The following is a 115343-nucleotide window of genomic DNA, read 5'->3' as shown; positions in this document are numbered from 1 at the left end:
GGCGCCTCGGAGTAGTCGGCGTAGTACGGCGTGTCCGTGAGCCGGCCGGCTCCGGGATCGGCCTGCGCCGGTACGGAGGGTACGGAGGCGCCCGCGACGGCTGCCGCGCCCGCGCCCATGCCCGCGCCGGTGCCCGTTCCCGTGCCGCCCGCCGGGCCCGAGGCCCTGCGTGGCGCGAACCAGTCGTTCGCGGGCTTGTCACCGGCCGGCTTCTCGTCCGGAGTCCGGCCTCCCAGGGCGTCCGCCCTGTCCTGGCCCTGCTCCGGCACCTGGACGCCGCCCGTGAGCTCGGCGGCCTTGACGCCCCGGCCGCCCGCAGTATCGCTGTCGCCCATGGGCGTACGCATCACGACCGGCGGGATCGGCCGCGAGCCCGGGATATTGATCCGGATACGTGTGGTCAGTGTGGTTTCGGTTCTCGGCTCGTCCGGCTGAGGAGCGAGCGCGGTGTCGGTCTCCTCCGGAGCGTCCTGCTGGGGGTGCGGCGACGGATACTGGCTGGATCCGTACGGCGGTGTCCCCGAGGGGTACGCGGCTCCGCCGCGCCCCTGGGGCCCGGAGGACGAACTGTCAGTTTCACGACTCAAAGCAGGTTCTCCCGGTTGGCTCCGCCGCCCGTTCTTACTGGTACTCAACTGTTCAGGTCCCCCACAGCCGAAGGCGAGGGGAAGGCCCGGAGCGCGCACCACCATACTGTCCTCAGCCGACCGGCACCCCACGACCGTGTGAAGCTGTCGTTCGCGGGCCGTGCGGACGGGGGCAATTCAGTGGATGACGGGCGCGTCACTTCCCAAGTCGGCCGGACTTCGTGCCCGGTTGCGGCAACCGCGACATGGTGGCACACATCACAGCCACCGCCATCCCGCCCAGCAGAAAGATGAGCGGTCCGACGCCCGCGGAGAAGGCCGCGTCGCCCTCCGGGCGGCCGACGCTCAGCAGGACGGCCGCAATCAGCCAGCCTCCGGCGGGCGCTCCCACGCCCATCTGCGTACCGGTGAGGCGCAGTCCGCCGAGGAAGACTCCGGCGGTGGCGAGCAGGGCCAGCACCAAACCGCCGGGGAACCAGCCGCCTTGGACGAGCGAGCCCGCAAGGGCGACCAGGGCGCCGAGCACGGCGAGGCCCACGTAGACGGCGATACGGGAGGGCCCGGGCGCGGCCGGGAGCCCGTCGGCGGACTGCTGCCGCTTGAGCTCACTCATGTCACTCATGCGCCGGCCTCCGTGACACGGCCCGCTCCACCGTCTCCGGCCGCTCCGGCGGCTCCACCGTCTCCGGCTCCGGCGACTCCCGCGAAGAGATCGGTCTCGCGTTCGCCCGCGGACGCTCCGGACTTCCCGTGCACCAACTGGTAGTACTCGGAGGCGAAGATCGGCTGGCCGAGATCGTTGGAGAGCGCGAAGAAGGGCCCGTCCACGGCGATTTGAGTCGCGTGCGCGCGCATCGCGGCGGCCTTGAGCTCCCGGTACGGCGCGCCGTCGATCGCCGCGGTGATCTCCGAGTCGTCCACCACACCCGGGAGGTCGTCCACCTCGGCGATACCGAAGAAATCCGTACCGGTGGCACGGAGCCGCGCGAAGCCCGCCTCGGCCACCGAGCGCGGCACCCGGTTCCAGTAGATCTTGTCGATCGCGTGAGGTGTCCCGAGCCCGGGACCGTATGCGCTGTCGGCGGCCAGTGCCGCGGCGCGCATGGCGACGCGATGGGCCTGGATATGGTCCGGGTGCCCGTAGCCGCCGTTCGGGTCGTACGTCACGAGCACCTGCGGACGCACCTCGCGGATCACCTCGACAAGATGTTCCGCGGCATCGTCGACCTCGGTGTGCCAGAAGGCGTTCTCGCGGTCGTTCTGCGGCAGGCCCATCATCCCGGAGTCCCGGAATCTGCCGGGCCCGCCGAGGAACCGGTGGTCGGAGACGCCCAGCTCCCGCATGGCCGCGGCGAGTTCACCGATGCGATGAGTGCCGAGGCCGTCCTCCCGGTCGGCGGCGAGATGGGCGAGACCGGGCACGATGATCTCGCCCTCCTCGCCGAGGGTGCAGGTCACCAGAGTGACCAGAGCGCCCTCGGCCGCGTACTTGGCCATGGTGGCGCCGTTGTTGATCGACTCGTCGTCCGGGTGCGCGTGCACCAGCAGCAGACGACGGGCGGGTTGGTCGGTCATGAGGACAGCCTACGAGGCCGCCCGTGAAACCCCCGGCCGGATGGACGGCGGCCGGGGGCACGGCGAGCGGAGATCGGAAAGCGGGCAGAGGGAGAAGAGAGAGAAGTGGGAGTCGGAGGTCGGTGGACCGGAGGTCACGAACCGGAGATCACGAACCGGAGGTCAGAACTTGATCCCGCCGATCATCCCCGCCACGTTCGTGGTCAGTTCGCTGATGGTGGGCGCGATGGACGAACTGGCGATGTAGAACCCGAGCAGCATGCAGACCACCGCGTGACCGGCCTTGAGCCCGGATTTCCGGACCAGCAGGAAGACGATGATCGCCAGCAGCACCACCGCCGAAATCGAGAGTGCCACGGCGGTTCACCTCCATAAATATCAGTCGGGAAAGAGCGGCATGCATGTGCCGGCAGATTCCTACCCACCTTGCGCTACGGATCATAACTATCCGTACGTAAGCATCGGTCGGTGCACGGCAGCACAGGGGGGCGCACGGGCACTAGTTTCGGTCGTATGACCTTGAGCCACGAGCACTCGTTCCCACGCCAGCACGCCAGGACCCAGCGGTTCACGCTGGGCGCTCCCCGCGCGTTCACGGTCTCGCCCGACGGCGCGCGGGTGGTCTTCCTGCGTTCCGCTTCCGGGACGGACCGCGTGAACGCCCTCTGGGTGCTCGATCTCGAAGGCCCTGGCCCCGGAGGACGGGAGCGGGTCGCCGCGGACCCCAGGACGCTGCTGGGAGGCGCCGTGGAGCGGCTCTCCGCCGAGGAGCGGGCCCGCCGCGAGCGGAGCCGCGAGGGCGGGGAGGGCATCGTCGGCTACGCGACGGACAATACGGTCGAACTGGCCGCGTTCGCGCTCTCCGGGCGGCTGTACGCGGCCGAGCTGCGTGCCGGCACCGCGCGCCAACTGCCCGTACGCGGACCGGTGATCGATCCGCGGCCCGCGCCCGACGGCCGGCACATCGCCTACGCGGCCAAGGGAGCGCTCCGGGTGATCGGCGCGGACGGTGAGGGCGATCGCGAGCTGGTGGGGCCCACCAAGGCCGAGGGCGCGGACGTCACCTACGGGCTGGCCGAGTTCATCGCCGCCGAAGAGATGGACCGTACCCGCGGCTTCTGGTGGTCGCCCGAGTCGGACCGGCTGCTGGTCGCGCGGGTGGACACCTCTCAGGTGCGGCGCTGGTGGATCTCCGATCCCGCTCATCCGGACCGGGAGCCGGTCAGTGTCGCCTATCCCGCGGCGGGCACGCCCAACGCGGACGTACGGCTCTTCCTGGTCGCTCTGGGAGAGCCGGATGGGCCGGACGGGCCGGACGGCGGGCCTGCGAAGCGTACGGAGGTGATCTGGGACCGGGCTCGGTATCCGTATCTGGCCCGGGTCCACTGGTCGTCCGCGGGCGCTCCGCTGCTGCTCGTACAGAGCCGTGACCAGCGCGGACAGCTCTATCTGGCGGTGGACACGGAGACCGGTACGACCAGGACCGTGCACCAGGACGAGGATCCGGCGTGGCTGGAGCTCTCGCCGGGCGTGCCGGCCTGGGCGCCGGACGGACGGCTGGTGCGGCTCGCCGACGAGGGAGGCGCGCGGGTGCTGGTGGTGGGCGACCGTCCGCTGACCGGGCCGCAGCTGCATCCGCGCGCGGTTCTGGACATCGGTGACCGGGATGTCCTGATCTCGGCATCGGCCGGCGAGGAGGCCGCCGATCCGGAAATTGGCCAGATTCATGTGTACCGGGTCAGCGATCTGGGCGTCGAGCGGATCTCCGCGGGCCCGGGTGTGCACTCGGCCGTACGGGCCGGCGGAGTGTCCGTACTGGCGTCGGCCGTGCCGGACGTGCCGGGCTCGTCCGTACAGGTGCTCAGGGACGGCGAGCGGCTCGCGGGCATCGTCTCGTACGCCGAGCGGCCGGTGCTCACGGCTCACGCGCGGCTCACCGAGGCGGGCGCGCACCGGATTCCGTGCGCCGTGCTGCTGCCGACCGGCCACCGCGAATCGGACGGCCCGCTTCCGGTTCTGCTGGATCCCTACGGCGGTCCGCACGGCCAGCGTGTGGTCGCCGCGCAGAACGCGCATCTGACCTCGCAGTGGTTCGCCGACCAGGGATTCGCGGTGATCGTCGCCGACGGCCGTGGCACTCCGGGCCGCTCGCCCGCCTGGGAGAAGGCGGTCAAGCGGAATCTGCTGCTCAGCCTGGAGGACCAGATCGAGGCGCTGCACGGTCTCGCGGAGCGCTTCCCGCTCGATCTGGAGCGGGTGGCGATCCGTGGCTGGTCCTTCGGCGGCTGGCTCGCCGCCCTCGCGGTCCTGCACCGTCCCGATGTCTTCCACGCGGCGGTCTCCGGCGCGCCGGTCACCGATCTGCGGCTCTATGACACCCACTACCAGGAGCGCTACTTCGGCACACCGCAGGAGGCGCCCGAGGTGTACGACACACACTCACTGGTCACGGACGACGGGCTCTCGGCGCCGGAGGTCCCGGTCCGGCCGCTGATGCTGATCCATGGGCTCGCGGACGACAATGTGGTGGTGGCACACACGCTCAAGCTCTCCGCGGCACTGCTCGCCGCGGGACGGCCTCATGAAGTGCTGCCGCTCACCGGTGTGACGCATATGACACCGCAGGAACAGATCGCGGAGAATCTGCTGCTGCTCCAGGTCGACTTCCTGAAGCGGTCCCTGGGCCTGAACTGACCGTAGGCCCTGCCCGGACAGGCGACCGGCCGGGGCTCCCAGAGCCCCGGCCGATCTACGGCACCCGCACGGCCGTACGTTGTTCAGCGTGACGCGTTCGTATATCGGTGTCGGGTCCGTGAAGTTGCCTGTGTGTTAACGAAATTGATGTGCTTTATTACGTTTCGCCCCCCACGGCCGGTACGATCCGTCGCTCCGCCGCAAAATGACAGGCCGAGGGATGCGCGGCCGGTCCCTCCTGTCCCAGGAAGGCGACCGGGACCGCAAGCTCCGGCTCCTCCACCGCGCACCGCTCCTGCGCCTTCCAGCAGCGCGTACGGAACTGGCAGCCGGAGGGCGGATGCGCCGGCGACGGCACCTCGCCCGTCAGGATGATCCGGTCCCGGTGCTCGCGCGCCGTCGGATCGGGCAGCGGCACGGCGGAGAGCAGCGCCTGGGTGTACGGATGCGTGGGATGGTCGTAGATCTCCGTGTCCGAGCCGAGCTCGGCGAGCCGTCCCAGATACATCACTCCGACGCGGTCGGAGATATGCCGGACGATCGACAGATCATGGGCGATGAACACATAGGAGAGCCCGAACTCGTTCTGGAGCCGCTCCATCAGATTGATGACCTGCGCCTGGACGGAGACATCGAGGGCGGAGACCGGTTCGTCGGCGACGATGACCTGCGGCCGCAGGGCGAGCCCGCGGGCGATACCGATGCGCTGGCGCTGTCCGCCGGAGAACTGGTGCGGATAGCGGTTGACGTACTCCGGATCGAGCCCGACCACATCCAGCAGCTCCTGGACCTTGCGCCGCCGGTCGCCCTTCGGCGCCGCCTCCGGATGGATCTCGTACGGCTCCCCGACGATGTCGCCCACGGTCATCCGCGGATTGAGCGAGGTGTACGGGTCCTGGAACACCATCTGGATATTCCGCCGCACCGCCTTCAGCGCGCGGCCCGACAGCCGGGTGATGTCCTCGCCCTTGTAGCGGATCCGGCCGGAGGTCGGCCGCTCCAGATGGACCAGCATCCTCGCCACGGTCGACTTGCCGCAGCCGGACTCCCCGACGATGCCCAAGGTCTCCCCGGAGGCCAGACCGAAGGAGATCCCGTCGACGGCCCGTACCGCCCCGATCTGCTTCCTGACCAGGACGCCACGGGTCAGCGGATAATGCTTGACCAGGTCGGTGACTTCCAGAACGGCCTCAGCCATCGAGCGTCTCCCTCCAGAAGTGGCAGGCGCTGTGCCGGCCCTCGGCGACCTCGTACAGCGGCGGCTCGTCCGTACGGCAGATGTCGCGGGCGATCGGACAGCGTGGGTGGAAGGCGCAGCCGGGCGGGATACGCAGCGGATTCGGCGGCAGGCCTCTGATCGCGTACAGCTCACGGCCCTTGCGGTCCAGGCGCGGGACCGAGTCCAGCAGAGCGCGGGTGTACGGATGGGCGGCGGCCTTGTAGAGAGCGTGCACCGGCGCGGTCTCCACGATCCGTCCCGCGTACATCACCGCGATCCGGTCCGCCACATCGGCGACCACGCCCAGATCATGGGTGATCAGGATCAGGCCCATGTCCAGCTCGCGCCGCAGCTCCGCGAGCAGCTCCATGACCTGGGCCTGGACGGTCACATCGAGCGCGGTGGTCGGCTCGTCGGCGATGATCAGCGCGGGCTCCAGTGCGAGGGCCATCGCGATCATGATGCGCTGGCGCATACCGCCGGAGAACTGGTGCGGATAGTCGCCCGCCCGCTCCTCGGCCGCCGGAATCCCGACGCGGTCCATCAGCTCGACGGCCCGCGCCCGCGCCTGTCTGCGGGACATACCGCGGTGCACCACGAACATCTCGCCGAGCTGGGCGCCGACGCTGATCACGGGATTGAGCGCGGACAGCGCGTCCTGGAAGATCATCGCCAGCTCGGCGCCCCGGATCCGGCGCCGCTGCTCCTCCTTGAGCCTCAGCAGATCGCGGCCCTGGAAGAGCACCTCACCGCCGGAGATCCGGCCGGGCGGTGTGTCCAGGATCCCTATGACCGCCTGGGCCGTGACGGACTTGCCCGAGCCGGACTCGCCGAGCACGGCGAGCGTCTCGCCGGCGTCCACCGCGTAACTGACGCCGTTGACGGCCCTGGCGACACCGTCGCGGGTACGGAACTCCACGCGCAGATCACGTACGTCGAGCAGCATGGGTCGGACTCCTGAAGGAAAAGAGAGCGGCTAGCGCAGCTTCGGATCGAGGGCGTCGCGCACCGCGTCGCCGAGCATGATGAACGCGAGCACGGTGACCGCCAGCGCACCGGCCGGCCAGAGCAGCATGTGCGGCGAGTTGCGGATGTACGGCGAGGCGTCCGAGATGTCGATGCCCCAGGACACGGCCGGCGGTCTGAGCCCCACACCGAGATACGAGAGTGTCGCCTCCAGCGCGATGAACGTACCGAGCGCGATGGTCGCCACGACGATCACGGGCGCGACGGCGTTGGGCAGGATGTGCCGGAGCAGGATCCGGGTGTGGGAGGCGCCGAGCGCCCGTGCCGCCTGCACATAGTCGTTCTGTTTGACGGTGATGACGGAACCGCGGGCGATCCGGGAGATCTGCGGCCAGCCGAGCAGCACCATGAAACCGATCACCGGCCAGACGGTGGTGCCGGCCACCAGCGACAGCAGGACGAGTCCGCCGAGCACCACCGGAATCGCGAAGAAGACATCGGTGATCCGGGAGAGGACCGCGTCCCAGGCGCCGCCGAAGAAGCCGGCCAGAGCGCCGAGGACCGAGCCGGTCACAGCGACGCCGAGGCTGGCGAGCACACCGACGACGACCGAGGTCCTGGCGCCGTGGACCGTACGCGTATAGACGTCGCAGCCCTGCCCGTTGAAGCCGAAGGGATGGCCGGGCCGGGAGCCCTCCTGGGCCCTGGCGAGATCGCAGGAGAGCGGATTGCGGCTCGCGATCAGGGACGGCCAGAGCGAGATCACCACCAGAAAGACGATGACGAGCGCCGAGACGACGAAGACCGGATTGCGGCGCAGATCGTGCCAGGCGTCCGACCACAGCCCGCGCGGCCTCCCGGTGGGCGCGGCGCCGCCCTCGGAGCTCCCTGGACACCGCTCCGGAGCGGCTGCCCGTTCCAGAGCGGCTCCACGCTCCGGTACGGCTGTGGCGGCGACGGCCGTGGCCTTGACGGCGACGGTCCTCGGTCGGGCGCACTGCGGCTCAGGCATACCGGATCCTCGGGTCGAGAACGGCGTAGACCAGGTCGACCAGCAGATTCGCCAGCAGAAAGACGATCACGAGCACGGTGACAAAGCCGACGACGGTCTGGGTGTTCTGGCGCAGGATGCCCTGGTAGAGCTGGAATCCGACGCCATGGATATTGAAGATCCGCTCGGTGACGATGGCACCGCCCATCAGGGCGCCGATGTCCGTGCCGATGAAGGTGACCACCGGGATCAGTGAGTTGCGCAGCAGATGCCGGGTGATCACCCGATGTCTGGGCAGGCCCTTGGCGATGGCCGTACGGACATAGTCGGAGCGGACGTTCTCGGCGATCGAGGTGCGGGTCAGCCGGGTGACATACGCCAGCGAGACCGACGCCAGCACCAGTCCGGGCAGGATCAGTTCGTCGAGCGGCGCGGTGTACGAGACCGACGGCTGGACGATCCGCCACTTGACGCCGAACACGAGCTGCGCCAGCAGCCCGGTGACAAAGGTCGGTACGGCGATGACCACGAGCGTCAGCAGCAGTACGGAGGTGTCGACCGGCCGGCCCCGGCGCAGACCCGTGATCACACCGAGGACGACTCCGATGACCAGCTCGAAGGCGACGGCCACGAGCGTGAGCCGGATGGTGACCGGAAAGGCCGACGCCATCAGGTCGATGACCTTCTGGCCGTTGAAGGCGGTCCCGAAGTCGCCCGAGAACACATGGCCCATATAGGTCGTGTACTGCTGCCACACAGGCCGGTCGAGGCCGAACTCCCGGCGCAGCCGGCCCTCGGTCGCCGAATCGCACTGTCTCTCGCCGCAGAGTCCCGCGATCGGGTCGCCCATCACATGGACCATCAGAAAGATCAGCAAGGTGGCGCCGATGAAGACAGGGATCATCTGGAGCAGACGGCGGATCACATAACGTCCCATGAGGTGCTCCTCCTGCCCGGTGTCAGCGGACCGTGATCTCGTGGTAGACGGGCACGCTGAACGGGTTCAGTTCGACATGGGAGATCCGGGCCGCGTAACCGGCGCTCCCGTTCTGGTACCAGAGCGGGATCCCGGCCATCTGGTCCCGTACGACCTTCTCGGCCTGCTGGAACTTCCGGATCGCGGTCGAGGTGTCCGTATCGGCGTTGGCCTCGTTGACCAGCTCGTTGAACCGCGCGTTGTGCCACTTGCCGTCGTTGGCCGAGCCGTTGGAGTAGTAGAGCGGCTGAAGGAAGTTCTGGATCAGCGGATAGTCCATCTGCCAGCCCGCCCGGAACGGACCGGTGAGCTTCTTCCGGCCGATCTTGTTCCTGAAGTCAGCGAAGGTGCCGACCGGGCTGCCGACACACGATCTGTCGTTGCCCAGCGCGTTGTTGATGCTGTTGCAGACCGCGTCGACCCACTCCTTGTGGGATCCGGTGTCGGTGTTGTACGTGATGGTCAGCCGGCCGCCCGGGATACCGCCGCCCTCCGCGATCAGCTTCTTCGCCGAGGCCGGGTCGTAGGAGCAGGCCTTCCCGCAGAGCCCGGCTTTGTAGCCGCCGTCCGCGCCGAGGACCGGAGAGGTCCAGTCGGTGGCGGGAGTGCGGGTCCCGTGGAAGATCGTTTCGGTGATCTGTCCGCGGTTGATCGCCATGGAGAGTCCGGTGCGGACCTTGACGGCGCCCGGTGTGTTCCAGGCCCGGTCGTAGTACGGGAAGGAGAGGCTCTGGAGGATGCCGGCGGGCGTGTTGATGTACCGGCCTTCGAGATCGGCCCTGACGTTCTTGAGCTGTGCGGCCGGGACGTCGTCGACCAGATCGAGATTGCCGGAGACCAGATCGGTGTAGGCGGTGTTGCCGTCCGTGTAGACCCGCAGATCCACTCCGCCGTTGCGCGCCTTGTCGCCGCCCGGGTAGCCCTTCCAGGTGCGCAGCGACATCTGGGCGCCTCGGGTGTAGTTCTCGACCTCGTACGGGCCGTTGCCGACCGGCTTGGCGAGCCAGGCGTCGTGGTGGTCGAAGAAGGCCCTGGGCAGTGGCGCGAACGCGGCGTATCCGAGCGTGTCCGGCCAGGTGGAGAAGCGCTGGGACAGCTTGACGGTGAAGGTCAGCGGACCGGTGACGGCGAGGCCGGAGAGCGTGTCCGCGGTGGGCCGGCCCGAGGCCGGATGGACCTTGTCGTATCCCTCGATGTACTCGAAGAAGTACGCGTTCTTCTGATTGTTCTTCAGATGCGCGCCGTAGTTCCAGGCGTCCACGAACGATCTCGCGGTGACCTGCTCGCCGTTGCTGAAGGTCCAGCCGTCCTTGACGGTGACGGTGAAGTGCGTTGAGTCGGTGGTGTCGATCCGCTCGGCGAGGGCGTTCTCCGCCTTGCCGGTCCTCGGGTCGTACTTTTTCAGCCCGCGGAAGATCATGTCGAGGACCTTGCCGCCCTGGACCTCATTGGTGTTCGCGGGCTCCAACGGATTCTGCGGATCGCCCCAGGAGGAGGAGAGCACTCCGTCCGGTCCTCCGGCGCCGCTGCCGCTTCCTCCGCCGCACGCTGTCGCCGTGAGCGCGACGGCCACCGCGCACACGGCCCAGGTGACGGGTGCGGCTCCACGCATCGAACGGGCCTCCTCGGAGTACGTGACCTGCGTACACGTTCGTGACCTGCTGAGACCAAGATCGAACGCCAAGGAAGGATCCGCATATCCAGCCCGCGCAAATGGACGATCACACAGCGCGGCACCACACAGAACAGCGCCCGGAACCGTTCGGTTCCGGGCGCTGTTCGTACGACGTACGGCTACGTCATGCCGCGTGGACGACGTCCTTCTCCTCGGCGAAGTGGCACGCCGATTCGTGCGCGGCGTGCCCGCCCGTGCCCTTGAAGCGCTCGGGAACGGCCAGCAGCGGGACATCCGTGGCGCACTTCTCCTGCGCCTTCCAGCAGCGCGTCCGGAAGCGGCAGCCGGAGGGCGGATTCGCCGGTGACGGGACATCACCGGTGAGGATGATCCGCTCGCGGCCCTCACGGGCCTCCGGGTCGGGCACCGGGACCGCCGACAGCAGCGCCTGGGTGTAGGGATGCGTCGGGTGGTCGTAGATCTGGGTGTCCGTACCGATCTCGGCCATCTTGCCGAGGTACATCACACCGACCCGGTCGGAGATGTGCCGGACGATCGACAGGTCGTGCGCGATGAAGATGTAGGAGAGGTTGAACTCGTCCTGGAGCTTCTCCATCAGATTGATGACCTGCGCCTGCACCGAGACATCCAGGGCCGAGACCGGCTCGTCGCAGATGATGACCTCGGGATTGAGCGCGAGACCGCGGGCGATACCGATGCGCTGGCGCTGTCCGCCGGAGAACTGATGCGGATAGCGGTTGATGTACTCCGGGTTGAGACCCACGACATCGAGCAGTTCCTGGACCTTGCGGCGCCGGTCGCCCTTCGGTGCCACCTCCGGATGGATGTCGAAGGGCTCGCCGATGATGTCACCGACGGTCATCCTCGGGTTGAGCGAGGTGTACGGGTCCTGGAACACCATCTGGATGTTCCTGCGGACGGCCTTCAGCGCGCGCCCGGACAGCCTGGTGATGTCCTGGCCCTTGAAGAAGACCTCGCCGGCGGTCGCCTGCTCCAGCGTCATCAGCAGCTTGGCGACGGTGGACTTGCCGCAGCCGGACTCTCCGACGATGCCCAGCGTCTCGCCCTGGTACAGGTCGAAGGAGATGCCATCCACAGCCTTGACCGCGCCGACCTGCTTCTTGAACAGAACGCCCTGGGTCAGCGGGAAGTGCTTGACCAGGTTGCGCACCTGGAGGATCGGCTCGCCACGCTCGACCGTCGCCTCGATGGCGGCGACGGAGTCCTCGACGGTGACGGCGTCGGCCGTCGCCACCTCGGTGACGTTCGGGGTGGCGTCCATGGAGTCGTCACTCTTCCTCGGCTCAGCCATGGATCGTCTCCTTCCAGAAGTGGCACGCGCTTCCACGGCCCGGCAGCTCGGTACCGTCCTGCTCCGTGACGGAAAGCAGGGCCGGAACCTCCGTACGGCAGATGTCCTGCGCCGCGGGGCAGCGCGGATTGAAGGCGCAGCCGGGCGGAATCCGGGTCAGGTTGGGTGGCAGGCCCTTGATCGCGTACAGCTCCTGGCCCTTCTGGTCCAGGCGCGGAATCGAGTCGAGCAGACCACGGGTGTACGGATGCGCGGGACGCTTGTAGAGCTCGTGCACCGGCGCGGTCTCCACGATCCGGCCCGCGTACATGACCGCGATCTTGTCCGCGACATCGGCGACGACGCCGAGGTCGTGCGTGATCAGGATCAGGCCCATGTGGTACTCGCGCTGCAACTCCGCCAGCAGGTCCATGACCTGGGCCTGGACGGTCACATCCAGCGCGGTGGTCGGCTCGTCCGCGATGATCAGATCCGGTTCCAGGGCCAGCGCCATGGCGATCATGATGCGCTGGCGCATTCCGCCGGAGAACTGGTGCGGATAGTCGTTGACCCGCTCCTTGGCCGCCGGGATACGCACCCGGTCCATCAGCTCGATGGACCTGGCCTTGGCCTCCTTCTTGGAGAGGCCCAGATGGACACGGAACATCTCGCCGAGCTGGTAGCCCACGGAGAGCACCGGATTGAGCGAGGACAGCGCGTCCTGGAAGATCATCGCGATCTTCTGGCCGCGGATGAGCCGGCGCTCCTCGTTGCTCATCTTGAGCATGTCCTGGCCGCGGAAGAAGATCTCTCCGCGCGGAATGCGTCCCGGAGGCATGTCGAGAATGCCCATGACCGCCTGAGCGGTGACGGACTTGCCGGAGCCGGACTCGCCCAGCACGGCGAGCGTCTCGCCCGCGCTGACGCTGTAGTTGACACCGTTGACCGCCTTGGCCACACCGTCACGGGTGTGGAACTCCACATGCAGGTCACGGACTTCGAGCAGCGGGCCGGAAGGATCGTCCGCCGTCGTGTTGTCGATGATGGTCATGTACGCCTCCCTCAGCGCAGCTTGGGATCGAGGGCGTTGCGTACCGCATCGCCGAGCATGATGAAGGCCAGCACAGTGATCGACACCATGACCGACGGGACGATCAGGACGAACTCCGCGTTACGGAGCTGCTCCTGGCCCGACGAGATGTCGACGCCCCAGGAGACGGCCGGCTCGGCGAGCCCGATACCCAGGAAGGACAGCGTGGCCTCGGCCGAGATATAGCCGCCGAGCGCGATGGTCGCGACCACGATCACCGGTGCGATCGCGTTGGGCATGATGTGCCGGAGCAGGATACGGCTGGTCGAGGCGCCGAGCGCCTTGGCCGCCATCACATAGTCCGCCTGCTTGATGGTGAGGACCGAGCCGCGCGCGACACGGGCGATCTGTGTCCAGCCCAGGAAGGCGAGGGACAGGATCACGACCCAGATCGAACGCTCGGCGAAGGAGGTCAGCACCACCATCGCGCCGAGGATGAACGGCACGGCGAAGAAGATGTCGGTGACCCGGGACAGGATCGTGTCGATCCAGCCGCCGAAGTAGCCGGCCAGCATCCCGACCGCGGTGCCGAGGACGGTGACGAGTCCGGTGACCACGACGGCGACAAGGATCGAGGCCCGCGCGCCGTAGACGACACGTGTGTAGATCGACCGGCCCTGGATGTCGTACCCGAACCAGTCCGGAGCGAAGAAGTGGCCCCAGTTGGGCTTCTGCAGATAGTGGTTGGCGAGGTCCGCGAAGCGTGGATCGGCGCTGGTGAACAGCTGCGGGAAGGCCGCCATCGTCAGCAGGAACAGGATCAGGACCGCGGAGACGACGAAGAGCGGATTGCGCCGCAGATCGTGCCAGGCGTCCGACCAGAGACTGCGGGGCTTGCCGACCCTGCCGTCCGCCGGCGGTGCGGCCGGAGCCTCGGCCGGCTGCTCCTTGACGGTGTCCTTGAGTGCCTCAGGCATAACGGATCCTCGGGTCCAGGACCGCGTAGAGCAGGTCGACGAGCAGGCTGGTGACGAGATACACGACGACGATCAGGGTCACGATGCCCACGACCGTGGCGCCCTCGCGGTGCCTCAGCGCGTCAAAGATGTTGTAGCCGACACCCTTGATGTTGAAGATGCCTTCGGTGACGACCGCGCCGCCCATCAGGGCGCCGAGGTCGGTGCCGAGGAAGGTCACCACCGGGATCATGGAGTTGCGCATCAGGTGTACGCCGATGATCCGGCGGCGCGGCAGTCCCTTGGCCACCGCGGTGCGCATGTAGTCGGAGCGCAGGTTCTCCGCGACGGAGGTACGCGTCAGACGTGCCACATAGGCCAGTGACAGGGAGCCGAGTACGACGGCCGGGAGGAACAGCTCGTCCCAGTTCGCTTCCACGCTCACGTTCGGGTCCACCCAGCCGAGCTGGAAGGCGAAGAAGTACTGGCCGAGGAAGCCGAGTACGAACGAGGGAACGGAGATCAGCAGAAGCGTCAGGACCAGCAGGGCGCGGTCCCGGAGCGTATCGGCCTTCAGTCCGGCGAAGACGCCGATCGAGATACCGACGAGCACGGTGAAGGCGAAGGCGAACAGCGTCAGCCGGACCGTGATCGGGAACGCCTCCGAGATGATGTCGGCGACGGGCCGGCCGCTGGCGATCTGTGTGCCGAAGTCGCCCTGGAACAGGCCGGTCAGATAGTTCCAGTACTGGTGCCAGAGCGGCAGGTCGAGACCGAGGTCCTTCTTCATCGCCGCGATCTGCGCGGGGTCAACGGTCTGCTCTCCGGCGAGCGCGCGCACGGGATCACCGGGCAGGGCGTACATCATGGCGAAGACCAGCAAGGTTGACCCGAGGAATACCGGGATCATCTGGAGCAGTCGCCGCGCGACATAACGCCCCATGTTTGCCTCCGAATGGATAACTGTGCAGCCCGGGGGGCCGCTCCCATTGGTACGGGAGCGGCCCCGGGAGCCTACCGACGTTGTGCCGACGGCTTATGGCCGAGTGGGGGGATGGCCCTCGGACGGGTTACTTGACGACCGTGACGTCGGTGAGGTTGTAGTCACCGTGGAAGTCGACCGTCACATTGTCCACAGACTTCGAGTAGCCGCCGTTGGTCTTGTACTCCCACAGCGGGATCGCCGGCATCTTGTCGAGAAGCAGCTTCTCGGCGTCCTGGTAAGCCTTGATCGACTCGTCCAGGTTCTTGGCGTTGTCACCCTTCTTGAAGGCCGCGTCGACCTCCTTGTCGGAGAACCGGCCGTTGTTCGCCTCGGCGACCGTGCCGTACAGCTCCCGCATGAAGTTGACGTTCAGCGGGTAGTCGGCGACCCAGCCACCGCGGTACATCGCCTTGACCTGGTCGTTGTCACGAGCCTCCAGGTCGGTCTGGAAGTCCGGCTTGGCGTCCGGGATGCAGTCCACACCGGTGGCGTTGCGGATCGACTCGCAGACCGCGGTCACCCACTCCTTGTGGCCACCGTCCGCGTTGTACTGGATCCAGATCTTGTTGCCGGGGACGCCGCCGCCCTCGGTGACCAGCTGCTTCGCCTTCGCCGGGTCGAACTTGAAGACATCGGTGTTCAGGTCCTGGTTGCCCTGGACACCCGGCGGGGTGAAGCTGGTGGCCGGCTTGCGCGTGCCGTTGAGGACGGTCTTGGTGATCGTGTCGCGGTCGATCGCCATCGACAGACCCTGGAGGACCTTCGGGTCGATGCCCTTGAAGGTCTTCGTGTAGAACGCCGGCACGAGGCTCTGGACGGCCGCGTACGGCTGGTCGATCGCGCGGTCGCCGAGGTCCTGCTTGTACTTCGGCAGGTCCTTCGGGCCGACCTGGCGGATCATGTCCAGGTTGCCGGAGAGGAGGTCCTGGTACGCGGCCTCGACGGTCGCGTAGTTCTTGAAGAGGACGCCCGCGTTCTTGGCCTTGTTCGGGCCCTGGTAGTCAGGGTTGGCCTTGACCTGGATGAGCTTCTTGTGGTCCCACTTCTCGAAGATGTAGGGACCGTTGCCGACCGGCTTCTGGCCGAACGCCTTGGTGTCCTTGTAGAAGACCTCCGGCAGCGGCGCGAACGTCGCGTAACCGAGCTTGTACTCGAAGTACGGAATCGCCGAGGTGAGCTCGATCGTGAAGGTGGTGTCGTCGACAACCTTCAGACCCGACATCGCGTCGGCCTTCGGCTCGCCCTTCTCCGGGTGGACATCGGCGTAACCGGCGATGTCACCGAACCAGAAGGCGTTCTGCTGGTTGTTCTTGATGTTGGCGTACCAGTTCCACGCCTTGACGTAGGACTCGGCCGTGACGGGGGTGCCGTCGTGGAACTTCCAGCCCGGCTTGAGCTTGACCGTCCAGGTCTTGGAGTCGGTCGATGTCACCGACTCGGCGTTCGTGTAAACGATCTTGCCCTGCGCGTCGAAGTCCAGGAGCTGGGTGAACAGCGACTGGATCACATAGCTGCCGAGCGACTCGTTCGTGTCGGCCGGGATCAGCGGCTTCTGGGGCTCACCGACATCGATGGAGACATAGCCCGCGGGCTTGCCCTTCTCCGTCGAAGGCGTTTTGCTGCTGTCGTCTCCGCTGCTGCTGCAGGCCGTCGCCGCGAGGGCCACGACAATCGTGCCGACTACCCACTTGGCGCTCTTGGCACCACGCATGGGTTCCTCCTCATGAGTCCACTTGTCACAACAAGAAGGGCACTGTCTACGCGCGCTGACACCCCTGACAGTGCGGTTTCCAAGTACCCCGAGTGTGCTCGTGAGTCGACGCTCCCCATGGCGTTTGACCCATTGACCCGAGCTCAATGGCCAACTATTAAGTACGGCCGGGCCGTAAACCACACTTAAAGGGTCTCGTTTTGGCAACATCGACACCCCCCGTCCGCCCGAAATCCGGACAAAGTTATCCCAGGCAGACACCCGCGAAACGGACCGTTAACACACCATCCGGTGACCACCCGCCGATAATCGGACGCGATCCCCAAAAACGAACTTGACGTCGAGCCGTCCGGCGTGTGCCCAGGTCCGGTCCGGCCGACGTCGCACGACGAACGGCCCGGCTTCCGCTTTTCCGCGGGAACCGGGCCGTCGAACGGGGCGGACGCTGCTCAGCCGTGCTTGGCCCGGGACGCAGCGCGACCGCGCTCCTTCTGGTCCAGGACGACCTTACGGATACGTACCGTCTCCGGAGTCACCTCGATGCATTCGTCGTCGCGGCAGAACTCCAGCGACTGCTCCAGCGAGAGCTTCCGCGGCGGCACCACATTCTCGGTGGAATCCGCGGAGGCGGCCCGCATATTGGTGAGCTTCTTCTCCTTGGTGATATTCACGTCCATGTCGTCGGCGCGCGAGTTCTCACCGATGATCATTCCTTCGTAGACCTCGGTACCGGGCTCGGTGAAGATGACACCGCGCTCCTGGAGGTTGATCATCGCGAAGGGAGTCACCGAACCCGAGCGGTCCGCGACGAGCGAACCGTTGTTACGGGTGCGCAGCTCGCCGAACCACGGCTCGTGGCCCTCGAAGATCGAGTGGGCGATGCCCGTGCCGCGCGTCTGGGTGAGGAACTCCGTACGGAAGCCGATCAGACCGCGGGACGGAACGATCCACTCCATACGGATCCAGCCCGAGCCATGGTTGGTCATGGTCTCCATACGGCCCTTGCGCGTCGCCATGAGCTGAGTGATCGCGCCGAGGTGCTCCTCGGGAGAGTCGATCGTCATCCGCTCGATGGGCTCGTACGTCTTGCCGTCGACCTGCTTGGTGACCACCTCGGGCTTGCCGACGGTCAGCTCGAAGCCCTCCCGGCGCATCTGCTCGACCAGGATGGCCAGCGCCAGCTCACCGCGGCCCTGCACCTCCCAGGCGTCGGGACGCTCGGTGTCCAGGACCCGCAGCGAGACGTTACCGATCAGCTCGCGGTCGAGACGGTCCTTGACCTGGCGGGCGGTGACCTTGTGGCCCTTGCCGCCCTTGCCGACCAGCGGCGAGGTGTTCGTACCGATGGTCATCGAGATCGCGGGCTCGTCGACCGTGATCAGCGGCAGCGCGATCGGGTTCTCGGGATCGGCCAGCGTCTCGCCGATCATGATGTCCGGGATACCGGCGATGGCGCAGATGTCACCGGGGCGCGCCTGCTCGGCCGGCTTACGGGTGAGCGCCTCGGTCATCAGCAGCTCGGTGATACGGACGTTGGACATGGAGCCGTCACGCTTGATCCAGGTGACGGTCTGGCCCTTGCGCAGCTCGCCCTGCTCGACCCGGCAGAGCGCGATACGGCCGAGGAAGTTGTCGGCGTCCAGGTTGGTGACATGGGCCTGGAGCGGCGCGGACTCGTCGTACTCGGGAGCCGGGACATGCGACAGGATCGTGTTGAAGAACGGCTCCAGGCTGTCGCTGTCGGCCGGGACCGTACCGTCCTCCGGCTTGGTCAGCGAGGCGACACCGTCGCGCGCGCAGGCGTAGACGATCGGGAACTCGATCTGCTCCTCCGTCGCGTCCAGATCGAGGAAGAGGTCGTACGTCTCGTCGACGACCTCGGCGATCCGGGAGTCGGGACGGTCCGTCTTGTTGATACAGAGGATGACCGGCATCTTCGCCTGGAGCGCCTTGCGGAGCACGAAGCGGGTCTGCGGGAGCGGGCCCTCGGAGGCGTCCACGAGCAGGACCACCGCGTCGACCATCGAGAGACCGCGCTCGACCTCGCCGCCGAAGTCGGCGTGGCCGGGAGTGTCGATGATGTTGATGGTGATCGGGTCGCCACCGGTCTTGGGGTGGTACTTCACGGCCGTGTTCTTGGCCAGGATCGTGATGCCCTTCTCACGCTCCAGGTCGTTCGAGTCCATCATCCGGTCGTCGAGCTGCTCGGCGGCGTGCGCGGCGAAGGCGCCGGCCTGCTTCAGCATGGCGTCGACCAGAGTGGTCTTGCCATGGTCGACGTGGGCGACGATGGCGACATTGCGGATGTCGTGGCGCGTGGGCATGCTGGCTGGCGCTTCTCTCGATCGTGGGATGCGGCGTTCTTTCCTCGTACGCCCGCCGGGCTGACACGCCACGGCTTGTCCCATGGTACGGGGCCTGGGTGTGGAGGGCTTCCCGGCCCAATGGAAGCGGCTGATTCTGGGGTGTTCTGCGGATGTGGAACTGCCCGGGTCAAGGACGGATACGAGCTTGCCCGCCGGGCAGGCCGGCGGGCAAACGAATTGATCAGGCGGTGAGCCGATCGCACGGCGTTGAGCTGGTACTTTTCCGCCGCTTCATGCTTAGCTCACTGTTCTTTCGCTACTTCTTCTTCTCCTCCTTGCCACCGGAGCCCGAGGTACCGGCGTTCGTGAAGCCGATGTCCTGGTACCGGGGCGCCGCGAGGCCGAAGGCTCCCGCGTTCACCACCTCCGGCTTGGCCGCGACCAGTTCCGGCCGCTGGAAGAGAGGGATGGAGCCGGCCGCGGCCCAGATCCGGGCGTCGGCCTGCTTGACCAGGGAGCGGCTGGCCTTCTCGTCGATCTCGGCCACGGCCCGGTTGAAGAGCTGGTCGATATGGTCCGTACCCACGCGGGTGTAGTTCTGCTCCACCAGCAGGGAGCCGTCGCTGGCGGGTACGGGCTTGGCGAAGATCGGCCGGCCGTCGGTGGCCGGGTAGGCGGTGGCCGGCCAGGAGTAGAGCGCCAGGTCGTAGTCGCCGGAAGCGACATGGTCCTTGAAGTAGCCCTCGTCCGGGACCTTGGTGATCTCCGTCTTGATGCCGATACGGTTGAGCATCCGCGCGATCCGCTCGCCGACCGTGCGCAGCGCCTCCGAGCCCTCGCCCGAGGGCAGTACGAAGCGCAGGGTGAGGGCCTTGCCGTCCTTGCCGAGCGGACCGGTCATCGGGGTGGGCGAGCCCGAGACCGACGGGGTCGGGGCGGCGGCCGTGCCGCGCGGCGCGTAGGCACCCGGCTTCTTGTCTTCATCTTGGACATACCGGGCATGACTGGCGTAGTGGGCGTGCCTGGCGGACCGGGCGGACCTGGGATCACGCACCGCGGCGGCCTGGCGGAGCAGTGTCACGCCGTGGAAGGCGGCGGCGGGCGCGGGCGCGAGGACATGGGTCGCGGACTCGGGACGTGGCCCCGTCTGGCCTGGCTTGCCGTCCTGGATGGGCTTGTCGTCCTGGATGGCCGGGTCGATCTCGCCGGGCTGGTGTTCCTGGGCGCTCCGGTGCTCCCGGCCGCCCAGGTGCTCCTGGGCCGTACGGTCTTCCTCGTCGGGCCGCAGCCCCAGGCCCGGCTTCGGCTGGGCGGGCTGCTGATCCTGGCCGGGCTTCCGCTTACCGGGCTTCTCGTCGCCGACGATGACCGTGCCCTCGCTGGAGGGAACGTCCGGCTTGTCGTCCGCCTTCTCGTTCTTCTTCGCCTCCTCTTCCTCCTTCTTCGCCAGCTCCCGCTGCTTCGCGTCGTACTTCTTCTCGGCGGCCGACTTCTCCTTGGGCTTCTCCTCGGCCTCCTCCTCGTTCTCTTCTTCTTCGTCCTCGTCCGGTTCGGGCTTCTCGGCCTTGCTGCCCGCCTTGGCGCCGTCCTTCTTGAGGGCTCCGCCCGGCACCCAGCCCGCGTCGGCCAGCAGCGCCCGCGCCTCCTGGGTGTCCTGCTTGCCGAGCGCCGCGCTGCTGTCCGCGTACGCCTCCTGGCCGACCAGGGCGAGATGGCTGCCGAGCGGTCTGGCCGGCAGCCCGAGCGGCTTGAGTACGGTGTCGGCCAGTTCCTGGCGGTCGAGCGCGCGGGCGACGGCACGCCGTACCCGCTCATCGGCGAGCGGTCCCTGCTCCCCGTTCAGCGCGAGCTGGGTGTAGGCGGGCTCCAGCGACTTGCGTACGACGAATCCGTGGAGCGTCTTCTGTTCCTTGGCGTAGCGGACGATGGCCGCGGCCGTCTGCTCACGTGCGATCTGCGCGGCCTCGGCCTTCTCCTCGTCCGAGCCGTTGGCCAGCGCCCAGGAGCGGAGCGCGGAGGCCGGTGTGATCGCGACACCGGGACCATGGGTGAGCTTCTGCTCGCCGGAGCCGCGGTCCCGGACCGCCAGGGCGATACGGTCCGCCGCGCTCTTGTCGATCTCGGCGAGGTCGAGCTTGCCGTCCGCGAGCGCCGACGCGCGTTTGCTCCTCGGCACCGCGCGCAGCACGAGCGAGTCCAGCTTGGCGGGCTCTCCCCACCAGCGGGCGCTGCGGACCAGGGTGACCTCCTTGCCCTTGCGGTCGACCTTCTTGACGCTGAAGGGCCCGGCCGTCGTCTTGAGACTGGACCTGGCCCCGTCGTTGAAGGAGTTGGGCGTGCCCGTCACATCCTTCGGATAAAGAGGAGTGAAGAGGGCCCGCCAGTCCGCGTAGGGCTTGCTGAAGGTGACTCTGACCTCAAGGTCGTTCGCACCGCGCTCGATCTTCTCGATCCGCTCGTAACCGGCGTTGCGCGCGGTCCAGTACGCGGAGTTCTTGCCGCTCAGCGCACGCCACTGGGCCACGAAGTCGGGTGCCCCGATCTCACGGCCGTCGCTCCACACCGCCTGCTGATTGAGTTTGTAGAGCACGACCTGTTTGGGCTCGCGCTCGACGATCTTCGCGGATTCCAGATAGTCCGGATTGCGCTGCGGACGGCCTCGTTTGTCGAGCGTGAAGAGTGAGGGAAGTACGGCGGCGGCGATCCGGCTGGTGGAGCCGTCCGCGTCGGCCTGGAAGGCGTTGAGCGTCGAGGGCATGGTGTCGATCGCCCAGCGCAGGGATCCGCCCGCGGTGACATGGTCCCGTCCTGCCGCCGCGATGTCCGGGGCGGCGTCCGCGCTCGCGCCGTCGTCGTCCGAGGTGCACGCGGACAGGACGGGCAGGGCGAGCACACCGGTGGTGAGGAGCGCGAGGGAGCGGAGCGTTCGGGAGCATGTCCTCCCGCGTGGGGCGCCGACGTGGGACATGTCTAGTACCTCTTCGTCCTGTTTGTGGAATTTAGAGATGATCACACCTATTGCCCACCCACTGAAGTTGAAAGGCGCGGAACCGGCCCGGTGACACGTCGCCTCGTGTCGCAAACGCCACTCGCACGGTCCAACCGCTCCGCCGCACGGGCGACCGGCCTGCCACAGGGGCGACCTGTCCGCCGCCGGGGCGACCGGACCGCTGCACAGGCGACCTGTCCGGGCTCTTGTGAAAGGCGGGTGTGACGCGCGACACTCTCAGGCGCATACAGAGAGCCTGATCCACGCATGCCGCCCGCGATCGCGGAAGTGAGGGCAACTCATGTCCCTTCAGGACGATTTGACAGCGGTCAAGCGCTGCCTGGACGACCTGGTCCGTACGGTCGGACGGCTGGAGCAGAGTCTGGCGCGAGCCAGCGAGAACGAGTTCCGATCCCCGTCGGCCGGCCGCGCCGACGACCTGGTGACCATCTCCGACACTCCGTACGACAGCGCGCTGTGGACGGACTCGGACGACGAGGGCCTGGGTGTGCGCGGCCGGCGAGCGCCCTGAGCCGTTAGCCCTCCTGAGGAGACCCGTTGGCCACCGGTACTCAACCCCCACCAGCCAGTACGGGTGTGCGCGGCGCCTCGCGCGCCGCCATCGCACCTCGCCATCTGCGGACGGACCGCTGGTGGCTGGCGCCCGCCGCGACCGCCGCCGGGCTGCTCGCCTTCATCGTGTACTCGACCTGGCGGGCCTTCGCGAACAGCGACTACTACGCCGCGCCCTATGTCTCACCGTTCTACTCGCCCTGTCTGGCGGAGAACTGCGCGCCGATGCGGAACGGCCCCAACTGGGAGATCTTCGGAAGCTGGTGGGGCCTCTCGCCCGCGCTGCTGATCCTGATCTTCCCGCTGGGTTTCCGGCTGACCTGCTACTACTACCGCAAGGCATATTACCGCGGCTTCTGGGCCTCACCGCCCGCCTGCGCCGTCGCCGAGCCGCACACGGCGTACACCGGTGAGACCCGCTTCCCGCTGATCCTCCAGAACATCCACCGGTACTTCTTCTACGCGGCCGTGCCGGTCGCCGGCATCCTCACGTACGACACCGTGCTCTCCTTCCGCGACGAGGAGTACGCCTGGGGCCATATGGGGCTCGGTTCGCTGATCTTCCTGGTCAATATCGGGCTGATCTGGGCGTACACGCTCTCCTGCCACTCCTGCCGGCACATCATCGGCGGCCGGCTCCGGCACTTCTCCAGGCATCCGGTGCGCTACCGGCTCTGGGGCTGGGTGGGCAGGCTCAACAACCGCCATATGCAGCTCGCCTGGGCTTCACTGATCAGCGTCGCCGTCTCCGACTTCTATGTCTATCTGCTCGCCACCGGGGCCTTCGACGATCCGCGCTTCTTCTAGGAACTCTTCTAGGAACAGGGAGACCCTTCGGACATGACGCAACTCGAACGCCGTCAGTGGGACGTCGTGGTGGTGGGCGCGGGTGGCGCGGGACTGCGGGCCGCCATCGAGGCGCGCGAGCGAGGCGCCCGTACCGCCGTCATCTGCAAGTCCCTCTTCGGCAAGGCCCATACGGTGATGGCCGAGGGCGGTATCGCCGCCTCCATGGGCAATGTGAACGCGGGCGACAACTGGCGGGTGCACTTCCGCGACACCCTGCGCGGCGGAAAGTTCCTCAACCAGTGGCGGATGGCGGAACTGCACGCGCAGGAGGCACCGGACCGGGTCTGGGAGCTGGAGACCTGGGGCGCGCTCTTCGACCGTACGCCCGACGGCAAGATCTCCCAGCGCAACTTCGGCGGGCACGAGTATCCGCGGCTCGCCCATGTCGGCGACCGGACGGGCCTGGAGCTGATCCGTACGCTCCAGCAGAAGATCGTCTCGCTGCAACAGGAGGACTTCCGCGAGTACGGGGACTACGAGGCGCGCCTCAAGGTCTATCAGGAGTGCACGGTCACCAGGATTCTCAAGGACACCGGCACCGGCACCGGTACCGGCACCGACGGGACTGAGGGAGATCAGGCGGACGGCGGGCGGGTCGCGGGCGCGTTCTGCTACGAGCGGGAGTCCGGGCGCTTCTTCGTACTGGAGGCTCCCTCCGTCGTCCTCGCCACGGGCGGTATCGGCAAGTCCTTCAAGGTGACCTCGAACTCCTGGGAGTACACCGGCGACGGGCACGCGCTGGCGCTGCTCGCCGGCGCTCCGCTGCTGAACATGGAGTTCGTGCAGTTCCATCCGACCGGAATGGTCTGGCCGCCGTCGGTGAAGGGCATCCTCGTCACCGAATCGGTGCGCGGCGACGGCGGAGTGCTGCGCAACTCCGAGGGCAAGCGGTTCATGTTCGACTACATCCCCGATGTCTTCAAGGAGAAGTACGCGGAGTCGGCGGAGGAGGGCGACCGCTGGTACGAGGATCCGGATCACAACCGGCGCCCGCCCGAGCTGCTCCCGCGCGACGAGGTGGCCCGCGCCATCAACTCCGAGGTCAAGGCGGGCCGCGGCTCACCGCACGGCGGTGTCTTTCTCGATGTCTCCAGCCGGATGCCCGCCGAGGTCATCCGCCGCCGCCTGCCGTCGATGTACCACCAGTTCAAGGAGCTGGCGGATGTCGACATCACGGCGGAGGCGATGGAGGTCGGGCCCACCTGTCACTACGTGATGGGCGGGATCGCCGTCGACTCGGACACGGCCGCGGCCTCCGGTGTGCCGGGGCTTTACGCGGCGGGCGAGGTGGCCGGCGGGATGCACGGCTCCAACCGGCTCGGCGGCAACTCCCTCTCCGATCTGCTGGTCTTCGGGCGCCGGGCGGGACTGCACGCCGCTGAGTACGCCCTGGAAATCGGTACGGACGCGGGCACGGGCGCCGGTGCGCGGCCGGCGCCGGACGAGGCTCAGATCGACGCGGCGGCGGCCGAGGCGCTGCGTCCGTTCGGCGGTGCGGAGGCTGAAGGTGCGGTGGTCGAGGGCGCGGAGGCCGAGGCCGCGGTGGAGAATCCGTACACGCTCCATCAGGAACTCCAGCAGACGATGAACGATCTGGTCGGCATCATCCGGCGTGAGGGCGAGATGGAACAGGCCCTGGAGAAGCTGGCCGAGCTGCGGACACGGGCCGAGCGCGCCGTGGTCGAGGGCCATCGGCAGTTCAATCCCGGCTGGCACCTCGCGCTCGATCTGCGGAACATGCTGCTGGTCAGCGAGTGTGTGGCGCGGGCGGCCCTGGAGCGTACGGAGAGCCGCGGCGGCCACACCCGGGAGGACTGGCCCGATATGGACCGCGACTGGCGCCGGATCAATCTGCACTGCCGGCTCACCGGAGCGACCGGTCCCGCCGAGGGCCGGATCGCGCTCTCGCGCCGGACGACCGAGCCCATACGTCCCGATCTGCTCGCCCTGTTCGACAAGGAAGAGCTGGTCAAGTATCTCGCCGAAGAGGAGCTTCACGAGTGAGCGCGAGTACGGGTAGCGCGAGTACGGGCACGAACGCGAGCACGGGTACGGGTACGGGGGCGGGCACGGGCGCGTCCACCGCGTACGAGGCGAAGTTCCGGGTCTGGCGAGGCGACGCCGACGGCGGAGAGCTGACGGACTTCGCGGTCGAGGTGAACGACGGAGAGGTCGTCCTCGACATCATCCACCGGCTCCAGGCCACCCAGGCCGCGGATCTGGCGGTGCGCTGGAACTGCAAGGCCGGCAAGTGCGGTTCATGCAGCGCGGAGATCAACGGACGGCCGCGGCTGATGTGTATGACGCGGATGTCGGTCTTCTCGCGCGAGGAGACGATCACAGTCACTCCGCTACGGGCCTTCCCGGTGATCCGGGATCTGGTGACGGATGTGTCGTTCAACTACGCCAAGGCGCGTGAGGTGCCGTCGTTCGTACCGCCGCCGGGCGTCGCCGCCGGTGAGTACCGGATGCAGCAGATCGATGTGGACCGCTCACAGGAGTTCCGTAAGTGCATCGAGTGCTTCCTGTGCCAGGACACCTGCCATGTGGTGCGGGACCACGAGGAGAACAAGACCGCCTTCGCCGGGCCGCGCTTTCTGATGCGGGTGGCCGAGCTGGACATGCATCCGCTGGACGCCGCCGAGGAGTCCGGGCTCGACCGGAAGAAGACGGCTCAGGACGAGCATGGGCTGGGCTACTGCAACATCACCAAGTGCTGTACGGAGGTGTGCCCGGAGCACATCAAGATCACGGACAACGCCCTGATCCCGCTGAAGGAACGGGCGGTGGACCGGAAGTACGACCCATTGGTGTGGCTGGGCAATAAGATCCGGCGCCGTAGCGAGTAGGACGCAAACACAGGGCTGGGCCGACAGCCGGCCCAGTTCTGTGTGCTCAGGTCGGCCGTTCAGCCGAGCAGCTTCACGATCGCGTCGGTGGTGTCGGTCTCGCCGAGCGCCGGGAAGATCTTCTCGACGGAGTTGCGGTGGGCGCCCTCGTCCGAGTCGGTGATCGCGTCGGTGACCACGGTGACGTTGTATCCGTGCTCATGCGCGGCACGGGCGGTGGACTCGACGCCCTTGCTGGTGGCGATGCCGGTCACCACGATCTGGGTGACACCGAGACGGCGCAGCCGCATATCGAGGTCGGTGCCGTGGAAGGCGCCCCAGGTCTGCTTGGTGACAACGATGTCGCTGTCCTGTTGTCCAAGTCCCGGCAGGAGATCCGCCCAGTCGGGAGCAAACGGGAGGCTGCCCGGTCCGCGCCCTTCGGTACGGCCCGGTGCGCCGCCGGTGACATTGACGAGCACGACGGGCAGGCCCTTCGCCCGGAAGGCGACGGCGAGTTCGGCGGAGCGGGCCACGACATCATCGGCCGGGTGGACGGTGGGCCGGGAGGCGATGCCCTTCTGGAGGTCGATGACGACCAGAGCGGTCTTGGGATCGAGTGTGGTGGCGGTCATTGGTGGTACTCCTTCGGAACTGTGTGTTCGGGAACTGTGGGCTCAGGAGCCATGTGCTCGGGAGCCATGTGGTCGAGAGCCGTGTACCCGGCAGCCATGTGCCCGGGAGCCATGAGCCGTGGCCTCACTCGCGCCTCTCGACCAGCCGTTGCAGCAGTGCCGCCGCGTCGGCCAGGGCGCGGCGCTCCGCGCCGTCGAGTTCCTCGGCGATCGCCTCGGAGAGCCAGCCCTGCTTGGCCGCGCGGACCGCGGCGAGCGTGTCGCGGCCGGTGTCCGTGACCGAGACGACGGACTGCCGGCCGTCGTCGGGATCGGGCGTCCGCTCGATCAGGCCCTGTTCCTCCAGGACGCCGAGCGTCAGCCGCATCGACTGAGGACGTACATACTCCGCGCGGGCCAGCGCGGCCGTCGTGGACGGTCCTTCGCCGTTCAGCCGGGAGAGCACCGAACGCTGGGAGGGCGTGAGCCGGTTGTCGGGCGACGTCGTCCGCAGCCGCCGCATCAGCCTGCCGACGACGGCGGCGAGATCGGCGGCGACCTGCTCGGCGGTCGGATCGCCGGACCGCCCGGACTCCTCGGACTCCTCGGACACGGACTCACCGTAGAATGTAGACAGGTAACCTTGCAAGTTTCCCTGTCCAACCAGTTTTCCGTCCGTCCCGGGGGCCGCCTTGCTCCGCGGACAGCGCGGCGCCTAGGGTGAATGCGCTTTCATGGACGGAACCGAACAGACAAGAAGCGGACGGTCGGTCGGGTGAGTGCCCCCACGGTGTACGACGTCGCCGAGCGGTCCGGCGTCTCCATTGCGACGGTTTCACGGGTCTACCGGAACCCGGATTCGGTCCGCGCCCAGACCCGCGACCGGGTGCTCGCGGCGGCCCGTACGCTCGGCTACGTACCCAGCGGAAACGCCCGCGGTCTGGCCAGCAGGACCACCGGAGTGCTCGGGCTCTGCTTCCCGGACTACGCGGATCCGGACGCCGAGACCGATGCCGAGGCGGACGACACGTACGACGACTCCGCCGTGATGCTCTACTCCGACCAGATCATCCGGGGAATGGAGCGGGCCGCGCGGCGGCACGGGTACGCGCTGCTGATCGCCGCGTCCCTGAAGGGCGGGCCCGAGTCGCTGGTGGCGAAGGTCGCGGGCCGGGTCGACGGTTTCGCCGTACTGGCACGGACCGTTCCGACCGAGGACCTTGAGGTGATCTCACGGCGGCTGCCCGTGGTGATGCTGGCCGGGCCGCGCGAGATCGACCATCTCGACCATATCGAGGTGGCCAACTCCGACGGCGAACGGGAACTGGCCCGCCATCTCATCCGCGACCACGGGCTGCGTGAACTGGTCTTCATCGGAGGCGAGAAGGAGTCGCCGGACGCCGAGGCACGGTTCCGGGGCTTCCGGGAGGCGTGTGCGGAAGCGGGACTGCCGGTTCCGGACGAGCCCGGACTGCGCGCCGTGATGATGACACAGGCCGAGGGCCAACGGGCGGCCGAGACGTTGCTGGAGCACGGCGGCCCGCACGGCCGCCGGCCGCAGGCGATGCTCTTCGCCAACGACCAGATGGCGATCGGCGCCCTGCACGCCCTGGAGCGGCGCGGTGTGCGGGTGCCCGAGGACATCGCGGTGACGGGCTTCGACGGGATTCCGCTGAGCCGGATGGTGCGGCCGGCGCTGACGACCATACGGCAGCCGATCCGGCGGCTGGGCGAGGAGGCCGTGGAGCTGCTCGTACAGCGGCTCGGCGACCGGGACCGCGAGCCGGTCTCACTGATGCTGCCGGTCTCGGTGGCCCGCCGCGCGAGCTGCGGCTGCTGACGGCTCCGTAGCCGGCTCCGGGCACAGGCACGGGCCCCGGGCGCAGGCAGCGGGCACAGCACAGACGCAGGCACGCTCACTGGCCGCGTCGGCGATCCCGGATTAGATTGGTTGAAGTCAAGCAAGTAAGTACCCGCGCGACTCCCCGATGGGAGTGATGCCCGTGCGATGGGCAGCAGCGAAGAAGACCGCCGCACGGCCCGACGGCGACAGCGGACCGGGCCCGCGCTACAAGTGGATCGCCCTCTCCAACACCACACTGGGCGTGCTGATCGCGACGATCAATATGTCGATCATGCTGATCGCCCTGCCCGACATCTTCCGCGGAATCGGAGTGGATCCGCTGCGGCCGGGCAACACCAGCCTGCTGCTGTGGCTGATCATGAGCTATCTGGTGGTCACCGCCGTACTGGTGGTGAGCTTCGGCCGGCTCGGCGACATCTACGGCCGGGTCCGTATGTACAACATGGGATTCGCGGTCTTCACCGTGTTCTCGGTGCTGCTCTCGGTGACCTGGATGCATGGTACGGCGGGCGCGCTGTGGCTGATCGGTATGCGTGTGCTGCAAGGTGTCGGCGGCGCGATGCTGATGGCGAACTCGAACGCGATCCTCACCGATGCCTTCCCTGCCCGTCAGCGCGGTCTCGCCCTGGGACTGAACCAGGTCGCGGGTATCGCCGGTTCCTTCGTCGGACTGGTTCTGGGCGGTCTGCTCGGTCCCGTCGACTGGCATCTCGTATTCCTGGTGTCCGTACCGTTCGGGCTGTTCGGTACGGCGTGGGCGTATCTGAAGCTGCGTGACACCGGCGTCCGCGCGCCGGCCCGGCTGGACTGGTGGGGCAACATCACCTTCGCCGTCGGTCTGATCGCCGTACTGTCCGGTATCACCTACGGCATCCAGCCCTACGGCGGCCACACCATGGGCTGGGGCAATCCATGGGTGATCACCGCGATCGCGGGCGGGCTCGCGATGCTGGTGGTCTTCTGTGCGGTGGAGAGCCGGGTCGCGGAACCGATGTTCCATCTCGCGCTGTTCAGGATCCGCGCGTTCACCGCCGGGAATGTGGCCAATCTGCTGGCGGCCCTCGGGCGTGGCGGTCTGATGTTCATCCTGATCATCTGGCTCCAGGGCATCTGGCTGCCCAGGCACGGCTACAGCTTCGAGGAGACCCCGCTGTGGGCCGGTATCTATATGCTGCCGCTGACCATCGGCTTTCTGATCGCGGGACCGTTCTCCGGCTGGGCCTCCGACCGGTTCGGCGCCCGGACCTTCGCCACCGGCGGCATGGTGCTGGCCGCCGGGACGTTCCTGGCCCTGGAGGAGCTGCCGGTCGACTTCGGCTATCCGATGTTCGCCCTGATCCTGCTCCTCAACGGGCTGGCCATGGGACTGTTCAGCTCGCCCAATCGGGCGGCCATCATGAACAGCCTGCCGCCCGGCCAACGTGGCGTGGGCGCCGGGATCACCACGACCTTCCAGAACTCGGCCACCGTGCTGTCCATCGGGATCTTCTTCTCGCTGATGATCGCGGGACTGGCCGGTTCGCTGCCGGGCACGCTCACCCACGGTCTGACCGCGCAGGGAGTGCCGGCCGCCGATGCCGCGCGGGTCGCCGCTCTTCCGCCGGTGGGCGTGCTGTTCGCCTCGCTCCTCGGATACAACCCGGTGCAGACCTTGCTCGGCCCGCAGGTGCTCGCGCAGCTGCCCGCCGGGCACGCCCACTACCTCACGGGACGCGCCTTCTTCCCGGCGCTGATCTCGCAGCCGTTCGCCGACGGACTGTCCGTGGCGTTCAACTTCGCGATCGTCGCCTGTCTTGTGGCGGCCTTCGCCTCGCTGCTCCGAGGCGGTCGCTATATCCATGAGGACACCGGAGCTGGGACTGTAGGTGAGGCCGGGACTGGAGCTGTCGGGATGGGAGCCGGGGCCGAGGTCAGCCGGTATACGGCGCCCGTGGCGCGGGCGTCCTCGCCACCACAGCCGCACCCGAGCCCGAACCCGAATCCGCACCCGTGTCCGCACCCGAACCCGTGTCCGCCGGACTCCAAGGAGCAGCGATGACCACACCAGACCTCAGCCCTCCGGATCTCGGCCCTTCAGCGTCGGACACTTCGGCACATGACACTCCGGCCCATGACGCTCCGGAGCCGGCCGAGATCGCCGGACGGCTCCGTACGGCGATCCAGCATCTGCTTCCCGCGCTGCGCGCCCGGACCGTCCGCGGCGATCTCACGCCCAGCCGCCAGGCCGCGCTGGCCACGCTCGCGGCCCATGGGCCGCTCCGTATCAGCGATCTCGCCGCGCGCATGGGAATCGCCCTGTCCACCGTCTCCCGGATGGTGGATCTGCTCGACGGCTCCGGCTGGATCGAGCGCAAAACCGATCCGCTGGACCAGCGGGCCACTCTGATCGCCCTCAACGGCGCGGGCCGGGCCCTGCTGGACGCCACGCGCCGGGAGGCCGCCGTACGGCTCGCCGAGCAGATCGCCCAGCTGACGCCCGCCGAGCAGCGCTCCCTGTACGCCGCGCTTCCCGCGCTGGAGGCCTTGTCCGAACATGCCGCGAGCCATCCCGGCGAACTGCCCAGCACCATCTGAGCGCCCATGGTGGCCGCACCGGACACGGCACTCCCAGATGTCACACCTGTTGCACGAGTGTGACCAAGGGACCTCTTGCGGATTCCGGAAAGGCGGCGGCACAGTGATGTATGCGCTTACAGGCAGCGCATACATCGTGGAGCTCAAGGAGGAGCCGTCCATGCACCGCACCGCCAGAACAGCCTCTGCCGCCACCGCGCTCGCGCTGGCCTTCGGAATCACCGCGTGCGGCAGCTCCGGCGGTGAGGGAGTCGCCGCCAACAAGAAGCAGACGCTCACCGTCTGGGCCATGGGTGCCGAGGGAGAGAAGCTCGCGGAAGTGGCCTCGGTGTACGAGAAGGCCAACCCGCACATCACCGTCAAGGTCACTCCGGTCGGCTGGGACGTCGCCCACCAGAAGCTGGTCTCGGCCGCCGCCGCCGGCAATCTGCCCGACGTCGCCCAGATGGGCGGCAGTTATATGGGCGAGTTCGCCGAACTCGGCGTACTGGAACCGGTGGACACCACGGTCTTCAAGAAGGACACCTTCTTCCCGGCCGCCTGGCAGCAGGGCGAGATCGGCGGCGAGGTGTACGGCGTCCCGTGGTACGTCGACACCCGTGTCCTCTACTACCGCACCGATCTCGCGAAGAAGGCCGGTGTCGAGAAGCCGCCCGCCACCTGGCCGGAGCTACGGCAGCTCGCCACCGCCTACCAGGACAAGGCCGGTACCAAGTGGGGCATCTCCATCCAGCCCAGCGGCCTGGACACCGTACAGAGCTGGTATCCCTTCCTCTACTCGGCCGGCGGCGAGATCGTCACCGACGACGGCAGGACGGTCGTCAACAGCCCGGCCTCCGTCCGCGCCCTGGCGGAGTACGGCTCGTACTTCGACAAGGGCCTGGCCAAGAAGAGCGTCGCGCCCGGCTACGACGTACTGAAGGACTTCAACACCGGTGACGCGCCGATGTTCTTCTCCGGTCCCTGGATCATGACCTTGCTCAATGACGGCTATCCCGATCTCAAGGACAAGTGGGGCGTCGCGAAGGTCCCGGCCGACCAGGACTCCGTCTCCATGGCGGGCGGCTCCAGCCTCGTTGTTTCCAAGGACAGCGAACACAAGGCCGCGGCCCAGGAGTTCATCACCTATCTCACCGGCACCGAGGGCCAGCGGGACTGGTTCACGCGCTCCAGCGATCTGCCCGCCAACACCAGTGCCTGGGACTCCGGCCGACTCGCCGACGATCCGGCGCTCCAGGTCTTCCGTGAGCAGATGGAGTCCTCCAGGATCACGCCGGTCCAGCCCCGGTGGAGCGAGATCAGCTCCAAGGTCGATGACGCCATCGCCTCGGTGACTCAGCGCAAGTCCTCGCCGCAGGAGGCCGCCGAGAAGGCGCAGTCCGAGATCGAAGGGCTCGTGGAGCAAGCGCGATGAGCACCTCGACCGAGCCTGCCGCCCATGGGGCCCACGAGGCCCGAGCGGTCCCGGTGAAGTCCGGGCCGGAGGCCCGTCCTCCGGCCCACCGGGCGGGCGGCGGCAAGCACCGCCCGTTGGGTGTGCAGAATCTGGCCGGGTGGCTCTTCTCCACTCCCTTCCTGGTGCTGTTCGCCGTCTTCATGGCCTTCCCGATCGTCGCCACGCTCGCCATGAGCTTCACCGACTTCGGGCTGCGCGATGTGACAGATCCGTTCTCCGCGGAGTTCATCGGCTTCCGGAACTACACCGAGCTGTTCGGTGACGAGAAGTTCCTCAAGTCCCTGTTCAACACGGCGTACTTCGTGGTCATCGGCGTGCCGCTCACCATCGGCGCGGGGCTCACCGCCGCCGTTCTGCTGAACAGCGGTATCGACCGGGCACGTACCGTCTTCCGGGTCGGCTTCTACGCACCGGTGGTGACCAGCATCGTCGCGGTCGCCGTCGTCTGGCGGTTCGTCCTCGACCCGTCCGACGGACTGATCGCGGGCCTGGCCTCCGAAGTCGGGCTCACCGGACCGGACTTCCTCGGCTCCGAGGCGCTCGCCATGCCGTCGCTGATCCTTATGGCGGTCTGGCGCAATCTCGGCACGGTCATGGTGCTCTTCATCGCCGGTCTCCAGGCCGTGCCCACCGACGTACGGGAGGCGGCGCGGCTGGACGGCGCCGGTGCCTGGCAGGAGTTCCGCCGGATCACCCTCCCGCTGCTGAGGCCCACCACGCTCTACGCCACGGTGATCACCACGATCGGCTATCTCAATGTCTTCGAGGAGCCGTTCGTGATGACACAGGGCGGGCCCTCGGACAGCACGCTCACCGTCTCCCTGAACATGTACCGCCAGGGCTTCAACTTCTTCCACATGGGCTATGCGAGCGCCATGGTGTATGTGCTCTTCGTCGTGATCATGGGCATCACCGTGCTCCAGCTCCGTCTGCTGAAGGACAACACGAATTGAGCGCCGCACACACGCCGGCCCAGCCCCCGGCCCCGCCGGTCCCGACCGCATCCAAGGCCTCCGCGCGTACCGAGCGGCTCAAGAGGCCCGGTGCCTATGTGCTGCTGTCGCTCGGGCTGCTGGTCATGGCCACGCCGTTCCTCTGGATGGCGCTCTCCGCCTTCAAGACCGACCGTGAGCTGCGAGCCAGTCCTCCGGTCTGGATTCCCACGGAGTGGACGCTCGATCACTTCACCCGACTGCTGGACCGGCTGGACCTGCCGCTCCACTTCTTCAACTCCGTGGTCGTCGCCGTGCTGGTGACCGTCTCCAATCTGGTGTTCTGCTCGATGCTCGGCTACGCCCTGGCCAAGCTGCGGTTCGCGGGCCGGAACAAGGTCTTCGCCCTGGTGCTCGGCGCGCTCATGGTGCCCGGCAATCTGATGCTGCTGCCGCTCTTCGTCCTGATGAGCAAGTTGCAGCTGATCGATTCGTACGCGGGTCTCGTCCTGCCGTTCGCCGCCGGAGCCTTCGGTGTCTTCCTGATGCGCCAGTTCATGCTCTCGGTCCCGGACGAACTCCTCGAAGCGGCCCGGCTGGACGGCGCGGGCGAGTGGTACATCTTCTGGCGGATCGTGATGCCGCTGGTCAAGCCCGCGCTGGCGACGCTCGCGATCCTCACCTTCCTCAGTTCGTGGAACAACTTCGTCTGGCCGCTGATCGCCACCAACGATCCGGACAAATACACACTCCCGGTGGCCCTCGCGACCTTCGCCACCGATCCGAACCAGTCCGCAGGTTCGAACGGGATGCTGATGGCCGGATCCTTCCTGATCGTGCTGCCGGTGCTGCTCGTCTTCCTCGTACTCCAGCGGTACTTCACCCAGGGCATCGCCACGGCCGGTCTCAAGTAACGGCCTGCGCCCGCCGCGCCCGTACCTCCGGCGGCTCACGCTCGCCGCCGTACACACACGCACCTCCACGCACCTCCACACCCCCCTCTACCAGAAGGTTTGTACTTCCATGACCGAAAAGTCCGCCGCTCGCGCCGACTGGGAGTCACGCATCGGGAAGCCCAGCGACGAGCGGCTCACCGGCATCGGGGAGCTTCCGGCTCCGCTCGGTCTGTCCGCCGAGGACGGCACCGGCCATGTGCTGCTGACCTGGCGGCCGGTGGCGGGAGCGCTCGGCTATCTGGTGCACCGCGCCGACTCCGCCGAAGGGCCCTTCGAGCCGCTCGACCATCTCGGCGGTGATGTGCTCGCCGTACCGCATCCGCCGTACGCCGACACCCTCGTCCAGCCCGGCCGCGGCTATTTCTACAAGGTCGCCACCTGGTCCGACAGCGGAGCCGGTGAGCTGTCCGAGGCCGTGCCCGGCTCGCCCAGGGCCGCGGGCTCGCGCCCGGCCGAGGTCACCGTGGCGGTGGACGCCGCCGCGCCGGCCACCGAACTGCCGGGCGTCTGGAACCGGATGATCGGCGCCGAGCACCTCTCCCTGCTCACCTGGGAGAAGCCCGGCGCGGGCGGCTCCGATGTGGCGAAGGAGTACGGCGAGGCGCTGGCCATCGTCCGCGACGAGATCGGCGTACGGTCCGTGCGCGCGCACGGCACCTTTCTGCCGGAGACCGTGACCGTCCGGGACGACGGCTCCTTCGACTTCTCCGGCCTCGACGCGGTGTACGACCGCTTCCTCGCCACCGGTCTGCGGCCCGTCGTGGAACTCTCCTTCATGCCGAAGGAGCTCGCCTCCGATCCCGGCTACACCGTCTTCGGCTACAAGGCGCTGGTCTCCACACCCGCGCGATGGGAGCGCTGGGGCGATCTCTGCCGCGAGCTGACCGTCCATCTCCAGGAGCGGTACGGCCGCGACACCGTCGCCGACTGGGAGTTCGAGGTCTGGAACGAGCCCAATCTGGAGGTGTTCTGGAACGGCACCCAGGACGACTACCACCGGCTCTACGAGACCGCCGTACGCGCCGTGAAGGGCGTGGACGAGCGGATCCGGGTCGGTGGGCCCTCCTCCGCCGCGGCCGGCTGGGTCGGCGCGCTGCTGGAGTACTGCCGGGAGCGCGATGTCCCGGTCGACTTCGTCTCCACCCATACCTATGGCAACGCTCCGCTGGACTTCCGTCCGATGACCCGCGCCTTCGCCGCCGTGACCGGCAGGCCCGAGCCGGAGATCCTCTGGACCGAATGGGGCGTCACGCCCACGCACTTCCACCGTGTCAGCGACTCCGTCTTCGCCGCGCCCTTCGTCCTGCGCGGGATGAAGAGCGCGCTGTCGTCCACGGACTGTCTCTCCTACTGGGTCGCCTCGGACCAGTTCGAGGAGCTGGGCTGGCCGCCTCGGCTCTTCCACGGCGGTTTCGGACTGCTGACCGTCGGCAATCTGCGCAAGCCGCGCTTCTGGGCGCTGTATCTCCTCTCCCGGCTGGCCGGCGGCCGGATTCCCGTGGCCGTCACCGGCGACGGCGCGGAAGGGCTTGTCGAGTCCCTCGCCACCCGGGCCGAGGACCACTCAACCGTGGACGTCCTGCTCTGGAACGGCACGCTCGACCAGTCCAAGCTCGACGGCGCCACCGTGCTCGACCGCGCCGTGACCGTACGGATCGGCGGGCTGGAGCCGGGCGCCGTCCATACCGTCGAGTCGCACCGCGTCGATGGACGGCACGGCGACATCCGGGCCGTCTGGCAGGACCTGGACGGCGGCGACTGGCCCGACGAGCGGCAGTGGGAGAAGCTGCGCGCCGCCGACCGGCTGCCCGCGGAGGAGCTCACGCCCGTCACCGCGGACGCCGACGGCACCGCCGCGCTGACCGTCGATCTTCCCAACCCGGGCATCCGCTTTCTGCGTTTCACGCGCGTCTGATCCGCGCTTCGGCCCTGTCCGGCCGCTCCGGGGGCCGGCGGCATCCGACCGCCGTCGGCCCTCGCACCACCACAGGCAGCACAGCCGCGACCACAGCCACAACTCCACATCTACCAAGAGGAGCTGGACTCTTGTGACTCCTCCCCCTTCCGAGGAAGGGAGCTTCTCACTACAGCCGCCGTGGCGACCTCATGACGGCCAAGCCCTGACCGGTACCTGACGGAACAACACAGACCGTAGCCCAACGGTGACGCTCCGCGCCACCGAGTCGATGGATCACATTCCCCCACTGGCTGAAGCCGGTGATTCCTTGCGAAGGAGTACTGATGGACCGTCGCACGTTTCTCGCCGCCGCGGGAACCGGGGCCGCCGCCCTGTCCCTCGGAGCCGTATCCGCACCTGCACTCGCCGCGCCTGCTGCCGCCGCATCGCGTGCCGGTGTCTCCCACACCTCCGATACAGCGCTGCTGCGTCGCTGGTTCCGCGATACGTATCACTCGATCGAGGCCATGACGACCGATCTCGGTCTCGCCGCGGACAAGATCGACGTCAGCGGCTCCGGCACGCCCGTGCCGTCCCGTAACACCTCACCGACCAATATCGGCTGCGGGCTCTGGTCCACCGTCGCCGCGGCCGGCCTCGGAGTGATCGACCAGGACACCATGCGCCGCCGGCTGGCCCGTACCGTCTCGGCCGTCGAGCGGCTCGAACGCCACCACGGCTTCTGGCTCAACTGGTACGACGCCCACGACGGTTCCGTGCTCACGAGCTGGCCGGACACCGGTGATCCGATCCGTCCCTTCCTCTCCTCCGTCGACAACGCCTGGCTCGTCACCGGTCTGCGCATCGCCGCCGACGCGGATCCGTCGTTGCGTCCTCGGGTCGCCGCGCTGCTCGCCACCGCGGACTGGTCGTACTACTACACGCCGTACGACCCGGCGGACCCGGTGGCCCGGCCCGGCCAGCTCCGCGGCGGCTTCTGGACCGACACCGGCGAGCCCACCGGTCACCACTACGGAGCTCTCAACACCGAGCCGCGCATGGCCAGTTATCTGGGCATAGCGGACGGAAGCCTGCCCGGCGAGCACTACTGGCACATGCTGCGCACCTTGGTTCCCGAGAACGGGCAGGAGCAGCCGCCGCAGGGAACGTACGTCACCATCGACGGTGTCCGTGTCTGGCAGGGCCACTACACTTACCGGGGCCGCAAGCTCGTTCCCACCTGGGGCGGCTCGATGTTCGAGGCGCTGATGGTGCCTCTCTTCGTGCCCGAGACCGAGTGGTCGCCCGGCTCCTGGGGCATCAACCACAGCCGCTATGTCCGCTCCCAGATCGAACACGGCCTGGCGGAGGCCGGCTACGGCTACTGGGGCTTCTCGCCCTCCAATGTGCCCGAGGGCGGCTATCAGGAGTACGGCGTCGACGCGATCGGCATGCAGATCGACGGCTACGCCTCCAACACCGACCGTACCTTCGTCACGTACGGCGAGCCGCTGCCGCCCGCCTCCGCCTACACCAATGGTGTCGTCACGCCGCACGCCTCCTTCCTCGCGCTCCCGCAGGCGCGCGCGGAGGCTCTCGCCAATCTGAAGGCGCTCGCGCGTGACTTCGGCGCGTACGACGACCGCTACGGCTTCCGCGACTCCGTCAATGTGGGAACGGGCCGGGTCAGCGACTTCGTGCTCGCCCTCGATCAGGGAATGATCGCCGCCGCCCTCGCCCAGGAGTTGCGTCCCGGCCTGCTCCAGCGGCCGTTCCGTACGGGCGGATTCGCCTCGCGCGTACGGCCGCTGCTGGCGAAGGAGCGTTTCAGCATCCAGCCGTGACGCAGCCCCATCCGTCGCGGTACGCCGTCCAGTCGCCCTCCCTCGCGGCGAAGTCGACATAGATGGCGACTCCGAACCGCTCCCGGTCGCGGTCCGTGCGTCCCAGGCCCAGCCTGGTGCCACGGACCGCCGCCGCCACAGTCTCCGCGTGGCCGTGATGGCTCATGTCCTCCTCGTAGTAGAAAGGCAGTCCCATCAGCAGATCGGTGTCGCGCGGTGTGACCTCCAGGGCGAGCGTGGTCTGCTGGGCGACATAACCGCCGTAGAGGCTCTCCAGCGGCATCGCGGTGTCGTAGGACATGACGGCGATCTGGTCGACCCGCCGGGCCACCTCCGCGAAGAACGCCTGTGACCACCACTTGGGATGTCCGGTGAGGGCGCCGGCGACGGAGTGCAGCGCGGGTAGCGGATCGATCTGATGGGCGGCGACGGAGAGCGGTACGTCCCTGGCCCGGGTGAGAACGCGCAGATCGTCCAGGAGCGAGAGATAATCCCGGTCTCCCGAGTGCAGCGGCTCCAGATCGAAATGGACACCGTCGAATCCCGCGTCCAGGATCTGTCCGGCCGAACGCACCACGGCGGCGCGTGACGCCGTGCGTTCCAGCCGCAGTCCCTCGGGGCCCTCGGTCGCGAGCTCGTCACCCAGCCAGGCGTGCACCCGCACACCCGGAATCGTGCGGTGTACGGCGTCGATCAGCCACCGGGCCCGTGGATAGCGGGCGGCGGGCAGCGTCCCGTCGTGCTCCAGCGGGCCGGCGTGGACATACAGATCGCGTATCCCGGTCCCGCGGATACGCTCCGCGAAGGCGTCGAGATCCGCGTCCTTCTTGCGGCCGTCCACCCAGGCGTGGCCCAGCCAGATGGCATCCCGGCCGCGCGTCCGTGTGCCGTCCTCGATGTCGCCCGCGTAGTTGATCCGCAGCGAGACTGCGGCGGTGACCAGCGGTACGACGAGCAGCACGGCGAGCGCCGCCGCGATCCGCCTGGGCCAGCGTGCGCGTGGGCTGCGCCATGCCCGTAGCGGGGTCCTCAAGGTACGTCCCAATCCGCGCAGCCGTGCCCGCAAAGCCGTCTCCTCCCCCTGAGCGCCTCATGACCGCACGGTCATGAGGACGACCAGGCTATGCGCCGGAACCGGGCGGCAGGCGCGCGGTATCCGCGCAGGCGGCGGTCATTTCCGGTCGCGGACGGTCCATTGCGGACATAACCTCCCAATTGTGATGCTTCCCGAGAGCTCCACCCGGACGCACATAACCGGCCGGACGCTTCTGGCCGTACTGGTCATGGCATGGTGCCTGGCCATACCCGGTATCCGGGGCGCCCAGGCCGAGGGCCCGATCACACTGTCCCGGCAGGGACAGATCACCGACAAGGTGGGAGCGCTCGGCGACCGCAAGGCGGCGGTCGGCGATTCACTCGACCGTCTCTACGCGGACAGACACGTTCAGCTCTTCGTCGCATACGTACGTGACTTCTCCGGACACTCACCGCAGAGCTGGGCCGATTCGACGGCGGTACGCAGCGGTCTCGGCCGCGACGACATCCTGCTGGCGGTCGCCACCCATGACCGGCTGTACGCCTACTCCGTCGATGTAGGCGCTCCGCTCACCGACAGCCAGCTCGCCGATGTCGCCAGGACCGCCGTCGAGCCCGCGCTGCGGCAGAACGACTGGGCGGGCGCGGCGATCGGTGCCGCGAACGGATACGACGCGGTGCTCGCGGGCCGGCCCGTACCCACACCGGCCATCACTCCCGGCGAGCCGGATCCGGGCGGCAGGGCCGCCAACGGAGGCGCCGCGACCAATCTGGTGCTGCCCATCGCCGTCGTACTCGCGTTTGCGGCCCTCGCGGCGTACGTCTACGGCAAGCGCAAACGGCGGGCGGCGGCCCACACCTCGACGCGCGCCGGCGAACAGGGCTGGGGCTCTCCCGGCGGAGCTCCGCAGCCACCGCCGACGCCGCTGCCCGAACTGGACGGCCGGGCGAAACAGCTCCTGGTCGAGACGGACGACGCCCTGCGCACCAGCCAGGAGGAACTGGGTTTCGCCACCGCGCAGTTCGGTGAGGAGGCCGCCGCGCCCTTCACCGACGCCGTGCACTTCGCGAAGGGCCAGCTGACCTTGGCGTTCCGGCTGCGGCAGCAACTGGACGACGCCATTCCGGAGGACGACGCGACCCGGCGCAGGATGCTGGACGAGATCATCGCGCGCTGCACGGAGGCCAACGACCGGCTGGACGCGGAGTCCGAGGACTTCGACCGGCTGCGGGCCATGGAGCAGAACGCGCCGCAGGCGCTGGACTCGGCGGGAACCGCCTTCCGCGAGCTGAGCGAACGCGCCACCACGGCGCGCGGCACACTCACCGCGCTGCGCGAACGGTACGCCGACTCCGCCTCCGCGCCCGTCGCGGACAGTGTCGAGCAGGCCGAGGACCGGCTGGAGTTCGCCTCCGCCGGTCTGGACAAGGCGCGCGGATTCATCGACGCGGCGGAGAACGGCAAGGCGGCCGTGCATGTGCGGGCCGCGGAGGCCGCCATCGGACAGGCGGCCATCCTCGTCGAGGCGGTCGAGCGGCGCGCGCTGGAACTCGCGGAGGCGGCCGGGAAGCTGCCCGGCGCGCTCACCGAGACGGAGACGGACCTCGCCGACGCCCGCGGTCTGCTGCGCGGCACCACGCCGGGCGTGTCGACGGCCGACCTCCAGGGCCGGATCGGCCGCGCCGAGGCGGTGGTCGCGGAGGTACGGCGTGAACTGGACGCGGGACGATACGACCCGATCGACGCCCTGCGCCGGGTCGAGGAGACGGACGCGGTCCTGGACGAGGCGCTGACCGGGGCCCGCGAGCGTGAGCAGGGCATCCGCCGGGCCGGCACGCTCCTCGACCAGGCGACGCTCAGCGCCCGTTCGGCCATCGGCGCCGCCTCCGACTACATCACCACCCATCGAGGAGCGGTGGGCAGCCAGGCGCGTACCCGGCTGGTGGAGGCGCAGCGGCGGCTGGAGCGCGGGCATGCGGCGGCGTCGGCCGACGTACAGGCCGCGCTGGCCGAGACACAGCTCGCGGACGAGCTGGCCCGGGAGGCCCAGTATCTCGCCGAGCAGGATGTGGCCTCGTACGGAAGCCGGTACGGCATGGGCGGCGTACAGGGCGCGGGAGGCGGGCTCGGCGGCGCCGTGCTCGGCGGAATCATCCTCGGCGGCCTGTTCGGCGGCGGAGGCGGACTGGGCGGAGGCGGGGGCTTCGGCGGGGGTTATCGCGGCGGCCGTCCCGGCAGTTTCGGCGGCGGCGGTACGCGCGGCCGGATGGGCGGTGGCGGCCGTTTCTGACCGTTTCTGACGCAATTCCCTTTCCTCACAAGGAGAAGAGCCATGACCAAGCAGACCATCCTCGGGCGCGTCACACTGCTGGCGAAGGCCAATATCAACGCGCTGCTGGACCAGGCGGAGGATCCGCAGAAGCTGCTGGACCAGTTGATCCGCGACTACATCAACAACATCAGCGAGGCGGAACAGGCGGTGGCCGGCACCATCGGGAATCTCCGTCTGCTGGAGCAGGATCACCAGGAGGACGTGGAAGCGGCCCGTGAGTGGGGCGTGAAGGCGCTCGCGGCGAGCAGAAAGGCGGACGAACTGCGCCTGGGCGGCCATGGCACGGAGGCGGACACCTTCGACAATCTCGCCAAGGTGGCCCTGGAGCGCCAGCTCCAGTCCGAGAAGGAGGCGAAGACGGCGGAGCCGGCCATCGCCACGCAGACGGAGGTCGTGGACAAGCTCAAGACCGGTCTGGAGCGGATGCGGTCCAAGCTGGGCCAGTTGCAGTCGAAGCGCGACGAACTGGTGGCACGGGCCAAGACCGCCCAGGCACAGAACCAGATGCTGGACGCGGTCAAGAACATCAATGTGCTGGACCCGACCAGCGAGATCGGCCGGTTCGAGGACAAGGTGCGGCGCGAGGAGGCGAGGGCGACGGGCAAGCAGGAGTTGGCCGCCTCGTCCCTGGACGCGCAGTTCGAGCGGCTGGACAGCGTCGGCGACAGCGCGGAGGTGGAAGCGCGCCTGGCGGCGCTGAAGGCCGCCTGACCGGGCGAGCGGCGGGCCCGTCCACGTCGGCGCGCGGGCGGGCCGTGCGGGCGGGGTCGTGCGGCCGGACCGTACGGCAGTCACAGCCGGACCGTACGTGGCGGTCCGGCAGCGGGTGCACCGCGCGGCTCCGGCTCCGGCTGGGCAGGGCGACGGCCTGACGGTCCGTCAGAACATGCTCAGGAGCTGCTCGACCGTCGGTTCCGCTGTCGAGTCGCCGTCGGGCAGGGCGAGTTCGAACCAGACCGTCTTTCCGCGCGGAGTCCGGCGCGAGCCCCAGGCGGCGCTCAGCAGGCCGACCAGTTGCAGTCCCCGGCCGCCCTCGTCGGTGTCGCGGGCCCGCCGCCGCCGCGGCTGGACCAGCCCGGCGTCCCATACCTCGCAGACGAGCGTACGGTCGCGGAGCAGCCGCAGTCTGATCTCGCCCTCGCCGTAGCGCATGGCGTTGGTGACCAGTTCACTGACGAGCAGTTCGACGGTGTCCACGAGCGGTTCGAGATCCCAGGCCAGAAGCTGCGCGCGGGCCAGTTCCCGGGCCCGGCCGACGGAGCGCGGCTCGCGCGGCAGCCGCCAGTCGCCGACCGCGTCGGCGGGCAACCCTTGGATACGGGCCATCAGAAGCGCGATGTCGTCCTCGCCGTGCCGGGTGTCGAGCGTATTGAGAACGTGGTCGCAGACGTCCTCCAGCGGACGGCCCGGATTGGTGAGAGCGGCACGGAAGGCGCTCAGCCCTTCGTCCAGCGGATGGTCCCTGGACTCGACAAGGCCGTCCGTGTACAGCGCCAGCAGCGCGCCCTCCTCCAGATCGACCTCGACCTGCTCGAAGGGCTCACCGCCCACACCGAGCGGCATTCCCGGCGGCACATCGAGCATCAGCGCCGCCTCGCCCGGTTCGACCAGCACGGGCGGGAGATGGCCGGCGTTGGCGAAGGTGCAGCGCCGGGTGACCGGATCGTAGACGGCATAGACACAGGTGGCGAGATAGACCTCGGAGAGATCGGCGTCCCGCGTCTTGTGCGCGACTCGCGAGGCCTGCTGGGCACCGCTGGGAGTGCCGAGGCCACGGGCGATCTCATCGAGCGCGGAGAGCACTTCCGCGGGCTCCAGATCGAGCAGGGCCAGGGTGCGTACGGCGGTGCGCAGCTCGCCCATGGCCACGGCGGCCCGCAGACCGCGTCCCATGACATCGCCCACGACCAACGCGGTGCGGTGGCCGGGCAGTTCGATGACGTCGAACCAGTCGCCGCCCACCTCGGTGGCGGTGTTGCCCGGCAGATAGCGGCAGGCGATGTCCAGCCCTGCGGCCTCCGGATCGCCCGGCGGGAGCAGACTGCGCTGGAGTATCAGCGCGCGCTCGTGCTCCCTGCGGTAGAGGCGGGCGTTGTCGATACAGACCGCGGCGCGCGCGGCGAGCTCGATCGCGAGCGCCCGGTCCCGTTCGCCGAACGGCTCACTGCCCTTCGTCCGGGAGAACTGGGCGAGTCCGATGACGGTGTCGTGGGCGACCATCGGGACGGCCAGCGTGGACTGGACCAGACTGCCCGTCTCGCCCGGGATGGACTGCACCCGGCCGGTCCGCAGGGCGTTCGCGCTGAGCGAGCTGAACGGGAACCGATGGACGGCGCCGACCTGCGGCGGAACGTATCCCTCGTCACCCGCGCCACCGGGACCGGTCAGCGGCGCGTCGGACACGGCACTCGCGAAAGCGACACGGCGCAGCCGGGCGCTGCCGCCACCGGAGTCGTTGCCGGAGGAGCCCCACCGTCCCGGCGGTGCCTCCTCTCCGGTGAGCAGGCTCTGGTAGAGATCGACGGCGGCCTGGTCGCAGAAGCCCGGAACGGCCACGTCGAGCAGTTCGCGGGCGGTGGTCTCCAGATCGAGGGAGTTGCCTATCCGGGCACTGGCCTCGTTGAGGAGGGCGAGATTGCGGCGGGCGCTGGCGGCCTCGCGGGCGGCGATATGACGCCGGGTGACATCGGTGCCGACTCCGGCGACACCGATGGGGCGGCCCGATCCGCTGTGCACACGGTAGAGATTGATCGACCAGTGCCGACGCTCCTTGCCGCCGGGCTGGGTGCCGACGACCTGAAGGTCGGTGACGGACTCGCCGGTCTTCAGGACCCGCTGGAGGGCGGCGGTCATCCGCTCGGCCTCGGGACGGGAGAGATAGTCGTGCACGGTGCGCCCGCGGTGGTCGCCTGCCTTACCGCCGAAAACCGTGGCGAACCGCTGGTTGGCGCGCTGCACCTTGAGATCGGTGCCGAACAGAAGGAAGCCGAAAGGAGATTGGCCGAAAATGGCCTGCGAGGAGGCGAGGTCGGTTTCGATCCGGCGCAGCGCGCGGACGTCGACAACTATACAGAGCGCGCCTCGTTCGCCACTCTCCGTCTCGCTCGGCATCACATAGACCTCGGCGAGCCCGTGCTCCCCGCGACCACCGTGCTCGCCGTGCTCACCGTCGGTACGGAACGGGACCAGGCCGGTCCATTCCTTGCCGTCGAGGATCTCCCTGACCCGGCGATGACCGCGCGGGCGCAGATCGGCGGGCATGAAGACCTCGACCGGGTCCTTGCCTCTGACCTGCTGCGAACCGATTCCGAACAGCTCGGCGGCACGCTCGCTCCACTGGTCGACCAGCCCGTCCGGGCCGATCGAGAAAGAAGCGACTCTGATGTAGTCGTATATCGAGCCGGGCGGACTGCTCTGCCATACGACGTCGCCCGTCGTCCCAGATATCTCGCTCACGCGACCGTCCCCTCCAGCTCACGCACCGGACCGGCCATGCCCGCAGTATTCAGCACTACGGCCCCGGCCGACACGCCGTTCACGATCACAGCACGGTCTCGTTCTTTTTGAGCCGCGTCGACGTGATCGTTCTCCCTTCAGACTTCTAACCAGGCAGAGGCAGCTCGAACCACACGGTCTTGCCCGTCTTCCCACGGCGAGTGCCCCAGCGCTTGGCGGAACAGGCCACGAGCTGGATTCCGCGGCCTCCCTCGTCGTCGGGACCTGCGGGCCGCTCGGTCGGAGGATCCGGGAGAGGATCGGACACCTCCACCAGAAGTGCGGGCCGCTCCCGGGCCGTAGAAGTCGCGGCAGAAATCCCGGCGGAAATCCCGGCAGAAGTCGTGGCGGAAGTGCCGGCAGAAGTTCCGGCGCGGAGGGCGAGGCGTACTCCGATCGGTCCCGAGGCATAGCGCAGGGAGTTGGTCACCAGCTCACTGACCAGCAGAACCGCCACATCACGGACGGCAGGGAGGACCTTCCAGGTGCGGAGCGTGTCACGTACGGCATGACGGGCGGCATGGACGGAATCGGGCTCGGCGGGGAAGGTCCACTCGGCCTCTGCGCCGTCCTCTGTGTCGATCAAGCCGATCACTTCCCAAGACCGACGGCAGGGGCCGCGTCCCTTTTGGAGGGGTTAATCAGCTCATACCCGATATCCAGGACGGCTATCGCCCTGCCCGACGCACGGTGGGACAAACGGAGTAGACGCTCCCGGCGGCCGGCCACGGAGGCAGGACCTGGTGGACAGGACTACTGGAAAGGAGTCTCGTTCACGGCGTCGGGCGAGGCGGCGCGGAGGCGGCGGGCGGCCTCCGCCACGGCCGGGCGGTCCTGGTCGAGCCAGTCCACCGTATGGATCTCGTCCGGGCCGAGCCAGCGCAGCTCGTCGTGGTCCTCCAGAGGAAGTGGCTCACCGGAGAGCAGCCGAGCCGTCCACACCTGGAGCACATAGCCGGGCTTCAGCGGCCACTCACCGGGGATGCGCTCCATCGGCCGTGTCTCCACGCCGAGTTCTTCCCGCAGCTCGCGTACGAGCGCCTGCTCGGGCCTCTCGCCCGGCTCCAGCTTGCCGCCGGGCAGCTCCCAGCGTCCGGCCAGCTCGGGAGGCGCACTACGGCGGGCGGCCAGCAGCCGGCCCCGGTGGCACACGGCGCCCGCCACCACGACACGATCACTCATGCGCCGGAGCGTAACGCGAGCTCCGACCGGACGGGACACGCGCCTAGTGAGCGGCCTGTCCGGACCTAGAGGGCGGTCTGTCCGATGTGCTCGACCCAGTAGAGCTGCTTGTGTCCCGAATCGTCGAGGCTGTCCGCCATCTTCTGCGCCTCGTCCTCGGTGGCATACCTGCCGACGCGATAGCGGTTGCCGTTGCCGTCCTCCCGTATCACCAGCCATGGGAGCGCGACCGCGCCGTCGTTCATCGAGCCCCTCCCGCCACCGGCCTGCATGTCTCTGAAGATTCCCAGGAAACCGCACTCCGCATATGCCCGAGCCTACGCCTGACCTTCACTCAGCGGATACGTGATTTCACGAAGAGGTACGCATCCGGCCAACAAAGCGCCGAAAAGCAGGGCACGCGCCGGCGTGCGCCGTTGCTCTGGACCCGGCGTACACGCTACGGCACTTCGATATGCAGTAGACACATGAGGTGTTCAACAGAAAGGGAGTTGACTCTCCGTCACGACAAACGGACAGCCGCGCCCGGATGGACGCGGATGAGCGCGGCCGGACAACAGCAGTCGGTGAGCGGTTACTTGACGGAGAGGTGGTACGCGATACGGAAGCGGTCGGCCGGGACGACCACATCCGCCGTCTCCACGGCACGCCCGGACGCGTAATAGGTCCGCTCCAGCACCATCACCACATGGCCGGGCACACCGCCGAGCGCCAGCAGCTCCTCCGCGAGCCCGGGCCGTGCGCCGATCTGCTCCAGCACGTTGTCCACGACGAGGTCGATGGCCGCCATCCGCTCGACCACTCCGCGCCCGCCCAGCGGCCCCTCCTCGGGCAGCATCACCGGCGTACGCCCGGTGAGCGACAGCGGCTCCCAGGAGGTGGAGAGCATCATCGGCTCGCCGCCGTCCCGGAAGACATAGCGCGTACGCATCACCGGCTCGCCCGGCTGGATACCGAGACGGAGCGCGATCTCGACTCCGGCCTGCTCCTGTTCGCTCCTGGACTCCCAGGTGCCTCGCGCGCCGGTCTCCGCCTGCTCCTGACGGAACGGACTGGAGCCGGACGGCGGACGGTGCCCGGAGCGGGAGATCCGGCGCGGGACGGGCCGCTCCCGTACATACGTGCCCGAGCCGGAGCGTCCCTCCACCAGCCCTTCCGCCATCAGCACCTTGCGCGCCTCCAGCGCGACCGTGTCCGAGACGCCGTACTCCTCGCGGATACGGGCCTGCGAGGGCAATCGGGTGTGCGGCGGCAGCACTCCATTGACGATCTTCTTACGGAGATCGCTCGCAACGCGCAGATAGGCGGGCTGCTCACCGAAGGCCACGGGCACTCCCATCAGGTTGACAGACAGCAACAGCCTGGCAACCGTCGGTCGTTGGCCGCAAGCATGGGCCAGAGTTTCACCCGAAGTGATGACTTGAGGTTTGGCAAAGGCCGGCCACCGGGGCCGACCTGGCCAACTGCGATGCTGACGGGCTGCGATGCTGGTGGGCATGGAGACGACCTACCCGGCCTACCTCTGCCCGGTCGACGGCACGCGCTCGCCCGTCGATGCGTACGCCTGGTGCTGTCCGGTCTGCCGAGGGCCATGGGATCTCGTCCTCGACACCTCGCCGGTAGCTCTGAGTTCCCTCCCCCGTCGCGTCAATTCGCTCTGGCGGTACGAGGAGGCGCTGCCGCTCTCCGCGCCCGTCACCAGCCTCGGCGAGGGCCGTACGCCGCTCGTGGCGCTGACTCCGTCCGTCTCCGCCAAGCTCGACTTCCTGATGCCCACGCTCTCGTTCAAGGACCGTGGCGCGGTGATGCTCGCCGAGCTGGCGCGGCGGCTCGGTCCTGAGCGGGTCGTCGCGGACAGCAGCGGCAACGCGGGCACGGCGATCGCGGCGTACTGCGCGCGGGCCGGGCTGCCCTGCACGGTGTATGTGCCGGAGGCGACCTCGCCGAAGAAGACCGAGCAGATCCGGGCCCACGGCGCGCGCCTGGTCCGCGTACCCGGCGACCGCGAGGCCACGGCCCTGGCCGCCCGCGCCGCCGCCGACGAACCGGGCATGTTCTACGCGAGCCATGTCTACAACCCGTACTTCCTGCACGGCACGAAGACCTATGTCTACGAGCTGTGGGAGGACCTCGGAGGACGCCTTCCCGAGGCGATCGTCGTACCGGTCGGCAACGGGACTCTGCTGCTCGGCGCCGCGCTCGCCGTCGCGGAGCTGTACGGGCACGGTCTCATCGCCGAACGGCCCGCGCTGATCGCCGTCCAGGCCGAGGCGGTCTCACCACTGGCGACGGCCTTCCACGCGGGCGCCGACGATCTGCCCGCCGCGCCCGCGGCCGGAGCCGATCCCGGGACCGATCCCGCGCCCGCCACTCTCGCCGAGGGCATCGCCATCCCTCGTCCGCCGCGCGCCCGCCAGGTCCTGCGCGCCGTAAGGGAGTCCGGCGGCACCTTCCTCACCGTGACGGAGGACCGACTCCGCGCGGCCCAGCTCGACCTGGCCGCCCGAGGCCTCTTCGTGGAGTCGACGGGCGTCGCCTGCTGGGCGGCGGTGGCCGACTGGACCGACCGCTCCGTAGTCGTACCGCTGTGCGGCGCGGGCGCGAAGACGGGTCTAGCGCCCAAGGCCTGACGAGCCGCTCCGACAGACCCAACAGACCTAACTGACTGACCGACTACGGGCCGGGGCGGGGCGGGGGCGCCGAGCTCACCAGCCCTCCTGCTCCTCCGCCTGCCGAGTGAACGGAGCCGTACGTACCTCCAGCCACTCCGTACACCCCCAGGCGCCGGCCGCGAGGGCAACCACCACGGCAAGGGCGGCCGTCCACTCCCGGACCCGTAGTACGCCCAGCGTCAGTGCCCAGATGCCCAGTGCCAGCGCGGGCATCCCGAAGAACATCAGCGGCAGCTCGACATAGAACAGGCTGACATCCCTCTCCCCCTCGAAGCTGCCCTGCACTCCCGGCCCGGCGCCGATTCCCCACACCACGAACCCGACGATGAACCCGCCCACCACGGCCAGGGCCCCGCTGCACCCGAGGCCCGCCCTGCCACCATCTCTTTCCGCTCTCTCCGGTCTCTCCACGCCACGGGGGACGCGGCCCGGCGCCCTGTCAGTTCCGAACGGAATACGACATCAGCGCCGGACCTGGATCAGCGCATGGGTGCCGCTGGTGCGCCATCGCTGGTCGTGCGCGGCGACGAGCGCGGACTCCGTCCGCTCGTCCAGTCCGACGATCACCTCGGACTTCAGTGTGCGCAGAGCCGCCACAGGGCCCGGGAAGTACGCCGTGCGCTCGGCGAACGGCGTGGTGGCGGGCCAGAGTTGATCGCCCACGAGACGCCGGTAGTTCAAGTCGCCTTTCATGATGGTCACCGTGGCCTCCGCGAAGTCCTGACGCAGATCGTCGGGCATGTCCGAGTACGGCAGAGGCGCACAGGAGAAGGCGTGCGCCCGTACGACGAGCCGACCGCGTCCCATGGCCTCCCAGAGCCGTTCGCCGACCACTCCGGCAACGCCGTCGGCCCGCTTCATATGGCGCAGGCAGTCGATCACATCAGCGGTGGTGGCGTCGGAGACGAAGTACGGGTACGGCTTGACGTGCAGGACGACGTGTTCGGCGTGCTGGTGCCGCAACAGGTGGTCGATCAGCAGCAGATCGGGGACGAGTTCGCGTCCGGCGTTGTCCGCGACGAGGCATACGGTGTTCGGTCCTCCGGCGGGCAGCAGCGACCACAGCGTCTCGGAGTCGTCCGCGACAAGAGGACCACCGGCGCCGGCACCCGTACCGCCGCCCGCTCCCCCACCGCCGGAGACCAGATGGAACCCGAGGTCCGCGCGGTTGCCCCACAGGGAACCCTGAAGCAGTGCACGGCCCTGCTCGTCGACGGTCCGCATGGCCAGCCGGCCCAACGCCGCCAGCTCGGCTTCCGCCTCTCCGGTGCGCAGCTCGGCCAGCTTGAACGGACGGAACGGATCGACGCCCTGCCACGGTCCCGGCCCGAAGTACCCGACGGCGTCGAGGAGCCTGCGATAGAAGTAGCTCTCCGCCCACAGAAACGGCGCGTCGAACCACGACCCGCCGACGTACCCCCGGTCCCACCCCACCCACAGATCCCGGTCACGCGCATCGGCCCCAAGAGGCTCGATCACGCCCTCCGCGCACTCCCCAAGCAGAACATCAAGCGCCCGGCGCTGCCCAGGACCGTACGGAAAGGCATCACGCACTCTCCCGACGAGCGCCGGATGCCGCTCGGTCAGCACACCCCAGGAAAAAGATCCGGGCTCGTTACTCAAAATGACGGGCGCATCAACGGTTTCGGCCATGCCCCGATGATCCCCCGGAAGAGCACGCGACCTTGCGGCCCTCCCCGCGACCGCTCCCGGTCAGTAGCGATAGCGAGCAGCGAGGATGGTGATCACCTTGTTGGTGACCAGGTAGACGAGGCGGTGCTCGTAGTCGATCCGTCGCGACCAGGCGCCGGGCAAGTGGTACTTCAGCGGCTCGGGCTTGCCGATCCCTGAGAAGGGATCACGCTTGACGTCCTCGATGAGCTTGTTGATCCGGGCGAGCATCTTGCGGTCGTTCTTGAGCCAGGACGTGTAGTCCTCCCAGCCCTGGTCCTCGAAAACGAGCCTCACGCGGCGCTCGCACCACCGTCCGCCGAGTCAGGATCGATCAGCTCACGCTCCGAGACGTTGACGTTGGCCAGGGCGTTCTCATAGGCCTTGAGCAGTCGGCGCGCGTTCACCGGCGAGCGCAGAAGGTAGGAGCCCTCGCGCAGAGCGGCGTAGTCCTCGGCGGAGACGAGTACAGCGTTCCCGTGCTTGGAGACGATCTCAATGGCCTCGTGATCGTCGTTGACTTTCTTGATCAACGGAAAGAGAGCCTTGCGGGCCTCGCTCGCGGTGATGGACATGCCTCGCCCCCCTCCATTCAAGTGGTACAAAATAACGTACCGCTTTCGAAGGCTCCAGGCAGCGGCAACCGGACGATGCAGCACAACGAAACCCGGCACAGGAAAAGGCCAGAGGGCGCCCCCCGGAGGAGTCGCCCTCTTCCGAAGATGGAACGGCACCGGCACGCCTTCGCGCTGCCGCCGGAATCGCTAAAGTTGCCTTATGACCGCACTGCCCGACTGGATGCGTCCGCCGCGCCCGGACGGCTGGTTCGCGGAGGATCTGGACCGCCTCCCCGAGGCACCACGCCACACCGAGCTCATCGACGGAGCCCTCGTCTTCATGATGTCGCCCCAGCGGTGGTGGCACGGCCACCTCGTCACGATGCTCACCCTGGCCCTCATGGAGCAGGCACCCGCCGAGGCCGAGGTCAGCCGTGAGATGACCATCAAGCTCGACCAGCGCAATCGGCCGGAGCCCGACCTGCTGGTGACCACCGCCGCCTACGACGCCGACCGCACCTGGTTCGCACCGGACGAAGTACAACTCGTCATCGAGGTCGTCTCCCCCGAGTCCGCCCATCGCGATCGTACGGTCAAGCTCCGCAAATACGCGGAGGCCGGCATCCCGCACTACTGGTGCATCGAGGACGAGGACGGACTCCCCGTCGTGCACGTCTACGAACTCGACAAGCCGACCCGCGCCTACGCACCCGCCGGCATTTTCCGGGGCTCACTGAAACGACCGGTCCCCTTCGAGATCAGCCTCGACCTGGAGAAGCTGACCCCGCCCCGGAAGGGCTGAACGCGAACAGGGCCGGACTCATCAGAGCCCGACCCCGTCCAAGCTGCGCACTTGACAAACCAAGTCGGTCAAAGCACCGCACGGTCACACGTTGAAGCGGAATGCCTGAAACCCGATCCTGACCTGCGGCGGAGCCTCTTCCGGGGCTCTGACCAGCAATTTCTCTGTTTGGCTGCGTTGGTCTCCGACGGGATGCGCTGTAGGGATCAACGCTCATGTAAGCGCTGAGCGAGGTCTGTTCCCACGTTGTGCGTGATCGTTTCCCACTCCGAGCGCACCCCGCGGAAGCTCCATCAACAGGACATCCCGGCTGTCCAGCCGCGGCGTGCTGTCTGTGGCGACTGGCATGATCAGCTGCGTGATTCGACTCGTTCCTCCAGCATCGTGCCGTCGGGCCGTAGGAGCCGTCGTAAAGGTTGCTGGGTGAATTCGCGGGAAAGTGACCCGGCGTACCAGGCGGTGGTTCGGGCGTTCGTGGACGGGGATCCGCTCGACCAAGTGGGTGGGCCCCTTGACGTTCGCGCGGTGGTGGCGGGCACCCGTCCCGGCGCCAAGGACGGGTTTCTGCTTGAGGAGGTGCCATGGGACCGCTTCCCAGAGGGGGCCAGGGTCCGCGAGGCCATGGAGCGGTTGCGCTCGGGCGACGCCGCCGCCGTTGTTAGTGCCCTCGGCACGCTGATCGGCCTGTGCGCCAACGATATGAGGGCCGCGGCCGCGCCGACGGTACCCTTCCTGATTCGAATAGGTACCGATCCGGAGGACCGCCACCCTGCCGAGGCTCTGACCGTGGTGGGCGAGGTGGCGCGCATGCGGCACCAGGGCGTGTGCACCCGTGCCGACATGCTGCGGTTTCGCGGCGATGACGAATGGTCCTTCGAGGTCACCGGCTACCTGCAGAACTGGTCGGTGCAGGCCGCCCGCGAGGCAATCGCGGTGGACACCGATCTCCTCCTGCCCCTGCTCGACGACCCCGACCCCGCAGTGCGCACCGCCACCGCATACGCGCTGGCGGCCGCCTCCGACCGCGCGCAGGACATCCTCACCGCGTTCCACTCCCGCCTCCTCGCCGAGCACAACCCGGCCGTACGCGCAGGCTTGGTCCTGGCGATCGCGCAGCTGGCCCGGGCGCACCAGGACCAGGGGACGGTGGTGTGGTTGCAGGCCCGCTGGTCCGACCCGGCACGACCGCCCGAGGTACGCGTGAGCGCCGCGCTGGGGTGGATGTGCCTCACCGACCTACCGGTCTCGGACGAACTACGCGCCATGCTGGACACCCTCGCGACCGACGAGACAGCTCGGTTGATGGCGCCGTTGCCGTGGATGCGCGCGGTCGAGACCGCCAGGGGCAGCGGCCTTCACCGTTGCCTGCGCACCATGCTGCACCCCGGCATGGCTGACGTCGAAAACTGTGACGACCCGTGGTCCTGACAACGAGTCGGGCGTTCCCCGCCGGAACACGTCGGCTGTTCCTGCGGGGAATATGTCGCACGGGTGCGATGGTCTCCGCATTACCGGCCCCTTCGTAGGCAGTCTGGCCGGGATCGATCGGCCACTGGTGTGGCCGACGGGTTTGGTGTGGCGGACATGGACGACGTGCCGCTGACCGCACTCCGCCTGCGCGCCGCTTGAGCCCGCCGGTTCGGCTGAGCGGCGATGCGCCAGTTGAGGACCTCGGCGAGGCGCTCGGCGCTGTCGAGCTCTCGCTGGGTGCCCACCTCGGCCAGGAGACGTCGGGGGTTGTGGCCGACGGTCTCGGCGTGGGCGAGGGTTGTGGTCAGGGCGGTCCAAGCGGGGTCGGCGAGGATTCGGTCGGCGTGGTCGGGGAGGGTCGCGCGAACGTCCTGCTCGAAGCGGCGGGCGGTTGCGACTCGTGGTGCGCGGCGGGCCAAGTCCGCCAGGACGGGTACGGCGGCCTGCTGGTACCCCGCCTGGAGGTGGCGGAAGGCTCCTTCGGCCGCTGCGGCCTGTTGTCCGTGACCGCGCTGGTCGTGCCACTTGGCGGCGGCGTGGGCAGATGCACGGTGGCGAAGAGCAGGGCGATGGCGAGCCCACCCGGCTCGCTGGAGGCGTAGGCGAGTTCCTTGGCAGCCTTGCGCAGAGCGGTGGCGGCCTGGTGGTCGGCGCGGGTGGCGGAGCGGCGGGCGCGGTTGAACGCCATCGCCGCCGCCCGCAGTTCCGCCCGGGGAGGGCCGGTCGTGGCGCTGGCAATGTTGTACAGGGCATCGCCGATGGGCCCGAGAGCTGGATCTTCACGGCGGCGCCGCAAGGCGGACCCGTGGTCTACACGCACTTCATGGACGGGTCCTGGCGGCCCGCCTGTGCGAAGGCCGGCATACCGAAGGGCACCGGACCCCACGCCCTCCGGCACCACTACGCCAGCCTGCTGATCAAGCACGGCGAGTCCGTGAAGACGGTCTTCGAGCGCCTCGGCCACACCAACGCGGCCATGACGCTGAACATCTACACCCACCTGTGGCCCGACTCCGAAGAGCGGACCCGGGCCGCGGTCGACAAGGCGTACTCGGACCAGTCCGCCGATGCCCAGCCACAGGTCGACGAAGCGGCGTAGCCGCTCCCCCGCGCGCTGACCGAAACCAGCACGCTGCGGACTCCGTGCGGACAGCAAAGGCCGCCCAACCCGCTCCGCCGCAGGTCAGACGGCCTTTCGCCGAACGTATTAGACGTTGAAGCGGAACTCGACCACGTCGCCGTCCTGCATCACGTAGTCCTTGCCCTCCATGCGGGCCTTGCCGGCGGAGCGGGCTTCGGGGACTGAGCCGGTGGTTACCAGGTCGGCGAAGGAGATCACCTCTGCCTTGATGAAGCCCTTCTGGAAGTCGGTGTGGATCACGCCGGCCGCTTCCGGGGCCGTGGCGCCCTTCTTGATCGTCCAGGCGCGGGACTCCTTGGGGCCTGCCGTGAGGTAGGTCTGGAGGCCCAGGGTGCGGAAGCCGACGTGGGCCAGGGTGGCGAGGCCCGGTTCCTGCTGGCCCACGGACTGGAGGAGTTCGAGGGCCTCCTCGTCGTCCAGTTCCGCGAGGTCGGACTCCAGCTTGGCGTTGAGGAAGATCGCCTCCGCCGGAGCGACCAGGGCGCGCTGTTCGTCCTTGAAGGAGTCGTCCGTCAGCTCCTCCTCGTCGACGTTGAAGACGTAGAGGAAGGGCTTGGTGGTGAGCAGATGCAGTTCGCGCAGCGGCTCCGCCTTCTCCGTGCCCTGGACGATGCCCGCGGAGAAGAGCGTCTCACCGGTCTCCAGGATGGCCTGGGCCTCCTCGATCGCCTTGACCTGGCCCAGCACCTCCTTCTTGATCCGTGACTCCCGCTGGAGGCGCGGGAGGACCTTCTCGATCGTCTGGAGGTCGGCGAGGATCAGCTCGGTGTTGATCGTCTCGATGTCGTCCTTGGGCGAGACCTTGCCGTCGACATGGACGACGTTCTCGTCCTTGAAGGCCCGGATCACCTGGCAGATGGCGTCCGACTCACGGATGTTCGCCAGGAACTTGTTGCCCAGGCCCTCGCCCTCGGAGGCGCCGCGCACGATGCCGGCGATGTCGACGAAGTCGACCGTGGCGGGAAGGATCCGCTGGGAGCCGAAGATCTCCGCGAGCTGGTTCAGCCGCGGATCCGGCACACCGACCACACCGACGTTGGGCTCGATGGTGGCGAACGGGTAGTTGGCCGCCAGCACGTCGTTCTTGGTCAGGGCGTTGAACAGGGTCGACTTGCCGACATTCGGCAGGCCGACGATTCCGATCGTGAGCGACACGTTGGCGACTTCCTGGAGTGAGGACTGGCTGAAGGAGGACCGGCCGAGGACCGGGATCCGGTTGATGGCCTGCTTACGGCCCGGGGGACCGATCCCCCAGTTTACGGGCGGGCCGCGGCGGTCGATGACGGGTTCGGGGCGCCACCCGACGCGCGCCGGGATCTCGAACTCAACGCCAAGGTCACCCAAAGGGCGTGTCCATCGCCTGATTCCTCACCGTGCGCCACCTACGTTGTAGCGGTGGAGCAGCACAGGACACGTCAGCCCCGGCGCCGGCAACGGCCGCAGAACCCGCCCTCCCCGCAGGGTGCCGTAACGGGATCCGCGAGCGTGTACCAGCTGCCCGGGACGACGGCCCGGCGCCGGCTGTCACCGTCCGGCGCGCTCCGCCCTCGGAAGCCCCCCGCAAAAGCGGCGAAGACCGGCACTCTGGAGAGGCTCGGCGGGCTGCGCAGGCTACGGAAACCGCGCAGACTGCCCAATCCCCGGTTCACCGGGCTCGGCGCCGGACTCTTCGCCGCCGCCACGATGCTCTGCGTCGCCTTTCTGGACCGGCTGCTCCTCGACGGCGCGCCTCTGGTGTACGGAGCGCTGTTCCTGCCGGTCAGCGCGGTGACCGCGCTCTGGGTCCGCACCGCCGATCTGGTGACGGCTCCCATCAGCGTGCCGATCGCCTTCGCCGTCGGCAGCTTTCCCATCGCGGGCGGCTCTGGCGGTTTCGGCGGCCACACCATGGCGCTGGTCACGGCACTGGCCGTACACGCCGGCTGGCTGTACGGCGGCACGCTCATCGCCGGGCTCATCGCATCCGTACGGAAGGTGCGGCAGATGGGACGTCGGCAGCGCGCCCGGGACGCCGCCGCCCTCAGGGCCGGTTCCAAGGTCAGACCGGCCCGGACCACACCGCCCAACGGCGCCACCGCGTACCGAGCCGTACGCCGCGGTTAGCCGCCGCGCGCCGCCCCGCGCACCGCCCCGGGGCCCGTACCGATCCGGATCCGCCGCAGCCCGCCCGTACCTACCGTCCCGCCGCCACCATCGCCGCGCCCACGATCCCCGCGTTGTTCTGCAGCTCCGCCGGAATGATCTCGGCCCTGACGCCCTCGATCAGCGGCAGGAACTTCTCGGACTTACGGCTCACTCCACCGCCGATGATGAACAGCTCCGGCGAGAACAGCATCTCCAGATGCTCCAGATACTTCTGCACCCGGTGCGCCCAGTGGTGCCAGCTCAGCTCCGCGTCCTCCTTGGCCTTCGACGACGCACGCTTCTCCGCCTCATGGCCGTGCAGCTCCAGATGGCCCAGTTCGGTGTTGGGCACCAGCTTGCCGTCGATGAACAGCGCGCTGCCGATGCCCGTGCCGAAGGTCAGCAGAAAGACCACGCCCTTACGGCCGCGCCCCGCGCCGAAGGACATCTCCGCGACGCCCGCCGCGTCCGCGTCGTTCAGGACGGTGGTCCGCAGATTCAGCTTGTCGCCGAGGAGCTGTCCGGCGTCCGTATCGATCCATGATTTGTCGACATTGGCGGCCGTACGGACCACGGAGCCCGTGACCACGCCGGGAAAGGTGATACCGACCGGGCCCGACCAGCCGAAATGCCGCACGACCTCCACCACACCGTCGGCGACGCTCTCCGGCGTCGCCGGGTGCGGGGTCAGTACTTTGTGCCGCGGCTCGGCGAGATCGCCGCGCTCCAGGTCCACGGGCGCGCCCTTGATGCCCGAGCCACCGATGTCCACTCCGAAGACGTTCATGGACACAACGTTACGGCCAGACGCTGACAGCGACTTCCGGGAGAACGGCTCGCGATCGCCTCCTTACGAATCCCGCCATGCGCTCCCCCGCTGTTCTCACTTCTCCGCGAGGGCCGCCGCCTCCGCCCGCAGATCACGGCGGAGCTCCTTGGGCAGCGAGAACGTGATCGACTCCTCCGCCGCCTTGACGATCTCGACATCCTCGAAGCCGCGCTGCGAGAGCCACTCCAGAACGCCCTCGACCAGGACTTCCGGCACGGACGCGCCCGAGGTGAGACCGACCGTGGAGACGCCCTCCAGCCATGCCTCGTCGATCTCGTCGGCACCGTCCACCAGATGGGAGGCGCCCGCGCCCGCGCCGAGGGCGACCTCGACCAGCCGTACCGAGTTGGAGGAGTTCTTGGAGCCGACGACGATCACCAGATCCGCGTCGGCGCCCATCTGCTTGACCGCGATCTGACGGTTCTGTGTGGCGTAGCAGATGTCGTCGCTCGGCGGCGAGATGAGCTGCGGGAACTTCTGCTTCAGCGCGTCGACCGTCTCCATCGTCTCGTCCACCGAGAGCGTGGTCTGGGAGAGCCAGACGACCTTCGACTCGTCGCGCACCTCGACGCCGGCGACATCGCCGGGGCCGTCGACCAGCGTGATGTGGTCCGGCGCCTCGCCCGAGGTGCCGATGACCTCTTCATGGCCGTCGTGGCCGATCAGCAGGATGTCGTAGTCCTCGTTGGCGAACCGGACGGCCTCTTTGTGAACCTTGGTCACCAGAGGGCAGGTCGCGTCGATGGTGGCGAGCCGGCGCTCGGCCGCCTCCTCATGGACGACGGGCGCGACACCGTGCGCCGAGAACATGACGATCGATCCCTCGGGGACCTCCGCCGTCCTGTCGACGAAGATCGCGCCCTTCTTCTCCAGAGTCCTGACGACGTACTTGTTGTGGACGATCTCGTGACGGACGTAGATCGGCGCCCCGTACTGTTCGAGCGCCTTCTCCACGGCGATCACGGCGCGGTCGACACCAGCGCAGTAACCACGGGGAGCGGCGAGCAGGACGCGTTTGCCGGCGCGGCGCACGGCGTCTCCACTGGGGGCGGCGGCGGGCGACGGGCGGGACGTGGCAGTCATGCGTCCCATCGTAAGGCCGTTCAGAAGAGGCAGAAGTTCCCCCGTCCGCCCGACACTGGGCGTACGTATCGGGAGTACGTGACGGGCGTACGCGATGGGAGTACGTGACGGGCATACGTAACCGGTGTACGTGACCGGGCATACGCGCGCGACGGACGGGCAGGTGACGGACCAGCGGTGGACGATCGAGCGGCGGAGGGCCGGAAGACCGGCCCGGCGGCCGGTGGGCCGCGTACGGCCGGCGGCGGGCTCCGGCGGACACTCGGCTTCCGCGATCTCGTCGTCTACGGACTGCTGTTCATCGCTCCCATGGCACCGGTCGGCGTCTTCGGCACGCTCGACGCCAGGTCCCATGGATCCGTGGCCCTGGTCTATGCCGTCGCGACCGTGGCAATGGCGTTCACCGCCTTCAGCTACGCCCAGATGGTACGAGTCGTCCCGCAGGCCGGCTCGGTCTTCGCGTACGCGCGCAAAGGGCTCGGCGAAGGGCCGGGATTCATCGCCGGCTGGATGGCGATGCTCGACTATCTGCTGATTCCCGCCGTGGCCTATCTCTTCGCCGGGATCGCGATGGAGGCGCTGGTGCCCTCCGTCGACCGGTGGATCTGGACCGCGATCGCCGTGGTGATCACCACACTGCTCAATCTGTGGGGAGTACGGGCGGCGGCCCGCGTCGGCTTCGCGGTGCTGGCGCTGGAGACCGCGGTGCTGCTGGTGTTCGTGGTGGCGGCCGTCGTCGTGCTCGCGCGCGACGGCGCGACGCGCGGCTGGTCCACGCCGTTCACCGGTGACAACGGCTTCTCGACGGCGGCGGTGCTGGGCGCGGTGTCGGTCGCGGTGCTGTCGTATCTGGGCTTCGACGCGATCGCCTCGTTCGCGGAGGAGGTGACGGGCGGTTCGCGCCTGGTGGCGCGGGCGGTGCTGTTCTGTCTGGTGCTCGCCGGTGTGCTGTTCGTCGTACAGACATATCTTGTGGCGCTGCTCGAACCAGCGACCTCCGCCCAGTTGGCCGCGGATCCGGCCCGGCAGGGCCCGGCGTTCTACGACGCGGTGGACGCCTCGGTCGGCACCTGGCTCCATGATCTGGTGGCGGTGAGCAAGGCGGTCGGAGCGGCGTTCGCGGCGCTGGCCGCGCAGGCGGCGGCGGGACGGCTGCTCTTCGCGATGGGCCGTGAGCGCCGGCTGCCGTACGCGCTGTCGCGTACGTACGCGGGCGTGCCGCGCGTCGCCCTGCTGCTGGCCGCCGTGGTGACGCTGATCGCGGCCGTCTGGGCGGCCCGGCGCGCCGACGGTCTGGACCGGCTGGTCTCGGTGGTGGACATCGGGGCGCTGACGGCGTTCGTGCTGCTGCATGCGTCGGTGGTGGGCTGGTTCGTGGTGCGCCGGCGAGAAGGGCCACCGCGCTGGTTCCGCCATGCGGTACTGCCGGTGATCGGCGCGGCCATTCTGATCGCGGTCGTCGTGGAGGCGGCGGGCTCGGCTCAGACGGCGGGCGCGATCTGGCTGGTCGTGGGCCTTGTGGTGCTGCTGGTGCAGCGGGGACGGCACGGTCGACGGCGGGGCCGCCCCGTAGAGCCTCCCCGGCCCTGAGCGGCGGAGCCGGGAAGCCGCTTCGGGAGTGATGTTCGGGAGTGATGTCGTAGGCGGCGGATACGCTCCTTGGTATGGCTCTGCATACGTCCGCGGACGCTCCGCTGCCGGTCGGCGAGGTGTCCCGGCTCATCGGCGGGTGGATCGACCGGCTCGGCGCGGTCTGGGTCGAGGGACAGATCACCCAGCTCTCGCGCCGGCCCGGCGCGGGCGTCGTCTTTCTGACGCTGCGCGACCCGTCGTACGACATCTCGGTGAGCGTCACCTGCTACCGGCAGGTGTTCGACGCGATCGCGGATGTGGTCTCCGAGGGCGCGCGGGTCGTGGTGCAGGCGAAGCCGGAGTGGTACGCGCCGCGTGGGCAGCTCTCGCTGCGGGCCACGGAGATACGCCCGGTCGGCATCGGTGAACTGCTCGTGCGGCTGGAGCAGTTGAAGAAGTCCCTGGCCGCGGAAGGGCTGTTCGCCGCCGACCGTAAGAAACCGCTGCCTTTTCTCCCGCAGTTGATCGGGCTGGTCTGCGGCCGGGCGTCGGCGGCCGAGCGGGACGTACTGGAGAACGCGCGGCGGCGGTGGCCCGCGGTCCGTTTCGAGGTGCGCAACACGGCGGTGCAGGGCGTCAACGCGGTGGCGCAGGTCGTCCAAGCGGTGAAGGAGCTGGACGCGCTGCCGGAGGTGGATGTGATCATCGTGGCGCGCGGCGGCGGCAGCGTGGAGGATCTGCTGCCGTTCTCGGACGAGCAGTTGGTACGGGCGGTGGCCGCGTGCCATACGCCCGTCGTCTCCGCGATCGGGCACGAGCCGGACGCGCCGCTGCTGGATCTCGTAGCGGATGTCCGGGCGTCGACGCCGACGGACGCGGCGAAGAAGATCGTGCCGGATGTCGGGGAGGAGCTGGACCGGGTGCAGGCGCTGCGCGACCGGGCGCTGCGGACGGTACGAGGGCTGCTCGACCGCGAGGAGCGCGGGCTCGCCCATGCGCTGGCCCGTCCGGTGATGGAGCGGCCTCACCGGATGGTGGACGAGCGCGCGGCCGAGGTGGCCGCGCTGGCCGACCGGAGCAGACGGGTACTGCGGCATCTGCTGGACCGCGCGGACTCGGAGCTGTCGCACACCCTGGCGCGGGTGGTCGCGCTGTCGCCCGCGGCGACGCTGGAGCGCGGGTACGCGGTGCTGCAACGGCCCGACGGAACGGTCGTACGGTCTCCGCACGAGGTCACGACGGCCGAGGAGCTGAGGGCCCGGGTGGCGGAGGGCGAATTCACGGTACGGGTCGCGGACGCGGAGTGAGCCGCGGCGCGGACGCCGGAGTCGTTGTCGGATCGCGCACAGGCGCGCGTACAGAGGCGTACAGAGGATGGATGACATGGCCAGGACGGACGAAGCAGCCGTGCTCGGATACGAGCAGGCACGGGACGAGCTGATCGAGGTCGTACGCCGGCTGGAGGCGGGCGGTACGTCCCTGGAGGACTCGCTGGCCCTGTGGGAGCGCGGCGAGGAACTGGCGAAGGTCTGCCGCCGCTGGCTGGAGGGCGCGCGGGCACGGCTGGACGCGTCCTTGGCCGAGGAGAAGGCCGAGACGGAGGAGGAGCCACGGGACGAGGAGTAGGCGGGACAGGAAGGCGATTCGAGGGACGCGACGGCTTCGGGAGACGCGACGGCAGAGCCGCCCCGAGGACGGGAACCGCACGGCGGCGGCTGTGAAGCGGGTCACTGAGACCTGGATTTAGTTGAAGGTTCACACATCTGCTTGTACCGTGAAGGCGATTACCCGATCCACCACGCCTCCGGAAGGTATTCCAGATGTCCCTCCACCTTGATCCCGCAGCTCAGGACCTTCTCTTCCGTGAGGCGCGCACCGCCAACACGTTCACCGACGAGCCGGTGACCGACGAGCAGGTGCGTGCGATCTACGAGCTGGTCAAGTACGGTCCCACCGCATTCAACCAGTCGCCGCTGCGTATCGTCCTGGTGCGGTCCGCCGAGGCCCGTGCGCGCCTGGCGCCGCTGATGTCCGACGGCAACCGGGACAAGACCGTCACCGCGCCTCTGGTCGCGATCCTGGCCGCCGACAACGAGTTCCACGAGGAGCTCCCCCGGCTCCTTCCGCACTTCCCGCAGGCCAAGGACGCGTTCTTCAGCGAGCGGTCGGTCCGTGAGCAGACCGCCTCGATGAACGCCGCCCTCCAGGCCGGCTACTTCATCACGGGCATCCGCGCCGCCGGTCTCGCCGCGGGCCCCATGACCGGCTTCGACTTCGCCGGCGTCCAGAAGGAGTTCCTGGACGACGACCACACGCCACTGATGATCATCAACATCGGCAAGCCCGGCGAGAACGCCTGGTTCCCGCGCAACCCGCGCCTCGACTTCGACGACGTCGTCACGACCGTCTGAGCACCGAGCCACCAGCCGCGCGAGGCCGCCGTCCGCAGAGGACGGCGGCCTTCGTCGTACAGACGCGTACAGATCAGGCAGATCCGGTGCACGACCGGAGTGGGCGCATCAGGGCTGCTGTGTCCCGGGCTGCTGCGTCCCCGGCTTCAGTGCGGCGGCCATCTCCGCCAGCCGCTCGTACGAGGCCGTGCCCGTCACCACCGTCGTCGCGTTCCCGTCCGTACGGACCAGGGCGTCGTACTTGGGCCCTTCCCAGCGCTGCCAGGCCTCGCCCGCCACCTGCGCCGTCCTGCCGGTGTCGGTCGCCTCCTGGCTCACCTCGGGCACGTAATTCCGCGCGGGCGCCGTGGACTGCTCGACGGCGACATACTCGCCGTCCGGCGCCAGATAGCCGAGATGCCACGCGTCGCCGTCCTCGGTCCGGTACGAGACCGACGTCGGCTTCCACTGCTCGGTGAGGCCCGTCGGCGCCAGGACCGGATACGGCGCGGCCCGGCGCGCGGTCAGCAGCTCGACGCGGTAGTCGACCGCCTTGACCGGAACCGCTGTGTCGTCGTGCGGAATGAACACATAGATCCCCGCGACGACGAGTCCGATGACCGCCATCGACAGAAACATGTCCCGCACCGTCTGTCCGCCTCGCATACCTGCCATCGCACCATCGTCGCATCGGGGCTTCCCGCTCATCCGTGGGCCCCTCTGCTCAATCTGTCGGCGCACGGATAGAGTCGTATCACCCTCTTTTCCGGCCGTCGTCGTACAGAAAGGTGCGTTCCGATGACCGAGCATCACCTTCCGCCCCCTCTTGAGGTGGCTCCCGAAGCACCCGACCGCAATCTCGCCCTGGAGCTGGTCCGGGTCACGGAGGCCGCCGCCATGGCGGCCGGCCGCTGGGTCGGGCGCGGCGACAAGAACGGCGCGGACGGCGCCGCGGTGAACGCCATGCGCACGCTCGTCTCCACGGTGTCGATGAACGGTGTGGTCGTCATCGGCGAGGGCGAGAAGGACGAAGCCCCGATGCTCTACAACGGCGAGCGCGTCGGTGACGGCACCGGCGCCGAGGTCGACATCGCCGTGGATCCCATCGACGGCACCACCCTGAACGCCAAGGGCATGCCCAACGCCATCGCCGTACTGGCCGCCGCCGACCGCGGCGCCATGTTCGACCCGTCCGCGGTCTTCTACATGGACAAGCTGGTGACCGGGCCCGAGGCCGCCGACTTCGTGGACATCAACGCGCCCGTCGCCGTCAATATCCGCCGGGTCGCCAAGGCCAAGCGCTCCTCGCCCGAGGACGTCACGGTCGTCGTGCTCGACCGTCCCCGTCATGACGGGATCGTCAAGGAGATCCGGGAGACGGGCGCCCGGATCAAGTTCATCTCGGACGGCGATGTGGCCGGTTCGATCATGGCCGCGCGCGAGGGCACCGGTGTCGATCTGCTGATGGGCGTGGGCGGCACGCCCGAAGGCATCATCTCGGCGTGCGCCATAAAGTGCCTCGGCGGCGTCATCCAGGGCAAGCTCTGGCCCAAGGACGAGACGGAGCGGCAGCGCGCGATCGACGCCGGGCACGATCTGGACCGCGTCCTGTCCACCGACGATCTGGTCAGCGGCGACAACGTGTTCTTCGTCGCCACCGGTATCACCGACGGCGAGCTGCTGCGCGGAGTGCGCTACCGCTCGGAGACCGCGACGACCCAGTCGCTGGTCATGCGCTCCAAGTCCGGCACGATCCGGCAGATCGACTCCACCCACCGGCTCTCGAAGCTCCGGGCCTACAGCACGATCGACTTCGACCGCGCCAGATAGCCGGACGGCCGGTCCCACGCGGACGTTCTCGTGTGGACACGGACGATACGGACAGGAAGAGGGCGCCCCGTTGTGCGGCGGGGCGCCCTTTCCGTATCCGCGATCCGTAGCCGTGATCCTCAGCCCGCGGCGGCGATCCGCTCGCCCGCCGCGGCGGCCTTTCTCAGCTCCACCTCGCGCCGCCGGCGGCGCGCGAGCACCACCCTGCGCTCGGCCGCCGTCAGCCCGCCCCATACTCCGTACGGCTCGGGCTGGAGCAGCGCGTGCTCCCGGCAGTCCACCATGACCGGACAGCGGGCGCAGACCCGCTTCGCGGCCTCCTCCCGCGCCAGCCTCGCGGCTGTCGGCTCCTTCGACGGTGCGAAGAACAATGCGGCTTCGTCACGGCGGCACACCGCCTCCGAATGCCAGGGGCCGGCCTGATCCTCCCGAGCGGGACTCCGCTGGGAGGGCACGGCGGCGACCTGCAAGGGCTGATGCGGCAGTTGCAGCACGGTCTACTCCTGACGACGGCTTCGCGAGCGAGAGACGATGCAGCTTTCCCTACCCGCTGTGCGCGCTCCTAAGCACTGAGTGGCACCGAGTTCGGAGTCCGTGAACGCCGTACGGAATTACGGACGCTCAATCACCACTGGACGGCTTTGGCCGGAAAGAACCGGAAAGGAACAGTCATCTGGACCGCGTGGGATCGCACAGGACCACGCGGGACCGCTAAACCCGGCTCAGTAACCGAGGTGCTTACGGAACCGGTCGTGGAGGTCCGCGACTCGCTTGCCGCGCTTGGGCTTGGCCTCGACATTGCCGAACACCGAGTATCCGTTCACGACGACGGCCGGTGCGTCCGCGTCGGTGGCCTCCAGCGTGAGGACTTCGAAATTGCCGAAGATGCCCGTACCGCTGCCGCGCAGCGAGATGTTCTCAGGGACGCGGACCTCGACATTGCCGAAAATGGACGTCGCGTTGATCACGGTGGTGCGCTGTCCGAAGAGCGCCTCGGTCAGATCGATCTCGACATTGCCGAAGAGCGCGAAGGCATTGGTCCTGCGGCCGATGCGCCAGCGGCCCTTGCGGGTCGAGCTGCTGAAGACCGCGATCAGATTCTCGGCCGGCGCCGAGGGATCCTCGGGACCGTATCCGTACCCGGACGAGGGCGTGGCAGCGGCGGCCGTCCTGCCGTCCGCACCGACGGCGGGCAAGTCCCGTACCAGCGGCTCCAGTTCGCCGACGGTCTTGGCGCGGTAGACGGAGTCGATTCGCTCGGCATGCTCCTCGGCGTCCAGGCGGCCCTCCGCCAGGGCCTCCCGGAGGATGTCGGCGATCCGGTCCCGGTCGGCGTCGGAGGCCCGGATACCGGCGGGCTCCACCGGCGCGACCGGCTTCTGAGGGTGCTTTTCGAGGTCCACGATCCCAGGGTAGCGAAACGCGATAGATCGCGACTAGGGCTTGTCCGGTCCGACCGGGATTTGTCCGTTCTCCGGCCGGAGCCTGCCCATCCGGAGCCTGTCCATCCGGGGCCCGTCCATGCCGAGTGGCCGCGCCGGGCCCTCACGGCAGCCGCGCCGGGCACCCGCGTCGGGCCCTCCCACTGAGCCCTACCTCACAGCCGCGCTGTCAGTGCGGCGCCCTACGCTTGCAGTGCGCGTTGCCAATGGAGGCCGCGTCGCCGTCTGTCGAGTGAGGAATGGCCGTAATGCCAGAGTTTGCGTACTCCGATCTGCTCCCGCTGGGAGAGGACACCACGCCCTACCGGCTGGTGACCGCCGAAGGTGTCTCCTCCTTCGAGGCCGACGGGCGTACGTTCCTCAAGGTCGAGCCGGAGGCGCTGCGCACTCTCGCCGCCGAGGCGATGCACGACATCTCACACTATCTGCGCCCGGCCCACCTCGCCCAGCTCCGCAGGATCGTGGACGACCCGGAGGCGTCGTCGAACGACAAGTTCGTGGCGCTCGATCTGCTGAAGAACGCGAATATCGCGGCGGCCGGTGTTCTCCCGATGTGTCAGGACACCGGTACGGCGATCGTGATGGGCAAGCGCGGACAGAACGTACTGACTCAGGGCGGCGACGAGGAAGCCCTTTCGCACGGCATCTACGACGCGTACACGAAGTTGAATCTGCGTTATTCACAGATGGCTCCGCTCACCATGTGGGAGGAGAAGAACACCGGCTCGAACCTGCCCGCGCAGATCGAGCTGTACGCGACCGACGGCGGCGCGTACAAGTTCCTCTTCATGGCGAAGGGCGGCGGCTCCGCCAACAAGTCGTTCCTCTACCAGGAGACGAAGGCGGTTCTCAACGAGGCCTCCATGATGAAGTTCCTGGAGGAGAAGATTCGCTCGCTCGGTACGGCCGCCTGCCCGCCCTACCACTTGGCGATCGTCGTGGGCGGTACATCGGCCGAGTTCGCCCTGAAGACCGCGAAGTACGCCTCCGCGCACTATCTGGACGAATTGCCTTCCGAGGGCTCCGCGACCGGTCATGGCTTCCGTGACAAGGAGTTGGAGGAGAAGGTCTTCGAGCTGACGCAGCGCATCGGTATCGGCGCGCAGTTCGGCGGCAAGTACTTCTGCCATGACGTACGGGTGGTGCGTCTGCCGCGCCACGGCGCCTCGCTGCCGGTCGCGATCGCCGTCTCCTGCTCGGCCGACCGCCAGGCCGTCGCGAAGATCACCGCGGAGGGCGTCTTCCTGGAGCAGTTGGAGACGGATCCGGCGCGCTTCCTGCCGGACACCACGGACGAGCATCTGAACGAGAGCAACGAGAGCGATGTCGATGTCGTACGAGTCGATCTCAACCGTCCGATGGACGACGTCCTCGCGGAGTTGACGAAGTATCCGGTCAAGACCCGGCTCTCGCTCACCGGGCCGCTGGTGGTGGCCCGTGACATCGCGCACGCCAAGATCAAGGAGCGGCTGGACGCGGGTGAGGAGATGCCGCAGTACCTGAAGGACCATCCGGTGTACTACGCGGGCCCGGCGAAGACGCCCGAGGGATACGCGTCCGGCTCCTTCGGCCCGACGACGGCCGGCCGGATGGACTCGTACGTGGAGCAGTTCCAGGCGGCGGGCGGCTCGAAGGTGATGCTCGCCAAGGGCAATCGTTCGAGGCAGGTCACCGACGCCTGCGCCGCGCACGGCGGCTTCTATCTCGGCTCGATCGGCGGCCCGGCGGCGCGGCTGGCGCAGGACTGCATCAAGAAGGTCGAGGTCGTCGAGTACGAGGAGCTGGGCATGGAGGCGGTCTGGAGGATCGAGGTGGAGGACTTCCCCGCGTTCATCGTCGTGGACGACAAGGGCAACGACTTCTTCACCGAACCGGCTCCGGCGCCCACGTTCACCAGCATTCCGGTCCGCGGGCCCGGCCTCGGCTGACCTCCGGACCGTGTCCGGGCCGTACAGGGCCCGTCTCGCCGTAACACTTTCGTGGGAACGCTTCCCGGGAACACATCGGTGCGGCCGGACGCTCTTCTTGCAGGAGGTACGACGACGATGACGGACGAGAGCCGGTACCGCACCGAACACGACTCCATGGGTGAGGTACTGGTCCCCGCGCACGCCAAGTGGCGTGCCCAGACACAGCGCGCGGTGGAGAACTTCCCCATCTCCGGGCAGCGTCTGGAGCGAGCCCATATCGAGGCCCTGGCCCGGATCAAGGCCGCCGCCGCCAAGGTCAACGCCGAGCTCGGTGTGATCGACAAGGACATCGCGGACGCCGTCCAGGACGCGGCGGCCGAGGTCGCCGCGGGCCGCTGGGACGAGCATTTCCCGGTGGACGTCTTCCAGACGGGCTCGGGTACCTCCTCGAATATGAACACGAATGAGGTGCTCGCCACACTCGCCACCGAGCGCCTCGGCCGTGCGGTCCATCCGAACGACCATGTCAACGCGTCACAGAGTTCCAACGACGTCTTCCCGTCCAGCATCCATATCGCCGCGACCGCCGCCGTCACCGGTGAGCTGATCCCGGCACTGGAGCATCTCGCCGCCGCCCTGGAGCGCAAGGCCGAGGAGTTCGGCGCGGTGGTCAAGTCGGGCCGTACGCATCTCATGGACGCCACGCCCGTCACGCTCGGCCAGGAGTTCGGCGGCTATGCCGCGCAGATCAGATACGCGGTGGAGCGGCTGACCGCCTCCCTCCCACGGCTCGCCGAACTGCCTCTCGGCGGTACGGCGGTGGGCACCGGGATCAACACGCCGCCCGGCTTCTCCGCCGCCGTCATCGCCGAGGTGGCCCGCGCCACGGGACTGCCGCTGACGGAGGCCCGTAACCACTTCGAGGCGCAGGGCGCGCGCGACGGACTTGTGGAGACCTCGGGCCAGCTCCGTACGCTCGGGGTCTCCCTCACCAAGATCTCCAACGATCTGCGCTGGATGGCGTCCGGACCGCGCACCGGACTCGCCGAGATCAGCCTCCCGGATCTCCAGCCCGGCTCCTCGATCATGCCCGGCAAGGTCAATCCGGTGATCCCGGAGGCCGTGCTGATGGTCGCGGCGCAGGTCACCGGCAATGACGCGACGGTCGCCGCGGCCGGCGCCGCCGGGAACTTCGAGCTGAACGTGATGCTTCCGGTGATCGCCAGGAACCTTCTGGAGTCCGTACGGCTGCTGGCCAATGTGTCCCGGCTGCTGGCGGACCGTACGGTCGACGGCATCGTCGCCCACGTTGAACGGGCCCGTGAGTACGCCGAGTCCTCGCCCTCCGTCGTCACTCCGCTCAACAAGTACATCGGGTACGAGGAGGCCGCGAAGGTCGCCAAGAAGTCCCTGGCCGAGCACCGGACGATCCGTGAGACGGTCCTGGAGCTCGGCTATGTGGAGCGCGGCGACCTGACGCTGGAACAGCTCGACGAGGCACTGGACGTACTGCGGATGACCCGCCCGTGACGCGGCGCTCTAGGATCTGCGCATGACAGAGACGGCGGCGGCCGGGCACTGGGCGCCCGGCACACAGATTCTGTGGCGGTACCGGGAGAACGCCGGGGACCGGGTGCACATCTGCCGTCCCGTCACGGTCGTCCAGGACTCCGCCGAACTGCTCGCCGCCTGGCTGGCGCCGGACACACCGTGTATGAAGCCGGCCCTCGCGGACGGCTCGCCGATCCAGAACGAGCCGCTGGCGACCCGCTACACCACACCGCGCACGGTGGTGCGCGACCGGTGGTACGGAATGGGCGTGCTGAAGCTGGCGCGGCCCGGTGAGCCGTGGTCGGTGTGGCTGTGGTGGGAGCGGGACTGGCACTTCCAGAACTGGTACGTGAATCTGGAGGAGCCCCGCACCCGCTGGGCCGGCGGTATCGACTCCGAGGACCACTTCCTCGACATCGACGTCTTTCCCGACCGGAGCTGGCGGTGGCGCGACGAGGACGAGTTCACCCAGGCCCAGCAGGACGGGCTGATGGGACCCGCCCAGGCGCGCAAGGTCAGGGAGGCCGGGCTCGCGGCGATCGAGGTCGTCAACGGCTGGGGCGCGCCGTTCCGCGACGGCTGGGAGCACTGGCGGCCCGAGCCGCACTGGACGGTGCCCGAGCTGCCCGACGACTGGGACCGGGCGCCGGAGCGCGCCGGGGCACAGGCCCGTTGAGCGCCCCGCCGCGCGCACTTCCGCACAGCCCGCCGCACGGCCTGTCGCACAGGCCGTCGCACGCCTGCCCGTACCGCTCTTCGTACGGCCGTACGGACAGCTCTTCGCATCGCCGAAGACTTGACAAAAGTGATGGCCGGAAGCGGTCCGCATGGCTGGAACAGTGCTGACCAAGACCGTGATCACAGGGGCGCCGCCGCCGACGTCATGAGACCCTTGATGTGCCCCCAGGGTTCAAACGTAGGATCGTCCTCCGGAAGACTGCACCGGGGCAACGGGTGTGCGCAGCAACCGGCCTGACCGTTAGTCACACCGCATGTCACCAGACGTCACACCGTTAGCCGCTACGACCGCACGTCATGACGACCGTGAGTCACTACGAGGGGGTGGAGCCGTGCGTTGCGGGCCCAGCAGGAACCGTAAGACGCCCCCGGGTGTCCTGAGACGCACCGGACACCGGACAGGGCCTGGGCACAGACCCCGGCGGGGAACGGCGCTGCCGGGACCTGACCCAGTCGCAGTGACCGCATCGCACCACCGGCCCGGACGGACGGAACCCAACGCGTGACGGAGCACCCACCCTCCCACGAAGGCAGGCAGCCGCTGGCTGCCCGGCCTCAGGAACGCACGCGCCCGCGGCAGGAGGCCGGCGCCTCCGGCGTACCGGGGCCCTCCGTACCGTCGCCGGCGCCCGCGCCCGATCCCGCGGCGACGGCGCGCCGCGAGGGCGACCGGCTGCGCTTCGTGGGCGCCGCGACGCGCCGTATCGCGCGCGGCATAGACCTGGACGAGATCGTGCTCGGGCTGTGCCGCGCGACCGTGCCGACGTTCTCCGACGCCATACTCGTCTATCTCCGCGATCCGCTGCCCGTCGGTGACGAGCGCCCGGTGTCGCCGTTCGTCCTGCGGCTGCGGCGCACGGACCGGCTGCGGCTGACCGACGAGGACACCGAGACCGGCGGTATCCCGCTCCAGGTCAGCGACGCGCTGCGGCTGCCGATCCTCGATCCGCAGTCGGATGTGATGCCCGCCGCGGAGCTGTGCGAGGTCGCCTCGGGCGGTGCGCTCTCCGAGGTCCTGCGCGGTGTGCGCCCGGTCTTCGGCGACTCCGCCGCGGCCCGCGCCGCGCTGCCGGAGCTGCTGGGCGCCGACCGTGCCGTACCGACCGGGCACCGCGCGATCCTCGCGCCGCTGCGCGGACGCCGACGTGTCATCGGCGCGGCCGTCTTCCTCCGCAGACCCGACCGCGCCGCCTTCGAGCCGAACGATCTGCTGGTCGCGGCGCAGCTCGCCACGCACACGGCGCTCGGGATCGACAAGGCGGTGCTGTACGGCCGCGAGGCGTATATCGCCGACGAGCTCCAGCGCACGATGCTGCCGGAGAATCTGCCGCAGCCCACGGGTGTCCGGCTGGCCTCGCGCTATCTTCCGGCCGCCGAGACCGCCCGGGTCGGCGGCGACTGGTACGACGCGATCCCGCTGCCCGGCAGCCGCGTCGCCCTGGTCGTCGGCGATGTCATGGGCCACTCCATGACATCTGCGGCGATCATGGGCCAGCTCCGTACGACCGCGCAGACTCTCGCCGGTCTGGATCTGCCGCCGCAGGAGGTGCTGCACCATCTCGACGAGCAGGCGCAGCGGCTCGGCTCGGACCGGATGGCGACGTGCCTCTACGCCGTGTACGACCCGGTCTCGCACCGGATCACCATCGCCAACGCGGGCCATCCGCCGCCCATACTGCTGCATCTCGGCGGCCGTGCCGAGGTGCTCCGGGTGCCGCCCGGCGCGCCGATCGGCGTCGGCGGAGTGGACTTCGAGGCCGTCGAGCTGGACGCGCCCGCCGGAGCGACGCTGCTGCTCTACACGGACGGGCTGGTCGAGTCACGGCTGCGTGACGTATGGACGGGCATCGAGCAGCTCAGGGAGCGGCTCGCCGCCGCCGCGCAGCTCACCGGGCCCGATCATTCGCCACCGCTGGAGGCGCTCTGCGACGACGTCCTCGATGTGCTGGGCCCGGGCGACCGCGACGACGACATCGCGCTGCTCGCCGCCCGCTTCGACGGGATCGCGCCGAGCGATGTGGCGTACTGGTTCCTGGAGCCGGAAGACGCCGCTCCGGGACGGGCCAGACGGCTGGCCAGAAGGGCGCTGGCCCGCTGGGACCTGGAGGAGCTGAGCGACTCGGTCGAGCTGCTGATCAGCGAGGTCGTCACCAACGCGGTCCGGTACGCCGAGCGCCCGGTGACCTTGCGGCTGCTCCGTACAGATGTACTGCGCTGTGAGGTCGGCGACGACTCGCCGCAGCTTCCCAGACAGCGGCGGGCGCGGGACACGGACGAGAGCGGACGGGGACTGTTCCTGGTCAACCGGCTGGCGCGGCGCTGGGGAGCCACGCGGCTGTCCACCGGGAAGGTGGTCTGGTTCGAGCTGCCGACCCGGATGTGATCCATCCGGGCACGGCCGACCACCTCACACCCGAATCGAACGAGACCGCTAAAAGGATCAAAAGGGACGAATGCAGATGTTGCCGACACGGTGTAGGAGGGCTTGACTGGGGAAGGCGCTCTCAATGAACGCTGCCATTCCCCGGGGCGCCCCCGGTTTCCCGGGCCTGCTATCGACGGGAGGACGTTCGTGAGCGGGTCATCCCCCAGGACGGCTTACACGACCAACAACGTCGGCATCCCGGTGGAGAGCGACGAACACTCGCTCACCATCAGTCCCGACGGGCCGATCCTGCTGCAAGACCACTATCTGATCGAGAAAATGGCCCAGTTCAACCGGGAACGGGTCCCCGAGCGCGTGGTCCACGCCAAGGGCGCGGGCGCGTACGGCGTCTTCGAGGTGACGAACGACGTCAGCCAGTTCACCAAGGCCGATCTGTTCCAGCCGGGCAAGCGTACGGACATGCTGGCCCGTTTCTCGACGGTCGCCGGCGAGATGGGTTCGCCCGACACCTGGCGCGATCCACGCGGCTTCGCGCTGAAGTTCTACACCGAGCTGGGCAACTACGACATGGTCGGCAACAACACGCCGGTCTTCTTCGTCCGTGATCCGCAGAAGTTCCAGGACTTCATCCGCTCGCAGAAGCGCCACCCGGCGACCGGTCTGCGCGACAACGACATGCAGTGGGACTTCTGGACGCTCTCTCCCGAGTCCGCACACATGGTCACCTGGCTGATGGGCGACCGGGGCATTCCGAAGTCCTACCGGAATATGAACGGCTACAGCTCGCACACATATATGTGGGTGAACGGCACAGGCGAGCGGTTCTGGGTGAAGTACCACTTCAAGACCGACCAGGGCATCGACTACTTCACACAGGCCGACGCCGACGCGATGGCCGGTACGGACGCGGACCACCACCGCCGCGATCTGTACGAGTCGATCCGGTCCGGGAACGCGCCGACCTGGAGCCTGAAGGTCCAAATCATGCCGTTCGAGGACGCGGCCGACTACCGGTTCAATCCGTTCGATCTGACCAAGGTATGGCCGCACGCCGACTACCCACTGATCGATGTCGGCCGGATGACGCTCAACAAGAATCCGGACGACTACTTCGTCCATATCGAGCAGGCCGCGTTCGAGCCCTCGAATCTGGTGCCGGGCATCGGCCCTTCGCCGGACAAGATGCTGCTCGGGCGGCTCTTCTCGTACCCGGACACACACCGCTACCGCATCGGCCCGAACTACACCCAGCTGCCGCCCAACCGGCCACGGGTGCCGGTGCGCTCGTACGCCAAGGACGGACCGATGCGGTACGAGCCGTCGGCGGCGGCGAGGCCGTACGCGCCGAACTCGTACGGCGGTCCCGCGGCCGACACGGAGCGCTTCGGCGATCCGGCCGGCTGGGCCTCGGCGGGCGAGATGGTGCGCGAGGCGTACAAGCTGCACCGCGAGGACGACGACTGGGGCCAGGCGGGCACACAGGTCCGCGAGGTCCTGGACGACGCCGCGCGCGACCGGCTGGTGTCGAACGTCAGCGGGCATCTGGCACAGGGCGTGTCCCGGCCGGTGCTCGACCGGGCGCTCCAGTACTGGCGCAATATCGACAAGGTGATCGGCGACCGTATCGCGAACAAGATGAACGGCGGCTGACCGGCCCGTACCGCACGTCCGGCGCGTACATCTGGCGCGTACGTCCGGCGCGTCTCATACGTCCGGCGCGTACGTCCATCGCGGCCGGCGCGACCGGCAAGGAGCGGTCCCGGCGGATGTGATCGCATCCGCCGGGGCCGCTCCTTGCCGTCACAAGGCAGCCGCTCCTCACGGGCCGCCGCGGCCGGGACCGCCTGCCGGAGCTCCCCCGGTGGGAACGCCGCCGGTCTCCACGCCGCCCGGATCGCCACTGCTGGACTCGCCGGGACCCGGCTCGCTGGCCGGCGGGCTCTGCTCCGGTGTCTCGGGCGCGCTCTGGCTCGGAGTGTCCGCCGGCGGCTCCGGCTCCTGCCGGCTCGGCGTGGACGACGGCGGCTCGGTGCTCGGCGTCTCGCTCGGTGGCGTCTCGCTGGGCGTCACCACCGGCTCCTCGCGTACGGGCTCGGCGATCTCCAGATCGAACTGGGCGTCCGAGCCGCCGTTCAGCGCGCCCAGCGTGTAGTCCGCCCAGATCCTGGCCGGGAAGCCGCCGCCGTTGGCACGGCCGCTGTTGGCGGTGCCGGTCAGAGTGACCTGCTCGCCGCCCTCCTTGGTGGACTCGCCGAAGAGCGCGACGACCGTCGTGAGCTGAGGAGTGTAGGCGGCGAACCAGGCGGACTTGTTCTTCTCCGAGGTACCGGTCTTGCCCGCCGCGTCATAGGCGGACGTATCGGCCTCGAAGCCCGATCCGTTGTCCACGACACCTTGCAGCACATGGGTCACGGTGTCGGCCGTCTCCCGGCTGACCGCCTGCTTGCCGATCGGATCGGGCAGGTCGACCGTACGGTCCTTGTGCGAGGCGGACTTCACGATGGCCGGAGTGACCTTCCTGCCGTGGTTGTCGAGCGTCGCGTAGACGCCCGCCATGTCCCAGGTGGAGGCGTTCATCGTGCCGAGTGTGATGGCCGGCCGCTCGGGGAAGGCCTTGCCGTCCCGCATTCCGAGGGCCAGCGCGGTCCGCTTGACCTTGGCGGGAGTCACATCGACCACCATCTGCGCGAAGACGGAGTTGATGGACTTGTTCATGGCGGTCTGGACGTTGACCCAGCCGTAGTCCTGGTCGTCCTCGTTCTGCGGATCGAAGGGAGTGTCGCTGCCGACGACCGGCCGTCTGCTGGTGCCGTCGTACCGCGTGTTGACGCCGATCTTCTCGCCGTCCTGGGTCTTCGAGCCGTTCTCCAGCGCGGAGGCGAGCACGACCGGCTTGAAGGTCGACGCGGGCTGGTAGTCGTTGCGGGTGGCGTTGGAGATCCAGTGTTCGGTGGCGCTCGTGCCGCCGTAGAGCGCGACGACCCGCCCGGTCTTCGGGTCCACGGAGGTCGCACCGGCCTGGACCGTCGCGTCCGTCTTGTTGTTCTTGCGGTCGAGCTTGCTCTCCAGCTCCTTGTCGACCGCCTGCTCCAGCTCCTGCTGCCGCTTCTTGTCGATATTGAGAGTGATCGTCCAGCCGCCCGCGTCGATGTCCGCCTTGTCGACGCCCTGGCGTGCCAGTTCCTCATCGGCGGCCTCGACCAGATAGCCGGTCTGGCCCTCCATGCCGTGGGCGGCCTTGGGCGCGTGCGGCACGGGGAACTTCAGACCGGAGCGGACCGACGCGTCCAGCCACTTCATCTCGACCATGTTGTCGAGGACATAGTTCCAGCGCTCGGTCACCAGCCGCTTGCCGGTGTCGCCCGCCACGGCCCAGTCGTACTGGCTGGGAGCCTGGAGCAGCGCGGCGAGATACGCGCCCTGGGCGACATTCAGCTCGGCCGCGTCGATGCCGTAGTACGCCTGGGCCGCGGCCTGGATCCCGTAGGCACCGCGTCCGTAGTAGCTGGTGTTGATGTACCCGGCGAGGATCTCGTTCTTGTCCTTCTTGCGGTCCACCTTCAGGGAGATCACCAGCTCCTTGAGCTTGCGGGTGACCGTCTGGTCCTGGTTGAGGTAGTAGTTCTTGACGTACTGCTGTGTGATGGTCGAGCCGCCCTGCTTGCCCTTGCCGGAGAGGGTGTTCAGCAGACCGCGCGCCGTGCCCTTGATGTCGACGCCGGCGTCCTGGTAGAAGGTCTTGTTCTCGGCGGCGACGAAGGTCCGCTGGACCTCCTTGGGTATCTGCTCCAGCCCGACGATCTCGCGGTTGATCTCGCCGGTACGGGCCAGGACCGTGCCGTCGCTGTACTTGTAGACGTTGCTCTGCATCTCGGCCTGCGCGTTGGCGCTCGGCACCGGGACCAGCATATAGATCACGACGAATCCGCCCATGGCGAGCAGACAGAGCCCGAAGAAGGTGCCGAGCAGCTTCTTCGGCGTGAAGAAACGGCGCATGCCGCCCTTTTTCGGCGCCCGGCGCGCTCCACGCTGCCGCGCCCGTCCGGCTTCAGCTCGGCCCATCCCCGTGTCGCTCCGCTCTCGCTCCCCATCGGAATCAGCTCAGAAACGTAACACCGCTTGCTGTGACAAAGGGCGTCGATCCTCACTTTCCGGACGTGACAATCCGCACCCGTCTCAATGGAACCGACTCATGAGACGGCCCGAGGGTTGCCAAAAGGCATAATCTGATATCAGAATGATAGCGGTCGCACTGTCGGCGACCAGAACGGAAAACGGGGTAGGAACATGACGCTCACCAGCACAAAGACACCGATCGACGACCTGCCGGAGATGCCCGACCCCCAGGTACGGGAATACTCGGCCCACAGCCGCGGCGGCGTTCTCGCACTGCTCCTCGGACTGCTCGGCCTCGCCGTCGGCACTCTCCTGATCGTCCTCGGCGCCCTGCTCGACTCGGCCGGCGCCAAGTCGGCGGTGATCGTGACCGGCTCGCTGGTCGTGGCCGCCGCGTTCCTCGTCCTGTGCGGACTGAACACGGTGGCGCCGGGCGAGGCCCGGGTGGTCCAGCTCTTCGGCCGCTACCGCGGCACGATCCGCACCGACGGGCTGCGCTGGGTGAACCCGCTCACCTCTCGCGTCAAGATCTCGACGCGCGTACGGAACCACGAGACACCGGTCCTCAAGGTCAACGACGCCTACGGCAATCCGATCGAGCTGGCCGCGGTCGTGGTCTGGCGGGTCGAGGACACCTCACAGGCGCTGTTCGAGGTGGACGACTTCCTGGAGTTCGTCTCCACCCAGACCGAGGCGGCCGTACGGCATATCGCCATCGAGTACCCGTACGACAACCACGACGAGGAAGGCCTGTCGCTGCGCGGCAACGCCGAGGAGATCACCGAGAAGCTCGCCGTCGAGCTGCGCGCCCGTGTCGACGCGGCCGGTGTCGACATCATCGAGTCGCGCTTCACGCATCTCGCCTACGCGCCGGAGATCGCCTCGGCGATGCTCCAGCGCCAGCAGGCCGGCGCGGTCGTGGCGGCCCGGCGGCAGATCGTGGACGGCGCGGTCGGCATGGTCGAGGCGGCGCTGACGCGGCTGACCGAGCAGGACATCGTGGAGCTGGACGCGGAGCGCAAGGCGGCGATGGTGAGCAATCTGCTGGTGGTGCTGTGCGGGGACCGCTCGGCGCAGCCGGTCGTGAACACGGGCACGCTTTACCAGTGACCGAACGCAAGCAGGTCCTCCTGCGACTGGATCCGGCGGTGTACGACGCGCTTGCCCGCTGGGCCTCGGACGAGCTGCGCAGCGCGAACGCGCAGATCGAGTTCCTGCTCCGCCGCGCGCTGGCGGACGCGGGCCGCCTCCCGGGCAACGCGGCACCGATCCCGGGCCGGGGCCGACCCCCGAAGAACCCGCCGCCAGGGTAGGGGCGGTGCGGTGCGCCTCTCGGCGGGGGGCCGGTGCGGTGGGTGCGCCTCCCGGCGGGGGCCGCCTGCGGCGGGGGGCGGTGCGCGCCTGCGGCGGGGGGGGCGCCTCCCGGCGGAGCCCGCCGTGCGGCGGGGGCGTTTCGCGCCTGACGGCGCGGGGCCGCGTGCGTGGTGGGTGCGGGTGTCGGGGCCTCCGGAGGTGCATGTCCGGACGGCATGATTTACGCCGCGTGCGGGCCGGTTGTTGGGTGCGGGTTTCGTGTGCGGCACAAATCACGCTTTAGTGTCCGGACACGCACCTCCTCCGACCCCGACCCCCTCCTGCCCGGAACCCGGCTTCCCGCCCGATCCTGGCTGCATACCCAGCCCGTCCGGCGTTTGAGGACGGAACGGCCAACCCCGGTGCCGGGTGCCCAGACTGTGGGGCAAAATCCAGCCTGTCCGGCGTTTGAGGACGGAACCGGTGACCCCGGTGCCGGGTTCGTGGTTGGTAGGGGCCTGCCCCGTGGCGCGCCCGGCCGCAGGCCGGAAAATCAGCCCGTCCGGCGATTGAGGACAGAACCGCCCGCCACAGTCCTCGGCCGCGCTGTGTCACCATCGGTGGCGTGACCTCGACGGGACTCGATGAACTCAAGTCGGCCATACCGAACTACGCCAAGGACCTACGGCTGAACCTCGGTTCGGTCGTCGGCGACAGCGAACTGCCGACGCAACGGCTCTGGGGCACGGTGCTGGTCTGCGCGATCGCCTCGCGCTCACGGGCGGTGCTGCTCGCGCTGGGGCCGGAGGCCAGGGCTCGGCTGAGTGCCGAGGCGTACACCGCCGCCAAGTCGGCCGCGGCCATGATGGCGATGACCAATGTCTTCCACCGGACACGGCATCTCTTGTCGGACCCGGAGTACGGAAAGCTCCGCGCCGGGCTGCGGATGAATGTGCTCGGCAACCCGGGTGTGGAGAGGACTGATTTTGAGCTGTGGTCGCTCGCCGTCTCCGCCATCAACGGCTGCGGCGCGTGCCTGGACTCGCACGAGCAGGTGCTCCGCAAGGCGGGCGTGGACCGGGAGACGATCCAGGAGGCGTTCAAGATCGCCTCGGTGATCCAGGCGGTCGGCACGACGCTCGACGCGGAGGCCGTGCTCGCGGAGGCCGACGAGGTCGGGTAAGGAACGCGGCTATCGCTTGAGCGCGTCCATCAGGTCTCTCATGTCCTCGACCATGGCGGGTTCGATACCGGAGAAGTCGGCCGGCTCCGGCACTTGGTACTCGCCGGTGGCCGGATCCACCGTGTAGTTGACGCTGTGGCTGACCGCGATGGTGAGGACGGCCTGGCCGTCGAGGACCTTCAGCTCCCGCGTGTCGCGCGAGGGATCCGTCACCAGATAGGCGCGCTCGCCCAGGTCCGGTATGCGCATGACGCGCCGCTCCGGCGCTCCGCCGGGAGCGAGCTGTGTCACCGTCGCGTCGAACTCGGGGCCCGGATCGGTCCGCTTGTGCAGGGTGTAGTTGATGTCGACGCCGGTGTACGGGACCGGACCGCTGTCGTTCTTGGCCTCATCGCGTCGGCTCCCCATCAGCGTCAGCGTGCAGTAGGCCCGGTCGATCGCGAGCTGTTCGTCCACCGCCGCCCTCGGAAGCTGCGGCTTGCCGAGAAAGGCGGACAGGGCCGGCAGCTCGGCGTCCAGGCAGAGATTACGGCTGATCCGGTAGCCGCCCAGATCCGGCCCGGCCGGGCCGTACGCGTACAGTCCCGCCGCCCAGACGGCGGAGGCGACCACCGCGCCGCCGAGCGCCCACAGCCAGGGCGCGCGCTGCGACGGCAGCCGGGACAGCAGCCGACGCGGGCGCCGCCCTGCGATCGTCTCGGGAGCGGCGGCCTGTCCGGGCGTTCCGGCCGGTGGCGCCTGCGGGCCGTCGCCCGTCCTCGGAGCCGGTACGGAGGGCATCACCTGCGGGCCGTTCTCCGTGTCCTCCAGTTCCGGCTCCGAGATCATTCCCGGCCGTCCGTGCCCTCGGCGACCGCCGGTGTGCTCAGCGGCGCCGCGGCCGGCTCGGGCTCCCGCGCCGCCGGCACCGTCGTGGCCGGCGGGGACGCGTGCCGTAGGTCCCGTTCCGCGCTGTACGCGCGGAGATAGCCGACGACGGTGTTGGTGACCGCCGCCAGCGGCACCGCCACCACCGCTCCGGCGATACCCGCGACCAGACCGCCCGCGGCGACGGCGAGGACGACCGCCAGCGGATGCACCCGTACCGCGCGGCCCAGGATGAACGGCTGGAGCACATGGCCCTCGATCTGCTGCACACCGAGCACGATGAGCAGGACCATCAGCGCGGTGAACACATCCTGTGTCACCAGCGCCACGACCACGGCCAGCGCGCCCGAGATCACCGCTCCGACCAGCGGGATGAACGCGCCGAGGAAGATGATCACGGCCAGCGGAACGGCCAGCGGCACTTCGAGGAAGTAGAGCCCGAGCCCGATGAAGAGCGCGTCGATCAGCGCCACGATCACCGTGCCGCGCACATAGGCGGTCAAGGTGTGCCAGGCGCGCGGCCCGGCTCCCGCGACGCCCTCGCGCGCCTGGGCCGGGACCAGCTTGAGCGACCACTGCCAGACCTTCTTGCCGTCGTACAGCAGGAAGAGCGTCGAGAACATCGCGAGGAAGATCCCGGTCAGCAGCTCCACTATCACCGTCACGCCCTGGAGCCCGGCGGAGGTTATTCCCTCGGCGTTCGAGCCGACGGCGTCGCTCAGACTCTTCGCGAGGTCGTTGATCTGGTCCTCGGTCACATGGAACGGGCTGTTGAGCAGCCAGCGCTTCAGCTCGTTGATACCGTCCGTGACCCGGTTGGAGAGATCGTCGACGTTCTCCATGACCTGCCACACGACAAACCAGCCGACCAGTCCCATCAGGACGAATCCGGCGATCGCCGTCAGCGCGGTGGCCACCGCGCGCGGTACGCCCAGCCGTCTGAGCCAGGCGACCGTGGGCTGGAGCAGCGCCGTGATGAGCAGGGCGGCGACAAAGGCCATGACGACGAGCTGTACGGCGCTGATGACACGCATCAGCACCCAGACCATCCCGGCCAGGACGAGCAGCCGCCAGGCGGCCTCGCCCGCGACCCGCATGCCCCAAGGGATGGCGGAGACGGGATCGGGCTTGCCGGAGACGGCGGGAGCGTACGAAGGAGGCGGCGGAACGGAATCAGGCGCGGATTCGGGCGCGGCCACGGTAACGGTGACCGGTGCCTCGTCGGCCTCGGCCCTGCGCCGGTCCAGGTGTTCACCCATCCGTGTCAGTCCCGTACCCATCTGGCTGAGCCACGCCGGCACTCTCGACATGATGTTTCCTCTTCCCCCCCGTCCCTCGCCCCACGTACTCCCCCGAAGATGTTCGAATCGACCGTACACGGGAGAAGCCCCCCACCGTAGGACGGCGGAGGGCTTCATGAGGTTGAGCGCCGGGCGGAGCCGGTGTGGTGCCTAGTACCAGTTGTTGGCCTGCCAGAACGACCAGGCGCCGCAAGGGCTGCCGTAGCGGCCGTCCATGTAGTTCAGGCCCCACTTGATCTGGGTGGCCGGGTTGGTCTGCCAGTCGGCGCCAGCCGAGGACATCTTCGAGCCGGGCAGCGCCTGGACCAGACCGTACGCGCCGGAGGACGGGTTCTGCGCCTTGTAGTTCCAGCCGGACTCGTGGTCCACGATATTGCTGAAGCACTGGTACTGGTCGGCGGGAATCATCTGCCGTGCCATCGCCTGGACCTGCGCCACGGTGTACGAGCTCTGCGACGCGAAGGAGGAGGCGGAACGCACCTCGTCACGGCTCGCGCGCTCGGCGGCCTCCTTGGCCTCCTGCTCGCGCTTGACCTTCTCCTCGGCGGCTTCCTTCTTCGCCTTGGCGTCCTCGGCGGCCTGGATACGGGCCGCTTCCTCCGCGGACTTCTTGGCGCTCGCGTCGGCCTCCGCGGCCATCACATCGGCCTGCTGGGTCAGCGACGCGGTCTGCACCTGCGCCTGCTGGCCCGCCGGGATGTCCGCGAGGAGCGTCAGGTCGGCTGCTGCTGTCTCGAAGTCGTTGTCCGAGACCTGAGGGTCGCCCGAGGCGACACCCACGACTGCGCCGACGGTGGTGACCGCGGTGGCCGAAGCCACGGCGAACCCCCGGACCGAGATCCGGCTCACACGGTGTCCTTCCAGCATCGCCCGCATAGGTGACCTCGCGGGCGCGATCGTGCCCCTGGCACTGGCCTCCGCACTACTGGGTCACGGGAGACACGGGCCCGGTGGGCAATCCCCTTGCGGGGACTGCCGCGTGGTGCACGGGCGGCATACGGCGGCAGTTGTTGAGTTGTGTGGTGCCGCACCACTGGGGGTGCGCGTGTGCCGCATGCGGGGCCTGACGGAAGCAAGACTCTGCCGGAAGGCCACGCCGTGAGGCAATTCTTCGTTGCGTGGGAAAGCTCACACTCCGTTTGACCGGGAAAAAAAGGAAAGCACCACGCGGCACAACGCCGCCCGGCTAAGCTGTTGCGCTCCGCCGGGCGGCATCAACCGTGGCGATACGGTCTAGATCTGACCGTCCTCCAACATTTCGGTCACCAGCGCGGCGATCTGCGAGCGCTCGGAGCGCGTCAGGGTGACATGCGCGAAAAGCGGATGTCCCTTGAGTTTCTCGACCACCGCGACAATTCCGTCGTACCGCCCGACCCGCAGATTGTCGCGCTGCGCCACATCATGGGTCAGCACCACCCGGGAGTTCGCCCCGATCCGGGACAGAACGGTCAGCAGAACGTTCCGCTCCAGGGACTGGGCCTCGTCCACGATGACGAACGCGTCGTGCAGGGAGCGTCCGCGGATATGGGTGAGCGGCAGCACTTCGAGCATGCCGCGTCCCAGCACCTCCTCGATCACCTCACGGCCCGCCACCGCGGAGAGCGTGTCGAAGACCGCCTGGGCCCAGGGGCTCATCTTCTCGGCCTCGGTGCCGGGCAGATAGCCCAGCTCCTGCCCGCCCACCGCGTACAGCGGCCGGAAGACCATCACCTTCTGATGCTGCCGGCGCTCCAGGACCGCCTCCAGGCCCGCGCAGAGGGCCAGCGCCGACTTGCCGGTGCCGGCCCGGCCGCCCATCGACACGATGCCGATGTCGGGATCGAGGAGGAGATCGAGGGCGATGCGCTGCTCGGCGCTGCGGCCGTGGATCCCGAAGGCCTCACGGTCGCCGCGGACGAGCCGGACATTGCCCTCGGCGGTGACCCGGCCGAGCGCCTTGCCGCGCTCGGACTGGAGCACCAGCCCGGTGTGCACGGGCAGCTCGCTCGCCTCGGGCACATAGAGCGACTCCTCGGTGAAGAGGAGATCGACCTGGTCCGCGGCGAGCGTCAGCTCGCTCATACCGGTCCAGCCGGAGGAGTCGGTGATGGCGAGCTCGGCGCGGTACTCCTCGGCGAGGAGGCCGACCGACGACGCCTTGATGCGCAGCGGCAGGTCCTTGGAGACGACCGTGACGTCGTATCCCTCGGCCTGGAGATTGCGCGCGACCGCGAGGATCCGTGAGTCGTTGTCCCCCAGACGGAAGCCGGCGGGCAGGATGCCGGGATCAGAGTGGTTGAGCTCGACACGCATCGTGCCGCCCAGGTCGCCCAGCGGAATCGGGGCGTCGAGACGGCCGTACCGGACGCGGAAGTCGTCGAGCAGGCGCAGCACCTGCCGGGCGAAGTAGCCGAGCTCCGGATGGTGCCTCTTGGCCTCCAACTCCGTGATCACCACGATCGGCAGCACCACCTCGTGCTCGTCGAAGCGGGACATGGCGTTCGGATCGGCCAGCAGGACGCTGGTGTCGAGAACATAGGTGCGCCTGTCGGGCATGCGGCGCTTTGTGCTGGTCACCACGGAAGGACGTACCCCCTCGAATGAGGTCGGGGTGCGACGGCGTCGCGGGCGGGTGGGCCGGGCTCGGGCCCCATGCGCGGGCCGAGCTCCGGCCCTCCATGTCGCCCGTACGTTTGACCGCACGGTCGTCCTGGTGCAAAGGGCCTCCCGGGCGGACGGCCCCATGCCGTCCGCTGAGATGCGACGTCCACGGACCTGGCTTTCGGACATCGACCTGGGGGAGGTATTCCCTCGAACACGCGCAGCCATGCCACGGCATATGACGGACGGCTGATGAACCACAGGTGACGGAGGTGCGTGACTAGGGTCTTTCGTTTGGGTCTGGCTGGATCAGGGAGCGCCCGCCGCGGGAGCGGCTGATGTCGGCGTTGGTGCCGTGGATCGCAAGGCGGAGGAGGGAGGCGACGCGGAGCGTCGTTGAGTGACGACAACGCCGCGAGGCGCGGCACCAGGGCACGCGAGCCCAGCAAGATCCAAACGAGAGGCCCTAGGTACGGAGGACCCTCGAAAGGCAGCGAAAGGAAGCGGAAGGTCAGGTTCCGTAGCGGCGGTGGCGCGCCGCGTAGTCACGCAGGGCGCGCAGGAAGTCGACCTTGCGGAAGGCGGGCCAGAATACTTCGCAGAAGTAGTACTCCGAATGGGCGCTCTGCCAGAGCATGAAGCCGGAGAGACGCTGCTCTCCGCTGGTGCGGATGACCAGATCGGGATCCGGCTGGCCGCGGGTGTAGAGATGGGACGAGATCAGGTCGGTGTCGACGATCTCGGCGAGCTCCTCGAAGGTGGTGCCCTTGTTCGCGTGGTCCGTCAGCAGGGAGCGGACCGCGTCCGCGATCTCCTGTCTGCCGCCGTAGCCCACGGCGACATTGACGAGTATGCCCTTGTTGCCGATGGTGGCCTGCTCGGCCTCCTTGAGGACCATCTGCGTACGGCCGGGCAGCAGGTCCAGCGTGCCGACGTGGTGCACCCGCCAGCGGCCGTCGGCGGCCAGATCGCGGACCGCGTTCTCGATGATGCCGAGCAGGGGGATCAGCTCGTCCTCGGGACGGTCGAGATTGTCCGTGGAGAGCAGCCAGAGTGTGACGACTTCCACATTGGTCTCGGAGCACCAGCCGAGCAGTTCCTGGATCTTGCTGGCACCGGCCTTGTGTCCCTGTTCGGCCGTACCGCCGGACGCCTTCGCCCAGCGGCGATTGCCGTCGAGGATGACGCCGATGTGCTTGGGCACCTGGGCATGATCGAGGCGGCCTCCCACCCGGCGTGCGTAGAGCCCGTACACCAGGTCGCGCAAGTTCACTGAGTCCACCTCTCGATTCGATGGGGACCGGCGCGTCGGGACCGGCGCGTCCGCCGACGGGATCCTGGGGCCGGTCCTGGGACCCCGAAGCCGTCACATTACTGCGCGGTCCCCACAGGTACCCAACCCGGTCTGTCACAAGTCCGTGATAAGGAATGAACCGTGACTGATTTTCCCTCTTACCTCGCAGCCGACGACCGGTACGACTCCATGGAGTACCGGCGCAGCGGACGCAGCGGCCTGAAACTGCCCGCGATCTCGCTCGGCCTCTGGCACAACTTCGGTGACGACCGGACCCTCGATTCGCAGCGCGGCATCCTGCGCCGCGCCTTCGATCTGGGCGTCACGCACTTCGATCTGGCGAACAACTACGGACCTCCGGCGGGATCCGCCGAGCTGAATTTCGGCAAGATCTTCGCGCAGGATTTCTCGGCATATCGGGACGAACTCATCATTTCCACCAAGGCCGGATATCTCATGCATCCCGGGCCCTACGGTGAATGGGGCTCGCGCAAGTACCTGTTGTCGTCGCTCGACGCCTCCCTGGACCGGATGGGCCTCGATTACGTCGATATCTTCTACTCGCACCGGTTCGACCCGGATACTCCTCTTGAGGAGACCATGGGCGCGCTGGCCTCCGCCGTACAGCAGGGCAAGGCGCTGTACGTCGGTGTGTCGTCGTACACCGCGGAGCAGACCGCGGAGGCGGCCCGGCTGCTGAAGGAGATGGGCGTCCCGGCACTCATCCACCAGCCGTCCTACTCGATGATCAACCGCTGGACCGAGGACGACGGTCTGCTGGACACGCTGGAGGCGGCCGGGATGGGCTGTATCTCCTTCGTGCCTCTCGCGCAGGGACTTCTGACGAACAAGTACCTGAAGGGAATTCCGGAGGGATCCCGGGCCACGCAGGGCAAGTCCCTCGACCCGGATCTGCTCTCGGACGAGGTCACGCGGCGGCTGAACGGGCTGAACGAGATCGCGCGGCGACGGGACCAGTCGCTGGCGCAGCTCGCGCTGAACTGGGTGCTGCGCGATCCGCGGATGACGTCGGCGCTGATCGGCGCGTCGAGCGTGAAGCAGCTGGAGGAGAATGTCGCGGCGCTGGCAGGGGCGCCGCTCTCCGCCGATGAGCTGAAGGAGATCGACAGCTTCGCGGTGGACACCGAGGGCACGAACATCTGGGCCGGACGGGGCTGACGCTCCGCGGTCGCCCGGACAAGAAAACGGGCCGGTCCGTGGGGGGGATACGGACCGGCCCGAGGGGGGGTTTCCACCATAACCCTTCGTAAGGGATGGTGCGCGCCACGACAGGCCATGATGACGCTCCGGAAGCACCGGAAGGCCCTACGGGGCCCGGAATCCCGGAGCTCACAGGCGTACGGGCCCGGGCGTGGCGAGTAGTAGCCACGCCGCGCGGTAACCCTCAGGAGCGATGAGCGGCGGCCCGTGCGTTGACGCCTGAGCGTGCGGGCCGGAGCTCGGTCAGCGGTTCAGGCCCGGTCTGCGGTCGAGGCCGTGTTCGCGGTTCAGGCTTAGTTTGCGGCTCAGGCGCGGTTCGCGGTTCGGGCTCAGTTTGCGGTTCGGGCTCGGTCTCCGTACGAGGCTCGGTCTCCATACGAGGACCGGGCCCGTCCGCTTCCGGGCGCTCGCTGCGCTTGTTGGCCACGATCCGGCCCATGAACTCGTCGCCCCAGACACCGAGCGGCAGCAGGGCCGTGTTGAGCGCCTGGCCCATGTCCGTGAGGGAGTACTCCACGCGTGGCGGTACCTCCCGGTACACCTCGCGATGTACGACGCCGTCGGCCTCCAGCTCACGTAACTGCTGGATCAGCATCTTCTCGCTCACACCGGTGACATGCCGTCGCAGCACTCCGAAGCGGTGCGGTCCGTCGTGCAGCGCCCAGAGGATGAGGGGTTTCCACTTCCCGCCCACCACATCCACCGCCGCGTCGAGCCCACAGGTGTAGACGGTCATCCTGCTCTGGCTTTTGGTCTGGCTCCTGCTCTTTGTCTGACTCTCGGTCTGGCTCTCGGTCATGGTCATGGCCAACTCCGTTCCGGCCTCGATACTTACCGTTCCAGCAGTACGTCACGTCACGCTACGGCGAGAGCGCCGAGGAGGATACCGGTCAGGGCTCCGGTGATCATGAACGGACCGAACGGGATCGCCGACTTACGGCCCGCCCTGCGCAGCAGGATCAGTCCGAGACCGTACAGGGCGCCCAGCAGAAACCCGACGAACGCTCCGACGAACAGGACCAGCCAGCCGTACCAGCCGAGGGCGACGCCGAGCGAGAGCGCGAGCTTCACATCGCCGAAGCCCATGCCGTTCGGATTGATCAGGAACAGCACGAAGTAGCAGACGCCGAGGGCCAGTCCGCCGAGCAGGGCCAGTGACCAGGAGCCGCCGGCGCCGGGAAGCAGCGCGGCCACGCCGAGCAGTACGGCCGCAGCGGCGGCGAGCGGCAGCGTCAACTGGTCGGGCAGCCGGTGGACATGACGGTCAATCAGGGCGAGCAGTACGGCGAAGGGCGTGAACAGCAGCCAGACGGCGAGTTCGGGACGCGGCCCGGTCGCCGCCGCGAGAGCCGCGCAGACGAGGGCGGTGAGGAGCGGGATGAGGACGGAGGGAGCGTAAGGGATGTCGGCGACCGGGAGTTGTGATTCGTCGGGCGCCAGGGTTGTGGCGGCTTCCGAGGATGCGGGGGCCGTGTCGGGCGCGGGGCTCTCCGCCTTCGCCTGCGCCTCTGTCGCCGTATCCGTATCCGTATCCGTAGCAGGCGTACGAGCGGGAACGCCCGCGTCACAGCTCGCGCAGCGCGTACCGCCGAGCCATCCGCCCGCCGGACCGGTGATCGGGTGTCCGGCCGGACAAGTGTCGCGCCACGGGCGGTCCGGCTCGACCGAGAGCCGGTACGCGGCACGTGGCAACAGCAGTCCGGTGGCTCCGCCCCAGACAACGGCGACGACGATCAGCGTGGCGTACACAGCACCGACCCTAGAGCCGTCCGCAGGGCCCGGTCATGGGTCCAGGGGCCCACTCCGGACGCGTCAGGACCCAGAAGCGGCGGTCCCGGGACACGGGCCGGCCGGCGGGCGCTACGGTCTACGGCCATGGGCACTTGGCGGAACGGCAGTGGACAGTTGACGATCGCGGGCCAGGACGGCCCGGTCGATCTGGAGATCGCCGCGTCGTACGGGACACGGCGACGCGGTCTGCTCGGGCGCGACGGGATCGACGGCGCGCTGCTGATCACGCCGTGCAACAGCGTGCACACCTTCCGGATGCGCTTCGCGATCGATGTGGCGTATCTGGACAAGGAGTTGACGGTCGTGGACATCCATACGCTGAGGCCGGGACGGCTCGCCATGCCGCGCTGGAAGGCCCGCCATGTACTGGAGGCGGAGGCCGGTGCGATGGCGCGCTGGGGCCTGCGGCCGGGCACCAAGGTGAGCATGACGGGCGGGGCGTGAACGGGCACGCGTGAACGCGCCACGCGCCGCGTCTACTTGAGCTTGCTCGCCTGGGCCTGGAGCAGCGCTGCGGGCATCTGCGGAGTCCTGGCGCCTTCGAGGTTCGCCGTGTAGAAGGTGGCCACCGTGCCGCCGACCCGTACGACATGGAACACCAGCGGGACCGGCTCGCCCTCGAAGTCGCCCGTCACCTGGTAGGCGAGCGCGTCGTCGCCCACCTCGACCGGTGGCAGCAGCTTCACACCGGTGTACTTCGACGGACTGTCACCGCCGGTCGCCGTGAAGCCGTCGGCGCAGGCCGTGACGGCGGTACGGAGCCTGCTGAGCACGGTGCCGGCCGCCTGCGCACCATGGGCGGTGAGGAACTCCGAGACTGCGGGACGGCTGTTCTGCGCGCCCGCGAGCTGCCGGTACGCGACGGCCTTGCCCAGCGGCTCCGGTTTGCCGTTGAGCACGGCGGTCAGCGGCAGACACTCGGTCTTCTCGGCCGTCTCGCCCTGCGGCGGCGGACCGGCCATCCGCTCGACCGTGAAGCCGGAGACGTCGCCGTTGGTGAGCACCGCCCGGTCCAGCTCGTCCTGGCCGAGCACTCTGCCGTCGCTCGCACCGATACCGGTCAGTCCGGGCCGGGGCTTCGGCGCCTGGGACGGTTCGCCGGTCGGGGTGGCGGCGGGGTCCGTGGCTGCGGCTGTCGCGTGGGCCTTCGCGTCGGCGCCCTTCTTCGACGTCCCGCCGTCGCTCTGTTCGCCGCCTCCGCAGGCGCCCGTGAGCCCCAGCGCGAGCGCGGCGGCCGTCGCGGCCAGGATGACGCGCCGTGACATGTCCGGCGTACCCGCGGTGCGCGTCTGCATGACGGTTCTCCCATCTCGCTGGACTCTCGCCGGACCTGCGGCTCGCCGGTCTGTCGCGCACCGGCTGTCCCGGCACGCTAGCGCCGGCTCTCACCAGCACGCATGGGCCTACGGACCCAATCCGCGCCCGCGTGCCTACCCGGACGCCTTGGCGCCCGGCGCCCGGCGCCCCGTTCACTCCGGGCGTCGTACCGGTACGGGAGCCAGCCGGGGCCAGCGGGCTCGTATCCGTGCGGCCATTTCCGTAGCAAGCCGTCCCAGGCCGCCCAGCCCTGAGTTGGTACCGGCATCGGTCATCCGGGCGACCACACCGAGACGGTGCAGCAGCCGCTGACGGGCGGAGGCCGTGCCCCACGTCCAGTCCTGGCGCGGGAGCCTGGCGAGATGGTCGGTCCCGTCCCGGTGGTCCCGCCGTACGAGGGCGTCGCCACGGATCAGCCAGCCCGCACACGCGTCGGCGAGGTCGCCCTCGGGCTCGGTGCCCGTCGCGTCACGCCAGGCCGAACGGTAGGCGGCCTCGGCCGCGTCGAGCAGCGGCGCGGGCGCGGCGGTGACGCACCAGCAGGTCGGGAAGCCGATCCGTACGTAGGCCAGTTCCATCAGTCCGCTGCCGAGGGACGCCTGCTCGAAGTCGACGAAGCGGATCCCGTCCGGAGTGTGCAGGTCGTTGCCCGGGCACGGGTCGCCGTGCAGCAGCGACGGGCGGAGCGGCGGCCGGCCCAGTCGCTCGACCAAACCGTCCAGCTCGTCGCGTACGGAGGCTGGGACGGTGGCTTCGAGTGCGTGGGCGAGCGCGAGGAAGGAGTCGATGTCGGCGTCGCGCGGGCCCGACCAGGCCGGCAGCGCGGCGAGTTCGTCCGCGGGCGCGGTGAGGGCGGAGGCGTGCAGCCGGGCCAGGGCCTCGGCGTAGGCGACCTCCCAGCCCTCGGCGGGCGGCCGGTGGTCCAGCAGCTCCATGACCAGCAGCCGCGCGTCGTCGTCCGTACCGAGCAGCCTCGGTACGACAGGCTGCGCGGCCCTGCCCGCGAGCCGTAGCGCGGCGGCCTCACGGGCGTATCTGCCGGCGGCCTCGGGCCCGTCGACAAGCTGTTTGACGACGGCGGGCCCGCCGCCTGGCAGTTCGACGCCGTCGGGCAGTTCGACCCGCCACACGCGTGACCGCGGGCTGCTGTCGAGCACGCGCGCCCGGCCCGGGGCGCCCAGCGTGGCCCGCAACTCCTCGCCGAAGGGCACGTCCGTCAGGTTGTTCACTCGCTCACCCTGTTTGCTCGTCCGTCCATGCGCCCGTCTGCCTGCTCGTCTGTCTGCTCTTCTGCCTGTCTTCTGCCTGCTCATCCAATTCCGTTACAGCGGTGAGCGGCAACTGTCTTTCCAGCTCGGCGCATTCGCCCACACGTGTCGGGATGTACTACGCGCAGGGCGTCTCGGCCAGCGGTGTCACCTCGGCGCCCGGGAAGGCGGCGACGGGCGTTTCGACGGCGTCGACGGTGTACGTCGTCGGCTCGTCGTCCGAGGCCAGCAGACGGGCCCTGGTCACCGTGCCCGCCGGGTCCGTGAGCCAGTATGTCTCCGGATCGATGCGGTCGTCGGGATGGAGCACCGTGACTCCGGTCCCGCGCGCGAAGGCCACGGCGAGCTCGGGCTCGGTCACGGGCGCGCCGTGGACGGCGGTCGACGGCTGGACCTGGATGTCGAGGCTCATCGCCACATCGCCGCGCACGGGACGGTACGTACAGAGGACGAACGCCTCCCAGTCGCGTTCGCCGAAGTCGTCCCGTCCGGCACAAACGTCCACCTGGCCGCGCGGCACCCGTACCACATCGGCCAGCGCCTCGGTCAGCTCGGCCGGCTCCAGCCGTCTGCTGAGCAGGAAGTTGCAGATCACGGTACGTACCCCCGGTCAACGGCTCCGGCGTTCGCGGGAGCGTGCGGATGCGGTTCCTGGACGTACACAACCTCGTCGGAAGCGCGACGCTACGCGCTGCGCACGACGCGGTCATGGGCCCCAGGACCCAGTCCGGTCCCACTCGTCGCTTCTCCGTCGCTTCGTCGTCGCTTCTCGGCGACGTACCCATGGGCCATGTGTCGCTGTCCGGTCAGTCGCTGTCCGGTCGGAGGAGCTTGGCGAGGTCCATCTCGATTCCCACCGGCGAGGAGAGGCGGCCCGTGAAGCACTCGTGCCAGGCGCGTTCGACCAGCGACAGGGCCGCCCGCTCCGGCGCCTCCAGGATGTTCGCCCTGGCCCGCTCCAGATACTGTCTGGCCTGCGCGGGCTCTCCGCGTTCCGCGTAGAGCCTGCCGAGCCAGGCGTTGTTCGAGGTCAGCTCCGGCGCCCGCTCGACCGATTCCGCGATGAGCCGGAACGTCAGGTCCCGGTCGCTCCGGTCCACGCCGTTCCACTCGTTGACCGCCGCGAGTTGTACGGCGGCCATCGGCCGGTACGAGGACTCCCGCGGAATCCTCGCCGCCAGTTCGCCTCCGCGCAGCACGGCGTCCTCGTCAAGCTGGATGTGCAACGCACTGTGCGAGAAGAGCAGAGCGGCGCGCGGATCGTCCGGGTGCTCGTCGGCGACGCGTGTGACGGTGGCGACCGCCGCGCTCTCCTCGTCGAACCATTCGAGACCGAAGACGACCTGCGCGTAGTCGAGGAGCCGGGCGGTCGAACCTTCCTCCTGAGCAAGCCGTTTGACCTCGGCGTACTCCTGGTTCCTGTGCTCCTGGGCCCTTTGCTCCTGCTCCTGCTCCCTCTGCCCTTGGTCCTTGTGCTCCTGGTCCCTCTGGTCCATGGATCCGTTACCTGTTTCCCGGGTGCTTGGCGGGGATGAACGCGGTGCTGATACGGGCGATTCCGTTGACCATACGCCCGCGGATCGTGACGGTTTCGCCCTCGACCACCCGGCTGAGCTCGAATTCGCCCGGCTGGCCACCGGGCTTCTGCGTCATCGGACCGTCGCCGAGACTGTCCACGATCTTCTTCAGCGCTTGCTCACGCCCGCCCGATTTCCTGACCAGATCGTCAAAGCCGTGATCCGCCTTGTTGAACACATGGTCGAGGACCTTCTGGGAGTTGTTGGCGCGATAGGTCTCGTCAAGCTGTTCACGTGTCAGTGGATCGCAGATGTCCTGGTTGTGCACCAGGGCGGGAGCGGAGCCGACGAAGACGTAGTACGTGTGGATCCCCGCGACGGTGAGGTCATGGGTGGTCCGGCGCTGGGTGTAGTGGTCGACCGCCACGACGCGCATCGGCGTCCCGATCGGTGTGCGCAGCTCGTCGCCGGGCGCGATCTCGCCGGCGTCGGCCCAGCGGGCACGGTCGCTCAGCCAGAACGGATGGGTGTCGGTGGCCGTGATCACCGCGGGGCCCGAGGTCGTGGCGACCGTGAGCCGGGTGAAGTCCTTGTCGTCGTGGGTGGTGATGGTCCGTACGACAGGACGGGCCTGTGTCACACCGGTCACCGGATCGGTGGCAAGGACGCGGGCGCCCACGGGGATCTGGTCGATGGCCATACGGCGGCCGTCGGCGAGGAGTACCGGCGTGCCGGGCAGGAAGCTGTGGCGGACGGGACAGGTGGCGGGCTCGTTGTCGGGCTTCCCGTCGGGTTTTTCCTTGTCCTTGGCGTTCTTGGCGTTCTCTGCGTCGAGTTTCCGTTTCGCGTCGGCGAGTTTGTCCTCCGCCTCGCCGACCCGTTTACGGTTCTTGATCAGGCCCTTGATGCCGTCGTACAGATCGTCGCCGTGCTTCTTCAGCTTTCTGACCAGCTCGACGGCCTTCTTCCACTTCCACGGCGCCCCGTACTTCGCCGCGAGCTTGCCGACGGCGCCGCCGACGAGGCTGAGCAGCACATTGACGAGCGTCTCCGTGCAGGCGCCCATGTCGCCCTTGGTGACACAGTCGAGGGCGTCGGTGATGCCCAGCTCGTCGGCGAGGATCTTCGCCAGCTCCTTGGCGGCCTCCTTGGCCTTGTCGGAGTCGGCCTGCTCGGCGGCCTGGGCGTCCTGGAGTTCCTTGAGGGCGGCCTCGTAGTCGATCTGGGTCTGTGTCTTCTCGCCGGCGTCGCCGGCGTCGATGTCGCCGGGATCGCCGGTGTCGCCCGTATCGATCTCGTCCGTGTCACCGGTGCCTCCGGTGTCGGAGGCGGTGTCGTCAAGCGGGTCGTCGGCGCCGGGATCGTCCTGTTCATCGACGGCCTCGGCATCGCCACCACCGCCACCGCCTCCGCCGCAGTTGCTTCCGCCGGTGATCCGGCAGACCTGCGTGCCGATGCCCTCGGCGATGGTCGGCCCGACGCCGGTCGTCACGAGCGCGCCGACGATCGCGGCGACGACGACCACCAGACCGACGTACTCGATGGTTCCCTGGCCCCGCTGCGCTCTGCGCAGTCCCAGCAGACGAGTGTCCGTACGCGGCATGAGCCGCCGCACACGACGACGAAAACGACGCACTACCCCCAGTGGCGACATGAAAGCGAGGTTATGTGCCCATTCCCGTACGGTCGTGGGCCCTGGGACCCAAGTCCGGACTCAAATCGCCTTCCGCACAAGGGGTATTGACCTGGGACATGACGACACGACGACACCACGCAAAGAGGCCCGGCCCGCACAGACTTCGGTGCGGACCGGGCCCTTCGGCCATCAGTAGGTACGTATCAGGTACGTGTGACGCGGCGCGTCAGCTCGCGTCAGCGCTGCAAACCACCGCTCTCCCCGCGTGGGAAGGAGACCTCCACGCGACGGTTCTTCTTGCGGCCTTCCTCGGTGCTGTTGTCGGCGATCGGGTACTGCTCGCCGTAGCCCCGGATCTCATAGGTGATCCCGGCCGACGCCAGCTCCTTGTCCAGCACGCCGTGCACGGCCTCGGCCCGCTGCTTGGAGAGCACATCGCCGTGCGCGGCCGAGCCCAGGTCGTCGGTGAAGCCGAAGACCCGGACCTTCGAGGCGCCCTGCTTCTTGACCTCGTCGGCGATGGCGGCGATACGGGAGTTCGCGGCCGACGACAGCTTGGCGCTGTCCTTGCCGAAGAGGACCTCGGCCTGGAGCGCGAACTTCACGCTCTCGTTGGTGTCCTCACGGCGCTCCTCACCGCCCTCGGACTCGACCACCGAGATGATGTCCAGCACCTTGGCCGGAGCGAGCGTGGCACCACTGCGCAGCTTGAGACCTGAAGCGTTGCCGTCCACCTCGGGTGGTGGCGAGGTCGACTCCGTGCCCGGCGGCGTACTGGGAGTCTCGTCGGCACGCGCGCCGGCGGCCATGGTGAACTGCACACTGGTGAAGAGCACGGCGGCGGCGACAGCCGTGACCACCGGACGCCTGGAGCCCCTGCGTACGCGGGAGGTCATGGCACCCATCAGGAGATCTCAATCGTGGCCGTGTTCAACGTCGGGAACTGGAGATCCACCTTGGTCGTGGAGTCCGGCGGTGCCGGGAACTGGGCGAAGAAGGAAACGGTCTCATCGGCGTCGAGACCGACGATTCCCGTCGTCGTCAGAGGGTATCCGTCCGTATCCCGCAGCACGTAGTAACGCTTCTTCTCCACCTTGTCGACCAACGTCATGCCCGCCAGGGAACGTCCTGTCTGCCTGACCTGCTTCTCGTCGCCGTTCCAGGCGCTGGGTACGACCTGCCGCTTGCCGCTGATGTTCTTGATGGAACCAGTGACCGTCAGGAAGCCGCCGTCGTCGCGCACCGCCGTGTGGATGATGAACTGGAAGCCGTTGCTGCCGTTGATGGTCGCCAAGGTCTGGCTGGTGTCCGGCACAGTCGTGCCGCCGGTGTCCTGAGGTGTCTCCTTCGCGGGAGCGGAGGACGATGCCCCGCCGCCCTCCCCCTTGCTGTCGTCGCCACCACTGCCACAGGCAGTCAAGGAGACAGCCAAGGCCATGGTGGCGAGGGCTGCTCCCGCCGCCCTACGCGCCTTCGCTCCACGCCACATACTCATGAATGCCCGTTCCTTTGCGTTCGCTCGCGGTCAGTCCTCGGCCAGTCGGACGGAGAATAGATCGGCCATGTCCGGGAGTAGGTCAAGTTTCGCCGGATCGATATGCCAGTCCGTGCCACCACCGCACTGGAGGACACCCGGGGAGACGGGCTCGCCTTCGGCGCCCTCCTCACCTTCCTCCGGCGGATTCTCCTCTTGCTCAGCGGGCTCGAAGGTGCACCGAGGCACCACGATCGCCGTGGCCTGCGCCCTGGCTCGCTTGTTCTCGGTGCCGGGCAGGACGCTGTCCCCCACTGTTCCCTGGGTGACGACCTCGACCCTGAAACCCCATCTGCCGTCGGTCAGCCAGCCACATGCGCCCGGCAGTACATCCGCACCGTTCTCGTCGGCGAACCTGCTCGCGGCCTGGCAGCCGTTGTACGTACCGATCGTGTCGCCGTTGAAGACGTCGACCAGAAAATCAGGGTCCAGCAGGCCGCCCAGGAGACCGTCCCGGAATTGATCCCGGGATTCCTGTGCCGCTGCCAGGGCGGCGGCGTCCGCCGCCGACTGAGCCCCATTGCGTGTCGCACCGGCCTGACCGACCGCGAAGAACGCGAACGCGAGAAAGAGCAGGCCCGCCACCATCGTGATGTAGATGGGAGCGGCCTGCCCAGACTCACGGAACGTTCCGCGCACTACTACTCGCCGCCACCAGCGTTGACGATGTCGTCGACCGCCTGCGTGAGGGCGTCGGCAATCGTCTTGTCGATGTCCGTGCCCACGATGGCAACGATGATCAGGGCGACGAGCACGATCACGCCCAGGTACTCGACGGCGCCCTGACCCTTGTCGCGACGGGCCTTCATCGCCGTGACGGTCGTGTTCGCCCAGGTGCCGACGTAGACCTTGGCAGCGGTGGCGGCCTTCAGCGTGATGTTCGACATGGTGTTCTCCTCCGGTGTCGGCCGGCCTCGTACCGGCCGACTCGTACGAGTCTTTGATGTCGTTCGCGCTTCCGGCTTCCTCCTGGCCGGTGCCGCTGGCGACATGAGAAAAGTACGCCGGGGAAGTACCCTCCGCCATGGGCCTCAGGGCCCAACTGCGGGCCCAAGACAGGGATTGGGCCCTGCCCTCCGGTGCCTGCGCGGCCACTGGGACGCCTGTGCGCTCAGCCATGGTCGGCCGGCCTTCCCCGGGCTATCCCGTGCCAGAGGGCGATGGCCTCACCGCGGCTGCCCGCGTTCAGCTTGGCGAAGATGCGGTTGATGTGGTTCTTCACGGTCTTCTGGCTGATGAAGCAGGCGGCGGCGATCTGCTGATTGGTCATGCCCGACGCGATCAGATCCATGATCTCCACCTCCCGCTGGCTCAGTTCGGAGTACAGCCCTTCAGGGAGCCCCGCTTGCTGCCCCTGAGAAGAATGTCCCACACCAGCTTGCGAAAGCAAAGACCCTGAAGAAGATTGTTGCGGATTCAATCCTTGGTCAACTTGCCCTGCCTGGGACTGTGTTGCCGGGAACGGCGGGAGTCGGTCCGGCGGCGTGGCATGTGCAGATGCAGACGGTTGAATCGGTACCGCGGGCAGATAGCCGGAGCCCGTGAACGCCGTGCCCAGGCCCTCCGGCAGCCGCACCGGCCCGCCGTCGGGGCCGGCGCCGTTCCGTACCGTCGCCAGGAGCGCGCTGGACGCCGAGTAGGTGAAGTGGGCGCGGCCCTGCTTGATGTCCCGTACCGCGTGGACCAGTTGGTCGGCCGTGAACTCGCCGTGGACGAGATAGCCGCCCGCGCCCAGCCTCAGCGCCTCGTGGACGATCTCGCTCTCGCGGCTGTACGTCATCATCAGGACCGGTGCCAGCCGTACGAGATGCGGCAGCGCGGAGATCCCGTCGACTCCCGGCATCCGTACGTCCAGCAGGATCACATCGGGACGGTGCTGTACGGCCTGTTCGTACGCCTGGCGGCCGTCCGAGGCCTCCGCGACGACTTCGATGTCGTCACGTCCGGAGAGCAGGACGGTGAGACCCGCCCGTACCACCGGGTTGTCGTCGGCGACCACGACACGCATCGACGGCGCGGCCGGCAACGTCGCGGGAAAGTCAGGGAGTTGTCCGGATGCCGCGGGCTGCGCGGTGGTGGGGACTCCCGCTGTGTGTTCCGAGCTGAGCGGTGTGGCGTGCGAGGACGTGTGCTGGGACACATGGGACTGCTGTGTCCAGTGCTGCCCGGAGGTTCTGGAGATGTCGTCCGGCATGGCTGCGGCCTCCTCTCGGGGTGTGGGGAGCGGTGGATGTGATGATGGATCATTCTCAATTGAGCTGCGGGGCAGGGTGGTTGGTCCCCTGCTCCTCGTCTGTAGGTCGCAGGGCGGCGAGAGGCAGTTCCAGCCGTACCTCCGTGCCCTTCGCGGCACGGCCCTTGCCGATCCGGATCCGCGCCCCGATGGACGCCGCCCGCTCGACCATGCCGACAAGGCCGAAGTGGCCCGCCCGACGGAGGTCGTTGAGAGTCGTACCGGGCGGCAGACCGTGCCCGTCGTCGTACACGCTGATCCGCAGGAGATCGCGGACGACGCCGGCCGAGACATTCACATACGTCGGGTTCGCATGACGGTGTGCGTTCTCCATCGCCTCGCTGGCGATCGTCAGGGCATGCCGGGCGACGGCGTGCGGGATGGGCGGTACGGGCGCCTCGCCGATCCGTCCGAAGGTCGCCTCGAAGCCGTGGCGCCGGGCGAAGTCCTCGGTACGGGAGCGCAGTTCGGTCAGCACGTCGACGCCACCGTCCAGCCCCGACTCCCGCCGCAGATCGGAGAGCAGCTCCCGCGACTCGGAGGCGGCGCGCCGGGCCGAGCGTGCCACCAGCTCCGCCTGGTGCTTGACGGTGAGGGGATCCATCCGGTCCGCCGAGTGCGCCAGACCGTCCGCCGCCAGGGCCAGACCGTGGAGCGTCTTGGCGACCGAGTCGTGCATCTCCCGGGCCAGCCGCGCGCGTTCCTCCTCGACGGCGCCGTGCACCGCGAGCCGGGCGCGGGCCTCGGTCAGGGCATGGCTGGCGGTGCCGAAGCCCAGCATCAGATTCCGCAGAGTGCTTCCGATCGCACCGGCGATGACACAGAGACCCGGCAGAAGGAGAGCGCCGAATTCAGCTTCTACGGAACCGTTGACGGCATAGGCACCGGCCAGAAGGAGCGACTGGAGTACGGCGAAGAGCGCGGCACCGCGCCAGCCGTAGACCAGTCCCGCGAGCAGCGGCGTGCAGATGGTGACATAGGCGAGTGTCGAGTCCGGGGACGCCGTGATGAGCAGCAGTGCGCCGAAGAGCATGTCGGCGGCGAGAAGCACGGGGTGGCGCAGCAGGACGGGCCCGAAGCGCTCCCAGTCGCGGAGGAGGACATAGGACACCATGAAGGTGACGACCACCGCCGACCCGACCAGCAAGGTCGCGAAACCGCGCTCGGTACGGTCGAGGGCGAACGGTGCGGCGAGAGCGATCATCGCCAGCCGGAAGCCGAACACCTGTCGGCACAGCGCCTGAAGGGCGTTGACCTGGATCGGCAGCGAGGGCACCTGGCGCGGTGTGTGTCCGGCCGCCGAACCTGGCAGGCCGGCGACGATTCCGCCTGACAGAGCGGTAAGTCTTCTGGCCATCGGTCACCTCCCCTTCATGTTTCTGAGTTGCTGTCCGGCGATGCCCGGCTATCTGCCGAGCACATCCGCGAAATCGACGCCGGAACCGTAGTAGAAGCTGAGGGTGATCAGGATCATGGTTGCCGGAAGCATGACGAGGGTGACGATGAGCGTGGTCTTGGGGATCGCCTTGGCCGCGTTGCGCCGTGAAATCTGCGCATCCGTCCGGCGCATGTCGTTGGCGATCTGAATCAGGGTGTCCACGATCGGCGATCCGAGCTCCTCGCCCTGCTGGAGAGCCGTCACGAACATCGACACCTGCTCGGAGTCATTGCGCTTCCTCAACTGGTCGAAGGCCTCGCGCCGGCTGACGCCCATGTCCATCTGGCGCAGGGTGATGCGCAGTTCGTCCGCCCAGGGCCCTACGTACTTCTCCGCGACTCGCTCGAGCGCCTGCCGGAAACCGAGACCGGCGGAGACGACGACGGCAAGCACATCGAGGAAGTCCGGCAGCGTGCGCTCGATGTCATCACGCCGCTTCCGGATCGCCGCTCGGATGATGACATCCGTCCAGAAGAGTCCGAAGAGAAGAGCGGCGATTCCGAGAGGCGCCTGCCCTCGTGCGACAAGAGCGAGGGCCGCGAAGATACCGAGGAATCCGTAGACGGCCCTGCGGGCGGCGAAGCGGTCCACTGTCAGACCACCGGGGTTGCCGGCCATGTCCAGCCGTCGGCGCAGAATGTCGACGCGCTTGGGGCCCATCATATTGAGGACCGTGGGCGCCCAGCGCATGCCCAGTCGGTCGATACCGGATCCCACCGCTGTGGCGCGGGTGGCGCCTACTTCAAGAGCGAGGGCCAGATCGCTGGGGAGTTTGGCGTCGGCGCGATACATGCGTACGCCCTTGAAGATCCCGTAGACGGAGAGTCCGACAAGGCCGGCCAGTAGAAGTCCCATGGTGATTCCCTCCCGTCTCAGACCCGGACGACGGACATACGGCGGATGATGAAGAGCCCCAGTGCGTAAAGGGCGACGGCGAGGATGGTTCCGAACTGCCCCACACCCGAACCCGTCATCTTGTCCAGTGCGCCTGGAGTCATTTGGTTGATCAGCAGCAGGAACCCGAAGCCGAGCAGCGGCACCGCCATCGCGGTGACCTTCACCTGCGACAGCATCGTCGTGACCTCCCGGCGGGTCTCCTTGCGTTCCTCCAGGGTCTCCGTGAGGTTGCGCAGGGAGGTGACGACCTGGCCGCCGGCGCGGCTGGAGAGGACCAGGGTGGTGACCAGGACGACCAGTTCGCGGGACGGGAGGCGGTCGGCGAGTTCGCCGAGGGCGTCGTCCAGGGAGTGGCCGATGGCGAGCTGGTCGGCGACGCGGCGCAGTTCCTCGCCCGCGGGATCGTCGAGTTCCTCCGCCGCCATCGCCAGTGCCGTACGCATCGCCAGGCCCGCCTGGGTGGCGTTGGCGAGGACGCGGGTCAGTTCGGGGAGCTGGCTGATGAAGGCTTCCGTACGTTTCGTCCGCTGCCAGTTGAGGAAGGCGTTGCCGCCCCAGACGCCGATCAGCGCCGCCAGCACGCCGAAGAACGGCGCGAATATCGCGCCGACCACGAAGTACAGGGCGAGCAGGCCGGCCACCACATAGACGGCGTACTCGCCCGGTGTCAGATCGAGGCCGGTGGCGGCGATCTTGCGTTCGATGCGCTTGCCCAGCTTGGTGGTGCGCAGTTGACGGTCGATACCGACGAAGCGACGGCGCCGGCCGGTCGCGGTCGTGATCTGTCCCGTGTGGGACATGCGCTCGACGAGCGCCTCCCGCTGGGCCTTGCCCGACGAGTAGACGTGCACGCCGATGACGGCGAACACACAGGTGAGCAGTGTGACACCGATCGTCAGGAGCGGGAGATTATCCATGTCGTGCGGGGACCTTCTCGATGGGCTGGTGGGGATCCGGTGGGGATGAGGGGTTCCGGGGGGGGCCGCGCTCGGCGGTGTCAGGCCGCCGCTTTCCTTACGGCCAGCTCCTCCTCCGAGTCGGCGACCCCGAAGGCCGGTGGGACGGGTTCGCTCTTCAGATAGAGGCGTTCGGCGATCCTGCGAGGCAGCGGGTAGTACTCGAACTTGCCGTAGATCCTGCCGTCCGCGGCCATCGGCTGGGCGAGAAAACGGCAGACGGAGACGATCCGGTACTCCTCGCGGCCGTGCGAGTCGACAATGGCGATCTCGGTGACCCGGCGCGAGCCGTCCGCGTGCCGCGTGAGCTGCACGATGACATCGACGGCGCTGTTGATCTGGTCCTTGATCGCCACGAACGGGATCTCGACCTCCGACATGGAGGCCAGCGTCTGGAGTCGCATCAGCGCGTCCTCGGCGCTGTTGGCGTGGACGGTGGCGAGCGAGCCGTCGTGACCGGTCGACATCGCCTGGAGCATGTCGAGCGTCTCACCGCCACGGACCTCACCGACGATGATGCGGTCCGGGCGCATACGCAGGGAGTTGCGTACGAGATCGCGGATCGTGATCTGGCCCTTGCCCTCGACGTTCGCGGGCCGGCTCTCCAGCGTGATCACATGGGACTGCTGGAGCTGGAGCTCCGCGGAGTCCTCGATGGTGACGATGCGCTCGCCGTTGGGGATCAGTCCGGAGAGCGAGTTGAGCAGAGTCGTCTTGCCGGTGCCGGTGGCCCCGGAGACGATCACATTGAACTTCGCCCGTACCAGCCCGGCCAGCAGCACCATCATCTGCTCGTCGAGCGAGCCGAGGCTGATCATCTCCTGGAGCGTGAAGGCCCTCGGGAAGCGCCGGATGGTGAGGATCGGCCCGGTCAGCGAGAGCGGCGGGATGATCACATTGACACGCTCGCCGGACGGGAGGCGGGCGTCCACCATGGGATTCGCCTCGTCCACCCGGCGGTTGACGGTGGAGACGATGCGCTCGATCGTCTGCATGAGCTGCTCGTTGGAGGTGAACCGCATCGGCAGCATCTCCAGCCTGCCGCCGCGCTCGACGAAGACCTGCTCCGCGCCGTTGACCATGATCTCGCTGATCGAGGCGTCTTCGAGCAGCGGCTCCAGAATGCCGAGACCGAGGGCCTCGTCCACCACCCGGCGGATCAGCTGGGAGCGCTCGACGGTCGAGAGGACCGGGCCCTCCCGGCTGATGATATGACTCAGTACCCGTTCCAGCCGGGCCCGGCGCTCCGCCGCGGCGAGCGCGGACATCTCCGCGAGGTCGATCTCCTCCAGGAGCTTGGCGCGGTAGACCCCGACGAGAAGACTCTCCTCGCTGTGCCCGTTCGTCGGCTCGGGGCTGTTGATGCGCGCCCGCAGGCTCATGTCCTCAACTCCCAGGTTCTGCTGGTGTGCTCGATGTGCTCTGGTGTGCTGGTTCGGTGCCGTCGTACGTGGCCGTCGTACGTGGCCGTCGTACGTACGGTCGCTCAGTCGAGGGGCATCGTGGTGCTCCTCTCGGCCTCGCCCAATTCGAAGATCGGCAGGATCTCCGGGATCTCCACGCGCGCGGTGGCCGTGATCTCGTCGCCCGCCGAGGCCGGGGTGTCGATGTGGACCACCAGCCAGTCGCTCACGGCGGCCTCGCCGGCCGTCTCCGGGTTCGTCACCGCCTCACGGTACGACGCGGCACGGGCGGCGGCCCTCGATGCCGTGCCCGCCTGCTGTACGGCGTACGCGGCCATCCCGAGCTGGATCGCGGCGAGAGCGACGAAGATCAGCAGGGCGATCACACCGACGTACTCGATCGCCGCCTGGCCACGTTCGGCCGGGCGCAGCCGTACCCGTCCCTGCTCGCCTCCGTCGCGCGATACGCGCTTCCCTATGGTCCGCAGCATGGTCAGCTCTCCCTCACCGCAGACGCGTGGGCGGGAACCTCGATCGGGAGGTTGACGCCCGGGAAGAACAGCGGCAGTTCGAGGGTGAGGTCCACCTTCACCAGACCGTCGTTCTCGGCCTGGCAGCTGACGTCCGCGATGTTCCAGGCCCCCGGCAGATCCTCCTCCGCGGCCTCGGTGCACGCCGCGACCCTTGTGCCCGGCACCGCGGTCGTCGCGGCGCGCGCCGCCTCGTCCGCCGCGTTCCCGGCGAGCGAGAACGTATAGCCGACCAGCGCCGCCTCCCAGAGCAGCACGACGGTGGCCAGGATGATCGGGACCATCCCGGTGAACTCGATCGCGGCCTGCCCTCGGTCGCCGTACGCCCGGCCGCTCGCCCGGCCGCTCGGCCCGTCGCCGTACGCCCGGTCACCCGGCCGCGTGGCCGGGCTCTCTCCGTACCGTCCGGTCGCTCTTCCTATGACGTTCATGGTTCAACGTGCCCCCTCCGGCTCATCAGCCCGTCAGCCCGTCAGTCCTGCGGCTTCGATCGTCCGCGAAGAACGCCGACCGAGCCGCGGTCTCCCTTGAACTTGCCCTGTTTCTCGCCGCCTTCGGGCACCTTCACCAGACCCAGTTCGCCCGCGAGACTCCACATCGCCTGCTTGACCGTGGACTTGGACTCCAGGTCCTGCATCCGGCCCGCGTCGACCGCCGACTGCAACTCCTTGAAATTGGCCGGGATCACCACCCTGGAGACCCGTGTGCTGGTGATGCGCTCGATCAGCGGCGGCTGGATCTCGGTGTTCCTGGTGTGGCGGTTGACGACCGTCACGGTCTCCTCCGCCTTGCGGATCTGGAGCCGGTCCCACAGCCGCACCATGCGCTTGGCCGCGCGGACCGAGACCACATCGGGCGTGGTGACCAGCAGCGTGGTGTCGGCCATCTCGATCGCCGCCGCGTTCGCGCTGTTCATATGCGTACCGCAGTCGACGACGACGACCTCGTACCGGTTGCGCAGCGCGCTGACGATCTGCCGTACGGAGCGTTCGCTGATCTCCTCGCCGCGCTCGCCCTCGCCCGGCGCCAGCAACAGACCGATACCGCTCGGATGGATGAAGACCGCGTCCTGGAGCACCCGGGGAGATATGTCCTGGATGGTGGCGAGGTCCACGATCGACCGGCGGAACTGCACATCGAGGTACGAGGCGACATCGCCGGCCTGGAGATCCAGATCGGCGAGGGCGGTGTTCATGCCCGACGCCCTGGCCGCCAGGGCGAGCTGGACCGCTATCAGCGTCGTGCCGACACCGCCCTTCGAGCCGCTGACCGTGATCACCGTGCCGCCGGGACCGGTGAACACGTCGCCGCCCTGGCCGAGATGGCGCCGTACGCCCACCGACCAGCCGGCCGCCGCCTGGACGCGCTGGGCCAACTCCTCGTACGAGAGCGGCAGCCCGACCAGCCCGCGGGCGCCGGCGTCCATCGCGGCCGAGAACAGACCGGGGCCGGCGTCCGTGGTGACCAGGATGACGCCGACCGCCGGGAAACGGAGCGCCACTTCCCTGATCAGTTCCAGCGCCGGTACGGGACCGATCCGTTCATGGACCAGTACGACCTCGGGCAGTTCGTCGATCGACTCGGCCGCCAGCCGGCCCAGGGTGTCGATCAGCGAGGTCGAGTCACCGACCGGCGCCGCCGGCTCCGCTTCGGGGAGCTGGCTGAGCAGGGTGGTGATGGACCGTGCGGCGTCGGCGTCGCCGACGACCGGGAGGATTCTGGTCGTCATTCGTCCCTCACTTGTCCCCTTCGAGGGTGTAGGTGCTCTCCCCGGGGCGCAGCGTGGTCGGGCTGCCGTCGGCGAGGAGCGCGAGCCGTACGTGCTGGGCGAAGGACTCGGCGTACGCGACGCGCTGGGCGTCCTTGGTCTTCAGCGCGAAGGTGATCGGCACGGCCTGCTTGACCGCGCTGCGGTTCCTGTCGTTCTGGTCCGGTTCCAGCGCGGTGAGCCGGCCGACGTCGATGACCTTCGCGTTGGGGACGATGATCCGCGACTGGGCCAGCGTGCCATCGTTGTCACCGGAGAAGGTGGCGAAGATATTGACCAGATCGCCGGGCGTGATCTTGCCGGCGACACCGGTCGCCGCGTCGATCATGATGGCGATCTCCTGCTCGTCGTTGGCGAGCGCGGGCCGCTTGACGATCATGTCGTCCTGGAGCAGCGAGCCCTTCTTGAGCTGAGTGACGGCGATCTTCCCGCTGACGACGGCCAGATCGGTCACCGCGTTGTCGGAGAGCCACCGCTTGGGCATCGAGATCTTCTCGAACTGGTTCACCTGGAGCGGGGTGTACGGTGCCACGTCCTCTTTCAGCCGGTACGCGGCCACCTCGGGCCCGACCTTCGAATTCACGTCGCTGATCACCGAGAGGACACCGGCGAAGGCGGCGAAGGCGCAGAGCACCGAGAGGAGAAGAAGTATGACGCCGCGGCGTTGCCGTGAATTCATGAGCGGGACAACCTCGTTCGGAGACGTGTGAGTGAGAGTCGGCGGGTAGGGGCCAGGGGCCCTGGGCGGGAGCCTGTGACGGACGACTTGTGGACCACGGCCTGTGCTGTACATGTACTGGTGTACGTGTACGTGGTGTACGCGTACGTGCCGTACATGACGGGCGGGCCGCGTGTGACGGTCCGCACTTGACGGGCCGCGCTTGACGGCCCGCGCGTGATGACCGGGGCCGGTGCCTGAGGAGCCGCCGCCGGCCCGTACGGAACGACCGGTCGGCGCTCGCGGATTTACGATCCGTGCTGGATAGGCACTCCCTGGTTCGGTACACCGGACGCGCGGCCCTGGTTCTCCGGTGGGTTGAGCGGCGCCGAGCAGAATCCGCAGCGGTCACCTATCAGTTCGATACCGCACCAGGAACACACCTCCCGCCGCACGGAGGAAACCAGCTGATAGAGAACGGAGATATCCGGAAGGAACGCGGCGAACTCGATCATTTTGGCCGTTCCCCACCAGCGCGGCGAATCGGCCGGAAGCGCGCTCTCCTGAATTCCCTGGACCTGCCAGGCGGGTGCCAGCGTCGCGGTCACCCAGTCCGACTGCAATTGCCCCTTTCCGACCATCAGTTGCGTACCGAAGTCCGGACCGGTGAGTTCACCGCTTCCGATCTTGATCAACTGAGGTGCCGGATTGGCGAGGACACCGAACTGGGAGCCCGGCACCCATGACTTGGCATGGGACTTGAGGCTCACCGGCACCCGGTCCAGCCTGGCGACGGAGTTGAGCAGCGCTCCGGAGTAGATGTAGTGCGACAGCAGCCGGGCGGCGGAGGCGACGATCCCGGCGTTGAAGTCGCATATCGACAACTGCCGTAGCTGGCGCACCAGTACGGCCACACCGAGCGGCGGCAGATCGAGCTTGATCAGCGCGATCCGGTCGCTCTCCAGGATGGACCGGACGGTGTGCAGACGCCGTTCATGGGCTGCCGGGAGAGTGGCCGGGTAGAGGCCGATGACATAGCCGTGCTGCTCCACGAGCACCTGCATGTCGGCGAGCGCGGCGTCCAGGGGCTGGGCGTCGGGCGACTGTAGCAGCGCCGCGGTGGGCGTCTGATGGTCCGTCGGTGGTAGCACCAGGTCGGGACTGGTGACTGCGATCGCGGTCGGCACGCTGGTTCCCCGTTCGGCTCCGGCCGTCGGAGTCCCGGCGACCGCAGATCTCTCCTGCTCGTGCTTCTGCCCCAGCACTTTATCCACGTCGTACGGCACAGAGAACACCTATCAGATACCGGTGACGAGGTTCCCGGGCGGCAAGCACCGGCAAACTCGGGCGAAGCAGTCACCTGTTCACTCAGGTTTCAAGGTTTATTCCATTCGGTCGAATTCCGCATCCAATCCCGCCACTTTGGGCCCGGGTTGGGCCCAGGGACCCACGCCTGCGCTCTGCCCGCACTCGTACGCTCCCATTCCGATTCCGCGTGCGAAAGGCGTGCGGCCACCGAGGGGGACGGGACGGGGACGTCGGATGAGACGGGACGCGGAGCGAGACCGCCCGTACCGGGACCAGCGAGGCCGCCCGTACCGGGACCGGAGCCGGGTACGGGTACGGAGCCGGGACGAAGGCCCGGGCCGGGACCAGGGCCTTGGCATGGGCCTGATCGGCAGCCGGACGCGGGGCCGCAAGCACGATCGCGGCGCTACGGCCACCGAGTACGTGGGTGTGATCGTCGTCGTGGCCGCCATCGCCGGTGCGATGGTCGGCACCGGTGTCGACGAGACCATCGCCGCGGAGCTGCGCTGTCTGGTGTCCTTCAGCGGCCCGTGCGGCACGGGCGGTGACGGTACGGACGACGGGGCCCAGCCCAGGACCGACGCCGACTACGAGCCGCCGCTCTGCCAGATCTCCTCCGTCAGCGACAAGGCCGGCGCCAAGGCCAAGGTCCTCTTCATCGAGTGGGGCGAGGAGTACGGCTTCCAGCAGACGACCTTCCAGGCCAGCACCGACGTCAACAAGGACGGCAAGGTCGACGCCAACGACCAGCAGGTGATGATGACCTTCACCGACGCCGCCTCCGTCGCCGCCAAGAAGGACTGGAAACCGGGCGCGAAAATAGGCAAGTTCGGCACCGACAAGGTGGAACTCGGCGCCGGGATCAAAGTGACCAACGGTGACACCTGGGTCTTCGACAACGAGGAGCAGGCCGCGGCCTTCCGCGACGACATCGAGTCCCTGAAGACCTACGAGCTGGCCAACCGGAACGCCAACTCCCGTGGCGGCGGCCTCGGCAACAGCATTCTCTATCTCTTCGGCAAGGGCCCGATGGCCGAGGAGGAGAAGCTGCGCGACCGTATCGAGGACAAGCTCGGCAACCGCCACATCAGTTACGGCAAGGTCGGCCTGGAGGCCGGCGCGGCCGGCGGGCTCAAGCTGTCGCCGGGCGACGAGAAGAAGCTCAGCGCCACCCTGGGCGGCAACTTCAAGTTCTCGCCCGAAGTGACCTGGACGGACAACGACTTCAAGGGCACCAAGGCGTACACGTACAGCGCGGCCATCGAGTACGGCGGCAAGATCGGATACGAGGCCGGACCGCTGAGCGGCGAGTCCTCCGGCTCCACCACGCAGACCGGCACGATCACCGTCACCCATGACAAGAAGACCGGTGAGCTGCTGCGGATCGACATGACCCGCACGGTCGAGAAGGGCGCCGCCAAGGACGGCTCGAAGCTGGGTGGCGACAACGGCAAGAGCGGCGACGACAAGCGCGGCGGCAGCGGCGGCGCGAAGGGCAGCGACCAGACCACCGGTATCGAGGTCGTCACCAACTCCCTGGTGATCCCGCCGGGCAGCGACGGCGACGAGCAGCGCCGGGTCGCCCAGGAGTGGCTGGACGGCCATGGCGACAACGCCGCGCCGTTCACGTACATGTTCGACGACCATGCGCCGACGAAGCGCCCGGGCGACGACGATCCGTTCGGGCAACTGCTCTTCGACGAAGGGCTCTCCAGCCGGACGAAGTACACCGGTCAGACGGACGCGGCCGAGTACGGCTTCGAGCTGAACCTCGGGCTCAGCCTCGGCTTCTCGGTCTCGACCGAGAAGAAGGAGGAGACGCTCGACCAGGCGCAGTTCCTCGGAGCGCCTCATGGGGACAGCCGCAGCTATCTCCCGTACAGCTACTGTGCGAACTGACCGGCCGGCGAAGGAGCACGCACGTGATGACCAGCGAGATAAGCCAGAAGAGGGCCGTGGCACCCCGGCGGCGGGCCAGGACCATGGCGGCCACCGCCGTATCCGCGGCCGTCCTGCTGACGGTGACGGCCGGATGCGGTACGGACACCGGGGCCGGTGCGGTTCCCGAGGGCTGGGACACGCTGAAGTCGTCGGCGGTCACGGTCGCGTACCCGCCCGCCTTCACCGCGCAGAGCGATGCCGAGCGGAGCAAGTACAACGCGGCGGCGGCCACTCTCACCGAGGGCGGCAAGTCCGTCGGAATGATCACCGTCCAGCTCGACTTCACCAACGCCGACTCGGTGGAGGAGGCGGCGATCGGCGCGGAGGCGGGCATCGCCCTCGGCTCGAAACTCGGCAAGCAGCAGAAAATCGTGGTGGCGGGCCCGGACGGCGAGGAGGAGGCCCGGCGCGTCAACTTCGAGTTTACGGAGAAGGGCACCCGGTACCAGGGCGTGATCGTCGCGGGCCTCGACTCCGCCGAGAAGTCCTACGCGGTACGGATCGACGCGGCCCGCGGAACGCTCGATGACGGCGATCTGAACAAGATCATCGAGTCCATTACGGTCAAGTAGGGTGCGTTGATGGGGATTCCGGGCGGTGACTACGTCTTTTTCCTGGGCATGATTCTGCTGTTCGGCTGGCTGACGGCACACTACGCGCGTCGGCTGGCGGCCGTGGCGCGCGCGCTGCGGGCGGGCGGCCGGGCGCCCGGTGTCTGCGTACGGATCGAGAGCGAGCCGTACAACCGGTCCGACGCGCGGCGGTATGTCTTCTCCTTCCGCACCTCCGAGGACGGGCGCACGATCGAGTTCGAGGATCTGGCGAGCGGCGCGGTGAAGGTGGGCAGCGAGGTCACGGTGGCGTACGACCCGGCAGATCCGGAGCGCACCGCGACGGTCGCGGGACGCGGGAGCTGGTCGCCGGTGGCGCAGTACGGACTGCTGGTGGCGGGCTGCGGGCTGGCGGCGGTGGGATTCACGGCGGTGTTGGTGCTGACGGCGCTCTGAGCGGAGACGGCCTCGGCCTCCCGGACGGCGGCGGCGCGGCGGCCCCTGAGCCCCAGCACAACACGGCAATGCGAGGCACGAAATCTTGATGCACGGCGATCTTGTTCGGAGACGAGGGGCGATGACGCGGTACGACTACCCGGGGGCACGCGCCCAGCGGGACGAGGGCCCGGGAGCGCCGGTCTTCGCGCTCGTACGGGCCTGGGCGGCCGGCATCGTCGTCCTCGTCGCGACGGAGTACCTCCAGGCCACGCTGGTCTACGACCATCTCGCCTCCGAGGACAACCTGGAGACGTTCCTCGGCCGCCTGATGCTGATCCACCTCCCGAACGCGGCCTGCATAGCCCTGGCCTCCTGGGCAGCCGGCCGCACCCACCACACCCCGTTCCGCGACGCCTCTCTCCAGCACGCCCTGGCAACCTTCACCGTCCCGGTGGCGGCCCAGGCCCTGAACATGTCGCTCCAGTGGCAGGACCTGACCGCAGAGGGCCTACTGATGTCCAACGCGGTCCTGGTACTGGGCTGCGTAACGGGCTACGCGGCGGACCGCTTGCAGGAGGACTGACGGTCCGCAGGGGGGCGGGGGGCGGGGGCCCGGCGCGGCCGAGAGGGCACACGGCTTCGGCGTCAGTTCGGCGAAGCCGGGCCGCGACGGGCGGCCACAGCGTCGGTGTATCGCTCGCGGGTCAGGTCCCCGAGGCTGATGCCCAGTGACTGAATGGTCGCGCGGACATCGTCCAGGGCAGAGTGCATGTCGTCCTCATCGACCAGGGTCTCGACCTCGATGAACGTGCCGTCGACCTCGGGGACGCGTACCAGGGTGGCAAGCATCGAGCGGCCCGCCCGCTCGAACTCGTAATTCCGGCAGCGCTTCTCGAACGCGATCACCGGTACGTACCCAAGGCCCTTCAGCATCGCGTGCACCGCCTCGGCGTCATCGACGCGAGTCTCGTGCTCGGGTTTCGATCCGGAGACCTCATCGACCTTGGCGTCCTTGAAGGTGAGGATCGTCCGCGTGCCGTCCGCCCCGTGCACGGTACGGACCCGCAGCTCCTGGTCCCGCTTGTCGAGCGACCCGTCGGGCAGGTCGTAGTAGGTGTCCCGGTACACCTCCACCCGCGCGGGCGCCAGGTGCTCCAGCTCCCGCCTCACCGCCTCGGGCGCGTGAACGCGAGCCTTCAACTCCGCCTCGATCACCAGTGGTACTCCTCTCTCGTCACACCGTTCGCTCAGCCGTTTCGACGATCGCTTCGAACATGCGGCAGAAGCCGCGGAACAGCGGGCCGTGCGGCGTTTCCGCCCTGGCAGGGACCACCCCGCACGAGCGGGGAACAGGCTTCTTGACCAGCGCGGTACCAGCTCGCTCGTTCAGTTTTCCGTCACTTCGGCGAAGGCCGGTCCCGCCAACGGGCCTTCTGGGCCTGCCCCGCCTTGCCCACTCGCGTGCTCAGCGTGACGCGCCGTCCGGCCAGATGATGGTTACGGGTACGCCTAAGCGTCGCGCGTACGCGACGACGTCGGCTGTGCCTCCGTAGCCTCGGGCCGGTTTGCCGTCCCATACCGCGAGGAGATGGTCGGAGAGTCCGACGAGGATCTCGCTGCCCGCTTGATGAGCTTCCGAGGTCGACTCGGTGAGTCCGTTGCGGTGGTTGTCGGCAGCACTGCTCAAGAGCTTGCCCGGACTTCGGCAGCCACATCCGATGGCAGGCCGCGGTGGGGAGCGGGCATCTCGGTGGTCTTCCTCAGGCCAGGTCGAGCAGCATCGCGTCGTACAGCGGGGAGTCCTCGAACGGCTGCATCTGGCCGACCTTCCGGTACCCCCAACGCTCGTAGAGGGCACGTACCTTCGGGTGCTCACTGTCCACGAGCAGGGATGCCCGGGTTTCCCCACGCTGTTCCATCAGTTCGTCGTGGATCCCCTGAGCGATCCCTTTTCCACGCCACGGCCGAAGCACCATGATCTCGCACAGGCCGAAGGTCCCTTTCTCGCCGTAGTCCCGCACGCCCGAGTCCACCGGCTCCAGCACATCCCGCCACTCCCGGACGCTGTCCAGCCGGCCATACGCGAAGCCGACGGGCTGTCCGTCGATCTCCCCGATGACGCACGCCCAGCTCGGCCCTGACGCATGACCCGACAGCCGCTCCTCGAAGCGCGCCACGCTGTGGAACGGGTCTTCTCCGCTCTGGTCGTAGACCTCGGCGTAGACATCCACGAGAGTGGAGCGGATCGAGGGCAGGTGTTCGCGCGTGTAGTGGCTGAGCGTGAGCACGTCCACCGTCATGTCGTCACCTCTCGGTAGTGGTCCGCAAAGTCTTCGGCCCCGGGTGGAGCGCAGTCCAGTACATCGTCGCTGAACCGCGCCAGATGCTCGGTCCAGCGCGGGCTGCGCACCTCGCGAAGCAGATCGACGGCATCACGTCCAGCCACAAGAGCCTCGTCCGCCTCTCCGGCCGCGAGGAGAGACCGCGCCAGGCTGACGTGGGTGGCGAAGGTATTGCGACGGAACTCGTCCGCCTCCACCAGAGCCAGCGAGTCGCGGTCGGCCTGCGCCGCCCTCGCGTAGTCACCCAGGTTGAGAAGCACAACGCCGCCTGCCCGGTCAGCTCATCGGGAGCACAGAACGCCAGCCAGGGCGGTCCCTGGCCGGGCTCGGCCGCCCGATCGAGCTGCTGCTCGGCACGGTGGAGGGACTGTGCACACCGTCCCTTCTCTCCGCCCACCGAATGCCCGAGGGCGACTCGCGTGTGGAGCAGGGCGGACAGACGCGGGTTCCTGCTGTTGCGCGTGGCGTCCAGTGCGGCGCGGGCGATGGCAACCGCCTCGCCGCCGTGCCCGAGATCGACGGCCTGCCGGGAGAGACTCGCCCAGATACGAGCCTGGAGAGTTGAGTCGCGGGCCAGGAGGGCGTACCGCAGTCCGGTGTCCCACTGCCGACGGGCCTGCTCGTGGCGACTTGAGTCGTAGGCGAGCCATCCCGCCCGGGCGTACATCTCACCGAGCGCCTGGTGGAGCTGGACCTGAACCCGGCCGCCGTAGGTGCAGTGGCGCATGGCGTGCTCCACATGGCTCGCATACCTTTCCGCGACGTCGGCCAGCCGGGCGCCGCCCTGCTGGCGGTCGAGCTGCATCAGCTGGGTCTCGGCCTCACGAATGCGGGCGATGTCGCTCATACCGAGGCGACCCGATTCAGGCAGTGACGGCAGGGCGATGAGACTGCTGAGGCCGACGATGAACTTACGGCGGTGCACGGGCGGTTCCTGTGACGATGCAGCGGTGGTCGTGCGCACCGTAACTCCATCGCCTGCCTCAGCGGGAGCCCGGAAGCCGAGTTCGCTCGCGGGGCGGGCGAAAACCATCTCCAGCGGTACGCGGCTCTTGGTCCGCGGCCGGACAACCCGCCCCGTGAGCCAGTGGCCGACGAGGCGGGCACTGCACATCCCTGGTACGCCGGTTAATCGCGCGGTCGCATCGTTGACCGCCTCCGCGAGCCCTTCGCGTGTGAACCCGTACTCGGTCATGAGGCGCCGGAGCGCTGCATTCGGCCGGAGTTGATCAGGCATCAGCTCTCCCGTCGTGCCGGAAATCCACCGTATCGGCCGACCGCCAGTTTCACCTTCGCGTGAAGTGACCCGGATCGAACTTTCCTTTTCCCGCTGCCTGGTGAGGCGCGACGGTGGAGTCCTCAAATCCCCGCCTTATCTGCCAGGAGCGACGATGACAGCCAACGCCGATGAACTCACACGCCCCGAATCCCTCCCGCTCGACTTCAGCACGATGGTGAAAACGGCGCGGCACGTGGTCGACTCGGGTGCCCGGGTGCCGGAGAAGGACCTGGAGACAACCACGCTCCTGATGCGTGGCTATCTGGGTCTGCTGATCCCGGAGTTGGAGGGCCGTCTCGGTCTGCTCGGCGAGGCCGCCCGGGCTTCCGCCGAGGCGGGTATCGGGGAGGCCCGGCGGCGCCTGGACGCCGGGCCCGGGCCGCTCGGGCCGGGGCGTCATGCGTACAACCTGGCGCGGTCCGTGATCGCCCTGTGCACTCACCTGGGCCACGGCCAGGAGCGCGTCGATACGGAGCGCGCGGAGCCCTGGACGCCGCCGCGAGGGACGACGGTCGAAATGGTGCCCGCCGGGCGTTTCTGGGACGCCGTACGGGTGCGGTCCCATATCGGCGAGCGTGTGATCCAGCGCCTGGGCGCCAACAGCGGTGCGGTCATCGAGGACTGGAAGGGCGCGGTCTTCTACTGGCTCGTACCTCCGGGCACCACCGATGCGTGGACCCTCCCCGCGTCGCTGGTACTGCCCCTGAGCGTCGCCACGTTCGTCGCCGTACCGCCGGTGAGCTACACGGGGAAGCAGGAGCGCCTGCGCTGGATCGTCCCACTGACCGAGACGTGCTACCTGACGGATCCCGAGCTGCTGTACGACGCGCTCACCGCGGAGATCTCCTCGGCGGCCGGCCCGGAAGCAACCTCGTGATCACGTGGCAGTGACCGATCCATCGACTCCATCGACACACTGGCACGGCTACGCCTGGAACGGCCCCCGATGCCGCCCCGGCAGCGATCCGGGCCCCCGCGTCGTCCCCGAGGACGCCCAGCCGCTCAGCATCGAGGCCCAGTTGAAGCGCATCGCCGAGACCGCCACCGTACTCACCACACACACCACGGCCGAGGACGCCTACGCCTGGCTGGAAACCGCACTCCAGGAGTACCCACGCGCCGCCAGGCTTCCGCTGCCGAGAGACGTGCTCGCGGAGGCACGGGAGCGGCTCGATCGCGGCGGCGAAGTGGACTGGTTCTACTACTCCCTCGACGGCCGCTACGTCACCCGCACACTCGACATCTGCACCGGCCCTCGCGGCGACGGCTGCCCGCAGCCCCCGTAGGCCAGCACAGCTACGGAGGTCAACCCATGGTGACCGAATCACGACCCACCGCGAGATCCGAGCGTGTGAACTTCATGACCTCCCGCCCCGGCTGCCGCATCACGCCTAGACTGACCCGGCCGCCACGGAAGGAATGATCACAAATGCGCCCCGCTCGGTTCCAGGACTTCACCCTCGATCTTGCCAAGAACAGCCCCGGTGTGACCCGCGTCCAGACCCTCGCGGAAGCCGGAGACACCAAGCACCCGTTCGGACTGGCGATCACGACCGGGGACGGTGAAGCGCGGTGGCAGATCATGGGCCAGCTTGCCGAGGGCGAGAAGCACGAACACTCCGATGTTCCCGTCAACGGTGACCCGGTTCAAGGAGTGGCGGACCCGGCGCCCGGCGATCACGAGGGCTGGCTCGCCGCGGCCATCGCGCGGGCGGAGTCTCCGGAGATCGCGAGCATCGAGCGCTGGTCGACCCGTCCGGGTGAGGGAAGCAGCCGCGGGCTGACGGTCGCGTTCCACAACGGGGCGCGTGCTTTCGTACGGAAGTTGTAGACCGCCCGGCCGACGGCCGGGTTGGAAGTGCGCCACCTGTCAGCACCGCCTACGCGAGAAGGACGACTGATATGGCACCACGTTTCGATCCCGGCCGCTGCGAGGGCACCTGCCCGTCATGCGGGCAGACGGTCGGCTCACCCCCGGGACAGCCGGCCACCGGGCACCAGAAGCCCCACCCCAGCCGAGAAACCTGCCCCGGCGGCACGACCCAGTAGTAACGCGGGACACGCCCCGGCCTCATCGGATGCTGTTGGTTAATTCGGGCTGAGCGTGACGTCGGCCTTCAAGACCTGGTTGAGGTCTTGAAGGCCCACGGTGTCGGAGGGGGTGGGTGCGG

Annotated in this window: 106 protein-coding genes and 3 pseudogenes (1 of these 109 running past the window's edge); 43 read left to right on the top strand and 66 right to left on the bottom strand. The window is 68.5% G+C overall.

Translation table 11 applies throughout. From position 1 onward, the window contains the following. From ACFV6H_RS33140 to ACFV6H_RS33125, 4 genes are all read right to left on the bottom strand, one after another. Positions 1–587, bottom strand: the 5' portion of a protein-coding gene (locus ACFV6H_RS33140; RefSeq protein WP_385549830.1) for a hypothetical protein. Its footprint begins 1591 nt before the window's first position; the window shows 587 of its 2178 coding nt (coding positions 1–587); the start codon lies at positions 585–587; its stop codon lies off the left edge, out of view. A 196-nt stretch (positions 588–783) separates the two neighbouring features. Further along, positions 784–1209, bottom strand: coding sequence for a DUF6113 family protein (locus ACFV6H_RS33135; protein WP_384986102.1), 426 nt, complete (start codon positions 1207–1209; stop codon positions 784–786). After that, on the bottom strand, positions 1206–2162 hold the full coding sequence (gene mshB / locus ACFV6H_RS33130; protein WP_385549826.1) for an N-acetyl-1-D-myo-inositol-2-amino-2-deoxy-alpha-D-glucopyranoside deacetylase: 957 nt from the start codon (positions 2160–2162) through the stop codon (positions 1206–1208). The genes ACFV6H_RS33135 and mshB overlap by 4 nt, the downstream gene beginning before the upstream one ends. Before the next feature lie 162 nt (positions 2163–2324). Next, complete coding sequence (locus ACFV6H_RS33125; protein WP_046497980.1) at positions 2325–2519, bottom strand: hypothetical protein; 195 nt, start codon at positions 2517–2519, stop codon at positions 2325–2327. A gap of 156 nt (positions 2520–2675) precedes the next feature. On the opposite strand from ACFV6H_RS33125, the gene ACFV6H_RS33120 reads away from it, so the two are divergent. Further along, positions 2676–4856 carry a prolyl oligopeptidase family serine peptidase gene (locus ACFV6H_RS33120; protein WP_385549822.1) on the top strand — a complete coding sequence of 727 codons (2181 nt, stop codon included), beginning with the start codon at positions 2676–2678 and terminating at the stop codon, positions 4854–4856. A gap of 157 nt (positions 4857–5013) precedes the next feature. On the opposite strand, the gene ACFV6H_RS33115 is transcribed toward ACFV6H_RS33120, so the two are convergent. The 12 genes from ACFV6H_RS33115 to ACFV6H_RS33060 all read right to left on the bottom strand — a co-directional run bounded on the left by ACFV6H_RS33115 (position 5014) and on the right by ACFV6H_RS33060 (position 21891). After that, positions 5014–6054, bottom strand: coding sequence for an ABC transporter ATP-binding protein (locus tag ACFV6H_RS33115; protein ID WP_385549819.1), 1041 nt, complete (start codon positions 6052–6054; stop codon positions 5014–5016). After that, complete coding sequence (locus tag ACFV6H_RS33110) at positions 6047–7021, bottom strand: ABC transporter ATP-binding protein (RefSeq protein WP_385549816.1); 975 nt, start codon at positions 7019–7021, stop codon at positions 6047–6049. The genes ACFV6H_RS33115 and ACFV6H_RS33110 overlap by 8 nt, the downstream gene beginning before the upstream one ends. A 30-nt stretch (positions 7022–7051) precedes the next feature. Beyond that, the gene (locus ACFV6H_RS33105) at positions 7052–8053 is read right to left on the bottom strand and encodes an ABC transporter permease (protein WP_385549813.1); all 1002 of its coding nucleotides are present in this window, start codon (positions 8051–8053) and stop codon (positions 7052–7054) included. Then, entirely contained in the window at positions 8046–8969 is a 924-nt protein-coding gene (locus ACFV6H_RS33100; protein ID WP_385549811.1) for an ABC transporter permease, read from the bottom strand. Before ACFV6H_RS33100 ends, ACFV6H_RS33105 begins: the two co-directional genes overlap by 8 nt. 22 nt (positions 8970–8991) lie before the next feature. Further along, a complete protein-coding gene (locus tag ACFV6H_RS33095; protein ID WP_385549808.1) occupies positions 8992–10620 on the bottom strand; it encodes an ABC transporter substrate-binding protein in 1629 nt (542 codons plus the stop codon). Positions 10621–10807: 187 nt separating this feature from the next. Beyond that, positions 10808–11956: an ABC transporter ATP-binding protein gene (locus ACFV6H_RS33090; RefSeq protein WP_384782079.1), complete on the bottom strand. Its 1149-nt coding sequence runs from the start codon at positions 11954–11956 to the stop codon at positions 10808–10810. Further along, positions 11949–12986, bottom strand: coding sequence for an ABC transporter ATP-binding protein (locus ACFV6H_RS33085; protein ID WP_093596480.1), 1038 nt, complete (start codon positions 12984–12986; stop codon positions 11949–11951). The genes ACFV6H_RS33090 and ACFV6H_RS33085 overlap by 8 nt, the downstream gene beginning before the upstream one ends. Before the next feature lie 11 nt (positions 12987–12997). After that, complete coding sequence (locus ACFV6H_RS33080) at positions 12998–13942, bottom strand: ABC transporter permease (RefSeq protein WP_093596483.1); 945 nt, start codon at positions 13940–13942, stop codon at positions 12998–13000. Then, positions 13935–14864 (bottom strand): ABC transporter permease, encoded by a 930-nt coding sequence (locus ACFV6H_RS33075; protein WP_093596486.1) that lies wholly within the window; start codon positions 14862–14864, stop codon positions 13935–13937. The genes ACFV6H_RS33080 and ACFV6H_RS33075 overlap by 8 nt, the downstream gene beginning before the upstream one ends. A 127-nt stretch (positions 14865–14991) precedes the next feature. Then, positions 14992–16617 carry an ABC transporter substrate-binding protein gene (locus tag ACFV6H_RS33070; protein WP_384782073.1) on the bottom strand — a complete coding sequence of 542 codons (1626 nt, stop codon included), beginning with the start codon at positions 16615–16617 and terminating at the stop codon, positions 14992–14994. 449 nt (positions 16618–17066) lie between these two features. Further along, positions 17067–18941 (bottom strand): translational GTPase TypA, encoded by a 1875-nt coding sequence (gene typA, locus ACFV6H_RS33065; RefSeq protein ID WP_385549801.1) that lies wholly within the window; start codon positions 18939–18941, stop codon positions 17067–17069. Between the two features lie 298 nt (positions 18942–19239). After that, a complete protein-coding gene (locus ACFV6H_RS33060; RefSeq protein WP_385549798.1) occupies positions 19240–21891 on the bottom strand; it encodes an ABC transporter substrate-binding protein in 2652 nt (883 codons plus the stop codon). A 322-nt stretch (positions 21892–22213) separates the two neighbouring features. On the opposite strand from ACFV6H_RS33060, the gene ACFV6H_RS33055 reads away from it, so the two are divergent. The 4 genes from ACFV6H_RS33055 to ACFV6H_RS33040 are packed head-to-tail and all read left to right on the top strand — an operon-like array spanning position 22214 to position 26183. Beyond that, positions 22214–22444 carry a hypothetical protein gene (locus ACFV6H_RS33055; RefSeq protein ID WP_385549796.1) on the top strand — a complete coding sequence of 77 codons (231 nt, stop codon included), beginning with the start codon at positions 22214–22216 and terminating at the stop codon, positions 22442–22444. Positions 22445–22470: 26 nt separating this feature from the next. Continuing rightward, positions 22471–23292, top strand: a complete 822-nt coding sequence (locus ACFV6H_RS33050; RefSeq protein WP_384782067.1) for a hypothetical protein — start codon at positions 22471–22473, stop codon at positions 23290–23292. Between the two features lie 33 nt (positions 23293–23325). Beyond that, a complete protein-coding gene (locus tag ACFV6H_RS33045) occupies positions 23326–25338 on the top strand; it encodes a fumarate reductase/succinate dehydrogenase flavoprotein subunit (RefSeq protein WP_385549792.1) in 2013 nt (670 codons plus the stop codon). Next, on the top strand, positions 25335–26183 hold the full coding sequence (locus tag ACFV6H_RS33040; RefSeq protein WP_385549789.1) for a succinate dehydrogenase/fumarate reductase iron-sulfur subunit: 849 nt from the start codon (positions 25335–25337) through the stop codon (positions 26181–26183). Before ACFV6H_RS33045 ends, ACFV6H_RS33040 begins: the two co-directional genes overlap by 4 nt. Positions 26184–26242: 59 nt before the next feature. On the opposite strand, the gene ACFV6H_RS33035 is transcribed toward ACFV6H_RS33040, so the two are convergent. Next, a complete protein-coding gene (locus ACFV6H_RS33035) occupies positions 26243–26797 on the bottom strand; it encodes an isochorismatase family protein (RefSeq protein WP_385549786.1) in 555 nt (184 codons plus the stop codon). A gap of 124 nt (positions 26798–26921) precedes the next feature. Then, a complete protein-coding gene (locus ACFV6H_RS33030; protein WP_385549783.1) occupies positions 26922–27389 on the bottom strand; it encodes a MarR family winged helix-turn-helix transcriptional regulator in 468 nt (155 codons plus the stop codon). A gap of 162 nt (positions 27390–27551) precedes the next feature. On the opposite strand from ACFV6H_RS33030, the gene ACFV6H_RS33025 reads away from it, so the two are divergent. The 8 genes from ACFV6H_RS33025 to ACFV6H_RS32990 all read left to right on the top strand — a co-directional run bounded on the left by ACFV6H_RS33025 (position 27552) and on the right by ACFV6H_RS32990 (position 38299). Continuing rightward, positions 27552–28616, top strand: a complete 1065-nt coding sequence (locus ACFV6H_RS33025) for a LacI family DNA-binding transcriptional regulator (protein WP_385549780.1) — start codon at positions 27552–27554, stop codon at positions 28614–28616. A gap of 163 nt (positions 28617–28779) precedes the next feature. Then, positions 28780–30678: an MFS transporter gene (locus ACFV6H_RS33020; RefSeq protein WP_385549777.1), complete on the top strand. Its 1899-nt coding sequence runs from the start codon at positions 28780–28782 to the stop codon at positions 30676–30678. Then, the gene (locus ACFV6H_RS33015; RefSeq protein WP_385549774.1) at positions 30675–31214 is read left to right on the top strand and encodes a MarR family winged helix-turn-helix transcriptional regulator; all 540 of its coding nucleotides are present in this window, start codon (positions 30675–30677) and stop codon (positions 31212–31214) included. The genes ACFV6H_RS33020 and ACFV6H_RS33015 overlap by 4 nt, the downstream gene beginning before the upstream one ends. A gap of 160 nt (positions 31215–31374) precedes the next feature. Further along, a complete protein-coding gene (locus ACFV6H_RS33010; RefSeq protein WP_385549772.1) occupies positions 31375–32628 on the top strand; it encodes a sugar ABC transporter substrate-binding protein in 1254 nt (417 codons plus the stop codon). Further along, entirely contained in the window at positions 32625–33623 is a 999-nt protein-coding gene (locus ACFV6H_RS33005; RefSeq protein ID WP_385549769.1) for a carbohydrate ABC transporter permease, read from the top strand. The genes ACFV6H_RS33010 and ACFV6H_RS33005 overlap by 4 nt, the downstream gene beginning before the upstream one ends. Before the next feature lie 98 nt (positions 33624–33721). Further along, positions 33722–34516, top strand: coding sequence for a carbohydrate ABC transporter permease (locus ACFV6H_RS33000; RefSeq protein WP_385549901.1), 795 nt, complete (start codon positions 33722–33724; stop codon positions 34514–34516). Between the two features lie 109 nt (positions 34517–34625). Further along, positions 34626–36473, top strand: a complete 1848-nt coding sequence (locus tag ACFV6H_RS32995; protein ID WP_385549766.1) for a glycoside hydrolase — start codon at positions 34626–34628, stop codon at positions 36471–36473. A gap of 326 nt (positions 36474–36799) precedes the next feature. Next, the gene (locus ACFV6H_RS32990; RefSeq protein ID WP_385549763.1) at positions 36800–38299 is read left to right on the top strand and encodes a glucoamylase family protein; all 1500 of its coding nucleotides are present in this window, start codon (positions 36800–36802) and stop codon (positions 38297–38299) included. On the opposite strand, the gene ACFV6H_RS32985 is transcribed toward ACFV6H_RS32990, so the two are convergent. Next, positions 38283–39332, bottom strand: coding sequence for a hypothetical protein (locus ACFV6H_RS32985; RefSeq protein WP_385549760.1), 1050 nt, complete (start codon positions 39330–39332; stop codon positions 38283–38285). The two genes, ACFV6H_RS32990 and ACFV6H_RS32985, sit on opposite strands and share 17 nt — an antisense overlap. 187 nt (positions 39333–39519) lie before the next feature. On the opposite strand from ACFV6H_RS32985, the gene ACFV6H_RS32980 reads away from it, so the two are divergent. After that, positions 39520–41625, top strand: coding sequence for a TPM domain-containing protein (locus tag ACFV6H_RS32980; RefSeq protein ID WP_385549898.1), 2106 nt, complete (start codon positions 39520–39522; stop codon positions 41623–41625). 42 nt (positions 41626–41667) lie between these two features. Next, positions 41668–42378, top strand: a complete 711-nt coding sequence (locus tag ACFV6H_RS32975; RefSeq protein ID WP_093597952.1) for a PspA/IM30 family protein — start codon at positions 41668–41670, stop codon at positions 42376–42378. 168 nt (positions 42379–42546) lie between these two features. Here the strand turns inward: ACFV6H_RS32975 and ACFV6H_RS32970 are convergent, their stop codons facing one another. The 5 genes from ACFV6H_RS32970 to ACFV6H_RS32950 form a co-directional block, all read right to left on the bottom strand. Further along, positions 42547–45123, bottom strand: a complete 2577-nt coding sequence (locus tag ACFV6H_RS32970; protein ID WP_384986126.1) for a SpoIIE family protein phosphatase — start codon at positions 45121–45123, stop codon at positions 42547–42549. A 145-nt stretch (positions 45124–45268) separates the two neighbouring features. Then, the gene (locus tag ACFV6H_RS32965) at positions 45269–45757 is read right to left on the bottom strand and encodes an ATP-binding protein (protein ID WP_385549756.1); all 489 of its coding nucleotides are present in this window, start codon (positions 45755–45757) and stop codon (positions 45269–45271) included. A 158-nt stretch (positions 45758–45915) separates the two neighbouring features. Further along, positions 45916–46344, bottom strand: coding sequence for a (deoxy)nucleoside triphosphate pyrophosphohydrolase (locus ACFV6H_RS32960; protein ID WP_384782038.1), 429 nt, complete (start codon positions 46342–46344; stop codon positions 45916–45918). Between the two features lie 65 nt (positions 46345–46409). Continuing rightward, positions 46410–46589: an SPOR domain-containing protein gene (locus ACFV6H_RS32955; protein WP_384986128.1), complete on the bottom strand. Its 180-nt coding sequence runs from the start codon at positions 46587–46589 to the stop codon at positions 46410–46412. 329 nt (positions 46590–46918) lie between these two features. After that, the gene (locus ACFV6H_RS32950; protein WP_066942708.1) at positions 46919–47671 is read right to left on the bottom strand and encodes a GntR family transcriptional regulator; all 753 of its coding nucleotides are present in this window, start codon (positions 47669–47671) and stop codon (positions 46919–46921) included. A gap of 169 nt (positions 47672–47840) precedes the next feature. Between ACFV6H_RS32950 and ACFV6H_RS32945 the strand changes: the two genes are divergently transcribed. Continuing rightward, entirely contained in the window at positions 47841–48974 is a 1134-nt protein-coding gene (locus ACFV6H_RS32945; RefSeq protein ID WP_385549752.1) for a threonine synthase, read from the top strand. 75 nt (positions 48975–49049) lie between these two features. On the opposite strand, the gene ACFV6H_RS32940 is transcribed toward ACFV6H_RS32945, so the two are convergent. The 4 genes from ACFV6H_RS32940 to ACFV6H_RS32925 all read right to left on the bottom strand — a co-directional run bounded on the left by ACFV6H_RS32940 (position 49050) and on the right by ACFV6H_RS32925 (position 51262). Continuing rightward, positions 49050–49331 carry a hypothetical protein gene (locus tag ACFV6H_RS32940; RefSeq protein WP_385549749.1) on the bottom strand — a complete coding sequence of 94 codons (282 nt, stop codon included), beginning with the start codon at positions 49329–49331 and terminating at the stop codon, positions 49050–49052. Positions 49332–49478: 147 nt separating this feature from the next. Then, on the bottom strand, positions 49479–50669 hold the full coding sequence (locus tag ACFV6H_RS32935) for a damage-control phosphatase ARMT1 family protein (RefSeq protein WP_385549746.1): 1191 nt from the start codon (positions 50667–50669) through the stop codon (positions 49479–49481). 60 nt (positions 50670–50729) lie between these two features. Continuing rightward, complete coding sequence (locus ACFV6H_RS32930; RefSeq protein ID WP_385549743.1) at positions 50730–50984, bottom strand: Txe/YoeB family addiction module toxin; 255 nt, start codon at positions 50982–50984, stop codon at positions 50730–50732. Continuing rightward, positions 50981–51262 (bottom strand): type II toxin-antitoxin system Phd/YefM family antitoxin, encoded by a 282-nt coding sequence (locus ACFV6H_RS32925; RefSeq protein ID WP_384986133.1) that lies wholly within the window; start codon positions 51260–51262, stop codon positions 50981–50983. Before ACFV6H_RS32925 ends, ACFV6H_RS32930 begins: the two co-directional genes overlap by 4 nt. A gap of 202 nt (positions 51263–51464) precedes the next feature. Here ACFV6H_RS32925 and ACFV6H_RS32920 point away from each other — a divergent pair, with 202 nt between their 5' ends. Both ACFV6H_RS32920 and ACFV6H_RS32915 read left to right on the top strand, forming a co-directional pair. Next, positions 51465–52046, top strand: coding sequence for a Uma2 family endonuclease (locus ACFV6H_RS32920; RefSeq protein ID WP_384782025.1), 582 nt, complete (start codon positions 51465–51467; stop codon positions 52044–52046). A gap of 423 nt (positions 52047–52469) precedes the next feature. Further along, the gene (locus ACFV6H_RS32915) at positions 52470–53474 is read left to right on the top strand and encodes a hypothetical protein (protein WP_385549738.1); all 1005 of its coding nucleotides are present in this window, start codon (positions 52470–52472) and stop codon (positions 53472–53474) included. 80 nt (positions 53475–53554) lie between these two features. Here the strand turns inward: ACFV6H_RS32915 and ACFV6H_RS32910 are convergent. After that, positions 53555–54285, bottom strand: a pseudogene (locus tag ACFV6H_RS32910) (mobilization protein); the annotation flags it as partial. A gap of 36 nt (positions 54286–54321) precedes the next feature. Here ACFV6H_RS32910 and ACFV6H_RS32905 point away from each other — a divergent pair. Then, positions 54322–54615: a tyrosine-type recombinase/integrase gene (locus ACFV6H_RS32905; protein ID WP_385549735.1), complete on the top strand. Its 294-nt coding sequence runs from the start codon at positions 54322–54324 to the stop codon at positions 54613–54615. Positions 54616–54723: 108 nt separating this feature from the next. Here ACFV6H_RS32905 and ychF read toward each other — a convergent pair whose 3' ends face one another. Next, positions 54724–55812: a redox-regulated ATPase YchF gene (gene ychF, locus ACFV6H_RS32900; protein WP_384986151.1), complete on the bottom strand. Its 1089-nt coding sequence runs from the start codon at positions 55810–55812 to the stop codon at positions 54724–54726. A gap of 240 nt (positions 55813–56052) precedes the next feature. Here ychF and ACFV6H_RS32895 point away from each other — a divergent pair, with 240 nt between their 5' ends. After that, positions 56053–56760 carry a DUF6542 domain-containing protein gene (locus ACFV6H_RS32895; protein ID WP_385549732.1) on the top strand — a complete coding sequence of 236 codons (708 nt, stop codon included), beginning with the start codon at positions 56053–56055 and terminating at the stop codon, positions 56758–56760. Between the two features lie 70 nt (positions 56761–56830). Here ACFV6H_RS32895 and ppgK read toward each other — a convergent pair whose 3' ends face one another. Together ppgK and ACFV6H_RS32885 are read right to left on the bottom strand one after the other, a co-directional pair. Further along, positions 56831–57568 carry a polyphosphate--glucose phosphotransferase gene (ppgK, locus tag ACFV6H_RS32890; protein ID WP_384986136.1) on the bottom strand — a complete coding sequence of 246 codons (738 nt, stop codon included), beginning with the start codon at positions 57566–57568 and terminating at the stop codon, positions 56831–56833. Between the two features lie 96 nt (positions 57569–57664). Then, on the bottom strand, positions 57665–58693 hold the full coding sequence (locus tag ACFV6H_RS32885) for a 4-hydroxy-3-methylbut-2-enyl diphosphate reductase (RefSeq protein ID WP_384782013.1): 1029 nt from the start codon (positions 58691–58693) through the stop codon (positions 57665–57667). 177 nt (positions 58694–58870) lie between these two features. Here ACFV6H_RS32885 and ACFV6H_RS32880 point away from each other — a divergent pair, with 177 nt between their 5' ends. From ACFV6H_RS32880 to ACFV6H_RS32865, 4 genes are all read left to right on the top strand, one after another. Beyond that, entirely contained in the window at positions 58871–60283 is a 1413-nt protein-coding gene (locus tag ACFV6H_RS32880; protein WP_385549727.1) for an APC family permease, read from the top strand. Positions 60284–60357: 74 nt separating this feature from the next. Next, a complete protein-coding gene (xseA, locus tag ACFV6H_RS32875; protein WP_385549724.1) occupies positions 60358–61572 on the top strand; it encodes an exodeoxyribonuclease VII large subunit in 1215 nt (404 codons plus the stop codon). 76 nt (positions 61573–61648) lie between these two features. Then, the gene (locus ACFV6H_RS32870; protein ID WP_385549721.1) at positions 61649–61891 is read left to right on the top strand and encodes an exodeoxyribonuclease VII small subunit; all 243 of its coding nucleotides are present in this window, start codon (positions 61649–61651) and stop codon (positions 61889–61891) included. A 194-nt stretch (positions 61892–62085) separates the two neighbouring features. Continuing rightward, positions 62086–62676: a malonic semialdehyde reductase gene (locus ACFV6H_RS32865; protein ID WP_093594129.1), complete on the top strand. Its 591-nt coding sequence runs from the start codon at positions 62086–62088 to the stop codon at positions 62674–62676. A 108-nt stretch (positions 62677–62784) separates the two neighbouring features. Here ACFV6H_RS32865 and ACFV6H_RS32860 read toward each other — a convergent pair whose 3' ends face one another. Continuing rightward, complete coding sequence (locus tag ACFV6H_RS32860; protein ID WP_385549718.1) at positions 62785–63330, bottom strand: DUF4245 domain-containing protein; 546 nt, start codon at positions 63328–63330, stop codon at positions 62785–62787. A gap of 123 nt (positions 63331–63453) precedes the next feature. Between ACFV6H_RS32860 and glpX the strand changes: the two genes are divergently transcribed. After that, a complete protein-coding gene (gene glpX, locus ACFV6H_RS32855; RefSeq protein ID WP_093594135.1) occupies positions 63454–64485 on the top strand; it encodes a class II fructose-bisphosphatase in 1032 nt (343 codons plus the stop codon). Positions 64486–64604: 119 nt separating this feature from the next. Here the strand turns inward: glpX and ACFV6H_RS32850 are convergent, their stop codons facing one another. Next, the gene (locus ACFV6H_RS32850) at positions 64605–64979 is read right to left on the bottom strand and encodes a WhiB family transcriptional regulator (RefSeq protein ID WP_066942704.1); all 375 of its coding nucleotides are present in this window, start codon (positions 64977–64979) and stop codon (positions 64605–64607) included. A gap of 228 nt (positions 64980–65207) precedes the next feature. After that, on the bottom strand, positions 65208–65888 hold the full coding sequence (locus tag ACFV6H_RS32845) for a DUF1707 domain-containing protein (protein WP_384782002.1): 681 nt from the start codon (positions 65886–65888) through the stop codon (positions 65208–65210). A 287-nt stretch (positions 65889–66175) separates the two neighbouring features. Here ACFV6H_RS32845 and ACFV6H_RS32840 point away from each other — a divergent pair, with 287 nt between their 5' ends. The 5 genes from ACFV6H_RS32840 (at position 66176) to ACFV6H_RS32820 (ending at position 74162) form a co-directional block, all read left to right on the top strand. Further along, entirely contained in the window at positions 66176–67855 is a 1680-nt protein-coding gene (locus ACFV6H_RS32840; protein ID WP_385549713.1) for a fumarate hydratase, read from the top strand. Positions 67856–67972: 117 nt separating this feature from the next. Next, positions 67973–69367 (top strand): class II fumarate hydratase, encoded by a 1395-nt coding sequence (locus ACFV6H_RS32835; protein WP_385549710.1) that lies wholly within the window; start codon positions 67973–67975, stop codon positions 69365–69367. A 22-nt stretch (positions 69368–69389) separates the two neighbouring features. Then, the gene (locus ACFV6H_RS32830) at positions 69390–70064 is read left to right on the top strand and encodes a DUF402 domain-containing protein (protein WP_385549708.1); all 675 of its coding nucleotides are present in this window, start codon (positions 69390–69392) and stop codon (positions 70062–70064) included. 564 nt (positions 70065–70628) lie between these two features. After that, a complete protein-coding gene (locus tag ACFV6H_RS32825; protein WP_385549706.1) occupies positions 70629–72509 on the top strand; it encodes a SpoIIE family protein phosphatase in 1881 nt (626 codons plus the stop codon). Between the two features lie 189 nt (positions 72510–72698). Next, the gene (locus ACFV6H_RS32820) at positions 72699–74162 is read left to right on the top strand and encodes a catalase (RefSeq protein ID WP_384986145.1); all 1464 of its coding nucleotides are present in this window, start codon (positions 72699–72701) and stop codon (positions 74160–74162) included. A gap of 168 nt (positions 74163–74330) precedes the next feature. On the opposite strand, the gene ACFV6H_RS32815 is transcribed toward ACFV6H_RS32820, so the two are convergent. Continuing rightward, on the bottom strand, positions 74331–76574 hold the full coding sequence (locus tag ACFV6H_RS32815; protein WP_385549701.1) for a transglycosylase domain-containing protein: 2244 nt from the start codon (positions 76572–76574) through the stop codon (positions 74331–74333). Positions 76575–76799: 225 nt separating this feature from the next. Between ACFV6H_RS32815 and ACFV6H_RS32810 the strand changes: the two genes are divergently transcribed. From ACFV6H_RS32810 to ACFV6H_RS32800, 3 genes are all read left to right on the top strand, one after another. Beyond that, positions 76800–77738 carry an SPFH domain-containing protein gene (locus tag ACFV6H_RS32810; protein WP_385549698.1) on the top strand — a complete coding sequence of 313 codons (939 nt, stop codon included), beginning with the start codon at positions 76800–76802 and terminating at the stop codon, positions 77736–77738. Beyond that, positions 77684–77941, top strand: coding sequence for a hypothetical protein (locus tag ACFV6H_RS32805; RefSeq protein ID WP_385549695.1), 258 nt, complete (start codon positions 77684–77686; stop codon positions 77939–77941). Before ACFV6H_RS32810 ends, ACFV6H_RS32805 begins: the two co-directional genes overlap by 55 nt. A 605-nt stretch (positions 77942–78546) precedes the next feature. After that, positions 78547–79104 carry an alkyl hydroperoxide reductase gene (locus ACFV6H_RS32800; protein WP_385549692.1) on the top strand — a complete coding sequence of 186 codons (558 nt, stop codon included), beginning with the start codon at positions 78547–78549 and terminating at the stop codon, positions 79102–79104. Positions 79105–79113: 9 nt separating this feature from the next. On the opposite strand, the gene ACFV6H_RS32795 is transcribed toward ACFV6H_RS32800, so the two are convergent. From ACFV6H_RS32795 to ACFV6H_RS32775, 5 genes are all read right to left on the bottom strand, one after another. Beyond that, on the bottom strand, positions 79114–79932 hold the full coding sequence (locus ACFV6H_RS32795) for a hypothetical protein (protein WP_385549689.1): 819 nt from the start codon (positions 79930–79932) through the stop codon (positions 79114–79116). Next, positions 79929–81281, bottom strand: coding sequence for an AI-2E family transporter (locus tag ACFV6H_RS32790; protein ID WP_385549686.1), 1353 nt, complete (start codon positions 81279–81281; stop codon positions 79929–79931). Before ACFV6H_RS32790 ends, ACFV6H_RS32795 begins: the two co-directional genes overlap by 4 nt. A gap of 141 nt (positions 81282–81422) precedes the next feature. Further along, positions 81423–82121 (bottom strand): transglycosylase SLT domain-containing protein, encoded by a 699-nt coding sequence (locus ACFV6H_RS32785; protein ID WP_384982363.1) that lies wholly within the window; start codon positions 82119–82121, stop codon positions 81423–81425. A gap of 384 nt (positions 82122–82505) precedes the next feature. Beyond that, positions 82506–83831 carry a PhoH family protein gene (locus tag ACFV6H_RS32780; RefSeq protein WP_093598250.1) on the bottom strand — a complete coding sequence of 442 codons (1326 nt, stop codon included), beginning with the start codon at positions 83829–83831 and terminating at the stop codon, positions 82506–82508. Positions 83832–84363: 532 nt separating this feature from the next. Continuing rightward, positions 84364–85125, bottom strand: a complete 762-nt coding sequence (locus ACFV6H_RS32775; RefSeq protein ID WP_093598247.1) for an isoprenyl transferase — start codon at positions 85123–85125, stop codon at positions 84364–84366. 162 nt (positions 85126–85287) lie between these two features. Between ACFV6H_RS32775 and mgrA the strand changes: the two genes are divergently transcribed. Further along, the gene (gene mgrA, locus ACFV6H_RS32770; protein WP_093598244.1) at positions 85288–86325 is read left to right on the top strand and encodes an L-glyceraldehyde 3-phosphate reductase; all 1038 of its coding nucleotides are present in this window, start codon (positions 85288–85290) and stop codon (positions 86323–86325) included. A 457-nt stretch (positions 86326–86782) separates the two neighbouring features. Here mgrA and ACFV6H_RS32765 read toward each other — a convergent pair. Further along, positions 86783–87103: pseudogene (locus ACFV6H_RS32765) on the bottom strand (winged helix-turn-helix transcriptional regulator); the annotation flags it as partial. A gap of 119 nt (positions 87104–87222) precedes the next feature. Beyond that, positions 87223–88116, bottom strand: a complete 894-nt coding sequence (locus ACFV6H_RS32760; protein WP_385549681.1) for a prepilin peptidase — start codon at positions 88114–88116, stop codon at positions 87223–87225. 126 nt (positions 88117–88242) lie between these two features. Here ACFV6H_RS32760 and ACFV6H_RS32755 point away from each other — a divergent pair, with 126 nt between their 5' ends. Then, positions 88243–88602: a DUF192 domain-containing protein gene (locus ACFV6H_RS32755; protein WP_384982358.1), complete on the top strand. Its 360-nt coding sequence runs from the start codon at positions 88243–88245 to the stop codon at positions 88600–88602. Between the two features lie 32 nt (positions 88603–88634). Here the strand turns inward: ACFV6H_RS32755 and ACFV6H_RS32750 are convergent, their stop codons facing one another. The 19 genes from ACFV6H_RS32750 to ACFV6H_RS32660 form a co-directional block, all read right to left on the bottom strand. Then, complete coding sequence (locus ACFV6H_RS32750; protein WP_385549677.1) at positions 88635–89453, bottom strand: hypothetical protein; 819 nt, start codon at positions 89451–89453, stop codon at positions 88635–88637. 174 nt (positions 89454–89627) lie between these two features. After that, positions 89628–90704 (bottom strand): phosphotransferase family protein, encoded by a 1077-nt coding sequence (locus tag ACFV6H_RS32745; protein WP_385549674.1) that lies wholly within the window; start codon positions 90702–90704, stop codon positions 89628–89630. A gap of 157 nt (positions 90705–90861) precedes the next feature. Then, positions 90862–91338, bottom strand: a complete 477-nt coding sequence (locus tag ACFV6H_RS32740; RefSeq protein ID WP_384785218.1) for a hypothetical protein — start codon at positions 91336–91338, stop codon at positions 90862–90864. Positions 91339–91549: 211 nt separating this feature from the next. Beyond that, positions 91550–92239, bottom strand: coding sequence for a hypothetical protein (locus ACFV6H_RS32735; protein WP_385549671.1), 690 nt, complete (start codon positions 92237–92239; stop codon positions 91550–91552). Between the two features lie 7 nt (positions 92240–92246). Then, a complete protein-coding gene (locus ACFV6H_RS32730) occupies positions 92247–93875 on the bottom strand; it encodes a polymorphic toxin-type HINT domain-containing protein (RefSeq protein ID WP_385549668.1) in 1629 nt (542 codons plus the stop codon). 257 nt (positions 93876–94132) lie between these two features. Then, entirely contained in the window at positions 94133–94792 is a 660-nt protein-coding gene (locus tag ACFV6H_RS32725; protein ID WP_385549665.1) for an OmpA family protein, read from the bottom strand. Between the two features lie 8 nt (positions 94793–94800). Next, complete coding sequence (locus ACFV6H_RS32720) at positions 94801–95391, bottom strand: hypothetical protein (protein ID WP_385549662.1); 591 nt, start codon at positions 95389–95391, stop codon at positions 94801–94803. Between the two features lie 30 nt (positions 95392–95421). Further along, positions 95422–96069, bottom strand: a complete 648-nt coding sequence (locus ACFV6H_RS32715; protein ID WP_385549659.1) for a pilus assembly protein TadG-related protein — start codon at positions 96067–96069, stop codon at positions 95422–95424. Between the two features lie 2 nt (positions 96070–96071). Then, complete coding sequence (locus ACFV6H_RS32710) at positions 96072–96317, bottom strand: hypothetical protein (protein WP_385549656.1); 246 nt, start codon at positions 96315–96317, stop codon at positions 96072–96074. A gap of 224 nt (positions 96318–96541) precedes the next feature. Then, on the bottom strand, positions 96542–97624 hold the full coding sequence (locus tag ACFV6H_RS32705) for a response regulator (RefSeq protein ID WP_385549653.1): 1083 nt from the start codon (positions 97622–97624) through the stop codon (positions 96542–96544). A gap of 55 nt (positions 97625–97679) precedes the next feature. Then, entirely contained in the window at positions 97680–99020 is a 1341-nt protein-coding gene (locus ACFV6H_RS32700; protein WP_385549650.1) for a sensor histidine kinase, read from the bottom strand. A gap of 48 nt (positions 99021–99068) precedes the next feature. Continuing rightward, positions 99069–99956, bottom strand: coding sequence for a DUF5936 domain-containing protein (locus ACFV6H_RS32695; protein WP_385549646.1), 888 nt, complete (start codon positions 99954–99956; stop codon positions 99069–99071). A 17-nt stretch (positions 99957–99973) separates the two neighbouring features. Beyond that, positions 99974–100915, bottom strand: coding sequence for a type II secretion system F family protein (locus ACFV6H_RS32690; protein WP_385549643.1), 942 nt, complete (start codon positions 100913–100915; stop codon positions 99974–99976). Between the two features lie 80 nt (positions 100916–100995). Beyond that, a complete protein-coding gene (locus tag ACFV6H_RS32685; protein WP_385549640.1) occupies positions 100996–102336 on the bottom strand; it encodes a CpaF family protein in 1341 nt (446 codons plus the stop codon). 104 nt (positions 102337–102440) lie between these two features. Next, positions 102441–102848 carry a TadE/TadG family type IV pilus assembly protein gene (locus tag ACFV6H_RS32680; RefSeq protein WP_385549638.1) on the bottom strand — a complete coding sequence of 136 codons (408 nt, stop codon included), beginning with the start codon at positions 102846–102848 and terminating at the stop codon, positions 102441–102443. A gap of 2 nt (positions 102849–102850) precedes the next feature. Then, positions 102851–103318 carry a TadE/TadG family type IV pilus assembly protein gene (locus ACFV6H_RS32675; RefSeq protein WP_385549635.1) on the bottom strand — a complete coding sequence of 156 codons (468 nt, stop codon included), beginning with the start codon at positions 103316–103318 and terminating at the stop codon, positions 102851–102853. Between the two features lie 41 nt (positions 103319–103359). Further along, positions 103360–104616: a CpaE family protein gene (locus ACFV6H_RS32670; protein ID WP_385549632.1), complete on the bottom strand. Its 1257-nt coding sequence runs from the start codon at positions 104614–104616 to the stop codon at positions 103360–103362. Positions 104617–104623: 7 nt separating this feature from the next. Continuing rightward, complete coding sequence (gene cpaB, locus ACFV6H_RS32665) at positions 104624–105334, bottom strand: Flp pilus assembly protein CpaB (protein WP_384982312.1); 711 nt, start codon at positions 105332–105334, stop codon at positions 104624–104626. Positions 105335–105621: 287 nt separating this feature from the next. Beyond that, positions 105622–106500 carry a hypothetical protein gene (locus ACFV6H_RS32660; RefSeq protein WP_385549629.1) on the bottom strand — a complete coding sequence of 293 codons (879 nt, stop codon included), beginning with the start codon at positions 106498–106500 and terminating at the stop codon, positions 105622–105624. A gap of 355 nt (positions 106501–106855) precedes the next feature. On the opposite strand from ACFV6H_RS32660, the gene ACFV6H_RS32655 reads away from it, so the two are divergent. From ACFV6H_RS32655 to ACFV6H_RS32640, 4 genes are all read left to right on the top strand, one after another. Next, positions 106856–108520 (top strand): hypothetical protein, encoded by a 1665-nt coding sequence (locus ACFV6H_RS32655; protein ID WP_385549626.1) that lies wholly within the window; start codon positions 106856–106858, stop codon positions 108518–108520. A 26-nt stretch (positions 108521–108546) separates the two neighbouring features. Continuing rightward, a complete protein-coding gene (locus ACFV6H_RS32650; RefSeq protein ID WP_385549623.1) occupies positions 108547–109134 on the top strand; it encodes a hypothetical protein in 588 nt (195 codons plus the stop codon). Positions 109135–109143: 9 nt separating this feature from the next. After that, a complete protein-coding gene (locus tag ACFV6H_RS32645) occupies positions 109144–109569 on the top strand; it encodes a DUF3592 domain-containing protein (RefSeq protein ID WP_385549621.1) in 426 nt (141 codons plus the stop codon). Positions 109570–109690: 121 nt separating this feature from the next. Beyond that, on the top strand, positions 109691–110134 hold the full coding sequence (locus ACFV6H_RS32640; RefSeq protein WP_385549618.1) for a hypothetical protein: 444 nt from the start codon (positions 109691–109693) through the stop codon (positions 110132–110134). A gap of 62 nt (positions 110135–110196) precedes the next feature. On the opposite strand, the gene cyaB is transcribed toward ACFV6H_RS32640, so the two are convergent. The 4 genes and pseudogenes from cyaB to ACFV6H_RS32620 all read right to left on the bottom strand — a co-directional run bounded on the left by cyaB (position 110197) and on the right by ACFV6H_RS32620 (position 112153). After that, entirely contained in the window at positions 110197–110766 is a 570-nt protein-coding gene (cyaB, locus tag ACFV6H_RS32635; RefSeq protein ID WP_385549615.1) for a class IV adenylate cyclase, read from the bottom strand. Positions 110767–111016: 250 nt separating this feature from the next. Next, a pseudogene (locus ACFV6H_RS32630) lies at positions 111017–111244 on the bottom strand (hypothetical protein); the annotation flags it as partial. Between the two features lie 67 nt (positions 111245–111311). Further along, positions 111312–111851, bottom strand: a complete 540-nt coding sequence (locus ACFV6H_RS32625; protein ID WP_385549612.1) for a GNAT family N-acetyltransferase — start codon at positions 111849–111851, stop codon at positions 111312–111314. Next, positions 111848–112153, bottom strand: coding sequence for a hypothetical protein (locus ACFV6H_RS32620; protein ID WP_385549609.1), 306 nt, complete (start codon positions 112151–112153; stop codon positions 111848–111850). The genes ACFV6H_RS32625 and ACFV6H_RS32620 overlap by 4 nt, the downstream gene beginning before the upstream one ends. 422 nt (positions 112154–112575) lie before the next feature. Between ACFV6H_RS32620 and ACFV6H_RS32615 the strand changes: the two genes are divergently transcribed. From ACFV6H_RS32615 to ACFV6H_RS32600, 4 genes are all read left to right on the top strand, one after another. Next, positions 112576–112767 (top strand): hypothetical protein, encoded by a 192-nt coding sequence (locus ACFV6H_RS32615; RefSeq protein WP_385549606.1) that lies wholly within the window; start codon positions 112576–112578, stop codon positions 112765–112767. A 517-nt stretch (positions 112768–113284) separates the two neighbouring features. Then, positions 113285–114049 (top strand): DUF6415 family natural product biosynthesis protein, encoded by a 765-nt coding sequence (locus ACFV6H_RS32610; RefSeq protein ID WP_385549603.1) that lies wholly within the window; start codon positions 113285–113287, stop codon positions 114047–114049. Between the two features lie 10 nt (positions 114050–114059). Continuing rightward, entirely contained in the window at positions 114060–114458 is a 399-nt protein-coding gene (locus ACFV6H_RS32605) for a hypothetical protein (protein WP_385549600.1), read from the top strand. A gap of 143 nt (positions 114459–114601) precedes the next feature. Beyond that, positions 114602–115003, top strand: a complete 402-nt coding sequence (locus tag ACFV6H_RS32600) for a hypothetical protein (protein ID WP_384982284.1) — start codon at positions 114602–114604, stop codon at positions 115001–115003. The last annotated feature ends 340 nt before the right edge of the window (positions 115004–115343 follow it).

The organism is Streptomyces sp. NPDC059743 (assembly GCF_042732975.1).
In the GTDB taxonomy this organism is placed as follows: domain Bacteria; phylum Actinomycetota; class Actinomycetes; order Streptomycetales; family Streptomycetaceae; genus Streptomyces.
This window is presented reverse-complemented; position numbering and strand designations above follow the sequence as displayed.

What these genes read in the sequence shown, in the direction of transcription:
- ACFV6H_RS33135 (WP_384986102.1), bottom strand. Translation starts at nt 1,209, where the DNA reads ATGAGTGACATGAGTGAGCTCAAGCGGCAGCAGTCCGCCGACGGGCTC.
- mshB (WP_385549826.1), bottom strand. Translation starts at nt 2,162, where the DNA reads ATGACCGACCAACCCGCCCGTCGTCTGCTGCTGGTGCACGCGCACCCG.
- ACFV6H_RS33120 (WP_385549822.1), top strand. Translation starts at nt 2,676, where the DNA reads ATGACCTTGAGCCACGAGCACTCGTTCCCACGCCAGCACGCCAGGACC.
- ACFV6H_RS33115 (WP_385549819.1), bottom strand. Translation starts at nt 6,054, where the DNA reads ATGGCTGAGGCCGTTCTGGAAGTCACCGACCTGGTCAAGCATTATCCG.
- ACFV6H_RS33110 (WP_385549816.1), bottom strand. Translation starts at nt 7,021, where the DNA reads ATGCTGCTCGACGTACGTGATCTGCGCGTGGAGTTCCGTACCCGCGAC.
- ACFV6H_RS33105 (WP_385549813.1), bottom strand. Translation starts at nt 8,053, where the DNA reads ATGCCTGAGCCGCAGTGCGCCCGACCGAGGACCGTCGCCGTCAAGGCC.
- ACFV6H_RS33100 (WP_385549811.1), bottom strand. Translation starts at nt 8,969, where the DNA reads ATGGGACGTTATGTGATCCGCCGTCTGCTCCAGATGATCCCTGTCTTC.
- ACFV6H_RS33095 (WP_385549808.1), bottom strand. Translation starts at nt 10,620, where the DNA reads ATGCGTGGAGCCGCACCCGTCACCTGGGCCGTGTGCGCGGTGGCCGTC.
- ACFV6H_RS33090 (WP_384782079.1), bottom strand. Translation starts at nt 11,956, where the DNA reads ATGGCTGAGCCGAGGAAGAGTGACGACTCCATGGACGCCACCCCGAAC.
- ACFV6H_RS33085 (WP_093596480.1), bottom strand. Translation starts at nt 12,986, where the DNA reads ATGACCATCATCGACAACACGACGGCGGACGATCCTTCCGGCCCGCTG.
- ACFV6H_RS33080 (WP_093596483.1), bottom strand. Translation starts at nt 13,942, where the DNA reads ATGCCTGAGGCACTCAAGGACACCGTCAAGGAGCAGCCGGCCGAGGCT.
- ACFV6H_RS33075 (WP_093596486.1), bottom strand. Translation starts at nt 14,864, where the DNA reads ATGGGGCGTTATGTCGCGCGGCGACTGCTCCAGATGATCCCGGTATTC.
- ACFV6H_RS33070 (WP_384782073.1), bottom strand. Translation starts at nt 16,617, where the DNA reads ATGCGTGGTGCCAAGAGCGCCAAGTGGGTAGTCGGCACGATTGTCGTG.
- typA (WP_385549801.1), bottom strand. Translation starts at nt 18,941, where the DNA reads ATGCCCACGCGCCACGACATCCGCAATGTCGCCATCGTCGCCCACGTC.
- ACFV6H_RS33060 (WP_385549798.1), bottom strand. Translation starts at nt 21,891, where the DNA reads ATGTCCCACGTCGGCGCCCCACGCGGGAGGACATGCTCCCGAACGCTC.
- ACFV6H_RS33055 (WP_385549796.1), top strand. Translation starts at nt 22,214, where the DNA reads ATGTCCCTTCAGGACGATTTGACAGCGGTCAAGCGCTGCCTGGACGAC.
- ACFV6H_RS33045 (WP_385549792.1), top strand. Translation starts at nt 23,326, where the DNA reads ATGACGCAACTCGAACGCCGTCAGTGGGACGTCGTGGTGGTGGGCGCG.
- ACFV6H_RS33035 (WP_385549786.1), bottom strand. Translation starts at nt 26,797, where the DNA reads ATGACCGCCACCACACTCGATCCCAAGACCGCTCTGGTCGTCATCGAC.
- ACFV6H_RS33015 (WP_385549774.1), top strand. Translation starts at nt 30,675, where the DNA reads ATGACCACACCAGACCTCAGCCCTCCGGATCTCGGCCCTTCAGCGTCG.
- ACFV6H_RS33010 (WP_385549772.1), top strand. Translation starts at nt 31,375, where the DNA reads ATGCACCGCACCGCCAGAACAGCCTCTGCCGCCACCGCGCTCGCGCTG.
- ACFV6H_RS33005 (WP_385549769.1), top strand. Translation starts at nt 32,625, where the DNA reads ATGAGCACCTCGACCGAGCCTGCCGCCCATGGGGCCCACGAGGCCCGA.
- ACFV6H_RS32995 (WP_385549766.1), top strand. Translation starts at nt 34,626, where the DNA reads ATGACCGAAAAGTCCGCCGCTCGCGCCGACTGGGAGTCACGCATCGGG.
- ACFV6H_RS32990 (WP_385549763.1), top strand. Translation starts at nt 36,800, where the DNA reads ATGGACCGTCGCACGTTTCTCGCCGCCGCGGGAACCGGGGCCGCCGCC.
- ACFV6H_RS32980 (WP_385549898.1), top strand. Translation starts at nt 39,520, where the DNA reads ATGCTTCCCGAGAGCTCCACCCGGACGCACATAACCGGCCGGACGCTT.
- ACFV6H_RS32975 (WP_093597952.1), top strand. Translation starts at nt 41,668, where the DNA reads ATGACCAAGCAGACCATCCTCGGGCGCGTCACACTGCTGGCGAAGGCC.
- ACFV6H_RS32960 (WP_384782038.1), bottom strand. Translation starts at nt 46,344, where the DNA reads ATGAGTGATCGTGTCGTGGTGGCGGGCGCCGTGTGCCACCGGGGCCGG.
- ACFV6H_RS32955 (WP_384986128.1), bottom strand. Translation starts at nt 46,589, where the DNA reads ATGAACGACGGCGCGGTCGCGCTCCCATGGCTGGTGATACGGGAGGAC.
- ACFV6H_RS32945 (WP_385549752.1), top strand. Translation starts at nt 47,841, where the DNA reads ATGGAGACGACCTACCCGGCCTACCTCTGCCCGGTCGACGGCACGCGC.
- ACFV6H_RS32935 (WP_385549746.1), bottom strand. Translation starts at nt 50,669, where the DNA reads ATGGCCGAAACCGTTGATGCGCCCGTCATTTTGAGTAACGAGCCCGGA.
- ACFV6H_RS32925 (WP_384986133.1), bottom strand. Translation starts at nt 51,262, where the DNA reads ATGTCCATCACCGCGAGCGAGGCCCGCAAGGCTCTCTTTCCGTTGATC.
- ACFV6H_RS32920 (WP_384782025.1), top strand. Translation starts at nt 51,465, where the DNA reads ATGACCGCACTGCCCGACTGGATGCGTCCGCCGCGCCCGGACGGCTGG.
- ppgK (WP_384986136.1), bottom strand. Translation starts at nt 57,568, where the DNA reads ATGAACGTCTTCGGAGTGGACATCGGTGGCTCGGGCATCAAGGGCGCG.
- ACFV6H_RS32885 (WP_384782013.1), bottom strand. Translation starts at nt 58,693, where the DNA reads ATGACTGCCACGTCCCGCCCGTCGCCCGCCGCCGCCCCCAGTGGAGAC.
- xseA (WP_385549724.1), top strand. Translation starts at nt 60,358, where the DNA reads ATGGCTCTGCATACGTCCGCGGACGCTCCGCTGCCGGTCGGCGAGGTG.
- ACFV6H_RS32870 (WP_385549721.1), top strand. Translation starts at nt 61,649, where the DNA reads ATGGCCAGGACGGACGAAGCAGCCGTGCTCGGATACGAGCAGGCACGG.
- ACFV6H_RS32865 (WP_093594129.1), top strand. Translation starts at nt 62,086, where the DNA reads ATGTCCCTCCACCTTGATCCCGCAGCTCAGGACCTTCTCTTCCGTGAG.
- ACFV6H_RS32860 (WP_385549718.1), bottom strand. Translation starts at nt 63,330, where the DNA reads ATGGCAGGTATGCGAGGCGGACAGACGGTGCGGGACATGTTTCTGTCG.
- glpX (WP_093594135.1), top strand. Translation starts at nt 63,454, where the DNA reads ATGACCGAGCATCACCTTCCGCCCCCTCTTGAGGTGGCTCCCGAAGCA.
- ACFV6H_RS32840 (WP_385549713.1), top strand. Translation starts at nt 66,176, where the DNA reads ATGCCAGAGTTTGCGTACTCCGATCTGCTCCCGCTGGGAGAGGACACC.
- ACFV6H_RS32835 (WP_385549710.1), top strand. Translation starts at nt 67,973, where the DNA reads ATGACGGACGAGAGCCGGTACCGCACCGAACACGACTCCATGGGTGAG.
- ACFV6H_RS32830 (WP_385549708.1), top strand. Translation starts at nt 69,390, where the DNA reads ATGACAGAGACGGCGGCGGCCGGGCACTGGGCGCCCGGCACACAGATT.
- ACFV6H_RS32815 (WP_385549701.1), bottom strand. Translation starts at nt 76,574, where the DNA reads ATGGGCCGAGCTGAAGCCGGACGGGCGCGGCAGCGTGGAGCGCGCCGG.
- ACFV6H_RS32810 (WP_385549698.1), top strand. Translation starts at nt 76,800, where the DNA reads ATGACGCTCACCAGCACAAAGACACCGATCGACGACCTGCCGGAGATG.
- ACFV6H_RS32795 (WP_385549689.1), bottom strand. Translation starts at nt 79,932, where the DNA reads ATGATCTCGGAGCCGGAACTGGAGGACACGGAGAACGGCCCGCAGGTG.
- ACFV6H_RS32790 (WP_385549686.1), bottom strand. Translation starts at nt 81,281, where the DNA reads ATGTCGAGAGTGCCGGCGTGGCTCAGCCAGATGGGTACGGGACTGACA.
- ACFV6H_RS32755 (WP_384982358.1), top strand. Translation starts at nt 88,243, where the DNA reads ATGGGCACTTGGCGGAACGGCAGTGGACAGTTGACGATCGCGGGCCAG.
- ACFV6H_RS32750 (WP_385549677.1), bottom strand. Translation starts at nt 89,453, where the DNA reads ATGCAGACGCGCACCGCGGGTACGCCGGACATGTCACGGCGCGTCATC.
- ACFV6H_RS32735 (WP_385549671.1), bottom strand. Translation starts at nt 92,239, where the DNA reads ATGGACCAGAGGGACCAGGAGCACAAGGACCAAGGGCAGAGGGAGCAG.
- ACFV6H_RS32725 (WP_385549665.1), bottom strand. Translation starts at nt 94,792, where the DNA reads ATGACCTCCCGCGTACGCAGGGGCTCCAGGCGTCCGGTGGTCACGGCT.
- ACFV6H_RS32720 (WP_385549662.1), bottom strand. Translation starts at nt 95,391, where the DNA reads ATGAGTATGTGGCGTGGAGCGAAGGCGCGTAGGGCGGCGGGAGCAGCC.
- ACFV6H_RS32710 (WP_385549656.1), bottom strand. Translation starts at nt 96,317, where the DNA reads ATGTCGAACATCACGCTGAAGGCCGCCACCGCTGCCAAGGTCTACGTC.
- ACFV6H_RS32705 (WP_385549653.1), bottom strand. Translation starts at nt 97,624, where the DNA reads ATGCCGGACGACATCTCCAGAACCTCCGGGCAGCACTGGACACAGCAG.
- ACFV6H_RS32700 (WP_385549650.1), bottom strand. Translation starts at nt 99,020, where the DNA reads ATGGCCAGAAGACTTACCGCTCTGTCAGGCGGAATCGTCGCCGGCCTG.
- ACFV6H_RS32695 (WP_385549646.1), bottom strand. Translation starts at nt 99,956, where the DNA reads ATGGGACTTCTACTGGCCGGCCTTGTCGGACTCTCCGTCTACGGGATC.
- ACFV6H_RS32690 (WP_385549643.1), bottom strand. Translation starts at nt 100,915, where the DNA reads ATGGATAATCTCCCGCTCCTGACGATCGGTGTCACACTGCTCACCTGT.
- ACFV6H_RS32685 (WP_385549640.1), bottom strand. Translation starts at nt 102,336, where the DNA reads ATGAGCCTGCGGGCGCGCATCAACAGCCCCGAGCCGACGAACGGGCAC.
- ACFV6H_RS32680 (WP_385549638.1), bottom strand. Translation starts at nt 102,848, where the DNA reads ATGCTGCGGACCATAGGGAAGCGCGTATCGCGCGACGGAGGCGAGCAG.
- ACFV6H_RS32675 (WP_385549635.1), bottom strand. Translation starts at nt 103,318, where the DNA reads ATGAACGTCATAGGAAGAGCGACCGGACGGTACGGAGAGAGCCCGGCC.
- ACFV6H_RS32670 (WP_385549632.1), bottom strand. Translation starts at nt 104,616, where the DNA reads ATGACGACCAGAATCCTCCCGGTCGTCGGCGACGCCGACGCCGCACGG.
- cpaB (WP_384982312.1), bottom strand. Translation starts at nt 105,334, where the DNA reads ATGAATTCACGGCAACGCCGCGGCGTCATACTTCTTCTCCTCTCGGTG.
- ACFV6H_RS32655 (WP_385549626.1), top strand. Translation starts at nt 106,856, where the DNA reads ATGAGACGGGACGCGGAGCGAGACCGCCCGTACCGGGACCAGCGAGGC.
- ACFV6H_RS32650 (WP_385549623.1), top strand. Translation starts at nt 108,547, where the DNA reads ATGACCAGCGAGATAAGCCAGAAGAGGGCCGTGGCACCCCGGCGGCGG.
- ACFV6H_RS32645 (WP_385549621.1), top strand. Translation starts at nt 109,144, where the DNA reads ATGGGGATTCCGGGCGGTGACTACGTCTTTTTCCTGGGCATGATTCTG.
- ACFV6H_RS32640 (WP_385549618.1), top strand. Translation starts at nt 109,691, where the DNA reads ATGACGCGGTACGACTACCCGGGGGCACGCGCCCAGCGGGACGAGGGC.
- ACFV6H_RS32625 (WP_385549612.1), bottom strand. Translation starts at nt 111,851, where the DNA reads ATGACGGTGGACGTGCTCACGCTCAGCCACTACACGCGCGAACACCTG.
- ACFV6H_RS32610 (WP_385549603.1), top strand. Translation starts at nt 113,285, where the DNA reads ATGACAGCCAACGCCGATGAACTCACACGCCCCGAATCCCTCCCGCTC.
- ACFV6H_RS32600 (WP_384982284.1), top strand. Translation starts at nt 114,602, where the DNA reads ATGCGCCCCGCTCGGTTCCAGGACTTCACCCTCGATCTTGCCAAGAAC.